We start from the raw sequence: 115,343 nt of genomic DNA, 5'->3' as shown, positions 1-115,343 counted from the left end.
GGGTAATGTGGTTCGCTTTCTTAACCAAGTTTACCTCCTCATTCATAACGGAACTGATTTCCTCCTTTTGCAATGAGAAGCGCTTGATATGTTCCTAGTATAGGTTCCATAGAACTTTCCATCAATGCAGTGGGCATTACCGGAACGTTAAGTATAAGTTAACGATTATTCATTGACAGAAAAAGAAGATGGAGTGAGAATAATCATTGAATATGAATTCAGCGATGCAATTGAAAGCAGGTGTAATATGGAGCTAAAACAACTACAGTATTTTATGGCGATTTGTGAAGAGCTTCACTTCACGAGGGCAGCCGAAAAAATGGGAGTCAGCGCACCTAACATCAGCCAGCAGATAAGGAAATTGGAAGAAGAATTAGGGGTGCTGTTGTTCGATCGTGTGGGAAAAACAATTGTCCTTACAGAAGCCGGAGCGATTCTTCATGAAAACGGTGCTGCCGTGTTCAGGCATCTGCAGCAAGCGAGCGACGCCATTGCTGACCTGAAGCAGATGCAAGGCGGATCACTATCCATCGGCGTCTTGCCCGGTGACGCGGATCTCATGTTTAACGCCTTGCTACTGAACTTCCATCAGACCTATCCCACCATCTCGCTGTCCCTTCTGGAAACCATGCAAGTAACAGAACAAGTTCTCGACCGAAGCATCGATGTCGGCGTAACCATTGGTCCTGTTATCGATGAACGTCTAACGTCAATTCCCCTGTTTCACGAGGAGTTCTCATTGGCGGTAAGTGTGAATGATCCTTTTGCCACGGAGAGCTTCATCCCATTGAACAGGCTGCATACCTTGAAGATGGTCATGTTTCCACCCGACCATCAATGCCGCAAGCTGATCGACCGCTTTTGCATGGACAACGGGTTTACTCTGCAGCCGCATATGATGACGACAACGTTATCCTCCCTCCTCCAGATGGTACAGAGCGGAGTTGGCGCCTGTGTTCTGCCGCGGCTGCTACTGGATAATCTTCACAATACAGACATCAAAGTCGTGCACCTGAGGAATCCTACGCCCTCTCAGGACATTTGTCTGATCTACCGCAGCGACAGATATGTTGGATACGCAATGCGAACGTTCATCAAGACTTTGAGAGCCTACATCGAGACCGCTATCAATCATGCGAAGTCTTCATAGATAGGGTAGTACCAGTAAAGCTGATATTATCTAAACGAGCGTGTGGACCCCCTTGAAATACAAAGGTCTGCACATTGTTTACATGTATTCAATCGTAAGAGACTCCATTAGCACATACTCCTCACTATCGTCTCCGCTAGTGCTAGCTTCATATTTCATATGATCAATCATAAGCAGCTAGGCCTGTTGCCCGCTCTAGGGTGGAATTCATGGAACACGTTCACTTGGGATATTAACGAACATTTAATTAAAGACGTGGCGGACCTCTTCGGCGGAGGGGTACAAGGATGCGGGCTACGAGTACATCGTAATCGATGACTGCTGGAGCTTGAAGGAACGGGACAAGGATGGAAATTTGGTCGCCGATCCCGCCAAATTCCTGAGCGGCATGAAGGCGCTGGCAGACTACATTCATGAGAAGGGCTTAAAGCTCGGCATGTATTCATGCGTATGGCACCCATACATGCGCCGGTTATCCGGGCAGCTTCGAGCATGAATTTCAGGATGCCCGCCAGTTGGCCGAATGGGGCATCGATTTTCTGTAAGACAGCAGCAGCCGCAATTCGGCATCGGAACGCATTTTTTCAAAAGGCTTGGCATCCGCGTTACTGGCGATACCGTACATCGGCTCCAAATTGCTTGGTGCTTCCGCAGCAACGGGCTTATCGGGCGCAAATTCCGTTATGGACAGCAGGTGCGGCACCTCGTCGCCTTTGAATTCGATCCACACATACTCCCACGGGTCCTGCGGATCGGGATAATAGTATATTTCCGTATACGGTAATATGACGAAGCTTTCGCCCGCCTTTAAAGGAAAAGAGGTATTGCGCGTCTCCAAGGTTCCTTTCCCGCTTACAATGTAGTGCAAAGAATACACATCGCGTACGCCCGGCCCCCATCTATGCATATTGGGAAACTTGTAGCCGTTGTTAATGTAAATCAAGCCATTGCTGCTGTACGAATGATAGGAATGAAACGAATTCATGAGCGGCACGCGCCCGGGGCCTCTTTTGCTAGAACCAACACCGGATTCACCTTGCTTTCCGTTTCTTCGCTTTTTTGATTATAACCGATTCGGGCAGGGAGGGTTGTATCCATAATACTAGTTTTTTTAAAAAGGCTCTGTTATCCTTGATTGTTGATTTCTGACCAAAAGAAAAACCGCCATCATTAGGCGGCTAATTCTGAAGTATCGTTATCCGTTAGTGCAATACCTTTGGCTCATTTTATGGCTATGCCCAAAAATTCGGTTGCCTACCGTCGATATCATTAAACCCATACTCAATGGCCAGTTCCCCAGTTGTAAGAGTCTTGCCTGACTTAATCTTAACATTTGGATCAACAGCCAGTGCCACAACAGCTCTACCGATGTACCCAGTAGATTCTGAATTTATGAAGTCGGGTTCATTTTTAATTGCATCTTTCCAATTTTCTTCTTTAACACCGAAGCCTTCTAGCATCGATTCTGAACGTATCCATCCAGGAGTTAACGCAACGGAAGTAATGTTAAGATCACGACTACGAAGGTCTTCAGCTAACGCTTCAGCAATATGAATAGCTGATATTTTTGCAAGACTGTAGAAGATGCTCCGTGTTGGTCGATAACTGTACCCAATCCCATCGGTGACTTCAATAACTAAGCCACTTTTACTTTCGACCATAAGAGGCAGTCCGTAGCGATTTGTAATAATGTGTGAGTGAATGGCTTGATTTAGAAGACGCATCCCCTTCTCGATTGTTTGTTCCGTAATCCTCAACAGGGATACCTAAATGAAATTCACTTGCTTTAATATACTCCATAATTGATTTACACCACCTACCGGAAAATTAAAAATCAAGATAATTATACCATTTCTTTCTTTACTAATCTGTCCGTTCGTATTGTGAGGTCACCGCTAGCCATCCACGCCGTACAGTTCATAGCGGTGCCGCCATTTCAGCAGTGTATACACTAATGCTGTACTTACGTTCCACCTCCTCCCGAGTGCCTACACCTGCTTCAAGTTCTCCTATGATCGCCTCCTTTGGAGTAGCCAGTTTATTTTTTAAACCTGTTCAAAGGGGAGCATATCAATCCCGCGGCAGCCTCATTGTGCTCTTGTCTTCATTAGCATTCCTGTAGAGCGTTAAATTTCCGCTTTGCAAAAAAACGAGCGCCTCGGTACGATGGGAGTACGAAACGGGTCATAGCCCTTTAAATCCCATCATCTTAGGAGGACGCTCTACTATGAAGTTTAAATCGCAGGACAAACAAAATCAACTTATTGAAAAAATTTCCGCCCAGCATCTGGTCGTCGGGATCGACATCGCCCAGCAAATGCATGTCGCACGTGCTGTTAATTTTCGGGGAATCGTGGTCGGTAATCCCCTATCCTTCTCAAACGATGAAGAGGGTTTTAATAGCCTTCTTCGGTGGATCCAGTCGCTGCAATCCGCTCACGCTTTAACAGCAGCCATTGTCGGTATGGAGCCTACCGGACACTACTGGCTTAACCTCTCCAGGTGGCTCTCAAATCGTCAGTTTGAAGTTGTTCTAGTCAATCCACATCTCGTGAAAAAGAACAAGGAAAATCGCGACAATACGCCATCCAAGAGTGACAAAAAGGATGCCCTGGTCATCGCAGATATGGTCAAAAACGGCTACTACTCGTTCACTCGCAACACACCAGAAGCATTCGATGAACTACGTGTTTTTCTCTCAAACCGCGACTCTGTCGTTACGAGACTCGTTAGTGCCAAGAACCAAATTCATCGCTGGGTCGACGTTGTTTTTCCTGAGCTGCGACAAGTTTTCAAAAACATCCTGTGTGCCGGTTCATTGGCCACTCTTCGTCTTTTCCCAACGCCCGAAGAATTGTGTAAATTACAGCCTCAAGACGTTTTACAACGTTGGAAATCGATTATGAAACGGCATTCTGGTGAGCGAAAAGCTCGAGCTCTTATCTCATTGGCTTACAGATCTGTGGGTTCTAAGCAAGCCACACATGCCTACAAGCTTCACTTGAAGCAGCTGCTCGATGAGTACGACCTTGCTTGCCGGCAATTGCAAACAGTAGAAACGGAGATAATCGCTGTTTTGGATCGCATTCCATTTGCGAAATCCATGCTTGCTGTCAAAGGGATAAGTGCGATTTCGTTAGCTGGTATTCTAGGTGAGGCGGGGGATTTAAGCGGCTTTGTTCACGGTAATGCCTTACTGCGTCATGCTGGTCTCAACCTTGCAGAAGCAAGCTCAGGTAAATGGACCGGACAGATGAAGATTAGCAAACGTGGACGCTCTCGTCTCCGACGTTTCATCTTCATGATGACCATGAGTTTAGTTGCTAATAATTCGGAGTTTAAAGCCATCCATGCATACAATGTACAGACAAAGAAGATGAAGAAAATAAGGTCCATTATGAAGCTGTGTGGCAAATTAGCCAGAATCTTAGTTGGAATGGCTCGCAGCGGTGAAGCTTACAACGCTCCAAAAACGATGCCAATCCAGCTAGCTGCTTAACCTATACTTACCGTTTCGTTGTACGAGTTTTGGCTTATTCGCGGGATTTCAAAGAAAGCACGGGGTACCGGATGAATTGAACCAAAGGGCACCGACCCGTAACGATAGCAAGACCGGCCTCCACCCCTTGGACAGGTGTAACGAAGGAATGAAAGGGCGTAGACCCGTTGAGACATGGGAGTGAAAACCTCCAGGGGCGGCGTGGAGAATGCGTGCAGTAGATGGAAGAATGTGGGGCTGCAACCTCCCCCTCTATTTCCTCACGCCTTCATGTTGCTCAGGTCTATTACGAGGTCATCTTTCTTACCTTTCTACATTTCTAGTAAGGGTGAAATCCTGCGAATAAGCGAGTATTCGTGAGAAAACAATATCGTACCGAGGGAGTTCAATTAACTAAATAACCAAATATCCCATTAACGGGATGAGCGCTTACACCTATAGATTCATATCATGTGCTATGCTACTATACGTGTAATAAGAATTACCTTTTTTCCATGACACACATGATGCCGATTTACCGGTTTATCTTTCCGGATATTATTCGGGAATCGTTAAAGGGAAAATTGGAGGCGTTTTCATGTGAGGGGGAGGTGATAATGATAATAGGTGATACATAAATGGATTGCGGCGTGGAGTTAATATTTGAAGGAGGAATTTTATTATGATGAAAAAAGTCTTAAGTGGTTTGGTGTTGGGAAGTCTATTGGTGACTTCATCTTATATTGATGCAGGCAATAACGTAGTAGAGGCAGCGGTGATTAATTCAATACCTAATACGACTAAGGTTGAAAAGAGCTATGATACCAGCTTTTTATCCGTTACCGGCTATGCTTCTTTAGGAGTAAAGGACAGAAGTAATTATGTGGGAACATCTTATTATCGTACAGTCAGTAATGGAAGAGAGTTTTTACAGGCAATCCTGGATGCAAGTAAAGGTACTGTTAAAGTAATTGAAGTTACGGATGTTATTAACTTAGGATGGACTGAATTAGCTCTAAATTCAACTGAAAGATCCAAGTATAGTTTTATTACAAAGTATCCGAACCCAACGAACGGGTTTACGAATCCACTGTTAATGGCTTCCGGTGTATCTAAATTAAGCATATCCAATGTAGATGGGTTAACCATTTTCTCTACATCAGGCAAGACAATTAAGCATGTAGAAATAAAGCTGCAGGGTTCCTCCACTGATATTGTAATAAGAAATCTCAACTTTGACGAAATGTGGCAATGGGATGATTCCGGAAAGCATAAAGAGGTAGGCTGGACATTTATCAAGGTAAATGGCGCTAACAATGTATGGATCGACCACTGTAAGTTTTCTATCGCGGCAGATGGGATGATTGACATGGAAAACGGTTCATCCAATGTCACTTTTTCTTGGAATGAATTCGGATTAGAAGCAACTGAAGATCCAGATGAGAACAGTTCGATTTATCAGTCGATCGAATATATGGAGCAAAAATATGCAGCAGGCTCCCTAGACCCGTCAACCAGTGTATATTATAAAATGCGTAATGAAGGCGCTACCAAAAATGAAATTATGGCTTATGCCGCATATCATTCTAAGGTGCATTTGGTCGGCTCCGGCGATAAGGATTATACGAACTACGTTAGCCCTACCGGAGTCGAAGTTAAAGATGGAAATCAAAGACTTAGATTGACCATGGCGTATAATCGTTATACGAATGTTGGGCAACGTTTGCCAATGATTCGTCAAGGTGCCGGGCATTTATTTAATAATTATTTTGATAATTCGACGCATCAGAGTGTTATGGATCGTGTAGCCGCTATCTCAAAATATGGCGGAGATAAGTTATCACGTGGAGTCAATGCTAGAAATGGAGCTTCGATCGCAGGGGATACCAACGTTTATAATGCATTTAATGAACCGATAATCGGTGCAGAACGTCAAGGTGATGATACAGGCAATATGAGTGCACCTTTCGATGAGTTGTTTAAAAATGCGATGAACCATAGTTTAATTGTAAATTCAAAAGTAACAAACAGCAGCGGATCTTATATAGGAAGCAGCTGGGACAATAATGGCGATAACTTGTTTACCAAGGGAATAACCTGGTATGACAAATCAACGATCGGGAAATGGGCTTGGTCTTCACATATCGTCGGGGTAGAAAATATGAGTAAAACGAACCCGCCGGATACACCGTTTACTTTTACTTATGATTACAACGAGCAACTGCCTTATGCTTATAAAACCATTCCTTTAAACAGTGTTGTACCAACAGTAGTAAAATACGCTGGAGTATCAAAAAAAATTAATTTCAGTGCTGCAGACTGGTTAAGAACAAATTATATTGATGCATATTCGACTATTGAAGCAGACAAGTGAAACCCGGCTTCAATCAGCTTGGACGCCCCGGTTTTTCAGATCATCCAGCACACTGAGCGAAGCGGTATAAGCTAACCCGTACGATATTCTTATTCTATAAAAAAACGCACTGTCGCACAGACAATGCGTTTTTTTGTGCCTGATTTAACTATCGTGTCCGTCCCTCGGTTTTAAGGGTTTATCTCGCGTAAACTCAGTGATTCGCAGGATTTCATCACCAACACCTTTCCACGGTGTGGAGACCGATAGCGTTTAGCTAACCAACCACCGTTGTAATTTTTGAAATCCTTCATGTGTGTTCTTAAACGAAAGATGCCGATTAGATAGGACTATTTAGCGGAAGTTCGTCGCTTGTGCGACATGGATTTCCTTTGCCATGGCATGTCAATTCCCACAACAAGATGAGAGGTTGTAATTCGTTCAATACGTTGATTTTGCCCGTCCGATTGCTTAAAACTTCATAGTAAGAGCGCCTCCTTGATGGAGTTGGGTTTCGAACCTGTGGACAAACCCATCATACCGAAGCGCTCCTTTTTGACAAAGACTTTTTCCAAGAACTAACATTAATGTTTATAAATACCTCAACTTCCAGCGGAGGAATCAGCTTAGTGTAGCATATGAAATATAAGTTTTCCTATTCCTTTACCAATTCGATAAACAACAACGATTGGTACGGAAATAATGATTGCTATGCAGCATACAATGAGTACTTGGTTACCTTTTGATAAGTTTTTTATTAAAGTTTTAATAGATTTTATGAGGACTCATCCTTTCCTTGGCAGAGGGAACGGCTAGCCGAAAGGTAAGCTTGGATGTCTGATCGCTTTCGTTCTCTCGTAATTTTTAAAAAAAGCAGCAGCGGATTGAAAACGAGAAATCGCGGAGCTTCGTACAGAAGCTGTCGATTCCTTCCGGTTTACTTCTTATCAGTTTCGGCTTTTGGTATGCATTTAATGCTTGGCGGCTAGCGTTTTGGCATTTTTGACGGCGGTTGCCCAAAGCTTGACCGGGTCCGCTTTGGCGTTGCGAACGAGCCGTCATAGTGCGAATATTCGGGAATCAGCCAGTTAGGGAATATCAGCAGATCGGGTACGTCCCCTGATGCAAAGGCGACTTTCAGCTTATCGGAGTACTCGCCGATCGGAATGGATTGGATGTTAATCGTAAGCCGGAAATGGCACTGTTCATATAAGACTGAAGGGCCGGCGTGTAGTTCAAAATATCGGGCTGCCAGAATGTTACAATCACTTCTTTAGCGGGAAGTCCCCCTCTTCTCGCCTTCTGCCGATACCGGAAGTGTACCCGCTATAAGAAGCAGGCACAAGACAAACAGAACTACTCTCTTTCTTTTTAAAATCCGTTTATACAGAAGAATTCCGCCTCCATAAAATAATGAAATACTTTCATATCCATTTTATACTACTTGTTCTTGTCATCCTACACTTTTTCCAAAGCAAAACCCGCCAAAGTTATTGGCGGGTTTTGGGCTGACGGATGACAAGGACTTGATCCGATAAATGACAAGAACTAGGTCCGATTTCCGATTCTCCACTTAGACGCAACCATTTATACGTTATCAGTGTCTGGAAAGTTACTGCTTAAAACTGCTCAATGTTTAGTATAAGTAAAGCGCATGATTCCGAAGCACCATCACGCTACCCAATAGTAGAGCAGCCGCCGATAAACGCCGGCAGCCTGTGGTCATGGAACTATCGTATCCGTTAGTTTAATCCAACATATCATCGTTGTATCTTTGCAAAAATGTATGTGTCCCTCAATTCGCTTCCATCAACAGATAAATCTTCGATCTTGAAAATACCCTCAAGTTCAAAGTGTAATCGCTCAGGTATTAACTTACTTCTAGTATTTTTAGTATCACAACGTATTTCCAATCTTCGGGCATTCAACTGACTAAATGCAAAATCACAAATACCTTCAACTGCTTCAGTCATATACCCATTGCCACTAAAACGTGTATTTATCCAATATCCAATTTCAAATTTCCGTACATCCCAGTCTATGTTATGTAAGCTTGACGTAGCAACAAATTGCCCCGTTTCTTTCATGAAGACAAGGAATCTTAGATTTTCACGACTTATAAATCTTACATGTGCCTCTCTAACTGAAAGTTCAATATCATATTCGGTTTGTTCATTTTGTACAAACTTTAACCAAGGTTTCAACTCATCTATCGAAGCATTAATGGCTTCAAATACAACCTTACCATCCCCTGGTTTTGGCATTCTAATTACTAATCGTTCAGTATGAAACTCATCTGGAAAATCAATCATAATTGGTTTCATAACATTCCCCTTTGGTTTATTCCTATCATACAAAACAACCATAAACTATGCCACCAAAACAACTTGTTACGCTATTACGCAAATGCTGCCCGTTTGTTCAGTGGAAAGCAGAATAAGCGATGGATCAAAATCCACCGCCGCGCTCTCGTAATCCGTTAGCTGAACTTATATTGATTGAAATCGTTTATGACACAATGGATAATTCCATAAATATTTCAGCAATATCATTATCATTGTATTTTGGTATCTCATAAAAGCCAAAACTTCGAAACACTGACATCGCTTTATAAGATTGTTTCATAGTGTCCAACCTCAGCTTTATTAATCCAGCTTGTCTTGCAAATTCTATTATTTGGCTCATCATGCTTTTGCCGTAACCCTTATCTTGATGTTCAGGTAAGACGAAGAACCTCTTTATTTCACCGATTCTGTATTCAGAATCAATACCCTTTAAACCAATAGTCCCAATAACGCTCTGTTCTTCCTTCAATAACCAGAATCCGCCTCCCGTCTCAAAATATAGAAGTTCAATACTTCTAATATCTGAATGCGACCCTTCCGGATCAAAGACATATCCTCTGGAAACATACATAGTTTTCATAAACTCTTCCAATTGATCCTGGTCTGATCTAATGTATCTCTGCAGCAATAATCATTCCCCTCTCTCGTGGATAGAACTTCTTTACTCTCGTGCCCGTTAGCATTCCTGTAGAGCGTTAAATTGCCGCTTTGCAAAAAAGCGAACGCCTCGGTACGATGGGAGTACGCAACGGTTCATAGCCCTTAAAATCCCATCATCCAGGAGGACCTCTATGTATGAAGTTTAAATCCCAAGCCGGCAAAATCAACTCATCGAAAAAATTACCGCCCAGCATCTGGTCGTCGGGATCGATGTGTGGACTTTACTAAAGACATCTTCCCAGTCTAGATTAACATTTTCAATTGTATAGGTAGGGAAAGGAGCGTATCAAGCAACTTCAATTCGATCCGCTTACGGTTCTCCATAAACTTAATGGTTTGTTCCGTGGCGAAGACCGCCGCGCAGCAACCTCTTATTGAGCCAACTGCTCGATTGCATCCTAAGGCTGCCGATCGAAGGATAACAATAAGTCCAACCAATCAACCTTAACTTCCACCTGCGGTTAACATCACCGTGTTGGCCGTTGCATTAAAAGTAATCGAAATACCTAGCTTTTCGCACAGAAACCGGAGAGGGAACATGGTTGTATTCGAGTAGTTGCCGTAAACCGCAAAAGGCTGAGGCGCGCCGGCGGCAATCTCCTCACCGACCCGGTACTGTTTATCGCGCGACGAGTAAGTTACGTGCAGATCCCCCTTCATGAATGTCCACGTATCGTAAACCGCGTTATAAGCATCTGGGTCCGGAGCGGAGAAGGCAAGCCGCACCTCAATCCCCATATCCTGAAACAATTCCGAACGAGACACATAGAGACTACCGTTACGGAGCATTGGAGACAGTTCTACCTTCGCCGGTGTGCCATTAATAGAAAAGCTAAGCGGCATATTTAGTTTAGACGGCTTATTGATGGATGCCTTTTCAGAGCCATCGCCCGGATAGCCGAAGCCCCAGTCGTATACCGATCCGTTCTTCGTCTGGGCAAGATTCAATGAATTTCCTGCACTGATGCGGATGACGCTTGAGAGTCCGGATACCTTTCCCTTTACCGTGCTCACTGTTCCGTCGGCTTGCAGCGCCAACAGCTGACTCCCGGCAGAGATGGCGACCGAGCCGTTCAGTGTGTTAAGCTTCACCGGTTTTTTGCGGATGCCCGCGAGCCCGGTAGTCATCCCCCAATTCCAAACGCTGCCATCCTCCAGAAGCGCATTTGAATCGTAAGTACCCGCCGCAATGGCCTTGACCTTGCCGATTCCTGTCACATGGTATGGCTCAAACTGCATATCCTTCGTGCCGTTGCCGATTGCGCCATAGTAGTTGTAGCCCCACGTCCATACTTGCCCGCCTCGGGTCAACGCCATCATATGATAGCCGCCCGCAGATATGAAGGCCACATCCTGCAGCCCGCTAACTTGTACCGGCGTTTGTTTATCTTGTGTTGCTCTATGTTCACCTTGCGTATCGTTACCAAGTGTCCACACCGTCCCGTCGCTCTTGAGCGCAATCAACGCCCCCGCTCCAGCACTGATCGCAGTAATGTTCGATAGCTCTTCAATCCGTGTCGGCGGATCAACGATAAAGTTACCCTTGACGCTATCGTAGGAACTGCCAAATTGCCATACGGTACCGTCTTTGAGCAGCACGTAGGAAGTGCCATCAGCAGAGGCAGCTTGCTTCACATTCGCTAGAGAAGACCATTTTGGCATATATTGCTCATACAGCGTACCATCACCTAGTTGGCCGTCTTTATTCGCTCCCCAGGCAGCTACACGGCCATCGGCATAAACGAGAAACTGAGAATCCCATCCGGCCTCCATAGAAACGACATTATTCTTTAGAGCAACATCTCCAGACGATTCTTCCGCATGAGCGAATGTATTCGATAGAAACAGAACGGAAAGGGAAAGACAAAAGTAACTGATTCGTCGAAGAAAAATTCCAATCATGAACGCGCCTCCTTAGACTTCCGTATATGATAAATCTCTATATTGGACGAGAAGAAATGTATGGAAGTTGCAGCACAAATCTGCCCGTTAATGCTATCGATAGTCTAAACTTTATCACTCGCAGGCTACACCATCGCTTATCAAGACTTAATTTCAAAAAATCAAATGAAATAAGGGGTTTCACATATTATGCATGGCTAATATGTGAAACCCTTTATGTTTATCTATCGTGACCCTTTTAGCTGCATGTATGTCAACATTCCAAAACTCTTGCTTCTGTCTTCCCACGCTCCTTCCGATAAGTTAACACTCTGGATTTCGTTTTCATCTCCTCGTACTCCTCCTCAGCGGTCGAATCCCAGATAATTCCTCCCCCTACTCCATACACAGCCTGCTGCGTGTGCGTATCCACAAGAACTGTGCGGATGGCCACGTTAAACGTAATGCCTTCACCCGGTACAACGAGCCCGATAGCACCGCAATATATGTGACGTGCCTCCTGCTCTAAGGAAGATATAATCTTCATGGTAGAAATTTTTGGGGCCCCTGTAATAGACCCGCACGGGAACATAGCCTGGAATAAATCGAACAGGGTTAACCCCGACTTAGTATTCGCTTCTACAGTCGAGGTCATTTGGTATAGGGTAGGGTATTCCTCGATTTCGAACAGCTTAGGAACCTTTGTAGTGCCTGTTTTGGCAATCCGGCCTATATCGTTCCGAAGGAGATCCACGATCATCACATTCTCTGTCCGGTTCTTCTCGGATTCGAGCAAAGCTCTTTTGCTCTCAGACTTGGGAAGGGTACCTTTCATCGGCTTCGTACGGATGATATCTCCATTCCAGTGAAAGAAAAGCTCGGGTCAAACAGACAGGATTCGGTAGCGCCCCACATTCAAATACGCGGAATAATTGCCTTGCTGAACACCTCGCAAATCTTCGTAGTAGGCAAAGTCATCCCCAATGAACTCTGTCCGCAGACGCATCGAATAGTTGACCTGGTACGTCTCTCCGCTAGCAATCGCCGCATGAATGCTTTCAATGTTTTTTTCATATTTTACACGGTCAGTATTTGCCTTCCAGTCTGATACGCAGTAGCCCCCATGCTCCCTTATGGCGTCTTCTTCCACTGTTTTATCGTAGACACCAAACCATACTAGAGGAAACTCTGCATCAGGCTCACAAACGCTGAGATGCCTATCGAAAGCGGGTGCGCATTCATAAGAGACATAACCAGCCACATAGAGCTGCCCATTAATAGCCTCCTGTACCTTCTCGAATATACCTTTAATATTTTCGGGTTTGTTGGTCTGCCACACTTGCAGAGGCTTCTCAAATTTCAATCTGTTCTGATTAAAGTCAATGATGATGATTGGTTCGTCTTTCACTTGCTACACTCCTTTCGCTTATTGTATTAATCTCCGTTGAGAAAAGGCTACCACCTGGCAGCCCTTTCGTTCTTGAACTATCGTATTCGTTAGCGTAAAACCCTAGATCAAAATCAAATTAATCAATTGGGTTTGTCATTGAGTTATAAATATCATGAAGAGCTTCTTCATTCTGATCATTCAATAGTTTCTTATCTCCGTTCTCTACTACATAAAGCTCAAATGTTTGCTCGCCTACCGATCGAACGCCATCCAAAGTGCAAAACAGTCCGAATAACGAAGCATCCACCGCTTCTTCCATCATCTTCATAACATTTGATCTGTCTTTATCAGTTAAGGAATTAAACCATTCCGACAGTTCAACATGCTTTTTCCTTGGTTTTCTACCTGGGGGCTTTTTAATAAATTCTATTGTTTCGTTAATTCCCGCGTCTCTAATTTGGTCTTTAATTATTCCAATGAATTGTTCCGGTTTCATGCTATCACTCACCTTTTAATACCGGCTTCATCCAATTAACATTAACACATATTGGAACTACCTTGCCCTTTCATCAATAAAAAATGGCAGTTGAACCATGATCTGCTGCCGCTATAAATATTGAACTATCGTACCCGTCCCTCGGTTTTAAGGATTTATCTCACGTAAACTCAGTGATTCGCAGGATTTCATCACCTTGTATTGTAACGGTTGGGGGGAATGTAAGCCACATGTACTTTTCCGTCTAGGATTAGGGCATGCGGAAATAGAAGAAACGTCTGGAACATTTCCCCAAAGGCCTTTTCTACTGCACGCATACTCCACAAATCCCTGAAGGTTTACCATCCCACGGCTCGACGGGTCTATGCCCTTACATTCCTTCGTTACACCTATCCAAGGTGTGGAGACCGATAGCGTTTAGCTGATGGGTCTGCGCCCTTATCGGAGACGTACTCGGTCCTCCGTGCTTTCTTTAGTCGAAATCCTGCGAATGAGTCAATTTACGTGGTTTCTATCACGTTTTATGCTGCTTGAGCGTACGAGTGGACTGTTTTTTCAGGAGTGAATTTCTCTCCGCTTTGAACCATACCGATTAGGATTCGAGCCAGTTTCCCAAGCAGCTTAAACACCGATTGTTGCTTGCTCATATGCTTGACCTGAACATTATTTTCATGCAACTGCCGAAAGACTGGGTTGGTTCCTACCAGTGTAAGCGTAGCGAGATACATATATTTTCGCAGTTTGGCATCTCCTCGTTTGGAGATCACGATCTCTCCCTTGCGTTTTCCTGACATGCTTTCGGCTAAGTTTAAACCGGCTTTCCTCAGTAACTGACGCCCATGGGCGTACTGTTTCAAGTCACCTGCACCAGACAGAATCGCTGCAATGTAAATCGTTCCAAGACCTTTTACGGAGCGAAGTTGGCTGACTAGAGGTATATCACCTAGTAAAGTTACAAGTTCTTTTTCGATCTGTTCCAAGATATTGGCAATGCGCTGATACTCCTCTATCAAGCGTTGTAAATCGTGCTTAGCCTCCCTTAGCGCAGACGTATCTCCTACACTCCGCCTGGCTGTGGAGATTAATTCGGCGGCTTTCTGTATGCCAGTGGAACCGCCAGCTCGCTTCATATATTTTCTCCAAGCTGTAATGACCCCTTCCGTTGATTGGCCATTAAGATCAGACGGGGACGGAAACTCTTTTAGGGTCGCCATTGATCGAGGGCAAGTCCAATCCTTAAAAACGGAAGCATACTCAGGGAAACGAATATCCAGCCACCGAACAATACGATTCTGCAATCGAACACTATTCGCAACCCAAAATTCTCGATCGCTCATAATGGTGCGTAACCTTTGAAAGTGAGTCGCTTGACGAGTGTAATCATAGTAATAGCCACGGCTAACAACATCTGCGATCACAAGCGCGTCCTTCGGATCGCTCTTGGAGGGACAGTTGTCATGGTTTTCCTTGTTCCGTTTCGTCGTTGCTGGATTCACCAAAACAACGTTTACTCCTTTCCCAACAAGCCAATTGGCCAAGTTTGTCCAATAGTGTCCTGTCGGTTCCATGCCGATGATGAGACTTTTTAATCTGTGTTTCTGCTGTAAGGCATCCAGCCACCGTTGTAATTTTTCAAATCCTTCATGTGTGTTCTTAAACGAAAGGTGCCGATTGGAAAGGACTATTCCGCGGAAATTCGTGGCTTGTGCAACATGGGTTTCCTTTGCCATGTCAATTCCACAACAAGATGAGAGGTGGTAATTCGTTCAATACGTTGATTTTGCCCGTCCGATTGCTTAAACTTCATAGTAAGAGCGCCTCCTTGATGGTGTTGGGTTTCGAACCCGTGGACAAACCCATCATACCGAGGCGCTCCTTTTTTGACAAAGTCCATTTCTTAGGACTAACAGGAATGTTTAGTTGAAACCCAATCTGAATCATTACTATTAATATTTGTAAACTCTTGCACTGGGCCTCTATTGTCTTTTCTTCTAATTTCATTATAGTTATCGTTTGTATATTCTTTGATAACATTTCTCCAAAAGTTTTGAACAGATGTATTCCAATCGAATTGCTTACTCTCCAGTTTCCTTCATACAGGTCAAATGCTTTTATTGCAGCTTGTTTCCCAATCTTATTTCTGCGATATTTCCTTAAGATGAAAAAATTCAATATTTTTGAATACTAAATCGATTTCCATCTGGATCGAAGAAATGGAACCGTGCAAATCCGTTTAGATTACCGGAAATATCGGAAACGGATACACCGCTGTCGAGTAAGAATTGATGATAGTTTTGGAATACCCATTTATCATGAAGGACGCAGTAGGGTGTAGCAGGGCCGTTAATTGGTCCTGTATAGGCATTCGGGGGCAGCGTTTCCAGCCACCATAAGGATGTTCCTGGATGATGCTCTACCCCAAGTCCCATAAGAGCCCATCCCTGTTCGGGATGCTCCTCAAGGATAGACATCCCGACATAATTCTGGTACCACTTCTTGGCTGCTTGTACATCCCTAACTCCGATACGAACCCAACCCGGACAAAGTCTTGCTCCGTAGTCTTGTTCAAGCTCCGGGTACCCGCAAACGGTCAGACGCGTACCTTCGTAAGTCGCCCAAAGATCGAAATAATACCGTTCCCCCGGACCCAAATAGATGTCGGAAACTCGGATTTCATTTTCCTTAAAGTAATTGTGAGCCCCCACAATATCTTTCGTATTCCAGCACCAACGTACATTGGGATCAACTCCGCGATCCACCAAACCTGGATGCGGCCCATTTTCGGAAAGTACAGATTTTATCCATGTTCCAAAAGCATGCCGGGTCAGTTTCTCTGAGCTAGAGGCATGGGTTTCACCACTTTTCCAAAGAAAGTGTTTGGAATACCATTCCGCCGCCGCTTCATGATAATCCCATAAAACATGGATAAAACCTCCGTCGTAATTTAAGGAAGGGACTGTGATAGGTTCTATAGCTTGTTTTTCTTTTTTTAATACGACGGGGAACCATATGTCTATAACGGACGATGGGTCGTCAATCCCCGTAACCCTCAATATTTGAAAATGAAACGGGGAAGCTTCAACATAGTCTGAATTCGGCAGCCATTGCTTCAGAAAAAAATCCACAGTGGGGCCTGTAGTCCGCGTGGACCCGTTGTGAGAAATAACCGCATACTGATGCGCCTCTACTTTTTTTAAAGACATACCTTCGGGCAGCCGCACCTGATCCTCTGACTCAACACCGACAAAAAGCGTAAACACTCGCCCAGGCATATAGTCGTCAGAAAACGTGGAGAAGATATACACTTTATCGTTTTTACGGCTGGTGATCTCGCCTATGCGTTCGATTAATGCTTTGGCTAAGTTTGAGGAAGCCCTACCGCTTGAGTCAGTCGTTTCGGTTGTGAAACCTACCAGAGATAGAGTACCTTGGACTGTCATTTGCACATTCATAAGACACCGTTCCTAACCTCGTTTAATAATTGGAATGCAGCAATCCACATAAACTGCATGTCCGACATCGGATACTGGGAATAGCTCCAGCAGCGGTCTGCTATCATCGAAGACAAAACCACTTTCAGGCAGCCATTCATAAAATAAGATATCCATGATGGAATCATACAGGTTGGGATGTTTCTCTAACTGAATGACACCATACGTTCCACCGGCAATCCGGCGACTGCCCATTCCTAGGTCACCATCCAGATTAGCAGGAATCGTTCGACAAGCATCATACCTCCAATGGACCTGTTCCCCCAGTAAAGGGAAATAATAAGGGATCCCGATGTTCATGGATTGGTAAATAACATTCGGTTTCAACTTGGCCCAGGTCGAAACCCTCTCAAACGCTTGTCGGATCCTTTCTTGATCAGAGAAAGGATCTGGTCTTCCAATGCATCGATCATAGATGACACTGTAAGAAGGCAGCTGTTTTACAGTAACCTTTAGTGATCTTTTTGCTTCAATGCGCGTTGTACCATCCGGATTAATACTATTGTAATATTTTGTATCGAAATATCTTTCGGTAATCTTGCGATCTATTTCACAAATCTTGCGATTTTGGCGATTACCTTGTTCCCTGAACTCTGAAGCATTTCTTCCAAAGTAACTTTTAAACGAACGAGAAAAATCGCCGATCGAAGAAAAACCACAATCTATGGCAATTTCCGATAGACTCTGGTCATGAAAGAGTATGATTTTAGTTAGGGCTCGTTCCAAACGAGTTCTTTTAACATAATCGTTTAGGTTTTCACTGGTGACCGCTTTAAATAGGCGATGAAAGTGAAAAGGCGAATACGAAACCAACTCCGCTACCTTATGGAGCGTAAGCTTTTCGTTAAGGTGCTCTTCGATGTAGTCCATTACATTAAAAACTAAAAGGCGATGCCTCTCTTGAACCGTAACGGGTTGATTGCTCATCCACGCTCTCCCGATCCCATTATTTTTAACTATAGAATTTCGCGGCTCATTTAAATTTTCCTCTTTTGACCTATTGCGGTTTCCCAAGCTTGGCATGTTGCGCAAATCTGCCCCGTTAAGCGAGCGAAGGAAAAAGGGATCTAATTGACTGCGCGGCAGCTGGGCGATCCCTTTATAAGTAACGTATCCGTTTCGCTTAGGGAGGATAAGACTACACAATCATCTTGTATACCCCTGTTTCACCCAGAAAATCCCTTCTTGTCAATCCTTCTTCTCCAAGCAATATTCGATAATTCGTTATTGTACCGTCATGTGAAATAATAAATATTCTGTTATATCTGTCTCCGATCCAATCTAATAACTGCTTAGCATATCCTTCAAAAACGTCCTGATCGACCCTGTTAATTCCTTTCCAACAATCCAAATTAAAGTCTAGAATTTCTGCGTCTCCATAAAAGTTTGTAATCTCAGTTTTCGAAAGGATCTGATCACAAGCAAGAAAAGGAAATTCGGGGTTTTGTGGGAACATTCTCGGACCAACAAGCGGAGTAATAATGAAATCCAAACTATTCATCAACATCATTGCTGTCTCAATTGTACGTTTAGTTGGACTTACAAGAATCAAATCATCAGAATTAATTATTATTTTATCCCGAAGTTGCACGACCTGAAATTTTCCGTATTCTGTAAGACTAGGATGTAACGTATTCAACCGATTTGGATAGTCGTTGAGATGTTCTCCATGGCCATGTCGAATAAATATGAACTCCATCTTGCCTCCTCCTAACAATAAATTCAATTTTAAGGTATTCGCGATTCAGCAACCGTCTTGACTGAGTAATCGTAATTCACATTCGATAAATCGTCGTACTATCCTCCCGTTCTTAATAAAATAACGTACCTTTATTGCCAAACGGCAATGTATAGAAGTTCTCTTGAGCAAACGACAAGAACTTCTATACAAATAAAAAAAGCCCAGTTTATGCGACTTCCATTGTATAGATGTTCTTGTCGTCCGACATATATTGTGTCCATGATCTAGCCCCGGGCGCGAAGCGCCTGGAGCACAAACACGCAGTTACACGTTGGCGGTCCTCCCCAATATTAGCGGAGCGGATGTCGTAAAGCGCGCACCATTACCGTCTTTAATTCTCTAAGATCGGTCTGGATCGGGCTTGAAGAATCCTTTGAGCTGACGACTCACCAAAAGGCGCACCACATTGCCGGACATCCTCTACAACTCTGTGGTAATCATAGCTCAACCTGTGATTCTCTACATTCCATTTTTGTCCATTCCATGTCACACTTGCATATCCGGCTCGATGATCTCCATCAAATGGAAATCCAACTGAATCAATGATGCTATATCGCTGACCGCACGGAACGCCATAGGCTGCGTAGTGAAGGTGTCCTGCCACAATCAGATTGGCCTTCGCATCCCCCAGAAGTGTCTTGGCTTCCTCTTCTGGAGTCATCGTCCGAAGACTGAACGGAACAGGTTGAAGAACCAATATACCGGTCACATCAGTAGGTGTTGCGTGCACAATGAGAAGGTCATCCTCCGGAGACTGCCCTCCTGGTGGAGTTATTCTGTACTCAAAGGGCAGACTCTTCAGATAGCTCAAGCCATCTGTTCCTAACTTCTCTCTCACCCAGTCCAGTCTTTCCTCGGAGTACTGTTTATCAAAGACCAACAGGTCTGTGTTCCCGTAAATCGTGGGAACGCCCAGATTCCTTATCATGTCAAGGCTTTCGGCGGGGCGGGGTCCGTTCAGCACTAAGTCGCCAGCGACCACCAGACTGTCATATGGTCGGTTTTGAAGATTCTCAAGAACAGCGTTGAGTGCAGCCACGTTGCCGTGAATATCTGCGATTACTACAACTGTATATGACGAGGAATGATTCATTTCAAGCCTCCTAATCTGTGTGATGACGAGGTGTAACTTTTGCGCGCGATATTAATTCACGGTGCTTGCTTCAAAAATAATCAATTCACTATCGTGTCCGTTAGCATTCCTGTAGAGCGTTAAATTTCCGTTTTGCAAAAAAACGAGCGCCTCGGTACGATGGGAGTACGCAATGGGTCATAGCCCTTAAAATCCCATCATCCAGGAGGACGCTCTACTATGAAGTTTAAATCGCAAGCCCGGCAAAATCAACTGATAGAAAAGATTACAGCTGAACATTTAGTCATCGGGATCGACATTGCCCAGCAAACGCATGTCGCACGTGCCGTAAACTTTCGTGGTATCGTGGTCGGCAATCCCTTATCCTTTTCAAACGACGAAGATGGCTTTCACAACCTTCTTCAATGGGTCCAGCGGCTGCAGACCGCCCACCACTTAACCGCAGCGATTGTGGGAATGGAACCAACCGGACACTACTGGCTCAATGTATCGCGATGGCTTTCAGAACGTCAGTTTGAGGTCGTTCTCGTAAATCCACATCTTGTGAAAAAGAACAAAGAAAACCGCGACAATACGCCCTCAAAGAGCGATAAAAAGGATGCGCTTGTCATTGCCGACATGGTGAAGAACGGGTATTACTCCATCGCACGCACCACACCTGAAGCCTTTACAGAGCTCCGCGTCTTACTCTCCAACCGGGACTTTGTAGTGAAGCGAGTCGTAAGCGCCAAAAACCAAATTCATCGCTGGGTTGACGTTGTTTTTCCTGAGCTTCGTCAGGTTTTCAAGAACCTGATGGGCGTCGGTTCGTTAGCTACGCTTCGTCTGTTTCCAACGCCAGCGGAACTCAGCGAGTTACAACCACAAGATCTGATTCAGCGATGGAAGTCTCTTATGAAGCGGCACTGCGGTGAGCGGAAGGCCCGCGCCTTAATCGCACTGGCTGGACGCTCTGTCGGTTCCAGACAAGCAGAGCAGGCCTACAAGCTTCATTTGAAGCAGCTGCTCGCAGAGTATGACTTGGCTTGTGCACAGTTGAAGGACGTAGAGCGTGAGATCGTTTCCGTATTAGAACGCATTCCCTTCGCGAAGTCCATGCTGGCCGTTAAGGGGATTAGTGCCATCTCGCTAGCCGGTATTCTTGGTGAGGCCGGCGATTTAAGCGGCTTTGTTCACGGAAATGCCCTGCTGCGTCATGCGGGTCTCAATCTTGCCGAAGCAAGTTCAGGTAAATGGACCGGACAGATGAAGATCAGCAAGCGCGGGCGATCTCGCCTTCGACGCTTTATCTTCATGATGACGATGAGTCTCGTGATGAATAATCCCGAGTTTCAAGCAATGCATGCATACAATGTGAACGTGAAGAAGATGAAGAAAATGAGGTCGATCATGAAGCTATGCGGCAAACTGGCTCGGATCCTGGTCGGCATGGCACGTACGGGTCAAGCTTACATCCCACAGAAGACACGCCCTCTTCAGCAAGCTGCTTAAACCAAGTCATACCGTTGCGTTGCACGTAGATTGGCTTATTCGCGGGATTTCAAAGAAAGCACGGAGTACCGGATACATTGAACCAAAGGGCACCGACCCGTACCGTTAGCAAGACCGGCCTCCACCCCTTGGACAGGTGTAACGAAGGAATGAGAGGGCAAAGACCCGTTGAGACATGGGAGTGAAAACCTCCGAGGTGGCGTGGAGAATGCGTGCAGTATCTGGAAATGTCTGGGGCGACAACCTCCCCCTCTATTTCCCTACGCCTTCATGTTGCCAACGTCTATAACGGGGTCGCTCTTCCTAACTTTCATCCCTCATAAAAGGGGCGAAATCCTGCGAATAAGCGAGCATTCGTGAGAAAACTAATTCGTACCGAGGGAGTTCAATGCCCGTTTGTTATTTATGAGCCTTTATTGCTGAAGGTTTGAACATACTTATTTAAGTCTTGCCTAAATAATTCGGAATAAGTGTCACCCGTGTACTCCCTGATCATATCACGCCAAAATAGAATAGCAGGCTCATTGTTACTCATTTGAGCAACTTTCCAATTTGCCTTAAACAAATTAAACGCTTTTTCTGCGGCTTTCCTCCCTACACCGGTTCTTCTAAATTTCCTAAGCACCATAAAATCATATATAACGTGTGTCGGATCTGGATCAACATCATAATTTTCAAATAGTACTACAAGGAAGCCAACGATTTTGTCCGCAAAATGAATAAAGAATGGATTCCATCGAGGATCTTGCCAGTAGTGATCCAAACTGATCTCGTATAATCCAAAGCTATTGATGTCATTTTCGGTAAATTGACTAAAATCATAATGATATAGCTGATAAAGGTTTTGAAGAACTTCCTTTTTATCTTCCGGAACAGGGATCAGTTGAAGCACTCACTTGCCTCCTCTAATAAGATGACTGTTATCGATTCGACTATAACCGAGGGGTTTCCTTTTTTAATAATCTTCCAGTAAGAAACAACCGACAGTTCATACCGACTGCCTTCGTGTCTTTATTGAGCTATAGTCTCCCGATAGCTTAAACTCAAAAAGCTACAATTTTCAGAAGGATGAAGTTTGTTTAACAGTAGACCATTGGATGTGTGGAAGCTGTTCATCATTAACTGTAACTGCTCCAACGCAAACATTTGTCTGAATAGGAGAGTCTGTAAAATAGATTGTGTAAACTCCTAAACCTATTACAATGGAAGTAGAAGAAAGGTTGGGGAGAACACATGGGATTATGGACGAAACAGCAACTCCGGCAGTTCATCAAGGAGAATAAATTGGTCTCGGCGCAGGATGCACAGAATGCGTTGAAAGAGCTGTTTGCCGAAACGCTGCAGGAGATGCTGGAAGCCGAGATGGATGAACATCTGGGCTATGAGAAGCACGACATGCAGAACAAGCAGACGACCAACAGTCGTAATGGCAAGAGTAAGAAAACCATCGTAAGTGAGTATGGTGATCAGGAGATCGCCGTTCCCCGTGACCGGCAAGGGGAATTTGAACCCCTGGTGGTGAAGAAGCACCAGTCTAATGTGACCGGCATTGAAGATCAGATTATCGCCCTCTATGCCAAAGGTGTCAGCACGCGTGAGATTCAGGATCATCTGCAAAATCTGTATGGGATTGAGGTCTCTCCCACCTTTATTTCTAACGTGACCAACAAGATCATTCCCTTGATTAAGGAATGGCAGAACCGGCCGCTCCAAGGCGTGTACGCGGTTGTCTTCCTGGATGCCATACACTTCAAGGTGAAGCAAGATGGTGCCATTGTCAATAAAGCCGCCTACATGGTAATCGGCATCGACCTGGATGGCAACAAGGATGTACTGGGCATGTGGATTGGTGAGCATGAATCCGCCAAGTTCTGGCTTAATGTTCTAAACGACCTGAAGAACCGGGGCGTGCATGATATCCTTATCATCTGTGTCGATAATCTGACCGGCTTCAGCCAAGCCATTCAGGCTTGTTACGCGAAAACGGATATTCAGAAGTGTATCATCCACCAGATCCGCAACTCCACCCGTTACGTCTCTTACAAGGATCTGAAGAAGGTAACAGCTGACCTGAAGCCGATTTACAAAGCAGCGACGGAAGAAATGGCACTCGTCGAACTCGATCGCTTCGAGGAAACCTGGGGGAATAAGTACCCGCTCATCATTCGCTCTTGGCGCAATAACTGGGATGAGCTGGCCACCTTCTTCAAGTACCCACCCGAAATCCGCAAGCTCATTTACACCACCAACATCATCGAGAGTTACCACCGCCAACTTCGCAAAGTGACGAAGGGAAAAAGCATCTTCCCGACGGATGAATCCTTGTTGAAAATGCTTTATCTGGCCACCATGGATGTTACGCGTAAATGGACAGGCCGCGTTCAAAACTGGGGTCAAATGCTGCTGCAGCTCTCCGTTTTCTATCCGGACCGCATCGGACAGCATCTGCGATAAAATTTCCCCCTCGGGGGAAAGCACGAAAAGAGTTTACACAAAAGATTTGACAGACCCGAATAGGATTTTCAAGATAATGCTGAATTGTAAACCTGATGGCTTTTGAAGTTTTCAAGTTCAACAGTTCACTCTTATGAATCCAAAACAATTCTCCCTCATCTGAGGGGATAAAGTTCCTATGGTCAATCTCCCTATAACTTGCTTTCATTGGAAAATTTAATTCCTCATACTCAAGGTGTCCACCAATACCGCCCCAAAATTCAAAATTAAAAATCTTACTGTTAGCCTTCTTCATCATCAATACATGCTCTTGATGCATCAAGAATGCTGTTGCCATTTGTCTGACTTCCACAATTTTGTCCTCCATAAGCATAATTCAAGTCTTCATTAAGCTTATCTTACACTAAGTGAAATGGGAACACCTTCCATAGTATACTGCTAGCTAGCGTAACGAAGGGCTACCACGCGGCAGCCCTTCCAGTGTTTAACTATCGTACCCGTTTAGCTTAAGTAGTTTGTAATTTCAATGGCATCTTTTAGCGTTATGGACTTTGAATAATATTGTTCCAACTTATTTATAACCTTTGGTTTAATTCGATTTTCAAAATTATCATTCCAGATAAACATGTTCCTGAATATATCAAAAGTCGGTTTATAGCTTGATTTTTCTAATCTTAGTAGCTGTAAGATAAATCTTTTCACTATTCTAAATTTCCGTTTGGGATAATCAGTATCCAAAAAAATAATTAAATCAGCATTATTAAAACTTTGGAACACCCATTCGTTATAATGAGCACCCTCTATAATCCAAGCATCTGACTGAATAATAGTGCTCAACAAGTGATCTCGTTCTTCATCAGTTCTTTTAATGTCACGTGGTTTATTTCTCTTCCAAACAACATTATCCAATTCATAATGTGAAATACTCAGTTTGTTTGAGAGTTTCCTAGCTAAAGTTGTTTTGCCGCTCCCAACGGAACCAATAATATGTATTTTTCTCGGGGCTATTTTGTTCAATTCAACCATTCAACCTACCTTCCATATAAACTTTTCAATAGTGTATTCTTTCAACTTCTCCCATTTCCTCTTTTAGCACTAAACTGCCAGTTAGCACAACGAAGCGATGGATCGCTCCATCGCTTTTTTCTGAACTATCGTACCCGTTAGCATTCCTGTAGAGCGTTAAATTTCCGCTTTGCAAAAAAACGAGCGCCTCGGTACGATGGGAGTACACAACGGGTCATAGCCCTAAAAATCCCATCATCCAGGAGGACGCTCTACTATGAAGTTTAAATCCCAAGCCCGGCAAAATCAACTCATTGAAAAAATTACCGCCCAGCATCTCGTCGTCGGGATCGACATCGCCCAGCAAACGCATGTCGCACGCGCCGTAAATTTTCGCGGTATCGTGATCGGCAATCCTTTATCCTTTTCCAACGACGAGGATGGATTTCTCAACCTTCTTCAATGGATCCAGCGTCTGCAGACCGCCCATCACTTAACGGCAGCAATTGTGGGAATGGAACCGACCGGACACTACTGGCTCAATGTATCCCGGTGGCTTGCAGAACGCCAGTTTGAAGTCGTTCTCGTAAATCCGCATCTTGTGAAAAAGAACAAGGAGAACCGCGACAACACGCCCTCAAAAAGCGATAAAAAGGATGCGTTGGTCATTGCCGACATGATGAAGAACGGGTATTACTCTGTCACACGCACCACACCTGAAGCATTCACAGAGCTACGTGTCTTACTTTCGAATCGGGACTTTGTAGTGAAGCGACTCGTAAGCGCCAAAAACCAAATTCATCGCTGGGTTGACGTGGTTTTTCCTGAGCTGCGGCAGGTATTCCGGAACCTCATAGGCGTTGGTTCGTTAGCTACGCTTCGTCTGTTTCCAACGCCAGCGGAACTCAGCGAGTTACAACCACAAGATCTGATTCAGCGATGGAAGTCTCTTATGAAGCGGCACTGCGGTGAGCGGAAGGCCCGCGCCTTAATCGCACTGGCTGGACGCTCTGTCGGTTCCAGACAAGCAGAGCAGGCCTACAAGCTTCATTTGAAGCAGCTGCTCGCAGAGTATGACTTGGCTTGTGCACAGTTGAAGGACGTAGAGCGTGAGATCGTTTCCGTATTAGAACGCATTCCCTTCGCGAAGTCCATGCTGGCCGTTAAGGGGATTAGTGCCATCTCGCTAGCCGGTATTCTTGGTGAGGCCGGCGATTTAAGCGGCTTTGTTCACGGAAATGCCCTGCTGCGTCATGCGGGTCTCAATCTTGCCGAAGCAAGTTCAGGTAAATGGACCGGACAGATGAAGATCAGCAAGCGCGGGCGATCTCGCCTTCGACGCTTTATCTTCATGATGACGATGAGTCTCGTGATGAATAATCCCGAGTTTCAAGCAATGCATGCATACAATGTGAACGTGAAGAAGATGAAGAAAATGAGGTCGATCATGAAGCTATGCGGCAAACTGGCTCGGATCCTGGTCGGCATGGCACGTACGGGTCAAGCTTACATCCCACAGAAGACACGCCCTCTTCAGCAAGCTGCTTAAACCAAGTCATACCGTTGCGTTGCACGTAGATTGGCTTATTCGCGGGATTTCAAAGAAAGCACGGAGTACCGGATACATTGAACCAAAGGGCACCGACCCGTACCGTTAGCAAGACCGGCCTCCACCCCTTGGACAGGTGTAACGAAGGAATGAGAGGGCAAAGACCCGTTGAGACATGGGAGTGAAAACCTCCGAGGGTGGCGTGGAGAATGCGTGCAGTATCTGGAAATGTCTGGGGCGACAACCTCCCCCTCTATTTCCCTACGCCTTCATGTTGCCAACGTCTATAACGGGGTCGCTCTTCCTAACTTTCATCCCTCATAAAAGGGGCGGAATCCTGCGAATAAGCGAGCATTCGTGAGAAAACTAATTCGTACCGAGGGAGTGCAATGCTGGAGTCGGAACATTTGTTATAATTTGCAACAAATGAAAAGACTATCGACGGTGATAGTGCTTAAAATAAAATTAGACGTTAATTTTTTGAAATACAATTGTAAAAGCAAGCCATACGCTAAACCCAATTCCAATTGACGCAATTAGTGGCATTCCCTTTTTCAAACCAATTACTGTCGCCACTAACATTACAACTGTTGGAATAATACCCCAAAGTACACTAATGAGGAAATTTGAAATCTCCGTATTGTTCTGTTTGTTGTAAGCCATCCAAGCAATTGAAATCATGCTTGTGATTGGAAAAGCAGCAATAAAACCAGCAAGTAAAGTATTCTTTTTTGCGATTGTTGTAACAGTAGCAATAACAATGGCTGAAAGAATTACCTTGATTACAAACATAACGAGTCCTCCTTGAAAAACTGCGTTTTTCCCACAGCAAAATCAAGGCTCACCACTTTTACTTTTCTCATCTCTTCTCTGCTCATCTCATCTCACCTTTCTAATCTTTTCTCAGCTAAGCTCAATCTCATTAATAATCTACCATAAATCCCCCTAAATCAACATTCGTAATTAATTAACTAATCTGCCCACATTATTTATTGGTCTAAGATTTTTTCTGATCATTCCATCCGGATCGCCAGGAGCTCGCGCGGGTTTACTAGGTTCACTATGGGCATGAAATGGAAGCCAGTCCTCATCCCAAAATGCTTCCTCGGCTTCAACGGGGGGAACGCCGTGCCGTGCAATATGCTCGATATTGCGTCTTCGTCATCAAACACCGCAATGATTTAACTATCGTGTCCGTTAGTTTAGCAATCAGGCTTTTACATTTCCTAATTGTTGTACTTTTACTTTTCTTATGGAAGAGAACATAAACCATCCAATCGCTGAACCGATTACATAAAATAAAGTATCATTTACATCTACAATTCCAGTATGGGTTATGAATTGTAGCAATTCCATAGATACCCCCATTACAACGGAATAAGTCAGAATTTTCTTCAGAGTATTGACCTTAAATAATACCGGAAGGAAAAAACCTAAAGGAATAAACAATAAAACAACACCTAAAGCTGTATTGAAGAATGTAATATCAAAGGCATTTCTTCGGGCAACCCAGAATATAGATGAAACGATTTCTTGGTCTATGCCTTTCAGTGGAATCAAATTATGGTTTGGATAGAGATTGGCCCCCCAATTAAACCTTAGAGTAACCCCTCTTTCAGCATTATCTATGTAAGATAAGTTATCAAATTTTCCAATAAAACAAGCCATTAGTATGAACCATGTGTATATACCCAAGAATAGCCATTGCGTTACTTTTAAGATTATTTTGAAGGGATTAAGTGTTTGGTTTAATTTTTGTTGCAGTGGTTTGTATTCCCCGAAGTCGAAAACCGCACATTTTTCGGCTATATCCTCTGAAAGTCCCTTCTCCATGTACTCCTTCTTTAATAACTTCAAATGGTCCTGAAACTCCTCAATCAACTCTTTTTTCGTACTGGAATCACAATCAAGGTTTGAAGAAATTTGTTGTAAGTAACGCTGAATATGACTCATATCGCGCCTTCCGTAACGTTTAATATCATGAAATGAATTTCCTTCCATTCGCTAAGTTTGCGTCTTAGTTCTGATTTGCCATCTTCGGTGATGCGGTAATACTTCCTTCTGCCCCCATCGTTCGATTCTCCCCAATACGAAGTCACAAAATCCTTATTCTCTAAGCGCCTTAAAGCAGGATATAACGTTCCCTCGCTCATATCGTAGAAGTTATTGCTTCTTTGTTTTAAGTTCTTTACAATTTCATACCCGTAAGAATCATTACGGTTTAGTTCTGCCAACAATAAAATGTCAATGCTTCCTTTCATCAATTCTTTGTCCACGGTTTATCACCCCCGAATAAGATAACTAAATTGTAATACACACTACATCGTATTACAAGTTAAGTTCATTACCTATCCTACCCGTTAATGAGCAGGACACGTTGCCGGCTTTTACTTAAGCCCCTTCTTCAATTCACAGTGTTCCATCGGGAATGGGATCAAGTTCTTGTCATTTGGTTTCGACAAGAACTTGATCCCATAAAATAAAAATGCCGCAATTTACGCGGTAATTAATGAGATAATGTTTCTTGTCACCCGACAGTTGGGAACGCCAGCTTCATGAGACTTTTATTGGTTTGAACTACCCCATTTGATTATGGCTATCTCCTAAACCCTTAGCAAAATTTATTATCGTAATTGCTCCTGTTACGAGAATTAAAAATAGTAAAACAATCAATAATACAAGTTTTATTCGAGGCTTCATGGCTATCCTTTCTCGGTTTATTGCCTTTTACATAATTATACATAATCCAATTAGATAAAGTTGCATGGTCCACTATCTGCCTGATAGTTGACAGGCTGACCATGATGCCGGCAGTCTGTTGTCATGGAGCTATCGTTCCCAGTTAGTTCAATACTGTTTCATTGCTGACTGCGAAATGAAGCTGCGGATTCGCACAGGTCGCTTATGGGGAATGTATTTCTTCTAGTGATTCTATTACTCAAAAAGACTGCCGACACGTTCAAAATTCGCTGCTTTCGCTTGGAGTGGGGTTGTGAGCTTGAAGTCTCCGATCAGTTCATACTTCACGGTCCCCGATCTTCAGCGATTGAATATCCTCCTTATGCTCAACATTGGCCCAAAGTGCCTCCGGGTGAGCCATGCCCATAATCTCTTCCGTGCTTCTTACGCGCAGGGCATTGAAGCTAACGTTTCTGACGATCGCAACACGGTCAGGCTCAATTCCGACAATGACTCCTTGCTGGTAATCCCATGATACCTTCGGTCCTTCCCATCCTACAACTGCCAACTATTTCAGAGCTTGTAATTGGACCTGCCGTTTGACTGTCATTAAAGCTTCGTCTCCAATAATCACCAAGCACAAAATATTCGCCTTCCCCTAATGTTACAGGATGCTTCAAGGAAGTGGGATCCTTCTCGCCGTTAGGCTCCCCACGGAATTCGCTGCCGTAAAACGAGTCGAGCCTTTTCCCTTAGGCTATCGTATCGGTTTAGCGGAATGAGTACGCCATCCACCATTGGAAGTTATTATTCATTTTTTTCTTCCTCCTTAAGATACATCGCAGGAATAGTAAATCGTTTAACCTTTAGACCCTCTTGAACATTGAATTCGAGTATATTTCTTTCCTTATACTCTGTTAATATTTGATCTAATATCCTGCTTATCAAAACACAATCCCCTAACGCGTCATGTCGTTTAATATCATTTGCTTTAATTTTGTAATACTTAACAAGAAAATCGGTACTAAATACTTCAAAAAGTTCGGGACGTATTTTTGTAAATAATGCCTTAGTGTCGATAACACTGTTCTCAAACAATGCTAAATTACTCATTCGACAGTGTCTTTTAAGCATTGGAAGGTCATACTCATAACCAGCTGAGTGACTAATACTGCTGTTCCGCAAAAATCAAGAAACTGCCCGTATGCCTCTGCAAAAGCTGGGGCATCGGTTAATCTTTCATTCGTAATCCCCGTTAATTGTTCAACACTTTTCGGAATCAACTTCGGCGATTTTACCAAGGTACTGAACTTACGCAATATTTTGCCATTTTGATAAATAATGGCGCCAAACTGGGTAATGTACTCCGTCTCAACATCAATGCCCGTGCCTTCTAAATCAAATATGCAAAATGGTCGCTCATGTATATGATCGACAGAGACATCTTTAACCAGATACTCAGACTCAGATAAAAAATGAATATTCACGTCATTTCACGACCTTAAAAATTATTGTCCTTGCATACTGAGCATTCCAGTTAACTGAGCTAAGGCGCTGCCGCGCGACAGCGCCTTTGACATTCAACTATCGTTTCAGTTAGTTGATAATGACTTTTGTTCATCACACTATAAAACGCACCATCAAAAAAAGCTCCCGCCGTTTGACTATCATTAAAACCTCTCCAACGCACATCTGCCAAGATATAGTATTCGCTTTTCTTTCAAAGCCACCGCATTCCAAGAATCATTGTTGTCAGAGGTAGAATGTTATCTTTGACCTCAAGAACTTAACTTGGAGATCCTCACGTTTACTTTAGATCACTTTCGTCGTGGGTATTTATTAAACTCTTGTTCCTCGTCAGTTCATCACGCTAACTATAAACTTTCGAACGTCGCTCGGAGAATTAAGCACGATTACTTTCTTTTCATTCTGTCGAAGATGCCGTTAGTCTGTTGTCGTGGTCCTATCGTTCCGTTTGTTTAAAATGACTAGAGTTGTCCAAAAACTTGTTCAAAAACTACCATTAATAAATACGTAGTAAAAGCGTGCAAAACGATTTTTATAATGAAATTTAGTAAGAAGGAGAATTGTTTTGGAAAGAAAGTAAACAAAATATGACTAGTCAAAACAAAAGCAAACCACGTCCAATAAATCAATCTAGTATGACCACTCCATAAATAAAACATGGCACTGAAGTATGTAGTCAAACCGTTCACAATAAATACAAGTATATTACTTAATTTCTTATAATTCATATTTACCTCCCACTTTCAATATTCGTTGAACTCATTATAATTTGAAAGAGAATAGAAAAATACATTGAACAAATATACTCCCTCTATGGAACAAAGTAGTAGATGAAGAAATTTGTGGGGCTGGTGAAGGCGCAAAAAAGCCTTCGCCTAGACCACCGTCTGTAAAAAGTGGTTACTCCGGTAAAGTATGGTTGCACCTATGGATCTCCACATGGTCTCATTGCGGTCAACCCTCCCACATCTCGCAGAGTCTACGCTCCCACATTCCTTCATTCAACCTTTCCATGAGGTGGAGGTCAGATATGCTGCCCGAAAGGATCTTCGTCCGTATGTTAACGTCGTTCCGACTCATCCGTGCTTCTGTTATCTTATTAATCTTGGCCTTTTGAAAATACGTTTAAGTTTAAGCTGCTTGCGGTAATTCTCCAAATCGAGGGATATCCTGCATCATCTTTTCCTCACTGAACTCATGTCCTTTTTTCAATATGCCGAATAGGATCCGAATCAGTTTGTTACATAAAGCGATGAGGGATTGCATCTTTTTTAATGGATTTACCGGCCGTTTCGTGTAGTACTCGTGCAAGGCTCGGAAGGCTGCATTTTTAGCAACTTACGGCATCATCACTCTAAAGAGCAAGGCGCGAAGACGTTTTCGGCCTCTCTTGGTTATCTTGGTCTGTCCAGTATGTGTGCCAGATGTATTTGTTTTCAAATTTAATCCAGCAAGCTTCGTGATCTGCTTTGGATGACGGTACTGACTAATGTCACCTACCTCAGCAAGAAATCCTGCGATGGTGTCCCTGCCGATCCCTTTAACGGCCAGCAAAAGCTGCACATGTGGGATCTGCATGAGCAATTGATCCAATTTTGCTTCCAGTTCTTCGAGCTTGTTTTGAAACCATTCGTACTGGGTCAGCAGTAGCTTTAGCTCCATTTTAGCTAACTCTGAACCGTCTCGTATGCCGATAGAACAACTCGCTGCTGCTTTCAGATTCTTGATTCTACCTAGACCAAGCCCTCGCTTTGCAGCTTCCCTCAGGTGCCGCAACAAGGTTTCATCCGGCATGTGAACAAGTTCGTGCGGCAGCAAATGAAGGCTCAGCATTTGGATGGCTGACTTGCACTCCCAATCTTTAAATACCGTCAGAAACTCTGGAAAATACCTATCCAACCAGTTATGGACACGTGCTTGCACAACACACAGATCAGTCGTTAGGTGATCGCGAATTTTCATCGCTTCCCGCAAGCATAAACGCCCTGGGGGAGGCTTGGTACGGCGTATCTCCCGTCTTTGACCAGCTGTGCAATGACTTTCGCATCCTTGATGTCATTCTTCGTTGGAGAATTGTCATCGAGTTCTTTGCTTTTCTTAACATGCAGTGGATTCACCACACCGTACCTAACTTGCTTTTCTCTAAGGAAATGAGCGAGATTCAGCCAGTAATGACCGGTAGGCTCCATACCCACTATGACGTCCTGGAACCCTCGTTCCGTTGAAATCTTCCGGAACCAACTTACGAACAACTCAAAGCCTTCCCGATTGTTTTCAAACGTAATTGGCTTCCCGAACTCCACTCCGCGGTAGTCTTGTGCCCTGGCCACATGTTTAAATTTTGCGATGTCCACAACGACAATTAAGGTAGAAGATGTGATTTGATTAATTCGTTCTTTTGAGTAGAATGCATCTTATAGTCTCCTTGGTTTGTTTTTGGATCCGGTAGCTGACCAGCGTAGTGGACCCATCAACATCATACCAAGTCTTTTTATTTCTCAAACCCGATATTTCTTAATAATAGGAATGCTGCCCGAGGGAGTTGAGCAGGCTGCCGATTAATCATCCGGTAGCCTGGCGTCATGGAGCTATCGTTCCCGTTAGTTCAAAATTTACTGCACAGGATACCATTTTAGGGTATTCGTATCAGTTACATTTTCCTGTGCAAAACGGTATTCATAAAGTAACTTTCCTTCAGAGGATAATGCTAGTGGTTTTAGGTTAGACCCTGGAAATGTCTTAGGCCACCACACTAACAATGGTTTGTTGGTTTCTATTTTCCTTTTTACACGGTCACTTCCATCACCAACTTCAATAAAAGCAATTTGCGGGTCATTTGAAATAACAGCTATAAGTGTTACCGACTCAGGAGGGTTAACAGCCGTATACTGATAATTTAGCCAACCAACAGTTCTTATTGGATCGCTTTTACTTACATCATCGAATGTGGTTACAAAATTACAAAACCAGAATGGCCCTTTTTTACGCACAACAGCTGTGCGCTCCCCGTTCGGTGTGTCAATCAAAAACACCTTTCCCCATGATAAGTCTACTTGATCAAACACCGTTACATCCTTTCCTACAGATTCCTGTGCTTTCGCTGCGGCTAACGGAGTAAACCGATTCCCACCGATAAAATTGATGTAGAAGTAACAGCCGATTATACACACAAAAATGATAATAGTGAGAATCACTTTATTTATTAGTTTCATACTTCCTCCTCCCTTAAATCACACTGATTCCATTAATAGCACATATTGGAAATAACCTGCCCGTTAGCGGAGGGAAGGATTGCCAAGATGCAGCCCTTTTGAAATGAACAGTCTTTTAATAACTTACGAGTGCTCATTAATTAAAAATCAGCTTTGAGAATCGATAGGTGACTTCTTCTGCCAAGAACATACCATCATCAAATTACCTTCTAAATCCTTAAAATTAAACTCCGCGAAATCGCCAAAATCTTTTATTTCCCCAACGATCTCTACACCGTTTTCTTTCATAGTGTCGTGTGCCAGCCTGATATCCGGGGTAAAATAGTTAAACAAGACTCCTGCGTTATGTCCTGAATCACTCAACATGGTTATGCCAATGCCGCTTGGTGGATTTGCTCTTCCTAGATGCATAGGATGTATTCAGTCCAAGTTTGCTTGCATACCATTCACTGGCGGCTTTGGAATCCTACACATTTAAAAAGATGGTATCATTTCTTCTTAAATCCGGTACTTTCTTATCAGTCATTTGGTCATTCATTTGCACCGCTCCTCTTGGCGTAATAGCCATCTTCTCCGAGCCACTGAATAGCTGCCCCAGTAACGACCCCTGATTTGTTCTTATGGAAGGTAACACGAACATATGCAGCTTTGGAATAGCAATCGATCTGTGTCTCTGTTTCGTTTTGGAGGAAGAGCTCGAGTTTAAACCCAAATATGGAGATAAATAGCCGTGATTGTTCCACGGTAACCGGGATCGGCATAAAGGCTTCATACTGACCCGCAAGTCTTTCATAATCCGTATGCCTTGCCGGTTCACCTACATAGGGACCTGCTTTCTCCGGATCGTTTATCGTTTCTCATATCAAAGCTGCCAGATCACGATTGATTTTTTCCAGAGGCGATAACAGAAAGTTGCTTAACGTAATCACCAATAAATGATCATCCCTAAATCGAGTCATGCGCGTGAAAAATCCGGAATCATTTAACCCCCCATGGTAGATCCTTTTACGGTTGATTCCACTAAAAACTTGCTCATCGATATGCCAGCCATATCCGTAGTTCTGTCTAAAGGGCGTGAAGATGCGTTCTAAACTGCGCCGGCTAAGCAACTGACCATTCTGGAGTGCTTGATCAAACCGGTAAAGATCTGAAGTCGTAGAAAACAGTCCAGCCGCGCCAGCTAGTGTCGACATATCCACGAACTTGCCACCAATGACACGGTCTTCATACGCTGAATATCCATCCGCTTGTATTTTTAGACTGATTGCCATATCCAGACGAGACAATATTATTCATATGCATCTCCTATTTTTTTGGGTTTTAATGTCGTCGGTTTCGATTTTATTATCATTCGTGCTTATTCCTTTACGCTTTGATTGCAACCCCATACCATGAGGGTGTATCCATCCGGATCCGTAAAATGAAACAGCGCTGAATGGTCTTTAAACGTCTGGACATCAGTGGTTACAACCCCTTGAGATTGTAACCTCCTGTGGCAACCGAATACGTCAGCCGTCTCAAAGTTGAAAGCAACCAAGCTATCCGGACTGGATTGTTTGGAATCGATGATGAAAGTTGGGCCAGGCCCCTTTCCCGTTCGCAATCCGGTTGCTCCGGTCGAAGTCATCCATTGCCTTTCCATATTCAATATGTCTTCATAAAAATCTCTCATCTTGTCGATATCCTCGGCATGCCGGAATACGACACCTATGTGGGTTAACTGTTGCTTCGAGTCGTTCATTCCCATTCTCCTTTTGACTATGCTAGTATTGGGACAAACCGGGAAATCAGATTTGCTATATCCTCGGAGCGATCTATTGGATTTAACTCTGACCAGATCATCGTGGGTGGACCGGAATGATCATGATAACAGAACATCGCTGTAGAACCAGAAGTCTGAATTTGTTCAACATAAGCAGTACTACTTGCTTTCACCTTCTCATATGCCTCATGAATGTTTGACGCGGTAAAGTGAATAACCGTCTCCTGCTCGAAGCGTAACGGGTCTGCCGCTTCCACCAGTACTACGACTGTTCCCCACGACTCCTTCGCTTGAAGCCCAATCGTAGATTCATTTCTCCATAAGACCTGCAGTCCCAATTTTTTTGTATACCATTCTTCTGCCTTCGATTTATTTCGTACACGCAAACTAACCATTCGAATTCGATTTAATACCGGGTCACCCATTATCCTCCGCTCCCTCTGTTGAACTCAGTTCACTTGTATAACGAAAAATTTCTCCGAATCGATACGCAGTATCAAAAAATATTTTCCGATTCAATGAAACATAAATTCCCTTCCGGGTCCCGAAATCGAAAATAAAGAGCTCCGCTGTTTTCTTCCTGAGCGACTTCGATTTCGTTACGATTCAATTCCATATAGGCGCGACTGATATCATAGGGATCACTGCGTAGGAAAGCTTCTGAAAAGCGGTTAATGAGCTGATGCGGTGGTTCTGTTTTTGACATAGTTTTGGTAGGTTTTTTTGATCGTGACATGAGGGAACTCTTCTCTACACGATGGGGGTGAAAGTGTTTGCGGATTCCGGTTCTTGCACGATGAAGCAGTGCTTTAACCGCGCCTTCCGAAGAATTGATCATTTCTGCAGTTTCCTTTGTTGTAAACTGAAAGATATCTATAAGCAGCATAACAGTCGCTTGACTTAGGGGTACCCTAAGCAGCAGTAGTTCCAGTGAATCCCTAATCTCTATAGGGTCAGTTTCCATTGCAGGAATATCAGGTTCGTCTTGCAGTACCTCAAACACGAGTTTATTTTTGCGGCACATGTCAATCCAAGCATTCGTTGCAATGCGGAAAACATAAGCTTTTTGTAAAGGAATATGTACTTTCTTTCCGAAAGCAAACAACTTCATTAACGTTTCCTGTATAAGGTCATCGGCATCCCAATCGGATCCGGTTAACACCCTGCAATAACGGTATAGTTCGTGTTGATATTCATTTATAATGTTAAGTATGTATGAATGCGAGGAAGGATCCTGTTTATCGTTCAATTGTTTACCGCTCCATTAACAATCAGTTTACTATTAACCCGTTACCCTGACCGTTAACGGAGAAGGCTGTTTCTGTCCGACGAATGTGATCATATTCTATCACATCTTGTTGAACAAAACTGCCCGTTACTTAAATGAAGAACAAAGGAGCAGTTGCCGCGGCAATCTACTCCCTCGTTATTTCACTATCGTAATCCGTTAGCGTAGAGACTGCTGATTTATCAATTCAACCAACTTCGTGGTGGTTTCTTTTAAACGTCCTTTTGCGTTTGTTGAATCAGATGGTTCTACCCAAGCAAAACCATCCGACTCATAGCGAGGGAAGATATGCATATGATAGTGATTTAAATCATTAAATTTCCCATTGTTTTGAAGAATGGTTACTCCATCGGGTTGGAAATGGGAATTCAGTAAACTCGCAAGCAGTCTGGATGCCTTCATAATCTCATTGGCAGTGATTTCATCTAAGTCATCGACATTATGATAATGTCCTTTAGGTAGTATTAGCAACAGCTTGTACTGGGCTGTCCATCGTATTTTACAAATATCATCAAGGACTAACTGATCCCCTTGCACATGGTCGTATGGTCGTACTTGCCCCCGAGTCCTCGTTCATGTTCTTATAGTGGTTTCCCCAATCCAGTAGCGCCATCAGGAGCGGACGAATCGACTGGCCGCCCTCGGTTAAAGAATATTCAACTCGCGGGGGCACAACCGGGTACACTCTGCGTTCAATCAGACCACTCTCCTCCAACTCCCGCAGCTTCTCTGCCAGTACTTTCTGAGAAACCTGGGGAATAAGCCGCTCCAGCTGCGAGAACCTCCTCGTCTCCCACAACAGATACCACAATATCAATACTTTCCATTTGCCTCCGATCACATCCAAGGAAATTTCAATCGGACATTTCTCCCGTTCCTGGTTCACCTGAATCCCTCCATATCCTTACCTGTAGGTAAGTCCATTACTTAATTGTGCGTTCTTGTAAACTTTATGAATTCATCCTATAATTTCCATGAAGCTGCAGTACTAAAAGAAAATAAGGGAGGAAAGAAGACAGCGTGAATAACAAAACAAAATCGATTGCCAGAGCAGGCATTACAGCTTTATTAGGCCTTTCGATCATCGGGTTCGGTTCCGCCACAGAAGCGAACAAAGGCGATGATGCCGGGAAGAAGGATGAATTGACAGCGCTTAGTGACGAATTCAACGATGGATCGACATTAAGCAGTTGGTTGCGCAACGATCAGGTGGAAGGCTGGCCGAGCCAAATCGATATTCTCGATGTAAACCAATCCCATCCTGGCTCACTGACCCTTATTCCATACACCGCAACCTGGTATGGCGACTACCGCGGTGTTTATCTATTCAAGGAAGTAACCGGCGACTTCGTGGTCACTGCGCGGCTCAAAGTAACCGGCAAACAGTCCGACATCCCGACCGGCTCTTTCGAACTAGCAGGTCTGCTGGTACGTGCGCCGAAAAACATCACACCGGCTACATGGGTACCCAAACAGGAGAACTGGCTGTACCTGAATTACGGCACTCCGTACAATCCGACCGAGATGGTTCTGGATAGTAAGACCAACCACCAGAGCCAATTCACATGGGAGGAGACACCAGTCCATGAAGGATGGATCCAATTGAAAATTGCTCGGGTCGGAACAGCCTACTATCAGTTTTATAAGTATGATGAACAGAAGGACTGGACTTTGTTGAAGCGCTACGATCGTCCTGATCTCCCTGCAACACTTCAGGTAGGAATTAATGCCCACGGGAATACAAAGAAGTCTTTCGGTATGAATGCTCTCGCGTTCAACTCTTCCGTTTTCAACGAACCAAACGACCGCGCCGACATCATAGCCGAATTTGATTACGTCCGTTTCAAGCGTCCCCTTGCCCCCGAGCCGATCAAGGAAAAGATTGTGAACGGCGATGCTACAGAGCAGCAACTGCAGCACTTCTTGGCGGAGTAGCAAAGAATCTTGCCAAATTAAATAATGACGCTCTTGTTACTGCGGGTCATCCATTGAAGAAGGAGTGCCATGTCTACTGCCCATGGCAGCGTTCAGTAGAGCTAGTGAAGGTGCAGTCTGACTTGCAGTATACTAAACGTGATAATGGAATCTATAACGGTCACATTAGTGACCCCTTGGTTAATTATTTGAGACCGTCGATTGCAATGCACTACATAAACGGTTAGTGAAGAGTTGATTAAGAATCTAGTAACCGTTTGCATGTGGCAGCTGAAACTAGATGGGTACGACCATGACATATAGATCCAGCATACACTCTCGCTGACACCCCGGCAAGGTGGTTCCAATGCAGGGATCACAAGTTACATCAACCAAAAATCTGTCTACGATATATGGAAGTTTCGCAGTTTTGTCTATAGTTGCTTTAGTTTTTATCACGTGGAAATTGAGAACGCCTGCGCGTGCTCATGTTCAACAACTCCGGTAGATACAAAATCCGATATTTTGTGAAGATGTCAAAGGAGCTGCCGCGGCAGCTCCTTCATTGTTTGTATAGAGCTCTTCATTGAACTAACGTATTCGCCTGTGTTGGCGTAGTATACAACATTTGATGATCCAATAACCACATCTTACTTACCATAATTTTGGAACCACGTCCCTGGGTGATTTCTTTATTGTTTTTGATTGGCTTACTGTAATAGTCTAAAACCTGCTTTCAATCAGCAACAAATATGATTGCGGAGAAATTTTTATGTAAATCGCTCCTCCAATAACAACCCTTGATAAATCGATAGAGGCCCTGGCTGAAGAGTTGATTGAATCCAATCGATACCCGGTATTGGCACTAAAATTTCTGCAACAATTTTAGCTGAAATCGGGGAAATCGATCGTTTTGATCACGCAAAGAAGTTGGTAGCATTTGCTGGAGTAGATCCAAGTGTTTTTTCTTCAGGCAAGTTTACAGCAACCATAAATAAAATAACGACATTAACTAACCACATGTTTTTGCACAGGTCGGTTAGTTCTTGTGTATGATTTATTACCCATCTTGTCTTAAATAAAAATAGTTGAATGGTTATTTCGAGTAAGTCTATGTTATCAATTTCAGATAAATACTTGTATGAAGCCGCCCCGCTCAACCCCCGTAATAAAATTAACGGGAGTTGAGTTTCGTGGATGTTCAATCGCCTAACTCCTTGTTGTTAGAGAGCATTGAGAGCTTCCTAACCACTGGAAGGAGGACATAACGTATTTCTCAGAAATTCGTGTCTTGATATTGGGGGCATTACATTTTACAGGCCTTCTTCCTTAACTAGATCTGCAAAAGCTTTGTAAGCATAGCTCATATATTTTTCTCTTCTTCTGATAAGACCTGTTTCAATAAATTGATACGATTCGGGTATAGGGTACACATGTAAATCTTCATATGGACCTTTTAAAACCGATTTAGGTAGAATGGTGGACGTCAACCCAGCTCTCACACTGCTTAAAATCGTTTCTAATGAACTAATCTCAATGAAGTTCTTTAGTGCAACTCCCTCATCCTTCAACCATTGTTCCAATTTCATTCTGAAAGGACAACCTCTAGGAGAGATCGCCCACTTTTGCTCTATTAAAGCTGAGACATCTAATGTCCTGCCAGATAATAATACAATTTCATCCGTTAATAAATAGTCGGTATCGAAATTTGTAATAGTCAGCTCACCTGTTACAAAAGCAGCATCTAATTCAAAGTTCTTTACCTTCTCCATTAATTCAAGAGGATTGCCTGTTTCTAAACTGAGAGATACTTGTTCATACCGCGATTGATAAGAAGCAATTAGGTTCATGAAATTTCCGCACGTAACCGTTTCAACAACACCTATTTTTAATAATCCACTTGGTTTACCGTGATCTTGAAGTATTTTGATCGACTCATCTGCCATTTGCAAAATTGAATCGACATACTTACGGAAAAGTGCACCTTTTTCTGTGATCTGAACTCCTTTAGGTCTTCTATAAAAAAGAAGGACTCCCAACTCATCCTCTAGTCTACGTAACCTTGCAGTTACATTGGACTGAACATAATCTAATCGCTTTGCAGCTCCAGAAATGCTTCCTTCTTCAGCAATTGCTTGAAATAACTTCAGGTCGCTTAGTTCCAAGATTTACACCACCATCATTAAAAGTGATATTAATATCACTAATAATCATTATACTTGATAATGATATGCAATGTATACTCGACTTAGACAATAAAGAGTGGAGGAGGAAAAATGGCTTATCTTTTCTAGCATGAACGATTATTTTAGAAGTAATTGGAGTTGTCTCTGTTGCCGCCCGCGTAAAATGACGGTGTAAATCTCACCGACAATGGCGTTGGAAATGTACCGTCAATCCGCCAACAACGCGAGAAGTATGCCGCGTTCAACAAGAAGGCTCATGCGAGAATCAGCATGCGCCAACCGCATAAGAGTACGGGACCCTTATGCGGATCAACTGGTAACGTCGCTGCCGGTCCATATCGGCGAGTACGCGGCCGACGTCGGCTTCTTCAATCACAGATCTGGTTCAACACATACGGAGTCCTTGGCTAGCGGCCAAAGATCCGGCTAAGCGCGTTTTCGGCAAACACTGGCCGCTCCGTCCGGCTTACGGTCATGTGGTGCCGAATATAGGAGGTCGTTTCCTCCTTGCTCATGCCGCTCAAGTGGAACTGAAAGCCAATGCGCTGGGGACGGTGGGATGCCATAAAGGAAGGAAGCTTGTGTAATTTAATTAAGCATTGAAGATCAGAAGGAGTGATTCTCTTGGCAAATCCATGCACCACTGAAGGACCTGTGGGGCGAACACTTCAGTCCGTGAGGCTCGCCGGCCCGCGCCAATGGGCCGGGCTCGCGCTTCTCTCCCTACCAACCATCCTACTCGGGCTCGACCTGACGCTGTTGCATCTGGCGTTGCCGGCGCTAGCAATCGATCTGCGGCCGACGAGCGCACAGGCCCTATGGATCGTGGACGCCTATGGCTTCATGATCGCCGGCTTCCTCATCACGATGGGAACGCTGGGTGATCGCATCGGGCGGCGCAAGCTGCTGATGGTCGGGGCGGCTGCCTTTGGAATTGCTTCAGTACTCGCGGCCTATTCGACCAGCGCCTCCACGCTTATCGCAGCACGTGCAGCGCTTGGTGTGGCGGGCGCGACACTGATGCCATCGACGCTGGCACTTATCAGCAACATGTTCGTCAACCGTCACCAGCGTGCGCTGGCGATTGGGGTTTGGGCGACCATGTTCGCGCTCGGCATGGCGGCTGGCCCGGTCGTGGGCGGTGTATTGCTAGAGCACTACTGGTGGGGTGCGGCCTTTCTTGTCGCGGTGCCGGTGGTCGGGCTCCTGCTTGTAGCCGCACCCTTTCTCGTTCCAGAATACCGAGCACCACAGGACGGCCGGTTGGATATCCTGAGTGTCACCCTTTCGCTCCTAGCCCTGCTGCCCATCATCTACGGCATCAAGCAGATCTCCAAAAATGGGCTCAGTACCGGAACAGCGCTTGCGATTGCTGGTGGATTCGCCTTCGTGATCTTGTTCGTTCGGCGACAGCGCCGACTGGAAAGTCCTCTCATCGACCTGGATCTTTTCACTAGCAAGGTATTCAGCGTCGCATTGGTCGTACTCCTTGTGGGCCTCATCGGCGTCGGCGGAACGATGCTGCTGGTCACTCAGTACCTACAACTGGTTGCCAGCCTACCGCCGCTGGTAGCGGGGCTTTGGATGGGGCCACCGGCGCTCGCTATGCTGGCCGCTGGCATCGCGGCACCGCTGGCATCGCGGCGTATCCGGCCCGGCTATGTGATCGCGGGTGCGCTCGGACTGTCGGTCATCGGCTATTTGATGCTCACGCGCCTCGAAAACGAGCCATCTGGCATTGCTCTGGTCACCGCCGCGTTTTCACTCGTCTATCTCGGCCTTGGCACGATCGCCGCGCTAGGCACGGATCTGGTGGTAGGAGCGGCGCCAGCGGAGAAGGCAGGATCAGCCTCGGCCATGTCCGAGACTGTGCAGGAACTCGGCCTGGCGGTTGGCATTGCCACGCTGGGTAGCCTCACGACCGCCGTCTATCGCAGCCGGATGTTCGACCGGATACCCGATACGCTGGCTCAGGATGTCCACAAGGCCGTCGGAGACAGCCTCGCGGGGGCATCCTCGGTAGCGCAAGAACTGCCTCCCGGCTTGCTTGAGGAGGCGCAGGCAGCCTTCACGGCGGGATTCAATGCAGCAGCGGCAACGAGCGCAGGCAGCATCGCGATCCTCTCCATACTGGCGGCCGTCATCTTGCGCCATATTGGAACTGACGGCGGCGACGAAGCGGTTAAATCCAAGCAAGCTGAATCGTAATCGTTTCAAGGCGTCAGCTCCGATTAATTAAAGTAGACTGGCCCGACAATAAAAAGCAGCGGTAGTCTAGAATGGAAAATAAAGTATTTTCTTAGTGCTTAGGTTAAGAAATGTAAGCAAAGTTGATAGGCATTCAACCGTTAGTTGTAGCCAATACACTCCTTTGCGATTGACTTCGAGGTTTGGTTATTCGCCAAATCATAAAAGAATCCTGCCTTAATTTGAACAGACTGCCGGTTTCATCGGCAGTCGTCATGAAGCTATCGTTTCCGTTAGTTCAATTCTTTTACTTGGATTTGATGACGATATGCCCACGCCCGAAGCGCAAGCGCCATCTCTTCATAGGATTCATTCTTACCCACTCGATAACCCGGACGACTCCATACATTCACATAAAACCAGATCGATCGCTGCTTGGACCCACGGGAAAATATCCGGGTTTCGGAGAGGAGCCGAGGTACGAACCTGCTCTATTAGAAAAGATTCATAGGAGCGATACTCGATTGGAAGATATCCGTATCTAATTGGAGGCAGCCTCAATGGTATAGTTTATTTATTGATCTCCTGAATTTTTTAGATATTAAATATGCCCCACGCTCGCTTTACCTTACATTATTTGTATCTGCCACTTCTTCGTTTTGCTTTTGAAAAAAATCGTCCTGGATTTTTATCAATTTTTCTAAATGCCGTCCAAATTGATCTATTAATTGTTTTTTAATGGTTTCATCATAATCTTCATGAGTTTGCATAAAATCAGCACTCTCTTTTAATGTGTTTATGGTCTTCTCCATGGAGCGAAGTTCATTGGCAATCGCTGTTAATGTCGTTCTCGATTCTTCATCAATTAACTTCGGTTTCGCCTTCCAGTAAGTTCCACTAACCGAATACACCACACGCCAAATCCGAGCGTGAAATGTAAGTTCCAACATTTTATTCTGCTTCTCAGAAGTTCCGACTGAGTGATTTAACATGGGCAGTGGATCCGGATTATTTGTATGGTCGTCACTAAATTCAATTAAGGTCCATATGCGTGCTTCCCACTCTTTGGATTGAGATTTAGCCCGCTCAATCTGCTGCTGTATTCGGGCTGGATTTTCTTTTTCACTGGATGTACTTATAGCTTCCATTGTCTGTGCAAAAGGTAAAAACGAGGGGGTTTGCTGCAACAGGGTTATAAAAGCCGTATCATTCTTTTCTTGGTAAAGCAGTTTAATGGTTCTGGCATGTTCTTCAACTTCATTTAACTTTTCTTGATAAATCCAAATAGTCATTAATACGATAACGATGCTAAACCATGCGAGCTTTGGAATTTTCTTAATCATTAGCTTTCCTCATCTGCCATTCTTGTTGAATTTTATCGCATTGATATTGCTATCCAATTATTTCAACTGCAATTGAATAAAGATGTTCGCGGTAGGCTCTGCCCAAGCAGCGCTTGATGTTCCATATGCAGCCGAATCCGCATTCGGCGTTTCCTGACCTTATTGTATCAGCACATCAGTTCGAAGCATACAAGGTTTGTTTGATTTCATAACACACAAACGTTGGTTTTTCCTTTGATTATCTCACAGTGTAACGATCATGTTTATTGGTAATCTATGTCTTCACGGGATTACCTGTTTCCCCAACGTGAGAGGAGAAACATGCCCCCGATGAGAACGGTTTGAGCCGGACCCGAAATTCGAACGGTTTCGATTCCAGCCGGTGCTGCGCCTCTGGACCCCGGCCCGCAGCTCGCACTCCCTAAACCATGCTGGGCAGAATCAAGCGGTCATTATACATTTTTTGCAGAATTTCAAGACCTTCTTTGACTTCCGGCTGAACCGAGCCGTATACGACTTCACCTTTATCGTTCTTCACCCACATGCCCGGGAAAGCATTGTCGATGGCAAAAATGAGTTCAAAACTGAAAAGGTGGTTCTTAAGGTTGTAGACGACAGGCTGACTTTTGTCCGGTCCAGTTTCAATCTCCCGATTCAGGCGCATATGTACAATCTGTTAATAGAAAAGCTTCATATACTATCATAGCTTAATAGAAAGCGGGAGTCCTATTCATTCGAATCGGGAGGAATGAAGAAATGATGTTGTGGGATAAGAAATGGTTGGTCACTTGCTGTAATCAATTAGGAGGGCTGTTCAAGCTTGACCCGAAAACCGGAGAATACGAAAAACTGTTGGGAGAGGATTGCAGAGGCATCGCCAAGTACAATAATCAGTATGTCTTGGCTACGACGAGCTCCGGCCTCTTGCTCCTCGATAATCACTTTCAGGTTATTCATTCCAATAAACTGGCACTCGATTATCATGGGGTTGCGGTTGACCGAAACGTGGCTTATGTTGTGGAAACACACCGTAATGCGATCGGCATGTATCTTCTGCCGGGCTTTCAGAAGGTGAACGACATCAAGCTGTTTCCTGAGGAGACGGATGTCCTTCATCTCAACGATCTGTTCATTCAAGGAGATCGTTTATTTGTCTCGATGTTTTGTCTGAATGGACCCTGGAGACCTCAGAAAGAAAGGCCATCCGGGGGGATTATGGAGCTATCGCTGATTACAAGACAACCGCTCAGGGTCCATTATCCCGAAGCGGTTCATCATCCCCATAGTGTTTGTATGGTGGATGGCAAGCTGATGTACTGTTCTTCTTATCCGGGGGAAGTGAAGCATGGTACGGATGTGGTGTTCCGCACCCCGGGTTATGCACGGGGGCTTTATTGCGATGCGAAACAAATGGGGATAGGAAACAGCCGGACGCGCTGGAATAACGGCGAGCAAGAGCAAGCAGGTATTTATATATTCCAAAGAGATGATAAAAGCATCCGTTTTGTTCCATTACCGGTTTCCGAGGTGTATGGCATTCTGCCTCTATAAGCAGCTGTGTAAGCGTGGGCCGCTCAACTAAAGCGGACCAAAAACAAAAAGTGGTTGATCAGGACATGTACGCCCTGATCAACCACTATTTTCATTTGACGGATTGTCAATCTAAGTGCGACAGTTCGTCCATGAATACTTCATAAGCAGATTCCAGCCTTAGGAGAACGATCGGACATTTTCAAAGTGCAAGCCCAAAATAACACCGCGATCATGCTTACCAAGGTCCCCAGTATGCACACGCCGAACCACCCCGCCCAAGAATAAATCCAGGTCAATGCTACTGCACCTGTTGCGCTTCCAAAGGAATAAAAAATCATGTATCCTGCGGTTAGCCTGCTCCCCGCTTCTGGGCGAGTACTTAATATCATACTTTGATTAGTAACGTGAACCGCCTGCACCGCGAAATCCAACATAACGACCCCTATGATAAACAACCACATGGAATGCTGTAGTAACCCTATTGGCAGCCAGGAAAACAATAACAGAAACAAAGCGATGCCTGTCGTCCGTTGTCCTAATCCCCGGTCTGCCAGTCGTCCCGCACTGCTGGCGGCCAGCGCCCCCGCTACACCGGCAAGTCCAATCAATCCAATCACACTGTGGCTGAACGAAAGTGGAGGGGAGCTCATCGGCAATACCATTGAGGACCATAATATACTAAAGTCCGAAAAAATAAAGAAGGCAAGTAGTCCACGAATTCTTAATAGTGGAATTTGAACGAATAAATCCTTCATGGAGCGGAGTATCCTCCAATACGTGTTTTGACTAGGCGGACGCCGTGCAGCGGGTGTAACGGCTAGGAATAGATAAGCCATGCAGATCGTGATTACTGCCGTGACTATATAAACGGATCGCCATCCAGCCATATCCGCTAAGGTACCCGAGAAGGCACGGGCCAGTAGAATTCCTATTACGATACCACTCGTAACGACTCCAATGGTCCGGCCACGACTGTGCTGCGGCGCTCGATCAGCGGCAAGTGCAACAAGGACTTGTGCAACTACAGCCTGGAAACCAACCATCCCCATGCCGAGGAATAGAAATAAAGTATTCGAAGCTAACGCAACAATACTTAATGCGATCGCTATAAACACCATCATTCCGGTTACAAGTCGACGCGGGTCGAGCAAATCCCCTAGCGGGACCAGAAAAAATAATCCCAACGCATAACACATCTGTGTCGCTGTTACTACCGTGCCGATGACAGAGCTATTGATTCCAAATTCTATAGCGATCGCATCAAGCAAAGGTTGAGAAAAATAAACCGTGGCTACTGCCGAGCCGCAGATGACCGCATATAGTAAAACCGCTGCGCTCGAAAGTTGAGCTTGTGACTCCATGTAATTCGGACGGAGCTCCGGGAAACTTGACATTGAAAAACCTCCCTTAATTGTACCGATCGGTATATTATTATGAATCCAATTTACTCATAATAAATCAGGAATGTCAACAAAACATTGACCTGTATGAAATGTTTCGATATCATATTTATGTACTAAAAGGTATTTTATCGGGAGGCGTTATGGCTAGAATTCGCGAATTCGATGAACAAAAGGCATTAACAGCGGCTATGCATGTTTTTTGGGAAAAAGGGTACGAGGCTGCTTCACTAAGTGATTTAACATCTCGCATGGGGATTCAGAAACCTAGTTTATATGCTGCATACGGCGACAAATTGTCTTTGTTTGAATCGGCTCTTCGAAATTATAACCAATTACATGCTAAATCCGTCCGCTTGAAGCTAAACAAAATTACGAATGTCAAGACTGCTTTCAGGCTTCTGTTTCTGGAAGGGGCGTTCCCTAACGGAACGCATGAGCGGAATGGCTGCTTCTGCATTAATACAATGGCGGAGCTGGCTCCGCACGACGCGAAGTTTGAAATTTTGACACGAGAGCATCAACAATATTTGGCGGTGATATTTGAAGATAAGCTTGAACGGGGTGTAACCTCCGGAGAGATCGATGGATCGGTTAACTGCCGGGCAATAGCTCAGTCCCTTGTGGTAGCTTTCATCGGATTAACCGTATTGAAGAAATCCAATCCTAATCGGGAATGGATCGATAATTGCATCGACTCAGCGCTGTCGTTACTCACAGCGCCCCCACGTACGGAACCTGAAGTGGCAGAATAAATGAAAGGAACACAGTTCATATTTGATCTGTGTTCCTTTGTATTTATAAATGTATAATTTCTTTGACGTGATCCAATAAGTCTATATAGTACTTTATTTTCTTTGAACAGAAGTAGTAACTTCCATTTTACACGAATCTATTCATGGACGACTTGTTTTTTAGCAGTCGCACCTCATATTACAATCCGTCATTTGAAAAAATCTGCAAGAAACGGCCCCAGCTAGCGAATATCCCATTTCCGAAATGATTCCAGCTTGCAAAGCCCCTTGGCAAACACCTTGATGCCGAGCGACTGCGGCCTTGGATAGATGCGGCCGGTGACGACATACTCGCCGTCTCCAATAAATGCCTCGACAGAGGATTTGTCTACGAAAATGCGCAGCGACAACCTGCCTTCCGCCAGTCCGACCTGTACCCGCCGCTCACCGCCCGGTCCGATGCCTGCCCGCTCACGGTTGAAACGGAACAAACCGTCATCAGGGCGGTAGGACAGCACCGTTTCCTCTTCTCCGCCGACACGCAGCTTAACCCCGAATTCCTCCGCATTTCCTGCTTCGAACACGATCTGAAGCTCATAGCTGTCGCCGCCGCTCTCGATGTCTCGCTCTCCCTCAAGCGTAAGATCCTGCAGCTCAAACGGATTATATCGATAGGCCTCGATTTCTTGAACCGGGCGGAACAGCACCCGCTCTCTGTCCAGAACAGCCTCTCGAGGCAGGCTCATCGCTCCCGCCCAGTGGTGGTCATTCTGAGTCGGCATCTCCGTCTCCCACATGTCCATCCAGCCGATCACAATTCGGCGTCCTTTATCATCGATTGTCGACTGCGGCGCATAGAAGTCGAAGCCGTGATCGACAGGTGCATAACGTTCGAAATGAAATCTCCCTTCCGCCGGATCGAACTTGCCGACCACGTACATGGTGGAATGAAGGTTGCGGTAGGCCTCGCCCTGCGAGGGCATCCTTTGCGGCGACAGCATGAACACGTCCTTGACACCCAATCGGAACAGATCCGGACATTCCCAGTTGTCACCGAAGCTGCCATCACTCGCAGCCAGCACATTTACATACGTCCATTGCAGCAAATCGTCAGAGCGATACAGCAGAACAAGTCCGTTCCCTTGTCCGTCATTGGAACCTAGAACGGCATAATACCGGCCGCCCAGCATGAACACTTTCGGATCACGGAAATCCTTTTGGCTGATGCCGTCAGGGATTCCGTCATAGCCGATGACAGGGTTGCCGTCCCATTTCGCAAACGTTAAGCCGTCCTCCGATACCGCGATACCCTGGGCCTGCTTGTAATCGCGGTCCTTGTCAGGCCCAGTCATGAAGTGGCCGGTATACATCAGCACAAGTTTGCCGTCTTTCTCTATAGCACTTCCGGAAAAGCAGCCGTCACGGTCGAATTCACCGCCCGGCGCCAAGGCTACCGGCATGTACTCCCACTTGATGAGGTCGTGAGTTATTGCGTGACCCCAATGCATAGGCCCCCAAGCCGGCTTGTACGGATAATGCTGATAAAACAGGTGATACTGTCCCTTATATTGCACGAAACCGTTAGGATCGTTCATCCAGCCGTACTCCGCCATCAGATGATAGTTCAGCCTGTAATCCGGACGAACCAGATGCTTGGACTCCCTAATAAAGCGATCGGCATTTTCTCTTGTATATTCTGTCGATTCTTTGATAAGCCATCCAACCCTTACGTTTATTTAATGGAGCCCTGCATAACACCCTGAATGATATATTTCTGGGCAAACAGATACACGATGATAATCGGAAGAATAGTCAGAACTAGGCCGGCCATCAGCGGGCCGTAGTCCACCGTGTACGTTCCATAGAAGTTGTATGTCGAGAGCGGAAGAGTGCGCTGCTCCGGATTGACCAAAATAAGTGACGGCAGAAGGAAGTCGTTCCAGATCCACAGCACGTTCAAGATCGATATTGTGGCCGTAGTCGGGGTAAGCACCGGGAAGACGATCCGGAAGAATGTTTGCGTCTTCGTACAGCCGTCAATCATGGCCGCCTCTTCGAGCTCTTTCGGAATACTTTTCACGAAACCATGATAGATGAACACGGCCAGCGAACTGCCAAAACCGAGATACATATAGATGAGCGACCATTTGTTGTTCAGCATACCTAAAGAACCGTAAATTTTCACAAGCGGGATCATGATCGCCTGGAACGGTATGATCATCGAAGCGACCATCAAAAGAAACGTATATTGATTGGCCCTGGTATTATTTCGCACAAAATAATGGGCAGTCATCGCAGCTGTGAGCGAAATAATGAGCACACTCGCCAGCGTAATGACCAGCGTGTTCGAAAATGCGGCAATGTAGCCCATTTTATCAAATGCATCCCTATAATTGGTTAAGTCGAAGCTGCCTGGAAGCGACAAAGGATTGGATGTTATGGCATTACTTTCTTTGAACGAATTAAGCAGCAGAATTATAAACGGAACAATGAACAGAATCAGAAAGATGGCAAGGCCGAGTGACTTCACCAAGGATGAGGAGGGTTTGCTGCCTGCCATTATGCCTCCACCTCCAGTTTTTTACTGAAATAAACCTGAAGCAGCGTAATGGCGGCGACAAGCAGGAACAGCACGAGCGCCTCCGCCTGGCCGACCCCGTAATCCCGGGAAAGGAATGCCTTTTCGTATACATGCATCGATACAAATTCGGTACTCTTGAAAGGCCCGCCCTTCGTCAAAGAGAGGTTCACGTCATAGACCATGAAGCAGCGCTGCAAGGATAGAAAAATGCAGACGATAAAGGATGGAATCATCAGCGGCAGGATCATCTTCCGCATTTTCATCCAGCCGTTAGCGCCGTCAATGCTTGCCGCTTCCTGAATATCATTAGGTACGCTCATCAGTCCGGCGACATAAATGACCATCATGTAGCCGGCATACTGCCAGACCGTTACGATGACCAAGGACCAGAATGCCTTATCCGGTTCTGCCAGCCAGGATCCGCTGAAGATCGAAATTCCCGTCTTTGCGCCGAAATACACAAGAACGTTGGAGAAGATAAACTGCCAAATGAAACCGAGCACTATACCGCCGACGAGGTTCGGAAGGAAAAAACCCGCCCTGAAAATGCTTTGCCCCTTCAGGCCCTTTGTCAGCATATATGCGAGCAGAAATGCGATAACGTTAGTAAGCAGGACAGAAAAAAATACATATTTGAGCGTTAGCCCGAACGATTGCCAGAAGACTTCGTCTTTAAACACTTCGCCGTAGTTTTGGAAACCGACCAGCGTATGTGTCGTGGATATACCGTCCCAATTCGTAAAGGTTAAATAAATCCCGTAAGCAAACGGTACGATCATTACCGTGAGAAACGCAAACAATGTCGGTCCGGTGAAAAGCAGCCTGCTGCGCAGGCGATTCCACACTCCCTTTTCCGAAATCATAACGATCCCTCTCTCTTGTTTAATGTCGGGGAGTCCATGTTCAGTAAGAAGGCAATGGACGAGACGCAAACGAATGCGGCCTTATCCATCGCCCTCCCTAAATTATAGTCTTGAAACCTTATTTCACGCTTTTCCAATAGTCTTCGATTTCCTTAGCGAGCGTAGCCCGGTCTCCCGCTTTCGCCAAATACTTCTGCATGGAAGCGCCGACTTTCGACCAGTGGTCGGCCGGCAATGTGCTCATTGACTGCTCGGATTTGTCTCTTGCAATGTAATCCTGAATCGATTTTCCAAGCGGGTCTGCCGCCGGAAGCGTGATGTTCTTGAACGCCGGTATAATGCTTGCTTTGTTCACCAGGAAGTCCTGGCCTTTTTGCTCATACACGATCCAATTCAGGAATTTCTTCGCCGCTTCTTGCTGCTCGGGAGTGCTTTGCTGCTTATCGATAACGATTCGTTTGGAAACGGCAGACGATATTTCCTGATTCCCGTAATCGTCCGGATTGTTGCTGATCGGCACCGGGAGGAAACCATACTGTTTATTAGCCGTGTCGAATCCACTGATTTGCGGCCATGCCCAGTTCCCCATGAACCAGATGCCGACTTCGCCTTTGCCGAGCAGCTCAGGACCGCGTTCATAGGCGCCGGAAAGCGGGGATTTCTGGTCGATATTATATTTCATCATAACGTCGAACGTATCCATGAGCCCATTAAACACTTTGTTTGTCGAAAGAGAAGCCGTTCCGGCTTTCAGCGAATCGATGAATTTGTTCACATCCGCCACATTTTTATTCTGTCCGGCATAGGCAAGCGGGAGATAGTGTGCGCCAAGCGACCAATCCATCGGTGAAATGACGAGCGCTTTTTTGCCGGATGCTTCGATCTGCTTGAACAGATTCTCCAGGCTGCTCGTTGTGTTGATTGTGGATGGATCGAAGCTTCCGCCTACCGCTTTGTCAACAACGGCTTTATTATAAATAAAGCCATAGCCTTCGATCGCCAGCGGAAACGCATAGTTCTTGCCGTCGTATGTCGTAAGGTCGGTCGCATGCGCTACCGTATCTGCCATCCACTTCTCACCGCTCAGGTCAAGAATACGGTCTTTGAACTTCTCCACGTCGCCGGTATCCAGCATGAGCATCGTCGGTGGATTTCCGGATGCATATAATGTGGACGCTTTTTCGAAAGGCGATGAGCCGGCCGGTACCGATTGGATTTCCAGCGTTATGTTCGGATTATCTTCATGAAACGCTTTCGCCGCATCCTCCAGTTGTTGCTGGATTTCCCCCTTGGAGTTAAGAAGCGTAATTTTTACCTGTCCGCCCGAAGTACCTGCATTGCCCGCGGTCTCTGCTGCGGCCCCGCCGCTCGTCCCGCTGTTCGATGAGTTTCCGCACGCCGAGAGGACCATGATTGACAGCAGCGCAAGAATAAGTCCTTGAAATCCTTTAAAACGCTTCATGTTTCTTCCCCCATTTATGATTGGTATTATGAAAGTATTAAACCGCTTACATTTCCGATTATATGTCAAACGTTTGTCTTATGTCAATCCTTTAACATGTCAATCCTTTGATATATTTTGAATAGAAAAAAATCCAACCCCGGAGAGACAGAGATTGGATTTCCGTTATATTAGCCCACGGTCAGGAAGTCGACCTTTCTTTCAATTCGACTGGCAGCACGTTAGCCGCCGTAAACGGTTCCCCGTCGATTTGTTTGCGAATCAGCTCCACCGCCAGCCTCCCAATTTCTGCAATCGGCTGCTTCACTGAGGTGATCTCCGGAATCATCCATGAAGCGGCATTAACATCGTCGTACCCTACGATGCGAACATCTTCCGGCACCCGTTTCCCGGCCCGATGACATCCTTTCACGGCAAAGGCGGCAATAATATCACTCGTAGCAAATATGCCGTCTACATCAGGGTGCTCTTCCAACAGCCTATCGATGATGCCCTTGTACTGCAGCTGATCGAATACATTCATATCCGTTTGGATGGTTATATGCTGAATACCGAATTTTTCCACTATGTCTGCAAATGCGTCACTTCGTTTATTGGCAAGTAGATCCAGCTCCAAATTGCCGCAAACGTGGGCGATTTTCCGGCAGCCGCTCCGGATGAGCAGCTCAGTCGCAAGCTGGCCGCCAAGATAATTATCCGAAGCGATAAAGGGTATTTCATTATCGATCTGGCGGTCGATCGTCACAATCGGTGAATGAAGATTACGGTAGAAGTCCACATCCAGCGTATGGCTTCCCATGATGATGCCGGCAACCCGGTTTCGTTTCAACATCTCAATATAGTCTTTTTCCTTGACCGGATCCATTTGGGAATTGCAGAGCAATATTTTATACCCGCTTTGATAAGCGAAATCTTCCACATGATCCGCAAGTTCCCCGAAGAAAGGATGGGACACATTGGGAATGATTAAACCAATGATATTGGACTGCTTGCGCAGCAGAGAGCGGGCGATCTCGTTAGGCTGGTAGCCTATTTCATCCATTATCTCGAACACTTTCTTCCGCGTTGCCTCGCTGATATAGCCTCGGTTATTAAGTACACGGGATACTGTAGTTACCGAAAGGCCCGCTCTCGACGCCACATCATGAATTGTTGCCATACATACCTCACTGAAAATGTTTTGATACTAACTATACCCGATCGATTCATGGCAGACAAGCTTGCTGCGTGTTCGGTCCGCCTCGCCGTCGCTACCGGCCGTCAGGTAAGGTATTCCAAATTCAGGCATACCGTTCTCTTAATGAATTTTGGGGCGACCTATTTCGGCAGAGCTCTATAACTGTGACAAATGAATAAAACAAAAGATCGAGCGCATAATAAGCGTGGTATCATTTGGAAGAAGCCCTTTATGAGGAGGAGTCCGCATGAGTCAACACAGAACCTATAAAACAGGGGAAATCGTGCCGTTCGACGGTGAATTTGAAACCGTCACCGGACGGAAAATGAAATATAAAAACGGCGAACTGTTTCAGGCTTGTCCCAATACAGGCGACAACGTTAACTGGAAGAAATGCGACGCCAAGGGGTAAGCCGCTTAAGCGATACCATCGGGGCTTAAAACAAGAATGGCGATAACCGTTTAGCCGCATGGGCTAAACCGGTTATCGCCTTTTGTATTTTGTTGGGCATTACCAGAGCCTTACTGCCGGTTAAAATATTCGATATCATTCCTATAGCTTTCATATGCTTCGTGGTACTCCATTACACGGGCTACGTCGCTGATGAAGGTCTCGTCATAACCGGCCCGCCTTAATAGATGAAACCCCATTTCCATTCCGGATGCAATACCGCCGGCAGTAATAATTCTGCCGCTGTCGACTACTCTCGCCCTGCTAATTTTACAAGCAGGAGCGATCTCAGCCAAGCGGTCAATAGGTACTTTCCCCATATTGGAAGCCTCCAGGCGATCTGGTTCTTTACGATTGGTTGCAGGGATACCATCGAGGAGACCCATTCTGCCATAAATCCATGAACCCGTACAAACACTTGTAAGTAAAGTGTTTTCGGGGAGCGATCGAATATATTGATGCAGTCGTTTATTATTCAATTCCTGCCGCGTACCGAATCCGCCGGGGATTAGAAAGGCATCCATATCAGGCATATCATTAAAGCTGTAATTCGGGTGAACTGTAAAACCGGCTTGAGTCTGAACCGGCCTCATGGCGTCAGCTATGAGAAAAGCTTCCAGCTCCGGATCAAGTCTCCTCGCAACCGAAAACACACCGTATGGGGCTGCATAATCAATTATTTCCGCGTCCTTGAACACATAAATCCCTAATCTGAATCCTTGTATCTTATTCACTCTCTTTTCCTCCCTTGCGGCATTGAAAATCTATCAACTGCCGCTATTCTTATTTGCATGAGTTTATGATATCTTATCTTTAGCTATTTTACTTATGAGAATAAATGATCCGTAGCATTTCGAATCGCGATACCAAGGAGCTGTGAACCGGTGATTGAATTACTGGAAGGGCGTTTTTTTAAAACTTTTGTCACCGTCCTGGAGGAAAAAAGCTTTAGCAGGGCTGCGGAAAAATTAGGGTATGTCCAATCAACGGTAACCACCCATATTCAACTTCTGGAACAAGTTTGTAAGCAAAAGCTGTTTCATCGTTTATCCAGGGGAGTAAAACCTACGGAAGCCGGGGTCAGACTTGCGAAGTTCGCCTATCAATATATTCATTTAGGCCATTCTATCGAGGAAAATATGAATGAGCTCGATCACCCCCGCGGGACCGTGTCCATCCGAATGCAGGAAGCTTTTTTCTTGACGCGCGTATCCGGATTTGTCAGTGAATTTATGAAAGAATATTCTCAAGTGAAATTAAGAATCGAAACGGGATTCCATCAGGATATTTTGAATCAAGTGCTCGATCACGCTGTTGATTTCGGGATTGTGCCTCACGACCCCGGGCGCCACGACATTCTCTTCTATCCTCTGGCCCAGGAGAAGCTGATCTTCATTGCGCCAACCGCGTTGGCGGCGGAAGTTGAAAGGAAAGGTTTGGGGATTTTAAACGAAGAAGCCGTTATCAGCTTCGGAACCAGTTGTTTGTATACCACGCAAGCGAATAAGGTCCTGCAGGAATCCGGAGTAAATGCAAGCAATGCGCTCGAGCTTCCAAGTCTTGAAATGATCAAGCAAACGGTGAAGCTTGGTATCGGCTTTGCCTTAATTCCCGAAGTGGCCGTGAAAGACGACCTTGAGGCTGGTCTATTTAAACTTCTGCCATTTCCGGAGATCCTCTCCGTGCATGGTCTTATTGTCCACAAAGACAGGGAGCTCAGCTATCCGGGAAAATTGTTCAAATCTCACTTAACGGACTATTTTCGCAATGAGACAAGAGGCAATCGAACCGGTGAATGAACTGGCGGTTTCTTATACAGATATCAGCGCGGCAGTCCCAAAACAAGTCCATTCTCCGAAAATATATAGGAACAACGGATTAATTAGAGGAGGGTCTAACGTATGAACAATAAACAGGTGTCGGCCTTTTGTTCCCGCATACTCGGGTTATGTATGCTTGTCTTGCTGATCTGCCCTTTCACGGTATTCGCGGAAACACCAACAGGACTGGACATCCAGCTTGTCGCAGACCAGACGACAGTGAGCCCGGGCGGAGAAGCATCGCTTCATTTGCTCGTTTATAACAACGGCACCGAGCCGCTCTCTAATGTAAACATCGACCTCGTTCTTCCTCCCGGTCTTGAAATCAGCGCGGCGGGGTCGGCGGAATGGAAGGCGGAATTGAGGCAGCTGCAGTGGAATCTAAAGAACATACCAGCGGGCGGCACCGCAGCATTCGATTTCAATCTGCGGATGGGGGCCGATGTACAGGTGGGGACGCCCCTCGAGATCGTCGGAGCGGCTGCTTCGGATGCCGGTTTGTCGATTAAGATTACCGGCGTTCAGCTGAAGCCAGGAACTCAGACAGATCAGCCTTTCTTCAAGGGTTATCCCGACCGCAAATTCCACCCGGAATCGGACCTGACCCGCGCGGAGGCGGCGGCCGTTATAGCCAGAATAAAAAATCTCGAGGTGAATCCCGGTCAGCCGGTACATTACTCGGATGTACCCGACAGCCATTGGGCTCACACGTATATTGTGAAAGTTACGCAGGAAGGCTACATGGAAGGAAGTGACGGCAAATTCCGGCCTGACGAGCCAATAACGCGGGCTGAAATGGTCGCCCTCATACTTCGGCTGCGCGGGATCCATCCCATTCCGCTGACTTCATTCAGCGATCTTGAGGGCAGCTGGGCTAAAGATGCGGTGGGAACAGCCAAATCGCTCCACATGGTGGATGGTCAAACGACCACATTCGAACCGAACCGGTTTCTCCGGCGCGATGAGGCGGCCAAGCTGATCGATATCGGATTGTCGAGAGGTCCACTGGTTGATGGCGAAACGAAGGTCATTCAGCATTTTCCCGACGTCGACCGTTCCAACTGGGCATTCGGCTGGATCGAGGAAGCTTCTGTGGTAGCCCATGAGGGCGAATATCAGACCCTTGGCCAAGAATCATTGATCCGCTACTTGCCTGAGCAGACGGAACCCCTTTAATCAGAAAACGCTCGACCTGCTTCAGCTTACTGTAGAGGGCTGTCACGATATTAAATCGAGGCAGCCTTCTTTCTTGCTGTCTGCCTATCTTTTCTCCCTCAGTATGAGGCGAATTCTGCAATCCCCAATCAGGAACACAACGTCCGGCATGCCTACGTGAACGCTTTCTGCCATCTATCCAGCTCGCGTACGATGCATAACGCCCATTCCACCTCACCAAGCATTCCCGCCGCGTGCCGCCGCGCAGCCTCCTCGTCATCCAGCAAGGCGATCCACCCGCCGATTGACCACAATGGTTGCCTTGCGATCGCCAGCGGAAGGGCTGAGCGTTCCGCGCTCGTCAAGCGCTCGTCCAACCCTTGATCGTAAGCGTCGATAAGATTCCGAAGTTTGCCGAGCTGTTGTTCCGATACAGGTTCTCCGGAACAAGCAAAATAGTAGAGCGTAAGAGCGAGATCATCAATGCGGGCACGCTCGCCCATGAAGTCGAAGTCACTGATTAGTGCCACGCGGCCGTCCAGAAAGAACACGTTGTTATGCCAGTAATCACCGTGCACCACCTGCCGAGGAAGCATCGGGACCAACTCTCGTTCACCTGCGGAGACTAAGTGCGCCAATTCCTCTGCGGCATCCGCCAGCTTCAGAGAATCCGCTGACGGTCCCCATCCTCGTATGCGCTCAGTGCCTTGCATTGTCATGCCAATAGCTTTCTGAGGCTCAATGTGATTTGCGAAGAGCGGGTTCCTTCCTTCTGTACTAAATGGTATCCCCCGAAGAATGGTATGAACCCGGCCCAGTATTGGAAGACCCATCATAAGGTGTTCCCATGAATCCATGTTGGCATCACTTTCTACATATTTCTCAACCTCCACGAGTCTGCCTTCGAATGTGATCCACTGCCTCCCATCCAGTGTCGGGAGTACTTCAGATGATGGCACACCGTGGACGTTCAGCTCCCAGCGGGCCAGCTGGATATCCGCAAGCCTGGCTTCAGTAACGTACGGACGGTACACCCTAATTACATAGCGGCGCCGATCATCAATAACAAGAAGGTTAAGGCTTGAAGATCCACCCAGGTCAATGCTGTTGGTGAAGCTATTAATCCCATAAGAATCATGCACTGCCTGGGACAACTCTGCCGAGGGTTGCGCGCGCACACCACGTAAACCGCCGCCTGCATTGTCCGATACAGTGTTTCGCATATCTTCTCCACTCTGAGTATCCATCAACGTTAGTTCATCTCCCCGGTACATATTTATGCCCCTTTGTTAAACTGGACAAGGGTTTTTAATCGGGGCTTGTTCAATTAACAGTTGCATCTGTGTCAGTAGATGCAACTGCCAGTATATCGGCAATTTCCGAGTATCCTTTCCGTCTTGCCCAGGAGATCGGCTGCGCCCACGGTTGGTCTACCGGGAGCCTGGGGTCTGCCCCCTTGTCCAGCAGATACCGGACCATTCCGCTCTGCCCATATTTCGCTGCCCAGCCGAGGGGAGTAGAATGGTATTCTTCGTCCACAGCATTCAGGTCTGCTCCGAACTCGATAAGCAGCCGCGCAAATTCCAGGCTGCCCAGCCAGGCTGCCTTATGAAGATAGGTAATACCGAGCCAGTTTGCGTTATTCGGGTCGGCTCCCGACTCCAGAAGAAACCTGAGCATTTCCGGACCCTGATCAACGGCATACCCCATGTAATTATTGGCATACCAAGGCGCGTTTAAATCGGCGCCGTTTCGCATCAGCAATTTTACGATATCCATGTCCCCGTTAGCCACAGCCATGCACAGTGGTCCGTAATCGCCGCCAAAGTTAACCGACGATGGGTTCGCTGCTATGATTTCACCTGCCAAATCGATTCTCCCCAAGGAACATGCCGCGTCGAGACTCATGGATGCCCCATAGGTGTAGAGCAGCTTCGCCAATGAATGGTGCCCCTTCCTCATGGCTATGAATAAACAATTCCCCCCCGATTCCACTACGGCATTCGGATCCGCCCCATGCTCCAGCAGTAATTGAACACATTCCTCGCAGTTATCCTTAACCGCTGCCCAAAGCGCACTTCCATTCGGGGCATTTCTCTCTTCCGCATTCGGATCGGCACCGTATTCGAGTAAGAGTTTGACCATAACGGCATTCCCATATTTGGCGGCATAGCTTAGGGGTCTTTTACCTACAGAATTTTTTGTATTAACCAGCGACGGATCCTCTTGGAGAAAGGAAGCAACCTGCCTGGAGTCACCGACTGAAGCGGCGGTCCAAATATCATATTCCGCCCCGCGTGCTATCAGGTACCCGGCGAGGAACCACTCGTTACGCAAAGCCTTCACACTTAAATCCCGACCATTCCTGAACCAATAATCCCCTTCAATGGAGACCTGCAAAGGGGTAGCCCCATCCGCTCTCTTGGCGCGAAGATCCGCGCCCCGCTGAATCAAGCTGTCGATAAGCCTCAGGTCCCGGGTAAGAACTGCCCAGTGAATCGGCGTATTTCCGCGCTCATCGCCAGCATTAATCATTCCCGGGGAATTATCCAATTCCCTCAGGGCCTCATCTATACGCCCCTCTTTTATCAAATTTGCAAGCTTGCTTCCAGTGGGTGAGACTCTAAAATTGCTGTCAAGGTGCTGCTTTAAAATCTCTGCGATTTCTCTGTATCCCCGATCGTTAGCCTTTGTCAGCGGGTCGTCCGACCATCCGATAGGGTTACCGGTAATATCCGCTCCATACTTAAGCAGCAGCCGGACTGAGTCGGAATGCCCCGATCTGACGGCAAAATGTATTGGCGTGAAATATCCCAGAACGAAATTTGCTGCTCCCGGATCTTCACTCAAGAGTGCTTGTAAGGACGCACTGTTCCCAAGGAGAGAATATACAAACGTTTTCCTCATGTTTTCTTCAATAGCCGAAAGGTCAAAGCCGTTGAATATATGTTTTGGTTCCATTCTCATTCTTCACCTCTTGGCGGAGGAGTTATTTGCATCTATTGTACATGATACAGAAGCGAGGGGCGATGAGAATTATCACCGCTTCAACCTGTTCAATAACCCCCGAATAACCCTATGTTGTTGTGAGGCCCCGTAAGGACGAATCTTGAGATAACAAACTGATGACGCTTGATAAATTCATTTCCAGCATGGAGTTTAATCGCAGGTCATAATTATCAAATGGCAAATTCTTTGTAAGTTCATTTGGCACTATGACACAAAGCATACCGGCGTCTTTCGCTGCCTTTGCTCCATTGGGCGAATCCTCAAAACCGATTGCGTTTACCGGTTTAACTCCAAAGTAATCTAAAACCTGCAAGTAGAGCTCGGGGTCGGGCTTAACCTTTATGGCATCTTCGTGGGTTCGGATACAAGCAAAGTAGCTCATAAGCTCCAATTCCTCCAAGTTGGTGAGGACCCACTCACGCGGAGCGCTCGATGCCAGACCTATTTTCAATCCTAAATTCTCGGCATCTTCCAAGTATTGTTGAACCCCGGGACGAGCCTTCTGATTGATGATCAACTTGTCATACTTGTCTCTTCGCTGTTTTCTAAGTAACTCCCGATCAAGTACCTTTCCTAAACTTTGTTGTAGATGTTCATACGGATCAAAGGAATTATAATGTCCACCGATTCTGGCGCTGTACAATTCCAACGGCAGTTCAATACCGTACTCAGTAAGCAGTTCTTGGAATGAGTAGAACTCGAACGTTTCACTGTCTCTGATCAACCCGTCAAAATCAAATACTACCGCTTCAATCATTCACCCACCCCATTTAATGCGTTATCTCACTAATAAACTAAAGTATTTAGGTGTTTTTGTAAACCTGTTAACCTGCTTGACCAAATAAGAAAAATAAACCTATCAGTACTATTGTCATAACTGCCCTGCTTATGACGATTACTGCCGAAGGTCTCGAGCCTTCTGCAAGCACCTTGATCCCTAAAGGTATCAGTGCGATGCATAGCCCGACCGTTGCGATTAATGAAAATAATGTGCTGCCTTTCAGGACGCCCAGTGGCAGTGATGCCATAAGCGCTAATGACACACATTGATATAATTTCAATGCGCCGGCGCGATATGAACCGATTGCAAGGATGACCCATCCTGACATAATACAGAGATTAAACGTTTTGAAAATATGAAATGCTCCGTATGAACCGGCGATTACGCTGGCGGCAAGTTCGACACTTTGTTCATGAACGAGCTGGACGGCAAGATGATCAATACCGGCATGAAATGTACGGGCAAATAATCCGAAGATTGTGAACGCTGCACCCCATAATGCCCAACCGGGCCTCCTTCCGCTTATCCTCCCCGCTAATGTGATGATGGCCGGCCACATAAGAATATTGCCGGCGGCGAATATGCTGTATGATGCGGTCATCAAGGTTGGGTGTTCACTAAATGCTGCAAGCTGTTCCGGAAAGAAGAAATCAAACGGGTACCGGAGCGCCACACCCAGTAATAGAAGCAGCGGTCCCAGGATTAACGTGACCCCGCCAAGCCAACGGCCCGGGAAATCAATATTCGCTTTAAAATTTTCTTCTTGTTTAACTTTGGACATTTGTTCTCAGCCTCTTTCCCTCACAGTAATCATCATATAAATCATAAATCACGAATCATTGATTTTGTCTTACATTAACCTGTTTGCAGCTTACAGTTTTGTCATAAAAGAATGGCTATGTTATCTGTTTGATTTTCTTATTAAGCTAAGGTTTTGTATCCTTGATTGTTGATTTTTGACCAAAAGAAAAACCGCCAATGTGGCGGTTCATTCTCAACTATCGTGTCGTGTTAGCGTAACAATCGAGCGAGTAACGACTCTGCCTCATGGGTCATTCCCATTTTAAGAAGTTCATTCGCATGGCGCTCAATTATAACCCTGTTAGAAGAGGATGTATGTTGCAAGTTCCGAATCGAAGCAAGGAATGTTTCTTTCCCTTGTGCTCCTAAGAGCGGAGCCAATATTCCCAGGGAATCTTCCGTCAAAGTTGTTATCTGTAAACTCCGTTCAAACCGAATCTCTTGCAGGTATTGGACTGGATTCGGAATAGGTGTCAGGTTAAACCTTTCCTGGACTTCGTTCAACACCTTCTGTTTCTCTCGTTTCCATCGATCATGATCAAACCATTCTGAATTCAGATCTCGAGCCTCTTCCTTACGTACACTCTCGAGATACGCCTCTTCACTCGGGTATTCATTAAGTAATGCCAGTTCGTCAAATAAGTGTAACGAAAAAAAGTCATGCAGATTTCGAGCAACAAGCCGTACGCGATCTGAATCCATTGGTGAGACTCTTATCACTGGCGCTTCATCCAAGTCTTTGACAAGACCAAAATCAGTTAACAACGCGTAATGTATACCGTCTCCTCCGGTACGTGCAAACGGAAAAGAATCCACTGGTGTGCAGAAATACCCTTCCTTCTCATTAAAATCAATGCCTAAGAAAAGCCCTGTAGGAGTCTCCAAATACTCTACTTCTCTGGAAAACTCTCGTTCCCAACGCATTATTTGTTGAAGCAGCGTAGGAATCCGATACTCAATGATCATTACACTTACCTCACAATTTAAATTATTTTCTCCCAATGAATTTAAGGTTACTATCACGTTATCCTGCCCGCTAGTTGAGCAAAGGCTGCCGATCTAACTGCCCGACAGCCTTCGCTGATGTTTATTGAGCTCTTAACGATTAATCTCGGGTTTTAGTTCAAAAGTTTCTGTATTCCCATTCCATTTGACCTGCATCTTAACTAAGGAATTTCGGGCTGCAATGGCGCCATTACCTCCAGAAGAACCTAGATAATAAATTCCATCCTTTGAATGGTCACTTGGCAAAGTACCACTTCCAGCTCCACCACCTTCAGTATCATATGCATACCTTAATTCGCCTGTCGGTTCTGGCTGCTTTCCAACATACTTTAAAACAAGTTTAGAAGCGTGTTCATCATTATCTATCATTTTGTATACGTAATAAGCTGCTGCCCAATGATCGGTATACCCTTTGTATTCATAAACAAACTCTAAATTTTTGGCATTAGAAATATCTTCAATATCAGTTTTCTCAATACCCGAGTAAATATTGCTATTCTCTTGACACCCGCTAAGTACACTCGTACATAACAATATAATTCCGAGTAAACGCTTTATGTTCACCACTCCTCTCATTCAACGATGTTTCTCTAAGTAACAACAAAGCTACAACTATAATTCGTCGTTTCATCCGAGAAAAGCCTCGACCAATAGGTATATAATCATTAGACGGAGTAAATAGTCAAAAGTTTCTTACATCCGTCTGCCCGTTAGGTGAGCGAAGGGGCAGCCACTGATTCTGCAGCCCCTTCGGAGTTGAGCTCTTGTGTTCGTTAGCTTAATCAGCGTACAATATCGCAATATCGTTACGTAAATCACTTTTCTTTATTTCGCCATATTCATCTCCAATTTCTTTTAATGAATAGGTTTTATTATTAAGCAAATAGTTTTTTAATTTTAGGAATGTACTCATTGGGAACTCATGGTCCCAATTTTCTTTGTATCCCACAATTCCATGTTCTTTAATTAAAGAATCAACTTTCAAAATGATTAATTCCAATAAAGTATCATAAGGACACTCTGTATCGATGTCTGTTTTATTTCCATCCCCTTCCATGGCGTTATTTTTGACTATGACATGTAATATTCCATTTGATTTTAATGTAAAATTCCAAGTTGTAATACAAGGTTCACTGTTCCAATGACAACTCGTGACTGTTCTTAACCCATCGTCCTTTGAAACGCAGTTTGAATTTATTAACAAAAGTGCGGAAAGTAAATCACCTAAACAGTCAGATACATAAGTGACATTAAATGATGACCTCTGAGAATTTATTTCAATAAATCCATCCACAACCCAACGGGCAACAAAGTTATATTCAAACTTCATAAATTAACACCACCGTTCTGTTTTTGTTAATTTTAACACAGTAGTCTATCTCAATAAAAAATCAATAACACACTTCACAGAGCCTAAGCTAAAAAAACGGCTGCCGAAGCAACCGTTTTCCACTATCGTATATCGCCGTAACGGTTGCAATTTTGCATCCGGTTTGGCTATCAGTTCTAAATGATCTGTAAGTTGAGGTAGATTTTCCTTTTGCGTTTGTTACCGTCATGGCCGGAATTACGGTGCCAAGCCTGCAATCGATTGAAAAGATGACCACTATTCCTGCCGTGGGACAACCATTCACCAGTACTTGTCTTCATCATCTCTTTACTCTTTCGATTTTCGGACCGCTCAAATGACAATTGTCCTTCTAAAAATCTTGTGTAGTGTTTTTTACCGGTTCTACACCATTCTTGATAAAATTGTTCAGCGCTCATATTTATTTGAGCATGGGTTTATACTTCTCATAGAAAGCATACACGGCCTGAAATCCCGCACCTTTAAAATCAAGAAGCGCACCATTCAAATCAAAAAAATTTGTTTCTTCACCTCTTAATTTTTATCCAATCTCACACACTTCCAAGATCAACAAAGGGCTGCCAAACGGCAGCCCTGCCCAGACTGACAAATAAGTATTCGTTTGATCAAACACTTTCGATAGTTAACCGGCTAAATAAGCGTTGTAAAAGCGGGTAATCGCAACAGCAAAATCCCCTCGGGTTACTTTTGCCCCGGGCTTAAAAACGGCATGGACGGTAGGGGCCATATCATAAGGGCTTTGCGTCACCGTGAAATAAGCGTTTAAAATGTTCAAATCCAAAGCAAGCTGAACGTACCCTCTGAGGGCCTCAGGGATGTCGGCCGCATCCTCGATGGGGATTCTCTGGTCTCCGTACTGAACGGTAACATCCAGACCGCTAAGCGCGGAAGCCTGTTCCTGCAGCCCCATGCTTTGTATAAGCGAGTAAGCCAGATCGGCGCGGAGTACGGCTGCACCCGGAGCAAATTTTCCTGCCGAGACAGGAAGCAAGACTCCGTTTTGCTGCTGCAGACGATCTCTAAATGCGGCTCCTTTGGCAGTTACCGCCTCGACGAAGGGTAAATCGGCGGCATTCACGTCTGTAAAAGATGCGGTGGATGGAAGCGACTGTCTGATTTCCGCACCCATCGTCAAATAATTCGCCAGCTCTTTACGTATCAGCGTTTGATTCGGTTTGAAGCTTCCATCTGCATAACCGTCCGCCAAGCGTTCGCTTACCGCTGTTTTGATCGCAGCTTCTGCCGGGTTTCCCGCAATATCGCTCAGACCGGTAAATCCGCTCGCTGTTTTTAACGTGACCGTCCCTTTTACTTCTTCCGGCAGTGCTGCCGTGTTTCTCACCCCTCTAAGTTCAACCGTCCAGGTACCCGCTTCCGGAGTCGATACCGATACCGTCCGGTCCGTATAGAGCGGAAACAATACGTAGACACCCGAACTGTATTCGGTTCCGCCCGGCGAGATCAGCACCAGATTCATCGGATTGCCTGTCGTTTCGTCAATTCCATATGCATTAATCCTGACAACCAGTTCCGTCTTACCGGCCTCCACAGAGAAGCTGAAACGGTTCGAACTGCCTGTCGCCGGGTTATAGTCAACCATGAAAGGCGTCCGGGCGGCAGTGATGTCGGCATTGCTGTTGAATCGACGGAACAGGTTTACCGTTTTTCCGTAATTTTTAGCCTTGAAAGCATAATCGACGGCCGCATATGCATTGACATAGCCTGCTCCGGTTTCCCACGATTCAGTCCCGGGGATATTGGTCGCGGTGAGCTGAAGAATTTGTTTGACTTCCGCCGGGGACAAGGCCGGGTTCGCATCAAGCATTAATGCGACTATTCCTGCCACATGCGGAGTAGCCATCGATGTTCCGCTCATCATCGTATAATACGGCAGATATGCCGGTTCGATGGCAGCCGCGTCATCAGCCGCCGCGAGGGAAGAAACGGGAGCCAGGGTCCGGGTCGAGATGATATCGACACCTGGAGCCGTTACGGTCGGCCTGTCTTCCCATGTCCATGTTTGACCGTCTATCATGAACGTACCTTTTTTCCCTTTGACTCCGCGCGACGAGAAATCCGCAAGCTTGCCTTGTTTATCCCCTGCCGCAACCGAGATGACCCAAGGAGCTTTTGCATAAGGATTGTGAGTATCTTCTCCCGGACCCTCATTTCCAGCGGCGAAAGTGACGACGATTCCTCTGTCATACGCTTTCTTGGTTGCGATATTGATAGGGTCTTCAGGGTCGAAATCGCCGGAGGAACCCCAAGAGTTGGTAATGATTCGAATACCATATTCATACTGATGGGTTAAAGAATAATCGAGGCCTCCCAGCGCATCCAGTATGAAGAGAGCCGCCCCCGATCCGTATCCTACCAGGTCGGCACCCGGAGCCACTCCTTCGTATTTGCCGTTTGACATCGCGCCGGTCCCGCCAACCGTACCGGCCACGTGAGTGCCGTGTCCGGAGTTGGTATCGGTATTCGGTATATTTTCCGAGTAAGTGACGGGAAGCAAATCGCTGAGAGCGTGAAGGTTCGTCGCGCCGCTTACGTTCTGCACCAGATGTCTTCCGAATTCGATGTCTTTATTGGTTCCGTCGACTCCGCTGTCATTCACGACTACGGTCACTCCTTTGCCGGAGACAGGGAGACCCCCGTTCTCTACGGACATACCGGCATCGCCACGCACCTTATCCACTCCGGTTAGAGCAGTGCTGTCGTAGTTGAAATATTCCAGCTTTTTATTGAAAAAGATAGAACGGACTGCCGAACTTGCGGCAAGCGCATTAACCTGATCCGAAGTAACCACAACGCCGGCCATCGGAAGGGATTGAAGCGCTGCTCCTTGGCTAATGCCAATCGTTCTCAAAAGCTCGATATCGGATACTGTCGGGGCATCATTCCCTCTGAAGGTTACGATCGCTTCAACAGGCGTTCCGGGGGCGGCCTGCAGCGCTTGGATCAGCAGCGGATCCACAACCGCCTGTCGGGGTGCCGTTTCCGCACCTGCCGCGGAAAACGCTCCGGTGAATAAAGCAATAACAATAACCACACACGCAAAAATCGATTTGACTCTCATCATATCACTCCTTTTTGATCAACCTCGATTAACCGGGCTTCATCACCGCATCGATTCTGACTTATGTGTCCGATGCTTCGATGAGCCCGGAAAATCGTACCAATATATTCGACATAATTCACTTGAAATCCTTTACAATTTAATCAAATTACGGTCGTTGGCACATAACCGGCATCCGCTTGCGCTGAGTCCATTAAAAACACGAAGCCGCAGGCTTCCCTCTTATATCAAAAAAATAACGAACAGGCTCTGCCTGCTCGCAATAATACGTTCGTTTATTCAGCTGAATTAAAGCATAAATTCGACAAACTCCGGCGAGCGCAGCATCCCGTTCTTCGTCCTGTTGCGAAATCTCACGCGGGCCTTGATACGCGGCTGCACATACACATAATCCCGGTCTTCACCGGTAACTATCGTATTCCCACACCATAGAAGGCTTTCTTGTGCGCGCTTGGTACCGATAATTCGATAATGCCTGCCGAACTGCCGTTCATATGCGCCAACCATCCGAATTGATCCTTTCGATAGCCCGCTATATAGACATCGGTGTACTGGTAATTGATAATCTTCAGCCAATTATCACTGCGCCGGCCAACATACAGGCTATCTCTGCGCTTCGCCACGATCCCCTCCAAATTGCGCGCTCTAATGGAATCGAATAAGGCGGTACCGGCGCCCTCTACGGCAAAAACAGGTGAGTAGAACGCATTAGCGGTAAGGATTCGCATAAGCAGCGCTTTTCGTTCTAAGAGAGGCCAACTGCGGACATCCGTTCCGTTGTAATGCAGCACGTCGAACACATAGTAATGGACGGGTTTCGTTAATGCGGCCTCGCGTATCTTTGTCGTTCTCGTCAGCTTGAATCGTTCCATAACCGCTTCGAAATCGATCCAGCCGCTCTCGTCCATACGTGCCACCTCGCCGTCGAGAACAACGCTGCAGCCCGGCTCCACCGGCACGCTGTGCAGCTCAGGGTACTGGCGCGTAACTTCGTTATTGTGCCGCGTATACAAATGAACTTGGCCATTAGTGAGGGAAAGGATCAGACGGTGGCCGTCGATCTTCGGATATCTCCATTAAATTGCACAAAAATAATATGTACAATAATAATTAGATTAGATCTTATTAGTACCGGATTTTAAGAGGTTTCATAAAAAATACCATTGCACAAAAATAGACAGAATCATATCTCCTCCCCCCATAACTTACCACCTCTATCTCTATAGCAAGCACGCTATAATTGCGTTAGAGGTGTTTTTATGTACAATTTCATATATCCGATGTTACTGGAGACAGCGCCCGACCCGTTCGACGACAAGCGTTACGTATTCCAACCAAAAATAGACGGTCATCGCGCTATCATTACTCGCCACAACGGCGAGACACACATATTCACACGCCACGATAACGAAGTCACGCGCCTCTATCCGGAGCTATGGGACGTACCAGTGATTGAAGACGTCGTTTTAGACGGTGAAATCGCGTGCCATGACGAGGACGGCGCAATCGATTTCGAGCGGATGCAGACGCGATTTGCCGTTAAGAACACCGATAAAATAGCTGCTGCTATGCGCCATAATCCCGTTACATTCTACGCTTTCGATATCTTGGATCTGAATGGGCGGGATTTACGCAAGCTGCCGCTATACGAACGCCAACGGATCCTGGCGGACGTGTATGGTGGCTCGAAGGCGTTCAGATCCGTACTTACAATAGAGGGCACGGGTAAGGGACTGTTTGACGTGATTAAGGAGCGAAATATGGAGGGTATCGTAGCTAAGCGGAAAGAGTCTGTGTATGTTAGTGAGCGCAGCCCAAATTGGCTAAAAATCATTAACTGGACGTATGTTGACGTTTATATAACAGGATGGCGTAAGCAGCAGTTCGGATGGCTGGCTGCGGTGCACAGCGATGCTGGTACATTGCGCCCTGCCGGCGTAATAGAACTCGGCGTACCCCCGGTTGCGAAGAAAGCGTTTAGAGGCGTTGTTGGGCAGTTAATTACAGGCGAGGATAACACCAATGTCTACGTGGAACCAAGGATTAGGGCGCGCGTAAGGATGCGGAATTGGACCAAGGCAGGCATGCTGCGAGCGCCCAGTTTCGTGGAATTTATAGTATAACCAGGTTTGCTTGTTACTCGCGGTTAGTGTCTTTAGAAAATACAGTGTTAGACTGAGCTCCTTGATGTTACGGGGTTTATGAATTAGACTGGCTCTGAAAATGAAACAGCGGCGGACTAGGACCGAACAAATAAAGTCTAAACTGCCGCTGTACTCATTGCACTAACACTAATACAGACGATGGATCGGTTCCATTGCCGTGCTATCGTCTCCGTTAGCTTAATCTTCTTCCGATACTACTTGAAATTTGGCAAAAGCTCACCCTTGATTATTTAAAGTTTGGATTTGTAACTACTTTTAATTGATCACCTATTTTTTCACAGTCAGGTGAGGACTCTTATCAAGAAGAGGCTGTGCTTCTTTTAAGGCAACTTTTCGTAGTCGATGGCATACCAGGCATTGAATGCCTTATGGCATTCGCCCTTATAAAGCTTTTTATCGGTAAATTTCCGCGCATTCCGTGCTTGTAGGTTGGTAAAAACAATGATTTTTCCAAGCACCCGCGAGCGGTTGACCGTACCACATTGCGGGACAAGCTTGAGATGTTGGCCCCCACGGGTTGAAATACCACAGCGAGTATTTTGAAGGCCATTCTCGCCAGCCTTTTATGGTCTGTTCAGCTAGCCGCCGCTCTCGTTCCCGTGACTTCAGATAAAAATCGGGTTCTAATATGGCATCGAACATGGCATCGTCATTCATATAATGATAAATAACATCATTAATATTGTTGACGTTCTTGAAGTCCGAACACCTGACTACGGCCCGATTAATCACGACAGCGCCAACCGTTAACATACCCTTTTCGCCTTCCGCCTGTGCCTCGCCCCTCATAAGCCGCGCCAACAAATCAACGTCAGACGACCTATACTTAACCCTCGCACCCATGGCAAAACCCCCTTTAACTGGTTAACACACTATATTCACATTTTGGCAAAATGACCGTTGGCGTGCGGGGTCACATGTGTGCCAGGGTGTCAAAACTTAAAAAAGTAGCCGATCGTTTGGCCGGCTGCCGCTGTGTAATGGTTGAACTATCGTACTCCGTCCCTCGGTTTTAAAGGTTTATCTCACGTATGCTCACTCCTTCGCAGGATTTCATCACCTTGTATTGTAACGGTTGGGGGGAATGTAAGCCACATGTACTTTTCCGTCTAGGATTAGGGCATGCGGAAATAGAAGAAACGTCTGGAACATTTCCCCAAAGGCCTTTTCTACTGCACGCATACTCCACAAATCCCTGAAGGTTTACCATCCCACGGCTCGACGGGTCTATGCCCTTACATTCCTTCGTTACACCTATCCAAGGTGTGGAGACCGATAGCGTTTAGCTGATGGGTCTGCGCCCTTATCGGAGACGTACTCGGTCCTCCGTGCTTTCTTTAGTCGAAATCCTGCGAATGAGTCAATTTACGTGGTTTCTATCACGTTTTATGCTGCTTGAGCGTACGAGTGGACTGTTTTTTCAGGAGTGAATTTCTCTCCGCTTTGAACCATACCGATTAGGATTCGAGCCAGTTTCCCAAGCAGCTTAAACACCGATTGTTGCTTGCTCATATGCTTGACCTGAACATTATTTTCATGCAACTGCCGAAAGACTGGGTTGGTTCCTACCAGTGTAAGCGTAGCGAGATACATATATTTTCGCAGTTTGGCATCTCCTCGTTTGGAGATCACGATCTCTCCCTTGCGTTTTCCTGACATGCTTTCGGCTAAGTTTAAACCGGCTTTCCTCAGTAACTGACGCCCATGGGCGTACTGTTTCAAGTCACCTGCACCAGACAGAATCGCTGCAATGTAAATCGTTCCAAGACCTTTTACGGAGCGAAGTTGGCTGACTAGAGGTATATCACCTAGTAAAGTTACAAGTTCTTTTTCGATCTGTTCTAAGATATTGGCAATGCGCTGATACTCCTCTAACAACCGTTTAAAAACGGAAGCATACTCAGGGAAACGAATATCCAGCCACCGAACAATACGATTCTGCAATCGAACACTATTCGCAACCCAAAATTCTCGATCGCTCATAATGGTGCGTAACCTTTGAAAGTGAGTCGCTTGACGAGTGTAATCATAGTAATAGCCACGGCTCACAACATCTGCGATCACAAGTGCGTCCTTCGGATCGCTCTTGGAGGGACAGTTGTCACGGTTTTCCTTGTTCCGTTTCGTCGTTGCTGGATTCACCAAAACAACGTTTACTCCTTTCTGAGCAAGCCAATTGGCCAAGTTTGTCCAATAGTGTCCTGTCGGTTCCATGCCGATGATGAGACTTTTTAATCTGTGTTTCTGCTGTAAGGCATCCAGCCACCGTTGTAATTTTTCAAATCCTTCATGTGTGTTCTTAAACGAAAGATGCCGATTGGAAAGGACTATTCCGCGGAAATTCGTGGCTTGTGCAACATGGGTTTCCTTTGCCATGTCAATTCCCACAACAAGATGAGAGGTGGTAATTCGTTCAATACGTTGATTTTGCCCGTCCGATTGCTTAAACTTCATAGTAAGAGCGCCTCCTTGATGGTGTTGGGTTTCGAGCCCGTGGACAAACCCATCATACCGAGGCGCTCCTTTTTTGACAAAGTCCATTTCTTAGGACTAACAGGAATGTTTAGCTTAATCATTTATCGAGAAGATTTTGCGAATTCACAGAAGTCGACTTAAACTTAGTAACCGACCGTGCGTCGCAATTTAGCGGGATTCCGCTTCTTCTGAAAAAGACTTTTCGTCATGTAGTACGCTATTATAATGCCGGAACAATTTAAGATAACGTCATCAATATCTACAGCCCTCATTCCTAGATTAATGAAATACATCAACAACTGTATGGATTCAATAATCACCGGAATAATAACAGCATAAACTGCTATGTTGATTTTGGGTATGATCCTGAGATTGAAATAATAGTAAAAACCAAACGGCATGCAAATTGCGAGATTACCCACAATATTTTTAATAGCCGTGCTAGAAGGGAATTCTTGAACGTATTCTATGATAGTTTTAAAAGGGATAAGATTATATAGAACATAGTCAGTCTGAGTGGCATAATAAAGCCAAACAATAAATACTAATGAAGAAATATATAAAACAAAAGATATATTAAGAACTTCTCGAACCCACGTGATTCTAAACACTTTCAATAAACAAATTCTAACAATAAAGTAAATCAGCGTTATGGGAATTGCGAATGAAAGCATATCAATAACAAATCTCATAAATAGGTCTCCTCTGCTAAAAAGTCAAGAACAAACCTTAATAAAAGGTTTGTATCCGATTGTATATTGAAACGCCATTTGCTGTCGCGGATATAAGGAACACCAATATCATTAAGGTACGCTTGATATTAACCCCCTCCTTACCTTGAATGCAATTCCCATTGAAATCCCTAATACTTCCAATGCTTAGACGTTCATTTAGCGAGTTTTGTTGCATTATCCTGCCAGTTAGCACAACGAAGCGATGGATCGTCTCCATCGCTTTTTTCTGTACTATCGCTCCGTTAGCATTCCTGTAGAGCGTTAAATTTCCGCTTTGCAAAAAAACGAGCGCCTCGGTACGATGGGAGTACACAACGGGTCATAGCCCTAAAAATCCCATCATCCAGGAGGACGCTCTACTATGAAGTTTAAATCCCAAGCCCGGCAAAATCAACTCATTGAAAAAATTACCGCCCAGCATCTCGTCGTCGGGATCGACATCGCCCAGCAAACGCATGTCGCACGCGCCGTAAATTTTCGCGGTATCGTGATCGGCAATCCTTTATCCTTTTCCAACGACGAGGATGGATTTCTCAACCTTCTTCAATGGATCCAGCGTCTGCAGACCGCCCATCACTTAACGACAGCAATTGTGGGAATGGAACCGACCGGACACTACTGGCTCAATGTATCCCGGTGGCTTGCAGAACGCCAGTTTGAAGTCGTTCTCGTAAATCCGCATCTTGTGAAAAAGAACAAAGAAAACCGCGACAATACGCCCTCAAAGAGCGATAAAAAGGATGCGCTTGTCATTGCCGACATGGTGAAGAACGGGTATTACTCCATCGCACGCACCACACCTGAAGCCTTTACAGAGCTCCGCGTCTTACTCTCCAACCGGGACTTTGTAGTGAAGCGAGTCGTAAGCGCCAAAAACCAAATTCATCGCTGGGTTGACGTGGTTTTTCCTAAGCTGCGGCAGGTATTCCGGAACCTCATAGGCGTTGGTTCGTTAGCTACGCTTCGTCTGTTTCCAACGCCAGCGGAACTCAGCGAGTTACAACCACAAGATCTGATTCAGCGATGGAAGTCTCTTATGAAGCGGCACTGCGGTGAGCGGAAGGCCCGCGCCTTAATCGCACTGGCTGGACGCTCTGTCGGTTCCAGACAAGCAGAGCAGGCCTACAAGCTTCATTTGAAGCAGCTGCTCGCAGAGTATGACTTGGCTTGTGCACAGTTGAAGGACGTAGAGCGTGAGATCGTTTCCGTATTAGAACGCATTCCCTTCGCGAAGTCCATGCTGGCCGTTAAGGGGATTAGTGCCATCTCGCTAGCCGGTATTCTTGGTGAGGCCGGCGATTTAAGCGGCTTTGTTCACGGAAATGCCCTGCTGCGTCATGCGGGTCTCAATCTTGCCGAAGCAAGTTCAGGTAAATGGACCGGACAGATGAAGATCAGCAAGCGCGGGCGATCTCGCCTTCGACGCTTTATCTTCATGATGACGATGAGTCTCGTGATGAATAATCCCGAGTTTCAAGCAATGCATGCATACAATGTGAACGTGAAGAAGATGAAGAAAATGAGGCCGATCATGAAGCTATGCGGCAAACTGGCTCGGATCCTGGTCGGCATGGCACGTACGGGTCAAGCTTACATCCCACAGAAGACACGCCCTCTTCAGCAAGCTGCTTAAACCAAGTCATACCGTTGCGTTGCACGTAGATTGGCTTATTCGCGGGATTTCAAAGAAAGCACGGAGTACCGGATACATTGAACCAAAGGGCACCGACCCGTACCGTTAGCAAGACCGGCCTCCACCCCTTGGACAGGTGTAACGAAGGAATGAGAGGGCAAAGACCCGTTGAGACATGGGAGTGAAAACCTCCGAGGGTGGCGTGGAGAATGCGTGCAGTATCTGGAAATGTCTGGGGCGACAACCTCCCCCTCTATCCCCTACGCCTTCATGTTGCCAACGTCTATAACGGGGTCGCTCTTCCTAACTTTCATCCCTCATAAAAGGGGCGAAATCCTGCGAATAAGCGAGCATTCGTGAGAAAACTAATTCGTACCGAGGGAGTTCAACGATATTACCATATTTGTGGAGGGTATAAATGGTTAAGGATTATAGTGACCCTTCGGAGTGGCTGCCGATTGATTGCGAGGCAGTCTCTATGTCCATTAGTTCCTTCGCTTACGTTTAAATGATCGAGCAAATTTATCAAGAATTGTTCCAATTAAAAAGAAAAAAATAAAATGTGCTATATAACCAGGAAACTTTTCTCTGATATCGGCAGTATTTGGTGGCTTAAAAGGATCAAAATCAAGCATCCAATGATGAAATGGTTCAAAAGGTCCGAGTCCAATCATGAGAATCATGGGATCATGAAGAGTTTCCCAGTAGTCTTTAAAACAAATAATGATGCTAAATACTGAGAACCAAAAGGCCATTCTCCTCAAAAAAAACATGAACTCCCCCCTCCTCCATTCTGTCGAGCATGCATCCAAAAACTGCTCTACTGCCCCAATTTGAGTATGATTGTTCCGAGCCAGTTACTTCAACGATCAGGAAAAGATTGCCGCGGCGCCTGCTCCAGACATAATCATTACGCTATCGTTTCCTTTAGCATAAAACTCAGAGTTACATTTAAAATACACCCTGTTGTTTTTAAATTAGTTTTACTGTCCCTTACGTTTTTTTATTTAATAAAATTGCAGTTATAAATGAGAGCTGTATTGAAATAACAATTCCAATAATAGCAATCATTCCTCCATCATTGTTGTTTGGTTGAATCGTAATACCAACAATATAAAAGAGAATAATTGAAATCACAACTGAAAGTAAGAAGTAACCTAAAGTCAATTGAACTCACCTTTTCTCAAGAAATTTGTTGTCACTTTCTATTAGGAATATCGTGCCCGTTAGCGCAATTGCTTTGCCCAATTATTTCTTCACCTTGTGCCACTGGTCGTTAACTGATTCCCTCCAGGCTATCCACCCCAAGGTTAAGTCAGATAGTTCAATTAGGCTGGGGTCTAATTCAACTATTTCTTTTAGAGTTATCATTCTTGCTTCTTCTTCAGCGACTGTTGCGCCCTCAAGAAATTGCCAGATTCCATCATCTTCATCATGTGATACATATAAAATGAAGCGTTTCTTCATCATCACCCCATATGTTGTAATTACAGCCGTACTTTGTCGATCTTCAAATGGCCAGTTTGTCATTGTTCGTTCGTTATTTGAACATAGTTCTTCAGCTATCTGTTGAACACGTTCATATGTAACTCCAATTTTAGATTCTACCGCTAAAGGATGGTCTGTAGGTTCCAGTTCGATGTAAGGTCTTAGTCCATTTCCTCTATGGTGTACAAATGCTTTTAAGTTTACTGTGTCGGGATAACAAGGCAAAGAAGTAGAAAGCCAACTATACATTGGCTCAAGTAATTCCTGGTTGTCCCAGAGCTCTTTTGTTTTATTGAAATTAGCCTCGCTCAGAGAAACCCAGACTCCCCAAATCAGGTGTTCATCGGTATCGATAATAGGAATCTCAATGCAGCAACGGATAAAAAAATACTCATTATCCATAATACATAAGTCTTCTCCTAGATCAAACCTCTTATCCTGATCCTCGGGCGAGGCAATGTCGTAATAAACAGGTGCTGGGTTCCCGAAGCTCGTCGGGAGTTCATCATGGTAATCACCACAGCAACTACATGTGTATCCTTTAATTTCAAACACCTCCCATGTATTGGACAAAACTGCCAGTTAGCAGAGCGAGGCTGCCGAACGATCCCGCGGCAACCTCGTGGTGTTGTTATATTAAAGTCTTGTGTCCGTTAGTTCAACACAAGTTCATGAGTAATAGGTATTGCAGTATAGCTGGTTAACTTATTATTGTATAAGGTGCATTTATGTTCATAACACCCTTCATTGTTCAATATTGTTGGCAAGAATTGAGGAATCATTTCTCCAACACCAAAGTTACCCTCAGATAAAATCCAGTCTATTGGTTTCCAGTCTAGAATACCTTCATCTACTTTTGAAGGAGTCAAATAGACATATTCGTGTGGTAGTTCCGCTAAAAATGCATACATGCCTCCTGAATAGCTTCCATCGACATCCCACGTAACGATTCCTTTATACTGAATATTCAATAGTTCAATTCCAGTTTCTTCAAATGTTTCACGTACTGCACATTCTAACGGTGTTTCGTTTTCTTCAATTTTACCTCCTACACCGTTCCAGAGTCCCTTTGTTGGAGCAAAATCTCTATTTAACAAAAGCAAATTGTTATTTTGTTTCACGAAACATAAAGTATATTTGAACATTTAACCACTTCTCTCCACATTATTTCCATACACACACTCTATTCTAACGCACATAAGTGCGAATGTAATCTATAAACTCATTTTACAAAACTGCCCGTTAACATTCCTGTAGGTGTTAGTAGATTCAATTTGCAGAAAAACGAACGCCCCGCTAGGATGAGTATGTACTGGGTTGCAGCCCTCAGAACTCACCTTAGGAGGCGTTATTATGAAGTCTAGATTAATTAAAGCTCAAAATCAACGTGTAGAACGTATTTCTACTTCCACCCTTGTCATAGGCATCGACATTGCCAAGGAGAAACATGCTGCTCAAGCTATTAACTTTCGAGGTATTGTCCTCACCAATCGCTCAATTATGTTTTCGAACGACCATGTGGGCTTTGAGCATTTAATAAGCAACATTCGTAAATTACAGAAAATGCACAACTTGAATGACGTCGTTGTGGGAATGGAAAGCACCGGTCACTACTGGTTCAATATCGCCAATTGGTTAATGAAACAAGGTGTTTCAGTTGTTCTTGTTAATCCAATGACGACCAAGCGCAATAAGGAAAACAGAGACAACTCCCCCTCAAAGAATGACCCAAAGGACGCTTTGGTCATTGCAGATGCAGTGAGTCGCGGGTTCTACACGCCCTTCTCTCCAAAGGAAGAAGCCTTCCGCCGCTTACGGGTTATTGTCACAAACAGAGAGCATTGGGTTGTTAAATCCGGACGGATTAAGAACAGAATCCACCGTTGGCTGGATATCCGTTTTCCAGAATACAGACAAGCGTTCGAAGATATTTTTAGCCCTCGTTCATTAGCTACTTTGCGTCGTTTTCCAGCCCCATCTGACGTATTGCAGTTAACTCCGGAGCAGATGGTGCAAACCTGGGGAGTGTATATGGCTAGACCTGGCGGTGTGCGAGGCAGGAACAAGGCGACTCAGCTCCAAACACTCGCTAGACATAGCGTTGGAGACGCTACTGCCCTTGAAGAAGACAAATGGGAACTTAGGCACCTCATCGAAGAATATGAACGAATCTGCCACATCATTGATGAAGCGGACGAGATCATTGAAAAGCTATTGCCCGAAATCCCCTGTTCTGATCTCGTTCGATCCGCCGGTGTTTCCGTTCCTGCAACGGCTGCCATATTCGCATTTGGCGGGGACTTACGTAAGCTGTCTCACGGGAATCAGTTATTGCGAAAGGCTGGATTAAACTTAGCGGAACGTAGTTCTGGCAAGTATAAGGGGCACATTAAGCTAACCAAACGAGGAAACTCATTACTACGGAAGCATTTGTACTTCTCGGTGTTTCACCTCTTATCTCACAATCGTGCATTCCAAGCCCTGCATGCACACAACATTGAAGTAAAACGAATGACGAAAATGCAATCCATGATGAAGTTGATTGGTAAATTGGCTCGAATGCTTGTAGCCATGGCGAGAGAAGGACAAACTTTCTCCGCGGATAAGACTCAACCGCCACTAGCAGCTTAACAACTAAATTCGCAACCCAGACACGTAGATTAGCTCGTTTCGCAGGATTTCACAAAGAAAGCACGGAGTACCGAGATTTTTAGGCTTTAGGGCATAGACCCGTTCCGTTAACGTTGATCGGACTCCACACCTTGGATAGATAGGACGAAGGAATGTGAGGGCATAGACCCGTTGAGATTTGGGAGAGTGAATCCCAAGGACCTTGTGGAGAGAGACGTGCAGTAAATCTTTATATGGAAGATGTTGTAATTAGACCAGCACCTTCTATTCCCGCATGCCCTCAAACGGAACTGCTTAGCCCATCTCATGTAATCCTTTAAACTCCTATTTAGACATGAATGTGAAATTCTGCGAATGAGCGAGCATTCGTGAGAAAAACCTTATTCTCTGAGGGAGCTGAGCGAACCTGCCGATTGATTCCGCGGCAAAGTTTTTTTAAGATATCGATTCAGACATCTTGAAGATATCATAGACGATTGATCCGAACCAGTAGTTTATGCCAGTGCATAAGGCGAGTATGCAAAAGGCAAGTATTCCTTTTAATATCTCAGCTGTTTGCTTATATTTTATCCCCTTGTGGATCCAAATTACACTCTTCCAAATCGTAAATACGACTAAGCAGGATATTAAAATCATTCCAAGTGCTAATTCCATCTGTGTATCATCCTCCAGTGAGTTCTATCGCCTGTCTAAGATTAGACGCCTCCTGCACGGATAATGTTTCTCTGTTATCTTGCCTAAGAACGAAAAAATGGAGCATCTGCACCGCAGCAGTTTGCTCCACTATCGTACCCGTTAGCGTAACAAAAGGACTAGCATTTTTTTCTATATGGAAGTAGACTGCGTTCTACCCATTCATAAAATCTATTTTCTGCTTCTACGTAGTCACGAACCTTAAAAATCACAACACCAAACAATTCATGTCTTGGCTGAGACTTAACAAATAATCCACTATCGTTACTATCATCGTAGTAAACAACCCAACTGTCTTCTTCAAAAAAACATACAGCTTCTATGTCATTACCATCCTTGTAATAACCCAAGTGCCAATGGCTTATTTCCAATTAATCCTTATCTCCTTTACTTCTATAATTTATTGAACTCTCGTTCCTCGTTAGCGTAACGCTGGTTGGGTTTATTCAGCGGTGATGCCCTTTCAGATCGATTCTATTTATTTAGCTATTGTGCCCGTTTAAAGAACGGAGAGTCCGAATTTAATTGGTAAAGCGCAAACAAAGCGACAGTCCTGGACGCAACGTCCGAGACTGCCACTTCCCTCATTTCTGTGTTAATCAGCCATTCAGTCGACGTCCGAGATCTTCCACGTGCCATTTTCCTGCATGAACACGATTCCTGGAGTGCCCGACTTATTTCCGTACGGATCGAACAGATAGCTGAACGTCACATACGCCAGCAGTGCGCCGCCGGGACGGTCTTCGAACGTCACAGAGCGGATGCCCGTAATGAGCCGCTGGCCAATGATCTCGAACAACTGCGCCGGTGTACCGTTCTTCACAAACATTCGGCCGAGCGCAACAGCATCGCGACTGTTCATGGCGTTTACATAGCCGTTCAGCAACTTCGTGGCGGCCAACTTCTTCGCTTCTCCTGCGTACGCGCCTTCATCGAGCAGCTGCGGCTTGAAGACGAGTAGCGTCCCGCGCACGCTTGGCGTCCACGTCAGCTGAAAGCCGAACGCTTCCGACGTCGCGCGCAGCGGCAAATAGACGCGTCCCTTCTTGATAACCGGCTTGGCGTTCACGCCGGTAAGCTGCTTGCCGTTCACCCATAGCGACAGCGTTGCGCTGCTACCTTGGTTGATTTCCTGCGTATCAGGCTGCGTTGAAACGAATGCGGCTTTATGCGCTGCGTCCCATCTCACGTACCAGCCAAACGATTCCGCAAGCGCGCGCATCGGTAGCAGCATGACACCGTTCGAGACGACTGGTGCAAGCGCCGAATCGTTCACCGCGACACCATTGATGGCCAGCGCAGGAGCGGCTGGAGGAGCGATCATAACGCGCTGGGAGGTTCTACTCCAGCCGGTGTCGATGTAGAGGTCATAAATGCCAGGTGTGATCGGCTTAAAGGTGCCGTCGATCGCTTCGCCGTAGGCCGGCATCGTGAATTGAAAATTGTAACGTGCTTCGATGTAAGGTGCGGTAAAGACAAGCAGTGCTCTTTTGGACGGATAACCCACGCCCTTTGCTGTCATATAGCCACCGGATGAGCCGGGGGTCTCGACGAAGATCCGAACCGTTCCTTTATAGTTACCCGCGTCACTGCCCGTAACACCAACCGTCTGTCCGATGGCCGGCTTGAGTGTGCTGATATCTCTCTGCGGAGGTACCGCCAGCAAGGCGTAAAACTCATTGATGGCCGTAGCATCCTGGGCGATATATTTATCTTCGCCGACAAGGATGTAGACCTGCTGTGAATCATTGAATTGTAAGTAGATATCGGTGCCATCGGTTAGCTTGATATCGACACTGGTGGCGAAATAGACATCCTCTCCGACCAGTTGCTCCGTCGTCGGCTTTGCGTTCTTAAGCAGCCGGTTCGCGATGGTCACCGTTTTCGCAATAGCGTCTTGGTCCGCTGCGCGCGAGCCAAACAGTGGCACATACGCCATATCGGACCGCCCCATTTGGACCCGCTGGACCGCAGACGCTTGAATGGCCGATGACACCGGCACGGCCATGGTTTCATCTTCGGCTGCTGTCGGCACATTGGCTGCCGTTGGCGCTGCCGCCTCAGCCGCCTGCGCGGTTCCGGCCGTCCCGGCGGGAACTCCGACAGCGAGCAGTGCCGCCAGGCCGAACATATAAATCCGTTTCATTTTCATCTCATCGACACCTCTCCGTCAGGTAGACTTTAGGCAGTGAAGCTTGTCATTCAAAATCCGCCTTTTTCTTTTGATTGTAATTATATCGAGTCACAAAGAATTAGACGCATGCTCATGGATAGAAGTTGTAAAATGGATGCTGTTATTTTCTCAAAACAGTAGTCATCGCTCTGTTAAACTGCCAGTTAGCTTAACGAGGCTGCCGACCGTTTTCGCGGCAGCCTCTCGGTGTGGGTTTTGGAACTATCGTGTTCCGTTAGTTTAGCAATTTATATCGCCATTGTGTGTAACTTATTGCCTTCGGTATCCCAAAATTCAAATCCATCACCACTATCTGATATTTCCGTTACTTGTATTCCTTTTTCTTTTAAATACCGATGTGCCTCTGCTACATCCGTACATTGAAAATGAAATGCCGCGTAAGGTAATGGTGTAACTTTGCTTGGCATCCCTACAATGATGAATCCAGTTCCATTCTCCATGTTAAACCCGGCAAGTGGTTTATTATTATCGTTGCTGGTCCAGGCAGGCTTTAAGCCTAATATGTTGGTATAAAAATCATATGCCCTTTCAAAATCAAAAACATGAACATAACAATTTCCAATCTTTTGTTTGAACGGAATGTTGTCTGTAATATGCTCGCCCATTTTTACCACCACCTGTTTTAATTTGGTATTCTTAACCATTATAATTATAGCTTCTTATCTTCGAAAGTCGATGATGATTATTGAATTATTTTCTTCGCATTACTGCCCGTTAGCACTCCCGCCATTTTGTACAGTTTGATATTTATGTACAACTATAATTTATGCTAATAATGCATGATACAAAAGGAATGGGATTGTTTTTTTCATAATGTACATGCTGGTTTATAGAGATACTTTCGGTTCAAATACGTAGCGGCTGTCGTCGAACGGGGATTCCCGCTTCTCGAGCTGCATCGGTTCAATAAACATAGAAACACCTCTATTCCAATTATAAGCGCGCGGCTGCAGGTATAGAGGCGGTATATTTTGGATTTATGCCGCTTCTGCGGCCAGAACATTGCAAACATGAAATATTCGAGGGCCGCCGGAAGTCATGCAATATGCTCGAATGACGCCATTACGCACCGAGTGGATCTGAATTGTCCGCTTAGTTATACGGTTGTTCCGGTCAATGTACATGATTGTAACGAGACGGCCAATATATTTTTCAAGTGACATTTGCAGCCCCTCCAATGCGAACGTATGGTCTTATTATATACCGAATATATGTTCGTCATGCAAGTGGTATTTATTTCATTTGCTGCCGATTTGCCGCCCCTTTTTCACTCGTCCAGATACAAGTCCTTAAGAAAATTGACTTACATCTTAAAAAACTGGAGCCCTTTTCAGCACTAATTCTGATACTGTTAAAATGAGGCACATGCTTTTGCTGAAAGCGGGGGGATCTTCATCGAATTCGTCAGGTCATTCATGCGCAACAAAAACATGCTTATCCGTATCGTATCGTCATATGTTCTTGTCGGCCTGCTCATCATTGCGGTCTTGACGTTCGTAATTACCTCCAGGGTATCCCGGAATTTGACGCTGGAAATCAATCGTTCCACAGATCGCGCTGTTGAACAGTCGTATAATACGGCAAACATTTTGCTCACTTCCACATACGAAAATTATGCAAGCGCTTTCGGGGACGCCAATATCCAGAACGGCTTCTACAATGAGGATTTCGATACGAGCGCATTGGGGAGAATCGGCAGCAAGCTTTACGAGCTCGGCAGTACGAACCCGCTGGTGCACTCGCTTTATTTATTCAATTATCAGAAGCGGCTCGTCTTTTCCTCGCTTTCCACCGTGCGAACATTCGATGATTTCTATGATTCCGGGATGCTTAAGCTGCTGGATAATATCCAGCCAAACCGGTCCGGCATCTTTTTTTCACGTCATATCCGGTACGACATCGATGGGAAACCATACGACAGCAATCTGATCTCCCTTGTATATTTAAGTTCCATCGGCCGAGTCACGAACGGTGCCATGGTTGTAAATCTGGATCAGCAAACGCTGCAGCGGATGGTTATGAGCGGGACCGGCAGCAGCTCCTTTCAATCGATAATTCTTAACAAGCAAGGAACGGTCATTTCTCATACGGACAGCGCCATAATTAACAGAAACCTGTCGGATCAGAGCTATGTGAAAAGAATCGGAGCATCAAGCGAACCAAAAGGCACCATGGAGCTGACTATGGAGGGACGGAAGTTCCGCATCACGTACATAAAGTCCGATAGTTTGGGATGGACCTTCATCGGGGTCATCGACTATGACAATGTACTCCGGAACGTTGAGGAAATGAAACGGTTTATTTTATCGGCTACGGTCGTGCTGCTTTTGAGCATGCTCGCGCTTGCCGGATTCTTCACCCGAATCATTTACGGTCCGATTCATCGTTTGACCCGAAGCGTGCGAGACGCCTCCTTCGGTTCGAGAGAGCGGCAGCCCGTGTCCGAGCTGGATTTGCTTGGAGGCACATTCGCTTATTTGGAGAATAAAATTCAGGATTTGCAAACAAGCATCGTCGACTATCAGTCCGCCAAACGCCATGAAGTGCTTCAACTATTGAAAACCGGCGGCTGGACCGGCGACGCCGAAATGGTGCGCAAGCTAAAGCAAGCAGGCATTGTATTCGAACACCCTCATTTTCTCGTATGTCTGCTTCGAATCGATTCGTTTCGCAGCCTTCAGGACGCCTATAAGCAAACGGATATTTCTTTATTCAAATATGCGATCGCCAATATTGCCGTAGAGCTTAGTCCGGGCACATACCAGCCGGTCTGCTTCGATTGCAGGGAAGATTCGATTGCGCTCATCGTCAATATTCCGCGCGAGGCGGCGGGTGAAGATCAGGAGATCGCTGCTGCGCTTGAGCAGATTCAAACGAATGTCGGCAAATTTCTGAAGCTCTCGGTATCCGCCGCATTGGGTACGCTTGTTGACGGACTGGCACAAATCCGGCATTCATGGAGCTCCGCCTATGATGCTTCGCGATACAGAATCGTGCTCGGAGCGGGCTGTTTAATAAACCGCGATTTTCCGGAAACGAGAGAAGCGCTGCAGGAAGGTCATATCGCACACCTGGAGAAGCAAGTGACGGACCGCATGAAGCTGGGAGATCTTGAGAAAACGAGAGAGGCTCTCGGCGAATTTATCGCTTATGCCCGGAAGGCCCCATTCGACGAAATGATGCTGGTGTTTGCCCAGCTGCTAATCGCGGTCGTCCGGATCGCCAAGGCGATGGGTTCGGCCGGCCAGGAAGTGATGCGAATGGATATCGGCTATCTTAGCCAGCAGCTTCATTTAAAGGAGTCCATGGAAGAGATCGAGCAGTGGTACATGGAGCTTTGCGAGCATTCGATCAATATGAGGGACCGGCAATCGCAGCAGAAGAACAAATGGATTGTGGATAAGGTGCTGCGGTATATTCATGAGAACTACAGCAGCCCGGGCTTGACCGTAGATACGCTTGTGGAGGTCGGCGGCTTGTCAACCAATTACATGCGCAAAGTATTTAAAGATGCCGTCGGGCAATCGATATCGGTCTATTTGACGGAGTATCGGTTCGCGAAAGCAAAGGAGCTGTTGATTCAAACGGATTTGCCTGCGAACAGGATCGGCGAGTTGGTCGGGTTCGAGAATACAAATTATTTCTATGTCTCGTTTAAGAAGCATTGCGGCAAAACGCCGGATCACTTCCGAAAACAGCCGAAATTCAATGTTTTGGATGAGAGCATAAGCAGCGTTTAATGAATTTGAGAAATTTTATTCATGAGGCCTCATATCGGTACCATTCAACCAAAATAGTAAGATTTCACACCCCGAATTTGACGGAAAATAAAGATTTTGGCCATAATCCAAACTTTCGCGGAGCAGGTGGCGGGCATAAAGTTAGATTATTGCTGGAGATATGGAAAAGGAGGAGCCGGATGAGCAAGTCGGTAACGGCACTGCGCCCAGAGCCTGAATATGCAGGCACCCGAATGAAGAAAAAACGCGGAGCGGTCGGGAGCATCTTTTACGAACTCCGAAGCAACAAATTTATGTATGCTTTAGCCCTTCCCGGCATGTTGTGGTTCTTTGTTTTCGCTTATTTTCCGATGGGCGGTATTGTCATTGCCTTCCAGGATTTCAAAGCGGTCAAAGGGATTGCGGGCAGCGAGTTCATCGGACTGAAAAACTTCGACTTTTTCTTTCGTTCGAACGATTGGATCAAGATCGTGACCAACACAGTGTTTCTCAATGTATTGTTTATTGGTTTTGGAACGATAGCTGCGGTCGCTATTGCGGTCATGGTGACTGAAATCAGGGGCAAAGCGTTCAAAAAGATATCACAGTCGGTTATGATCTTTCCGCACTTTCTTTCATGGACGGTTGTAGCCATGATTATGACCGCATTCGTTGCGACCGAGGGAGGATTCCTCAACCAAATTCTCGGCGCCTTCGGAATTCCGCCGGTTGTCTTCTTATCCTCCCCGCAATATTGGCCCGCGATATTGGTGCTGCTCAAAATCTGGCATGGAGCCGGCTTCGGTTCGATCGTCTACATGGCCTCGATTGCCGGCATTAATCCGGAGATTTACGAATCGGCTTCGATGGACGGCGCGAGCCGCTGGCAGAAGATTCGCTTCATCACTTTGCCGCTATTGAAACCGACGATCATACTGCTGACGATACTGGCCGTAGGCGGCATATTCAACGGTGATTTCGGCTTGATTTATGCGATTGTCGGCCGCAATCCCGCGCTCTATCCGACGACGGACGTTATCGACACGTACGTCTTCCGGGCATTGATGGACCTCGGAGACATGGGTATGTCCGCCGCCGTAGGCTTTTTGCAATCGTTCGTCGGCTTTGTACTTGTCGTAGCCGTAAACTATATCGCCAAGAAAACGGCGCCGGATTCCGCCATCTTCTAGGAAAGGAGAATATCGAATGATCAAGGAGAGTTTATCGGACAAGCTGCTCAAACTTGTTTTTTACTTCATCATCGTTTTATTCGCGGTTTACTGTTTCATTCCGTTCTTGGCCGTACTTGCAAGCTCCTTCACTTCGGAAGCCGAAATATTGAGAAACGGGTATATGATATTTCCCAAGGAATTCAGTCTGGAAGCCTATAAGCTGATTTTCCAGGATAGCACAATCTATAGGGCTTATGGCGTGACGATGTTAGTAACCTTCGCAGGAACCATATTGTCCATGCTCTTCACCAGCGCTTTGTCCTATGCAATCTCGGTGAAAACCGTGAAGTACCGAAACGGGATTGCTTTCTACGTATACTTCACAATGCTGTTTCATGGCGGCTTGGTCGCATCCTACCTGCTTATTTCCAAATATCTAGGTATGAAGGATTCGATTTGGGTGCTCATCCTCCCCAGCATGATCAGCGCGTGGAACATGTTTCTGCTGCGGAATTTCTTCGCCACCATCGACGAATCGCTGGCGGAATCCGCCAAAATCGACGGCGCTAACGATGCTTATATCCTGTTTCGCATCATTCTACCGTTATCGCTTCCCGCTCTCGCTACGATAGGACTTTTCTATGCGCTGGGGTATTGGAACAGTTGGTTCAATGCGCTTCTCTTCATTAACGATCCGAATAAGTTTCCACTGCAATATTTGATTCAGCGAATTATGAACAATTTGGACTATGTCAACCAGGTGGCTGCGAGTGTTAACGTTCCGAATTTCATTGCGCCGGCTATTACGGTAAGGCTTGCGACGACAATCATGACGATCGGTCCGATCATTTTCCTTTATCCGTTTCTGCAGAAATATTTTGTAAAAGGTTTGATGGTTGGCGCCGTTAAAGGCTGAATCCGCTCAGTTCAGCGGTTTAGTATTGATGAACGATAATCAAAAAGGGAGGCAAACAATGAAATCGAAAACAATCGCATCCGCTCTGCTGGCCTTGACCATTCTCGGATCGACGGTTGCATGCAGCAGCAAACCGGAATCAGCAAGCCCCGACGCCGGCGCATCCGGGAAGCAGTCGGCTCTGGCGCCTGTAACGTTAAAGGGAATGCTGTTCGGCGATCAGCCAAAGGACATGCAGGCGGTGCTCGGTGAATTCGAGAAACGGACGAAAGATACCTTGAACACGACGATCAACATTCAATGGAACCCGATCGGCGATCATAAACAGAAGGTCAAGCTTATGATGGCCGCGGGCGAAGATGTCGATTTCGTCTTCGATGCCGATTTTTTGAACCTGAAGGAGCTTGTGCCGGAGGGCGCTTATGCCCAGCTTGACAAATACTTCAACAACGACGCATACCCGGGCCTCAAGCAAGCGTTTCCTCCGGAATATGTAGAGGCGAACAAGCGGTATGACGGACATTTGTACACGATTCCATTCACGCAATATTACTATGATCTTCCCGTCATCTACATTCGCAAAGACCTGCGTGAGAAATACGGATTCCAGCCCATCAACAGCTATGACGAACTGCAGAAATTTTACGACAAGGTGCTGGAGAACGAGAAGGGCATTACGCCGCTTGCATTACGGGGAGGCTCCGGGTTCCAGGAGATTTGGCAGGGAGAAAATAAGGATTTGCCCACCGTTCGGCAAGTTCAGGTCGCGGGAATCCCGTTCATGGTCCACCTGTCGGACGATATGAAGAAGGTTGTTGACATTGTCGAGCAAGGCGATCCGGCATCGGAGTGGGCCAAGCTGCCGGCTCCTTACAATGCGATGAAGACCGCCTTCCCGCAATACGACAAGTGGGCGGAGTGGAGCAAATATCTGGAGAAGGACGTCATCAGCCAGAAAGACAGCGGAGCCTATTTCATGTCCGGCAAAGCCGCATCCTATTATGGGACCTTATACTCCTTCGCCAAAGACAGGCAAAAACTGCAGGACACAATCCCCGGAGCGGATCTGGAATTCTTCGTGCTCAGAACGAAAGCCCGGAAGATGAAGCCGCACGCCATCAGCACCAACTATCGGGCCAACAACTCCATTGCTATACCGGCCAGCTCGAAGAATATCGAAAGAACGATGAAGTTCTTTGACTGGCTCTTCAGCAGCAGGGACAATCACGATCTGTTCGAATACGGCGTTCCCGGCAAGCATTGGGAGCCGGTAGGCGAGAATCAAATCAAATATCTCGATGAATCGAAAAATTACAATTTCCCTGGCTATGAATTCACCTGGAATCCGTCGATGATCCGGCTCAGCAGCGATCTGGACGAAACTGCGAGGAAGTACTTTGAATATTCGGCGAAAGCGGACACGTACTATACTGCGCCGCTCGGTAATTTCGCATTCGACAGCAGCAGCTTCAAAGCGGAATTCGCTAACATCTCATCCAAAACCGATCCTTTCATTCAGCTGCTCAAGGCTGGCCAGATTAAAGACTGGGAAACGCAGGTGACCAAGCTCAAGGGTGAGCTGGTTACTCTCGGCATGGATAAGCTTCGCGGCGAGCTGAAGAAGCAAATTCAAACGTACCTCGATAACGGAGGCAAGTAATACACGGACGATTCGAAGATTTAAGCAAATGCAGCAACGAGGCTGCAGGTACTTTAACAAAGCAGGAGCATCGTTAGACTCTTGATGCGTCAAGGTCTAACGATGCTCTTTTGCTTTGGCCGCGAAACCGATACAAGTCTTCACTTCGGCTTAACTTATACGCAGCGTTAAACTTTAAATGCGTTAATGTTTAGCTATGCTGTTAAACTATGCTTCCATGCCCGCTAAGCCTTATTTTTGTTTCTCCAATAACCCCGCTTCCTCCTCGATCCGGCTGATATCAATACGCTCGAATAACAGCGCCAGGTTCTGAATCCGCCGGCCTGCCGGCACTGAGGCCAACTGCCAAACCGGCTGCTCCAGTGTTAGAAACGTTCTTATTTTCTCACAGGAGAAGGGGATGAAAGGATGGAGCAAATTCGCCAGATTCGCTATAATTTGTACGCACGTATAGAGCGTTTCCCCGCACGCTTCCCTGCTTTCCTTAACCTGCACCCATGGTTTTTGATCATCAAAGTATTTGTTTCCCCGGCGGATACAGGCAAAGATTAATTCAATGGCCTCCTTCAGATGCCCCGCTTCAATAAGAACCCCGGAGTCTCGGTACAAAACCTCCAATTCCCCTCTCCAATCTTCACTAAGGTCACCTTCAGGTATACGTCCCCCAAAAGCTTTCTCAATAAAAGCCAACGTACGGTTGACAAAGTTTCCAAAGGCGCCAAGAAGCTCTCCGTTATGGCTGTAGATAAACTCTCTCCATGAGAAGTCGGTGTCCCGTTTCTCAGGACCGTTTGCAATAAGAAAATACCGAATGGAATCGGGTTGATACCGGCTCATGATGTCCGGCAGCCAAACCGCCCAGTTGCGGCTTGTAGAAAATTTCTTCCCTTCCAGGGTCATATATTCACATGAAATAATTCGGTCCGGCAAATGAAGGCCCCCCGCTCCTAGCAGCAGTGCCGGCCAAATTAACGTATGGAAGGGTACATTGTCTTTGCCATGCACATAATAAGAGGTTATCGGCTCCCCTGTCCCGAGCCAGAATGACTCCCAATCCCCGCCAGTCTCAACCGCCCACTGCTTGCTTGCAGATAGATAACCGCACACCGCTTCAACCCAAACGTATATTTTTTTATCTTCGAAGCCGGTAAGGGGTACGTCGACCCCCCATGTTAAATCCCGGGTTGCAGCGCGGTCCTTAAGCCCTTCTTCGAGATACCGCTTCGTTAAATGCACCGCATTTTCTCGCCAGCCCTTCGCTTGTTCCGCATACTCGGCCAATTGATTCTGGAACGCGGAGAGCGAGAGGTAATAATGCTCTGCCATACGCTCCACAGGAGTATTACCGCAAATCTTGCAAGTCTTATCCGTCAAGTCTGCCGGATCAAGCAGGGTGGAACAATAATCGCATTGATCGCCCCGAGCTCGGTTTCCGCAAACAGGGCACGTACCTTCCACATATCTGTCGGGCAGAAAACGCCCGTCCGTTTCGCAGTAAGTCTGCTCGACTGTTTTTGCATATAAATACCCATTTTCGAGCAGCTTCAGGAACATCTCCTGCACGACGCGGTGATGATAATCCTGGTCAGTACGGGTATACAAGTCAAACGTAAAGCCCAATCGCTTAAAGCACTCTTCGAATTCCAGATGGAACCGGCCCGCGATCTCCCCGGGAGATACCCCCTCCTGAGCGGCTTGAACGGCGACAGGCGTGCCGTGGCTATCGCTGCCCGATACATAGAGCACCTTCTCTCCCTTTAAGCGATAATAGCGCGCAAGTACATCCCCGGGTAATAAACTCGCCAAACGTCCCAAGTGCAGTGAACCGTTCGCATAAGGCCATGCTCCGCCAATAAAAATATTCGCCATCCAGACGTCCTCCTTTTTGTTGAAGCACAAAAAAACCCTCATCCCAAAGGGACGAGAGCTATGCTCACGCGGTACCACCCAATTTCATCAATGCCTTGCGGCATTCACCTCTTCAGGTACGACGCTGCCCGCGTTTATACCCTAGCACAGTAACGGGTGCGGGATCCGGCGCAGCCTACGACCCGTCAAGGTTTTCGATGCGCAGCTCCAAGACCATGTTCCCAAGGCTGTTCTTTACTCCTTTTCAGCTGCCGGAGCTCTCTGCAGAAAGACATCGCCTATGGTACTCTTTCTCTTCACAGCTTTTTTCAGAATATTCATGTTATTGGAAATAATACTGAACCTTGTTTCCAAAGTCAAGATAGTTTCTGATTCCGCACTCAATCCCCAGCCGTTACACACAATTCAAGAACCACATTGCCAAAGCTCTGTATGTCCTTCAAATAATCGTAACCCGCGGGATTGCGCTCTGTAGCATATACACTCACCTTTACGAAAGTACCTGTAGTAAAAGTGCATACTTACATTTTTACAGTGTGAACTTTATACTCAAGAATAACAATAATTAAGGAGGACATATCGTTGAAAACTCTTGTTGTCGTAACACACCCAAGCTTAGAAACATCCGCCATTAATAAGCGATGGGTGGAAGAACTAAGAAAATATCCGGAGAAGTATACCGTTCATGAATTATCCAAGGCTTACCCTGATGGAAACATAGACGTGGCAAAAGAACAAAAATTGGTTGAATCGCATGGCAATCTCATTTTCCAGTTTCCAATATATTGGTTCAACTGCCCGCCGCTTCTTAAAAAGTGGTTTGACGATGTATTAGCGTACGGGTGGGCATATGGTTCAAGTGGAGATAAATTAAAGAATCGTAAAGTTGCTTTAGGCGTAACTGCAGGAATCAAAAAAGAAGATTATAGTGAGAACGGAAGATACCGGTATACACTTGAACAATTATTAGCTCCGTTTGAAACGTCCTTCCTCTATTGCAATGCAGATTATCGTTCGTTTTTTGCGTATTACGGCACAGAAAATGAGCCTGGGGAAATTGATCCCGGTGCAGAAAATGTGCCTGCTGCAAGCAGATTGGAAAAAAGCGCTCAAGATTATTTGAATTTTGTTGATAGTCTTTAACTTTATCTAATTATTAAAAGAAGTATTTCCTTGCTGAGGAAATACTTCTTTTGATATATACAACAGCTATGGCTACCGCTTTACAGCCTCAGGAGCCGGCAAGCCGTTTTTCTCTCCCCACTCGCACATCATATTTAACACTGGGATGAGAGAAAGACCACGTTCAGATAATGAATATTCAACCTTTGGCGGTATTTGTGGAAATTCCTTGCGTATGATAAGGCCATCAGCCTCCAGCTCCTTTAACATGATGCTTAGCGTTTTATAGGAAATGGTACCGATGCATCTCTTGAGCTCATTAAACCGCATAACCTTATTTTCAGTCAGCCAATACATAATGATCATTTTATACTTACCGCCTATTAAGGACAACGTATATCCAAAACCAGTGTCTTTTAACTCCACGCCAGTCGGAACACAGGTTTCGCGCATAAGTTATACTCTCCTTCCGTTAAGTCTATGCAAAGCGGCGCCGTTTGTCATTCGACATATTCCGTTTAACTTCCAGCCAGCGTCGACCCGGTTTCCAGCAATGTCTTCATGCCCGAAAGCACTATCGGCAAACCATTTTCAAGGATCTTCGCCGTGCTTGCAGCCTGTTCGAATTCATCGTGCACTACGGTTACGAGGGTCACTCCCTCAAGCTCAGCATGCGATTCGATCTCCCACGTGATGCGTGACGGACTGTCGCCGGCCGTGCCCGGTAGCGAGAGAAAGCGCCAGCTCATCACAAGCTTGCTTGGAGGATCGATGGCAAGAATAATCCCTTCCGCTTTCTTCTCCTCCCCATTCCAAAGTTCGAACGGAGAGTCGATTTCCCAGGTGGACCGGAGAGCGCAATTGAACCAAAACTTCGACGTCTTGGCAGGATCCGTGAGAGCTTGCCAAACATGTTCCGGGCTTGCTTTAATCGCGATCCGGTTTACATGACGGGGTTTGTTTTCCATATTCCTTCCACGCTCCAATTCGTTTTGAAGGGATGTTAATCCGATCGCCCATGATTCAGTGTATTTACTCACCCATCGCTCGTAAATTTGACGTATGGGGACCGCGTTCAAGTAATGAAGCTTTTCCCGGCCGACCTTCCTCGTAGTGATGAGTCCGGCTTCCTCCAGTATATTCAAATGCTTCATGACACCGAATCTTGACATGTCGAGCGGGGCGCAGAGGTCATTCAGCGTTCGTCCGTCCGACTTGTGAAGCAGATCCAGAAGCATGCGGCGGCTGGGATCAGCGAGCGCCTTGAATATTTCGTTGTTCAACAGGAACGCCTCCTTCCGGCAGTCTGAATAAATTACTTTGCGCCTCTTGACACGTTACCGTATGGTAACGTATATTAAAAACAACAAAAGTGACTGTATAGTCACATGTTAACACAAACAGATCTGCTTGTCAGTAATATCTAAGCGGTGAATACGGCAGACGGCGAACAGGTTTAAGCATATGAAATAATAAGCGGTCCGGCAGCCGGTTGCAGCAGCCAACAAAAGGAGATGATTTGTTATGAGTACGGTAGAACAGAAGAATGTTGAAACGGTGACCGCGTTTATCGAGGACATTTCGAACCAGAGCGCATTGGATAGGACAGATCAGTTCTTTGCAGGGCAAATGGTGGAGGCCTTCACGGATCGACGCTACATCATAGACGATATCCTCGTCCAAAGAGAGAAGGTAATCGCAAGAATCTTGATGGAAGGTACACATAAAGGTATTTTTGCAGGAAATGAACCCACGGGCATAACAGTGAAGGCGACGCAGTTTCGTGAATTTCGAGTAGTCGACGGTAAAATTGCCGAACATCACGGCTGGTTCGATACAGGTACACTTTTGCCCCAGATTCAGGCTCCGTCAATTTAACCAAAGAACTGACAAATAGGAGATGTGTTGAGATGAAAACGATAGAACAGAACAATATTGAAACAGTAACGGCGTTTATCGAGGCTTTTTGGAATCGAAGCGAATTGGATTGCGTGGACCGGTTTCTATCTGCCGATTATCAAGAGCTCTCCTACCAATCCAAAGAGGGCCTGAAACAATTCGCCGCGAGGATATTGGAAGCCTTTCCGGATAAACAGTACACCGTCGAAGAGATCATAGGCCAAGGGGAGAAGGTACTCGTAAGAATGACTGTGAGAGGCACGCACCAAGGAATGTTCTTTGGAACAGCGCCGACTAACAATGCAATTGATGTCACGCTGTACCGTCAATATCGTGTCGAGGACGGCAAGATTGCCGAACATCGCGGCTGGATCGATATGGTGACCATGTGGCACCAAATTCGGGGTAAACAAAGATGATCTTAACAATTCCATACCTCGTCTTACCAACCGAATTGGACAAATGTATACCCTGTAAAACCAATCGACACTATTATTGAGAAGGAAGTAAGACCTTTCATCCACAAAGGCATATGCTTTCGCTTAACCATACGATAAACAGCAAATACAGTTGTAAACAGCGTTGCAAAGATCATTACTCTTCTGATCCATACCACACCTGTCATCGCTCCCATTGCGTTCGTTGAACCGCCAAGCACAAGAAGAATCCCCATATGAAGCCAATGATGCGAAGAAGCAATAATCGAGAAAATAACGGTTGATACCGAGGCTGCTAATGTTGAAGCGGCCTCTTCCTTATGATTGTACCGATGTTTCATTGTTCTCTCTCCCCGTGACTGTAAACTCTTAATGCAGAATCCTTCCTGACTTCAAGCAGTGATTGAGTAAATGCTTTAAAGCTTTCCGAAAACTGAAATTGTTCCGATTCTGACATTTTGCTTAGTATGGAATTATAAAATTCAACGGACTGATCGCGCAGCCTTTGTATTGAACGTATCCCTTTTTCAGTTAAAGCCAGTATGACTTCTCTACGGTTATTTTCGTTCAGTTCTCTTGAAACAAAATCCCCTTTAACCAGTACATCAATGAGTCTGCTGACCGAACTTCTTTCCAGTTGAAGCTTTTCAGCCAGCTCCGTTATAGTGAGCGTTTGTTTTTCCAGCTCTTGCAGCGCAAATACTTGGGATAAAGACAAAGAAAAACCGCAGGGTGTTTTTGTTTGCTCCAAAAGACCAAATGATCGAATAAATTGCTGCATAACATCCCTTAGCTGCAGGACATTTTCTCTTTGCACTTCAAATACCTCCCCACAATGATGTGTTATGCATCATTTGTATTATACACGTATAATTTACTACAAGATTTAACAAAGGTCAACCCGTTTTTTCTACAGCATTCACCCCCGGAAGCGCCTAAGACCGGGTCTTGTCCCAGGTGTACTTTCGTTCCGGCCTGCCAACCGTTCCGTATATTGTTTCGATATTGAAAATAAATCCGAACTTCCGCTGTTTTATCGAAATATAGTCCCGTCTAATCGATTGTCGCTCCTATTTCACCCGCTCCGCAGGACAATTACATCATGGCATCATGGCTTCCGTACCTTCACTCCAATTGTCCGACTCTTTCCCTGGACACGCGCCATTCTCCTGCACCCACACCCACATGGCAGCAAAAATAGGCTGCAGACGCTGTCCGCGTTCGGTAAGCTCGTATTCAACATGTAAAGGCACCCCAGGGTATAGAGTGCGTGTCACGATTTTTTCCTCCTCCAACATGCGCAAACGATCGGTCAAAGTTTTCGGACTGATCGGATGAAGCGAACGTCGCAGTTCCCCGAAACGCTTGGTGCCGTTAAACAATTCACGCAATAGCAGCAGATTCCACTTGCCGTCTAAAACCTTTAAGATCGGTTCAATTTGCCCCGGACATGACGGACTGATCATCGGTGATCCCTCCATAGTTCATTTTATGAAACTATAGCACCTTAATGTAACTACTTTTCAAATGTATCACAGATCGCTACCATTGTGAATAAAGAGGGAAAAATAATTGAAGATAAAAAGGAGAACAGACATATGAAAAGAGAATTTGAAGTGGATTCGATGGAGTACCCTTTCAAAGACCACTGGATGCCCTATCGTGACGGATTCATTCATTACATTGACGAAGGACAGGGACCGACGATTCTTCTCCTTCACGGGAACCCCACATGGTCATATCTCTATCGGAATGTCATTAAGGAACTGCGCGGCGAATTTCGTCTTATCGCGTTGGACTACCCTGGAATGGGCATGTCAAAGGCGCCATCCCGGTATGGATTTACGCCACAAGAGCAATCTGATGCAGTCATCGATTTTATTCGTCGCATGGACCTCAAGAATTTTGTTCTGGTCGTTCAGGATTGGGGTGGACCGATCGGTTTAAATTACGCGGTCCGCCACCCGGAAAATCTGCGTGGAATCGTCGTGATGAATACATGGGCCTGGCCGGCGACTCTCCCCGCAATGAAGATGTTTTCTTTGGCCATGGGGGGATGGCCCCTCGGATACTGGCTTCAGACACGGCGGAACTTCTTCGCCAAAAAAATTGTTCCGCACGGGATTTTCCAAACTGAAAAAGTGACGGAAGGTTTGAGAAAGGCCTATACCGATCCTTTCCCAACTCCAAAATCAAGGAAACCGACATGGGTATTTCCAAGGCAGATTCGGAAGGCTCGCTCGTGGCTCGCGGAAATTGAATCTAAACTGCACGTGCTGTCTGATTTACCTGCGCAAATTCTGTGGGGTGCCAAAGATAGCGCCGGTTTTCCGCTCACAGAGATGGCTAGATGGCAGGGATACCTCAAAATGAACGAAACCGAGACTCTCGATGATGCCTCTCACTACGTGCAAGAGGATCGTCCCGACCGGGTTGCAGCCTCTATCCGCAAAGTCATCGGAAGAACATCTGAAAAATTGACAGGGTGGGCTGAAAAAAATAGAGTGACGTGAAGACCTTCACTTAAGTAAACGCCCTGAAAATAGAATGGAATCGGAATTGAACCGGTGCCATTTTTATTTTTTATAAACATTCCTTGACAGGAATATTCCTGATAGTGTATATTTAATTCAACAAGAAGATAACCATAATGATGAAGGAGATGAGGTTATACCAAGAGGCTATCATTAACGAGGTGAGCGACATGTCAGGGAAGAATCCGGGCATGGACATGACGATGCTAAGCGCTTTGGCGGAACCGAACCGTAGGAATATCGTCGAACTTCTGCGCGACGGTCCGCTGACGGTGGGGGAAATCGCCGACCGGCTGGGACTTCGGCAGCCCCAAGCCTCGAAGCATTTGAAGGTGCTAAGCGACAGCGGGATTCTGGAAGTAAAGGCCGAAGCCAATCGCCGGATCTACAAGCTCCGGCCCGAGCCCTTCCAAGAACTGGATTCTTGGGTAAAGTCCTTCCGGCGCATCATGGAAGACAGATTCGACAATCTGGAAGACTACTTGCGGGAACTTCAAGAAAAGGAAAAGTCATAATACCATTTATAAGAATAAGGAGGAAATACAATGTCAAACAACGCTATGATTTCGAGGGTAGAGAACGATCGGGTGCTGGTGCTGGAGCGCGTTTTCAACGCGCCGCGCGAGCTCGTGTTCAAGATGTTTAAAGAGCCTGAGCATCTCAAGCACTGGTGGGGCCCGAGAGGCTGGGAGCTGCCGGTCTGCAACATCGATTTCCGGCCCGGGGGCGTTTGGCACTACTGCATGAAGTGCGTCGATCAGAACCAAGGCCAATTTTACGGCATGGAATCTTGGGGTAAAGGCGTTTATAAGGAAATTGCCGAACCGGAGACGATCATCTATACCGATTACTTCTCGGATGCCGAGGGCAATTCCAACGAGGCCATGCCGGCGACCGCTGTTAGATTGGAATTTATCGATCTGGGCGGCAAGACGAAGCTCGTCAACCGTGCAGAATATGTGTCTGCGGAGGCCCTGAAGACCGTCATGGACATGGGCATGCTTGAGGGCATCACCCAAACTTGGGACCGTCTGGAAGAGCGCCTGAACGAGTTTAAGTAAGGAAATACTGGACAGCCGCCTGGCTATAAGAGCCGGCGGCTGTTTGATTTTAGCGTCTTGCTCTTAGATTGGCTTATTCGCTGGAGTCAAAACCTCTAAAGTAATAGAGCCTCAGGAAATTGTGAGCCGCGTAAGCGTCAAACTCTTCCCACCTTCAACCACTCGGCTAGCTATCAGATCATGAGATTAACCTGAATACAGAGGGTATCTCATGAATACCAAAGAACAACACAGACAAGATTGGCAGGCACGCATCGCAGCCTATCGGACAAGTGGCCTCACGATGAAAGCTTGGTGCTATGTGACGCTTACGCCGAACGCCGGGTGCGTGCGATCACGCTCCTAACGGCTGCCGTAGCATTAGGAGCATTGGCCGTTGCCCTGTTTCCGGTCGTCCGGAGTCTAATTCCTTCTTAACGAAGAAGCGGCCAAAGGTGATCTGACATGTAAGTCAGGTTCTGGGGTAGAGACACATGCCGATCAAGCTAAGGATATATTGCACCCCCAAAAGGAAGAAAATTTGATTTTTTCCTGTTTGGGAGGATGTTTAAATTCTCTTAACTTGATGGCTATGTGGTACTACCCCCAAAAAGAAGGACCCCTCCGATCGGAGGGGCCGAAACTTGCTTGCATACTCACAAACTACTTCTCGTAAATCGTGACAGCCACCTTCCCCTGATTGCCGATGAAGGCGCCCCCGGTCGGTTTAGCCAGCTGTACGCTGAATGTTTCGAATGACTCTTTCATCTTATCGTCGATTAGCGTAATAGGGATCGTCTTGCTGCTTTCGCCCGGCGCAAAGGTCAACGTGCCCGATGCGGAAACAAAGTCTTCCCCGGCTATGGCTGTACCCGAACCCGTCGCATAATCCACGGTTGCCGGTCCTCCCGTATACCCCGTACGGGTTACGACGACCGTAACCTGACCGGATTTTTCCAAGCCGTAGTAGTGAAGAGCGCTAAATTCAACTTCGCTTGGCGGTGGATCGTTCTCAAAAATGGTCACCTGCCCACTTGCATTCTGTCCGAGCTTGCCCATGGTAGGGTTGCTGAGCGTTACGGTGAAGGTCTCATCACCTTCATAGACTGTGTCGTCACGCACTTCGATTTCAATTAGAGCCGAAGATTGGCCTTTATTGAAAGTCAGGGTGCCGCTCTTTGCAATAAAGTCGCTGCCGGCTTCGGCCGTGCCGGACGCCGTCATATAATCGACGGTTGTAACCGCATCCAAATTGTTCTCGCGCAGCACGTTGAGGCTGAGCTTGTAGCCGGTCTCCGTTATCGTGTAGGTGCCGCTCTCCAGCGTCACCATCGGATGGGGTTCATTTTCCAGAATCGTCACGTCCGCACTATTCAAGCTGCCGATGGTCGCGCCGCCTGACACGGACTGCAGGACTAAATGAAAATTTTCGTCGCCTTCATACACGCTGTCATCGATTAACGGTACCTGAATCGTCTTCGACGTTTCGCCATCCGCAAGGATAATATAACCATAATGACCGAGATAATCCTCACCTTCGTTTGCGCTGCACGGCCAGTAGTAGCACCCCTCATACCTGTAGTCAACCGCCACTGCGCCTTCCGCTCCGTTCGTGCGGTTCACGGTCAGGTTTGCATATCCGTCACCCTCACCGGCTGAATAGGAGCCCGCACTCAGGCTAATCTCGCCCGCAGCCGGATTCCGGTAATCCTCATCCGCAATCAATACGTTCGCGATAGAGTTGCCAAGCGTCGCTCCATACGGATCGCTAAGCGTGAAGGTGATATTCTCATCTCCCTCGGCCAGGGAATCGCTGTGTGTTATATATATGAACTGAATTAATGTCACCCCTTCCTCGAAATACAGGATTCTGTCTTCCGAAGGCGCTTCATACGCTTCGTAATCTTCGTTTATTTTGGCCGAGCCGCCAATGGTAAATGAGACACTCGCAAATCCTGATGATCCGCCGGTGCGTTTAATGTTTAATAGGAAACCGCCACGATCTTCCGGCGTCACATAATCATCAGCAGAAATTGAGATTTCGCCGACAGCCTCTTCCGCGTGCGCCAAAGCGCCGAACGGCAGCAGGACAAGGACGAACATCACTAGCAGCGAGGCGATCTTTTTCCATTTACACGGTCGTTGTCTTGTGGATCTGATCTCTTGCATGAGAAACCTCCCGAATCATTTTTTTACTTTTTAATACAATTTGTATCATCTGGAATGGGGAATCTAATAAATTTATATCTTCCCCCTCTCTTAAAGTGTTTTATTTATTAGATGGGGACGATCTGGATGGTGGAAGGTAAAGAAAGATTAACTTAGATCCTTTGGAATATAAAGTGTAGAACCCTTCTATATGAATAGTTTCACGGACTGTTGCAAACTTAATTTGAAAACTCCGGTTATTTTCTACTTTCAATTATAGAATCGATTATTTCACGAAACTATAAGAATCTTTCTATACTAGTTGTCTTTTTTATACTTTCTAGTGTTATCTTATACGGATATTTTTAGTGCCTTAACCCTCAACTCGATTGACATTGCATGAATAGGAGGCGTTCATGTCTGAAAGAATCCCGAAAATAATGGTCCCTTGAGCTGCAGTAAAACAAGTGCTTCCCTGTAATCCCCGTAAAGAAAGCCAATGGAATCTACCGGGTTCTTAGTCAGGCTGCTTTTTGCCTGGCTTAGAACCGGTGAGTCGCTTGGCTTTTTAGGGGACGAATACGACGGAACATTAATCCACTTGTTGAGATGTCTTTAATACTATGGTGATAAGGAATCTCTCGTTTACTAATGTGTTTCGCTTTTATAATCGTCAAGACAAAAAAGACCCGAAGGGTCTATTACTCGATTTCAATAATATTCTTTTGAAGTTATTCCTCATGTATTAGAGGGAAATCGACCCCATATCAATTTTCGTCCTATATAGCGCAGTTCCAGCCATATGAACAAGGTGGGGGCCATTTGACGCTTACGAACTATGTTACAAGAATAGGACTGAAAAAATACAAAATATAAGCCATGCGAGTGAAATCGGCGCATGGCTATCATTATATGTATTAATAATATTAAAAACTAATTGTCGGGCAGTTTGATGCCGTGCCAGCCGCTTACATAGCATTGGCCATAGTCATTATCACCCACAGCAACCACCGTGCCGTTCGATTTAAGGCCGAGAGTATGAGCGCAACCCGCCGCAACCGCCACAATATCGCGCCAGCCACTTACATTGCATTGGCCATGCTCATTCCAACCCACAGCCGCCACCGTGCCGTCCGATTTAAGGCCGATGGTATGACTACTACCCGCCGCTATCGCCACAATACCGCGCCAGCCGCTTACATCGCATTGGTCACGCTTATTCCAACCCGCAGCCGTCGCCGTGCCGTCCGATTTAAGCCCGACGGTATGAAGGTAACCCGCCGCTGCCGCCACTATGCCGCGCCAGCCGCTTACCTTACATTGGCCATACCGATTATTACCCACAGCCGCCACCGTGCCGTCCGATTTAAGCCCGACGGTATGCCAGTCACCCGCCGCTACCGCCACCATATCACGCCAGCCGCTTACATTGCATTGGCCTTCATTATTTCGACCCACAGCCACCACCGTGCCATCCGCTTTAAGCCCGACGGTACGACGCCACCCCGCCGCAACCGCCACAATATCGCGCCAGCCGCTTACATCGCATTGGTCATGCTTATTCCAACCTACAGCCGCCACCATGCCGTCCGATTTAAGCCCGATTGTATGAGCGTTACCCGTATGAGCATTACCCGCCGCAACCGCCACAATATCGCGCCAGCCGCTTACATCACATTGGCCATATTTATTATCACCCGCAGCTGTCACCGTGCCGTCCAATTTAAGCCCGACGGTATGACGATATCCCGCCGCTATGGTATTTATAGGCCACCTTGGCACCATATCATTCCTCCTCGCATCCTTTTCTTTCCATCCGCTCATATTTGATCATACAACATTCATGCAAGATTTCGTTTCATATTCCTTGAACCCTTGCGCACCAACCCAATATTTCGTTTAATATTGTTGTAGAACTTTAAGGTTTAACTTAAAGGAAAGGTGATCAACAATGGAAATCAGTTATACGCCGAAGCAGATTGCCAAGAGACTTAGCGTTAGCACGACCACCTTGCGACGATATGAAGAACTCGACTTGGTACCCGACGTACCTCGAACAGCAAGTAAAAGAAGATGTTACACATCGTTCCATGTTCAAGCATTCGTTGCCTTACGTGCTTTAATTAAGGGATACGATATTCCTGTCGTCTACGATGTCATGAGGTTATTAAAGAAAGGCCACATAGAACAGGCTCTATGGGTAGTCAATCTACAGCAATACAACATTCAAACAGAAAAGCAACGAATCCGAGAGGTCATAGGACTGATTCGAAAAACCGATTTCTCTAGATATAGAAACATACTGATAACGGAAGAGATGAGTATCGGGGAGGTTGCCGCTATAGCTGGTGTTAATACATCCGCTATTCGACATTGGGAAAAGGAGAGGCTAATACGCTCTGAGAGGAATCCGGAAAACGGATACAGGGTCTTTACACAGCGAGAATTAAAAAAAATTATTATCATCAGCAGTTTAAGGAAAACAGTCTATTCTATTGAGAGAATGAAACCGTTACTTGAAGCCTTAGAGACACAAGATTTAACTGCTATTGAACACTCTTTCCAGGTAACTCTGCAGAAGCTAAATGAGCAATTGGCAAATCAATTGAAGGGCATATCGGAAATGATGAGATACATAGACAATTTTGCAAAGTAGAGCTATCCTCCCCGTCGGGATCAAAAAAATCCAAACAATAAAAACCGTCGGAAATAGATGACTTAGATACGCTGACCCCTTTCTCTATTAACCTTGAGCGTGATTTAATCATGTTATGAGACTCTAGGTTGAATGGGATGTGCGTATACTCATTAAGCTCATCCGACTTTACTAAAACAATCGAAGTTTTATTTGCAAAGCTTATTTCGGCAATCTGTTCATAATCAATATTATTTTCTAAGTTGTCTTCAATATAGTCAATAGCATGGTTCATACGTTGAAGCCAATCCACGGCGATTCCTCCTTTCAAAAGGGGCATATCATGCGGTAGATCAATTCGCCTGATTTTTCATAAGGGTTGACATTTCCACTAAATGGATATAAAATCAAACTGTACGGTACAGTATGATTTTTCGCACCAAAGGAGGCAGCTACTTGAATTCCAGAGAACTTTCATCCCGAGCACAGGCCAAACAGGCTCAAATCCGGTCGGCGGCCGAACGATTATTTCTTAAGAACGGATTTGCAGCCACGAGCATGGACGCCATAACGGCGGAAGCGGGTGTCTCGAAACAAACCATATACACCTACTATCCGAGCAAAGAGGACCTACTGGTCGACGTATTAAAACAGGTGATTCACGGCTTAACCGATAACTTGTTCTCGCTCGGAAGCATGGTGATAAACAGCCGCGACGAGCTTCGGCAGGCGTTAAACGCCTTGGCACATCAATTCATTTCGACTTTGATGCAATCCAGCTATCTGGCGTTGGTTCGTGTGATTATTGCCGAAAGTCCCCGGTTCCCGCAGCTTGGCAAGCTTTTTCGTTCGACCGTCCCGGAACAGGTCGTGAAGAGCGTTTCGGCTATTTTGGAGCAGTCGAATGTTAAGGGATTAGTGAAAATAACGGACGTCAATGGGGCCGTACGCATGTTTGTCGGACCGCTGCTGACTTATATTCTGCTCGACGGTCTTCTAATCACCGACCGTCCGCCCGAGCAGCCTGACCCCCAAGACATTGAAGCAATCGTAAGTCTGTACTTGAAGGCGTTGGAGCACAACGATAAAGGAGTTTGAGCAAGGTCGACAGTATTCGGAGTCACCGTAATTTCAGGAAAGGGGGTGGTTCCACGGCAGCCCGATGAGAAAGGTCTACTCTATTGTTGTCGTCACGGCAATATAAATTGGGAGGCGAACTCTTAAGATGAAGATTCTATTCACCAGTTTTCCCGGATTAGGTTTCTTTCTGCCTATCGTTCCTTTTGTGTGGGCGGCCCGAGCGGCCGGACATGAGGTACTCGTGGTCACGACCGGCCCGGCTGTTGATGCAAGCGGCCGTGCGGGACTTCCGACAGTAGAAGCTTCGCCGGATGTGGATATCATGGGGAAGCTCCTTAAAGGCGGGAGCTCGGTCAAGGGCATCCGTGATCCTTTCTCGAGTGAAAATATGCAGAGTGTCGCTAGTATGATGGCTCAGGTCAGCAAACATACGGCGGATCGTACGGTGGAAGTCACCCGTTCATGGAAGCCGGATGTGATCGTGCAAACGCCGTTTGACGTCGCCGGATCGCTGGCAGCTTCTCTTCTCTCGATACCTACTGTTATTCACGGCTTTGGCATTCTATCGGCGGGCAAAATGTCGAATATGACCGATCTCATTTATGAGGAATTGCGCCCGGTATGCGAGCGGTACGGCGTAACAGGGGAGCGGCTGCGCCCGAACGCGATCATTGATACATGTCCGCCCAGTATGCGTGAGCTGGATCGACCATCCGCATGGTTCGTCCGCTACGTCCCGTACAATGGAGGCGGCGCACTGCCCGAATGGCTGCTGGAACCGAAGGCGCGTCCGCGCATCTGCGTCACGCTCGGCACCGTGCTCCCTCATACGGCCGGTGTCAGCGGGATAAGCGGAGTCATTGAGGCGGTGCGCAATCTCGATGCGGAGGTTGTTTTGGCGCTCGGGGAGACAGACCCTTCCGTGCTCGGAGCTTTGCCGCCGAATGTTCGCACAACCGGCTGGATTCCGTTAAGCGCGCTGGTGCCGACCTGTTCCGCCATCGTACATCACGGGGGAGCGGGGACGACGATGAATGCTGTGGTGGCCGGCGTTCCGCAGCTCGTGTTTCCGCATATGGCGGACCAGCATATTAACGCTGCCGCCGTAGAGAAGCGAGGGATCGGGCTTACGTATCTACCGGAGGAAACGGATGTTGAGACGCTGCAATGGAGCCTGTTTAAACTTCTCGATGATCCGTCCTTCACCCAGGCGGCTCAAGAAGTCAAGGGGGAGAATGAAAAGCAGATTCCTCCTGCAGAGCTTATTCCCCGCCTAGCGGAATTGGCGGTCAGGGCCTAAGCTCCCGGTCAGACGCAAACGGTCATACAGATCCCGACTGTACCCGCTGACGAAAGTTTCCAACAAGCACCTGCTGCCAGTCGGAAAATATCCGACGATCAGCGAAATCTGATAAAAAGGAAAAGGAAGTAAAAATCCTCCGCAACGTCGGATTTTACTTCCTTTTCGTTCAACGCCTGCTGCGCTTCTCCCTCTCTCCTATGCTTCGACCCTGATCAATTGGCCGATTTCCAATGTTTCACCGGCTAAGTTGCTTGACTTGTTGCCAACTACTTTAATGTAAACACGATTTTCGTAGTAACCGGTCGTACGGGCTACCTCCAGCAGTTTTTTCGGCCATTCGCCCGCCCAGCGGTAACCGTCTCTTCTTTCTTGCTCAATTTCGAGAATATTATGTTTGATCACGCCATCACGCCCCGAGAATATCGGAAGATTGGTGCCGATTTGGTAAAACCGGTACCATGTCGTGCTTAACGGATCTTCATAAAAGTATTGTCCTTGCGGATCGCCGGCTACATATTTTATGCCTTCCAGCTTGACCTGATCAAGCCACTGCAAGGCGCCGTCAACAGCTGCCTGCACCTCGGGAGACGGGTTCGGCAAAGCCATCAAATATTTTATAACACCTACAGACTCCGAGCCCGAAATTGACGGATGCTCGTAAGAACGGGCTCCCATGGGTACATAAGTGACCGGATCATGCTGCGCGCACCAGGCGGTCAGATTGCCGTCAACCTTGATCTGGGATTTCAAAATATAACCCAAACCCACACCCAAAGCTTCATGAATCCGCACAATAAGCGCGTCCGACGCCAAATCGGTATTAAACGGATATTGCTTCTTGGATACCATCGTTAACACATTCATAACCCGAATCATGGCGTTGTCGTTAAAAGTGACATAATCGGAATAGTTGCCTCTGGCCGGATAAGCCTGCGGCCACCCTCCGCTCGGATACTGCGCTTCCAGCAAATATTCAAGTCCCCTGAGCACGGAAGCCTTGTACCGTTCATCCCCTGTCTCTTTGTACATAACGGCAAGAAAAAGAATTTCATTGGTCGTAGCGTTATTGTCGATGGTGCCTATATAGCCATGCTCACTGGAATACCAGTCGGACTTCGCTTCCTGGCCGTCCCAGGCCCTGCTATACTTTGCCTGCATATTTTTAAACCAGGCACCGTTGTCCAACTGCCAGCTCAGAAGATAATCGGCTTGCTGAATGTTTTTCGCCGCATCGCTGGAATAGTAGGACGCTGTCAGAAATGGAATATTATGCGGATTCTCTGCGATCTCCCGCTGGAATGTAGCATCCGGGTTCAATGCTTCTTGTATACGAAAGACGGCAACCGTCTGTCCGCTTTTGTTCACCCGGGTGCTGACTTCGTTGACTGTCAGATTTGGAGTAAGACCGGGACTGAGAGACTCCCAGCTTCCCATCGCCGAAAGCAATTGAAAATCGGCTGCGTCAAAGTTATTGAGTTTGCTGTTAAAGGTCACTTCAATGGTATGGGCATCCGTTGCTGCCGCTCCAACCATTTGCACAGGCCCTCCCGGCACGCTGCTCTTTTTCAGAGTGACATTATACGTAACCGGTTCGGCAGCATTGCCGGCCAAGTCCTTGGCGGATACCGTGATTGTATTTTTCCCTTGTTGCAAACTGACTTTCGTTGTGAAAGCCAAATCTCCGGACACTCTAATTTCCTGGCCATTGACCCATACCGTGCCCGCTTCGCTTAATCGGCCTGAAACCGGATAAGGATTGGAAGACGCATTATAGCTATTGTCGACTTTCTCTCCTTCCGGGTTATCCAACATAATGACAGGAGCGGTATTGTCATAGACGACCCGCAATGAAACGGCAACCGTCATGTTGCTTGAAGGATCTGTAGCTTGAACGGCAATAATATTGTCTCCCAGCTCCAGTTCCACCGTTGTGCGGAAGGTAAGATCGGAAGCCACCTCGATATGCCGGCCGTTCATCGTCACGGCTGCTTGCTTGTCCACTCGTCCCGATACGGTGAATGTGGGATTGTTCACGTGAGTATCCAAAGGATCGAGTGTTAATACAGGGGCGGATACATCGCTTAACGGAATGATGCCAATCCGCAGCGGGTTCCAGTTATCATTGCCCTTTAACACATTTTGTACCGTGTACTGACTTGCTTCCTCCGGTGTAAGTTGCTTCGACCAGCCAGCCCGCGCTTTGGGATTTGCCCCCGGACCTCGGCTGTTATACTCTGAGTATCTGGCTGTTTTCTCATTTTCCACTTTACCCCAATTGTTCCAGCCGTACGGTGCGATCGACGAATCGATCATCGTATCGATAAATGCAACTGCAGCGTACGGACGCCAAGGTCTTCCGAAATAAACGTTCTTGATCCCTGCATCAGAGGTAATCTCCGAATTCAGGAACACGTACCCGTACGGTGTATCCTCCGTCGTACTTGCGGCCGTCAACATTCCTCCATTGCGTTTGCTGTGGATTTGGCAACGGTCGAACACCGCCGTAGATTGCCCGAATATAAAATCGACATCCCCTTCAACAAAGCAGTTACTATAATAATGTCTGCCATTATTGGTGAACAGCGTATCCTGGTAACCGAGGAAACGGACATGGTCGAAGTAAGCGCGATCGCCCCTGATATAAGCAGCAACAGCTTGACCCGTATTCATGCCGGAATCATTCTGGATTGTTAGATTTTTCGCAATAAAATCGGTAGGATAAATAAAGAGACTCGAGCTTTGGGACGTACCCAGCGGAGTTCCATCAGGACCGGGCGTGCTGGCGTTGTCGTTATAGACCAATACCGTGCCCTCCCGGCTCTCGCCTACGAAACTGAGATTAGTCTTGGTGCTCGGAACTTTCAGCTTCTCGCGGTATACGCCGTTTTTGATATAAATAACATGGCGTTTCGTACTGTAGTTCGGAGCCGCGTCCAATGCCGCCTGCACCGTTGTGAAATCACCCGTCCCGTCTTTCGCGACAACCACGACATCCGCCGGCGTAACCGCGATCGGTTCGGAGGAATAACTTTCTCCCTGATCGTTCTCCGCCGAAATCACATAATCGTACGTTGTGCCATTGTCCAACCCCGCATCCTGGTAGCTTGTACCATAGATATTGGAGGCGACGGTCTCATATTGACCGCTGTTGAAGGCTCCGCGTTTGATGGTATAAGATATTGCTCCGCTCGTCTCTTGCCAAGTCAAGATCACTTGGGCGTCTCCGGCAATCGCTTCTATACCTTGCGGAATCGCAGGCGCTCCGTTACCGGGTGCAGGGACAACTTGAACGGAGGCAGAATTGGCGCTTGCAGTCACCGGACTTGCGGCAGATACGACATAGTAATACCTAACCCCGTTACTGACCGTAGCATCTGTGAATTCGGTTCCCGTTACACCGCCGGCAACCATCTCATAGTTTATGCCATTCTCTGTACTGCGCTTCACAACATAGGATTCAGCTCCGGCGACCGGGTTCCAACGAATCGTCGTCTGGCCGTCACCACTTTCGGAGGTCAAGCCGGTCGGGGCGTTCAACGGCGCCATCGGCATGACACTAACCGTCGCAGATGGCACACTTTCCCCGCCTGCACTGACAGAAGTGACCTTATAATAATAAGTCAGACCGTTATCCAGTCCGAAATCACGGTACTTGGTATCCGCTACCTCGGCAACCATCGTATAAGGACCTTCCGGATTGGTGCTTCGGTAAATTTTATACGAATTGACCTTATTCGCATCCATCGAAGTTTCGGAGCTGCCCTCCAGCCCGATCGCCCATTTGACCGCGGCATCGATAAGCGTCCAGCCCTCAGCCGTCATCACGGCTTCCTGACCGGCGAACAGAAAGGTGGAAACTTGCCGTGCGAGGATCGGCTCTCCGTTAACGTTGCTCGCGCCTTTCTCATAACCGAAAATAACCGCCTGACTCTCATTGCCTGCAGCAGTTGCAATAATAACCGCCGACTCGCCCGGCGTTCCGTAATTGATTTCTCCCGCCTGCGTATAGACGTCAACTATTCCGCTTAATCCGGCAGCAAGCGGATGAGCACTGTCCTTAATGACAACCGAGGTTTGGCCCGCGATATTGCCAAAGTCTCCTTCATTCGCCTTACTGAGACCTGCGTCGTCCAGCACATACGGCTCGGAATAGACGACGGGCACCGTCGAATATTTGAATTTGTCAGCAATATAAGACGAACTGGAGGATTCACTAACAAACACCAGATCGTTGCTCCCTGCATCGGCGGAAGTGACGGTCCGATCCTCCGCGAACGTTACGGTGAATCCCAAGGATGTAAAGTGTTCCATCGCAATACTGTCAGAATCTGTACCGGTTCCGACGTATAGAATCGATCTGCCGTGGCCGAATCCGGGCGGTGCCCAGCTTACATCCGCCTGGCTGTTCCTGGGTATGGCCGCAAGCTCAACCGGTGCGCCCGGCGGACTCGGAACAATCGTGTCCGCCAATTCCGCAGACACCTTAGTCGCAGTCAAGGGACTTCCTAACTGAATCAATGAGAACACGAGCAAAAAGACCATTACCAGTATTCCTTTTTTCATAAGCTGCTCCTTTGCTTTCTGAGTTGTAAGCGCTTTTATTTGTTTGCCTATTTTAGCGATGAGACGTCGTTCTCAACATTTACAGCCTGCTGGAGAACCCACATGAAGTACAGGGCTTTAGCAGCTTTCTCTCGGGTTACTGTCAATTTCGGTTCAAGCTCTGTGCCGTTAACCATTTGTCCCCTGGCAATTCCTTTCTCGGAACGGATAAGGCCCAGATCATATGCTTCCTTCACTTTAGAAGCCAAGTGAGGTGCGATTTGCGCCGTATCCATCAACTGCTGCCAGGAAACAAGAGGATAGTACATCGCGCCTCTGGCACCCGGGTCCATATACGGATCATAATCCGGGTCATCGGGTACCACGGCTGTTCCGTTATAGTCGGTCATGTATTTCGGCTTACTGGTGAACTTCGCATGATACGCGTCATCCAGAATAGCGCCCATTATTTCCCGAGTAAGCTTCCCGTCCGGGTAGCCGGCGAATGTCGATTCTTCCAAATTCATCAGCTTGGAAATAGATTGAATGAATTCGTGGGCGGTCATCTCCGCATCCGGATTAAAGTTTCCGTGACGGTCCTTGCTCATAACTCCCAACTGAATCAACTTCTCAATCTGATTGCGGTAATAAGCACCTTCACCGGTTGTTGTATCGCCGGCCATTTCGGGGAAAACCTTTGACCAGTCACCTGTTGCGGCAGCATGCCTGATACCCGCTTTAAGATAAGAAGCAAGCGCAGCTGCTGTAGAATCGCCGGCTTCCCCTGTTTTCACGAGTTCGGTCACAATGATTCGGGCGAATTGTTTGGCTAAAGCTTCTTTATAGTGAGTCCCGTCAATCACCTTTAACGGATGACCGTTGGCGTAACTTCCTCGAGTCGTCATGCCGGGAGTTTCTCCCGCTTCAATGGACATGACGGTGGCTGTCGTCGCTTCCACTCCGATCTCGTTATAAAATTTTACGCTCTCCGAATTAAGATCGATAAGTGTCACTCCTGATTCTTCGGCCGATCTTTTCATAATGTCGGGAAACTTTCGGTTTACAAAAGAATTGGTGTAGACATAACCCGGAGCCGCATTACCTCTGACTCTTGACATCGGAGTGATCAGTACAGGGATCATGCCCCTTGCGCGGATGGCAGGAAGGTAGATTTCCTTAATATAGGTTTCATACATCGCTTCTGTCGACCCTCTGCCAAAACGCCTGAACTCATCGGTGCTCTCATCGTTATGTCCGAACTGAATGAACACATAATCCCCGATACTGCCGCTTATTAAAATATCATTAAATCGCCCCTCCGTGTAAGCGCTCTTGAACGAACGCCCGCCCATGGAATAGTTAATAACATTCACTTTGTCCGGATTAAACATGGCGTCGATGACTTGGCCCCAGCCGCTCATTGGCGTTTCGTCGAAGGTGTAGGATTTGACCGTTGAATCCCCGAGTGTGAATATCGTCGGAAGACTTCCATCCTCTCGTTGCTGCGGCAGGATCGGCTGCAGAACAATTTCCTCAACACCGACGGGAGTATTGACTTTGTTCGGCTCAATTTCTATATCCAGATAGTCCCGTCCGTTTACATACGTATAGGTCCACTCCTTGCCGAGCGCGGTTGCGATAACCTTTTTGGGCACCAGCTTGGCTGCATCCCATGCCCCGCCTCTCAGCAGGCGGCTGGTCTCCATTCCCGAGACCGATACCGTTGTGTCTGCAGCGTCGGAAGTCGTTTTCACATACACGCTGTAAGCACCGGGAGGGGCTTGAATACGGAAGGCCATGCCGTAATTATTATAATTAACTTTCTCGTAATTCGGTTCTGCAAAGAAAACAGGCTCCGTAATGTAAAAGCCCGTACCATCCGAAGTAATGGTAGCGGTATGAACTGCCCTGGATGGCATAGCGCTGGTCTCATTAACAAAACCATACCCGACAGAAGAGTTATACAGCGGGGCACCACCTTTTAACAAATCATAGGTGACAGATTGATACCCTGGTTTTTCTTGATTAGTAAAGTTGAATTTGTAGGGACTTTCCATCGAAGTAAGAGTGCTTCCTTCTGCATTACCAGTCAAAGATGCGGCCGCTTCTGTTCTGCTTAAACATGGTGTCAATAGAACTGCTAGCAGCAGAGACGACAAAGCGATATTCCAGAACTTTCTCAAAAACTACACTTCCTTCCCTGATCAAATTGAAGTTTTGTATAACATGTAAACAAACAAAGAGTAAAAGTCGACTCGCCTCCTTCAGACTCCGTAATTCCCATTTTTGAAAGCGCATACAGAAAAGCTGCTTTCATTCTACCGTCTCTCTTGTCCAAATGACATAACGATTTCATTCCTTTTTTTGACCATTTGTAATAACCAGTGTTACTAGAGAAGACTTCCTTGATATAATAACGGCAAACCATAATAGGGGGTAAGCTGCTTTGGCATACAAAGTCTGTTTCCCGGATTTTACAAGCACATTGCAGGTAATTGGCTTTCATTTCCGAGTAGCGGAACCCGGATGGACATATCCCGACCATTATCACAAAATGTTCGAAATCCTGTATTGCTACGACGGCAGCCCGGTCCAATATATCGAGGATCGCTCCGTTGCCTTCGGCCGCGTCTTCGCAGAGCCATTTCTCCCCGACAGTTCAAGCGGTGGACCGGCATCTCTCCGCTCAGATATCGGCACAAATCTAATTAGGGTAACCACCTCGAACCAAAGAGCTGGGCTTGGTTGCCTATCATCTACTATCAGTATAACTTTCCCTAGGCTATGCCCCGTCGCAATCTTAGCAATCGCGGCATTCACTTCGTCAAAAGAGTACTCGGAATCAATCACTGGATTAATGTTGGTTTTTTCAAAATACTGTGTAATTGCAGCTAATTGTTGTCCATTCGGCTGCACGTATATGAAGTCATAACTTTTCCTTTGCCATTTAGCGATACCACCAAAAGGTGCTCCCAGTAGACTGAAAAGAATTTTTTTCGTCGTTGCTAGTTCTGGGATTTGATTAGCATAGCGGGCGTTGGGGCCGGCGTTTAACGACACTAATTTTCCACCAGGCTTCAGTATCTTCATGTTTATGAATTTCGCTGGCTCCTCGGTGTCAATAACGTAATCATACTCTGTCAGCATGTAAACATAGTCTTGTGTTGTATAGTCGACAAACTCATCTGCCCCGAGTCTTTGAGCCAAGGCACGTGCGAACCCGCTACCACTAATGGTAACGTACAGCCCTTGTGACTTTGCATAGGGAACGGCAATCTGACCAAAGCCTCCCGTACCACCAGAGATAAATAACTTCCCCCCCTTGTCTTGGAATAGAAATTGTATTGATCTGTGCAGTTAATTTTTTAGAATACCGAGAGATTTGTACAGCCCTCATTGGGTATGCTCCATACCTTAGATGATCTTTATTGGGAGTACGACTAGTTTCTCGTTCATTGTTTAACGTTTCTCGTTCGAATCAATGCTCCGTCCTGTCCTGTGAGCTTCTAATTAAACGAGTCATCATCATACGAGGCAGCAACCGCGGCATAAACGCAATGAAACGGTTGCGGGCACCGGGCATAATTAATGTCTTGCCACGCAAGAAGCCTCGATACCCTTCTTCAGCCACCTTTCCAGCTTCCATGATCGCGCCCTTCAACATTTTCGAGGCGCCCATACCAGAACGATCAACAAAGCCGGTTGACGTCAGGCCCGGGCATAATGCGGTTACAGTCACGCCTGTTCCGCTCACTTCGTTCGCCAAAGCTTCGGTGAACGACAACACGTACGCCTTGGTCGCATAGTAAACAGACATCATTGGTCCTGGGAAGAAACCCACCAAGGAAGCTACATTCATCACTCCACCTTGCCCGCGTTTGATCATATCCGGCAAGAATAGCTTCGTCATAACCGTCAGAGCCTTGATATTAACGTCAATCATATTCACTTCTTGCTCCATATCCGTTTCCATAAATGTCCCAAACAAACCGAAGCCGGCATTGTTGACCAAATAGTCAACGGTAATCCCCTTCTCCTTGAGCTCCGTGAAGATTTCCTCGGGTACCCCTGGTGCCCCCACATCCTTGGCCATGACCGTTGCCTGAATGCCGTATTTTTTTCGATATTCCTGTGCGAGTTCCACTATTTTACTCTCGCTGCGAGCCACCAGCACTATATTATGTCCGCCCTTGGCAAACCGATCAGCTAATTCTTTACCGATTCCACCGGAAACCCCTGTGATAAGAACCGTCTTTCTCATTCTGGTATCCCACCTCATATTTAAAAGTTATGTTTAAACCATATTGTAACGTTTCCAGCTGCCTGGATTTTGCAAACTAAACGAAACGAGTTCATTTACACGTGCTCAGCTGCGGAGACTTCGAGCTAAGTTAAAATTGCTTGATATCAGCCGTTTCTAGTTTTCTTGGGCCAGGGCACGGAGAGACTGAAAATAGGGAATGATCATTCTAATAAAATGAAAAAAATATGTCGCTTTAATAGGTATACGTCTCTGTCATCGGAAATCCAGCTACGAGAGCTCGGCTTAGAACGTTACAATTACTTTGCCTTGCGAATGGCCAGTAGAGACTTTAACCAATGCCTCGTTAATATCATTAAAATGATAAACGGAATCTATTGAGGGCTTGATGTTTTCTTGTTCAACAAGTTTAGTGATCTCTTGTAACTGACTGCCATTGGCTTGCACGAATATAAAACGATATTCAATTTGATGCTTGCGTGCCAAAGAATCGATGCGGGACCCAACTAAGCCAAACAATAGTCTTTTCCATAATGGAAAATTCTGATCAGCAGCAAATTGATAATTTGGCGCAGCTTTCAAGGATACCAATTTTCCATGGGGTTTTAGAATACCCATTTCGGCTTTAATCTCTTTGGTTCCCAAGGTGTCGATCACATAATCAATGTCGGATAGAACGTCCGCATAGTTCTCTTCTTTATAATTGATGAATTGGTCTGCGCCAATGGACAAGGTACGTGATCTGCCTCTTTCGCTGCCGCTTGTAATCACATACAAACCCATGGATTTGGCGATAGGAATTGCCATTGCACCAAAGCCTCCGGTTCCTCCAGGAATAAACAGCTTTTTATTGGGTTGAGCATGAAGCATATCATGTAATGCTTGATATGCCGTCAAAGCAGTGAGGGGTACAGCCGCTGCTTCAGTAAACGAAAGATTTTCAGGCATGATGGCTATAGCCTCTTCCTTCACCGCTGCGTATTCCGCAAAAGCTCCAATTTGGTTCATCGGCAATCGCGTATAAACGTGATCACCCACACGGAAATTCACAACCTCTTTTCCTACGGCTTCAATAACGCCGGATAGTTCATTTCCTAA

General features: G+C 46.2%; 102 protein-coding genes, 6 pseudogenes and 1 other annotated feature (1 of these 109 running past the window's edge). Of the genes and pseudogenes, 34 read left to right on the top strand and 74 right to left on the bottom strand.

Annotation, left to right across the window (positions count from 1 at the left end):
* The first annotated feature begins 247 nt into the window (after positions 1 to 247).
* From KZ483_RS04980 to KZ483_RS28295, 3 genes and pseudogenes are all read left to right on the top strand, one after another.
* On the top strand, positions 248 to 1,150 hold the full coding sequence (locus KZ483_RS04980) for a LysR family transcriptional regulator (RefSeq protein ID WP_220351617.1): 903 nt from the start codon (positions 248 to 250) through the stop codon (positions 1,148 to 1,150).
* Positions 1,151 to 1,478: 328 nt separating this feature from the next.
* Positions 1,479 to 1,541: pseudogene (locus KZ483_RS28300) on the top strand (hypothetical protein); the annotation flags it as partial.
* 49 nt (positions 1,542 to 1,590) lie between these two features.
* Positions 1,591 to 1,695, top strand: a complete 105-nt coding sequence (locus tag KZ483_RS28295) for a hypothetical protein (RefSeq protein ID WP_258881700.1) — start codon at positions 1,591 to 1,593, stop codon at positions 1,693 to 1,695.
* Here the strand turns inward: KZ483_RS28295 and KZ483_RS04970 are convergent.
* Positions 1,650 to 2,135 carry an AraC family ligand binding domain-containing protein gene (locus KZ483_RS04970; RefSeq protein ID WP_258881699.1) on the bottom strand — a complete coding sequence of 162 codons (486 nt, stop codon included), beginning with the start codon at positions 2,133 to 2,135 and terminating at the stop codon, positions 1,650 to 1,652. The genes KZ483_RS28295 and KZ483_RS04970 overlap by 46 nt on opposite strands.
* Before the next feature lie 247 nt (positions 2,136 to 2,382).
* Positions 2,383 to 2,907 (bottom strand): SDR family NAD(P)-dependent oxidoreductase, encoded by a 525-nt coding sequence (locus KZ483_RS04965; protein WP_220351615.1) that lies wholly within the window; start codon positions 2,905 to 2,907, stop codon positions 2,383 to 2,385.
* 470 nt (positions 2,908 to 3,377) lie between these two features.
* On the opposite strand from KZ483_RS04965, the gene KZ483_RS04960 reads away from it, so the two are divergent.
* A complete protein-coding gene (locus KZ483_RS04960) occupies positions 3,378 to 4,649 on the top strand; it encodes an IS110 family RNA-guided transposase (RefSeq protein WP_220351614.1) in 1,272 nt (423 codons plus the stop codon).
* A gap of 661 nt (positions 4,650 to 5,310) precedes the next feature.
* Positions 5,311 to 7,002, top strand: a complete 1,692-nt coding sequence (locus KZ483_RS04955) for a pectate lyase family protein (protein WP_220351613.1) — start codon at positions 5,311 to 5,313, stop codon at positions 7,000 to 7,002.
* Positions 7,003 to 8,741: 1,739 nt separating this feature from the next.
* Here KZ483_RS04955 and KZ483_RS04950 read toward each other — a convergent pair.
* The 10 genes and pseudogenes from KZ483_RS04950 to KZ483_RS04900 all read right to left on the bottom strand — a co-directional run bounded on the left by KZ483_RS04950 (position 8,742) and on the right by KZ483_RS04900 (position 20,078).
* Positions 8,742 to 9,305 (bottom strand): GNAT family N-acetyltransferase, encoded by a 564-nt coding sequence (locus tag KZ483_RS04950; protein ID WP_220351612.1) that lies wholly within the window; start codon positions 9,303 to 9,305, stop codon positions 8,742 to 8,744.
* Positions 9,306 to 9,489: 184 nt separating this feature from the next.
* Positions 9,490 to 9,954: a GNAT family N-acetyltransferase gene (locus KZ483_RS04945; protein WP_220351611.1), complete on the bottom strand. Its 465-nt coding sequence runs from the start codon at positions 9,952 to 9,954 to the stop codon at positions 9,490 to 9,492.
* A 476-nt stretch (positions 9,955 to 10,430) separates the two neighbouring features.
* A complete protein-coding gene (locus KZ483_RS04940) occupies positions 10,431 to 11,888 on the bottom strand; it encodes an RCC1 domain-containing protein (protein ID WP_220351610.1) in 1,458 nt (485 codons plus the stop codon).
* A 253-nt stretch (positions 11,889 to 12,141) separates the two neighbouring features.
* Positions 12,142 to 13,017: pseudogene (pabB, locus tag KZ483_RS28290) on the bottom strand (aminodeoxychorismate synthase component I).
* Between the two features lie 376 nt (positions 13,018 to 13,393).
* Positions 13,394 to 13,753: a hypothetical protein gene (locus KZ483_RS04925; RefSeq protein WP_220351608.1), complete on the bottom strand. Its 360-nt coding sequence runs from the start codon at positions 13,751 to 13,753 to the stop codon at positions 13,394 to 13,396.
* Positions 13,754 to 14,274: 521 nt separating this feature from the next.
* Positions 14,275 to 15,560: pseudogene (locus tag KZ483_RS04920) on the bottom strand (IS110 family transposase).
* A gap of 361 nt (positions 15,561 to 15,921) precedes the next feature.
* Complete coding sequence (locus tag KZ483_RS04915; RefSeq protein WP_220351607.1) at positions 15,922 to 17,205, bottom strand: effector binding domain-containing protein; 1,284 nt, start codon at positions 17,203 to 17,205, stop codon at positions 15,922 to 15,924.
* Between the two features lie 12 nt (positions 17,206 to 17,217).
* Positions 17,218 to 18,171, bottom strand: coding sequence for an AraC family transcriptional regulator (locus KZ483_RS04910; protein WP_220351606.1), 954 nt, complete (start codon positions 18,169 to 18,171; stop codon positions 17,218 to 17,220).
* Between the two features lie 211 nt (positions 18,172 to 18,382).
* Complete coding sequence (locus tag KZ483_RS04905) at positions 18,383 to 18,943, bottom strand: phosphoglycerate mutase family protein (RefSeq protein ID WP_220351605.1); 561 nt, start codon at positions 18,941 to 18,943, stop codon at positions 18,383 to 18,385.
* A gap of 373 nt (positions 18,944 to 19,316) precedes the next feature.
* Complete coding sequence (locus tag KZ483_RS04900) at positions 19,317 to 20,078, bottom strand: metallophosphoesterase family protein (RefSeq protein ID WP_220351604.1); 762 nt, start codon at positions 20,076 to 20,078, stop codon at positions 19,317 to 19,319.
* Between the two features lie 219 nt (positions 20,079 to 20,297).
* Between KZ483_RS04900 and KZ483_RS04895 the strand changes: the two genes are divergently transcribed.
* Positions 20,298 to 21,569 carry an IS110 family RNA-guided transposase gene (locus tag KZ483_RS04895; protein WP_220351603.1) on the top strand — a complete coding sequence of 424 codons (1,272 nt, stop codon included), beginning with the start codon at positions 20,298 to 20,300 and terminating at the stop codon, positions 21,567 to 21,569.
* A gap of 403 nt (positions 21,570 to 21,972) precedes the next feature.
* On the opposite strand, the gene KZ483_RS04890 is transcribed toward KZ483_RS04895, so the two are convergent.
* Positions 21,973 to 22,461, bottom strand: coding sequence for a GNAT family N-acetyltransferase (locus KZ483_RS04890; RefSeq protein WP_220351602.1), 489 nt, complete (start codon positions 22,459 to 22,461; stop codon positions 21,973 to 21,975).
* 341 nt (positions 22,462 to 22,802) lie between these two features.
* On the opposite strand from KZ483_RS04890, the gene KZ483_RS04885 reads away from it, so the two are divergent.
* Positions 22,803 to 24,023: an IS256 family transposase gene (locus KZ483_RS04885; RefSeq protein ID WP_220350355.1), complete on the top strand. Its 1,221-nt coding sequence runs from the start codon at positions 22,803 to 22,805 to the stop codon at positions 24,021 to 24,023.
* Between the two features lie 501 nt (positions 24,024 to 24,524).
* Here the strand turns inward: KZ483_RS04885 and KZ483_RS04880 are convergent.
* Complete coding sequence (locus KZ483_RS04880) at positions 24,525 to 25,040, bottom strand: AAA family ATPase (RefSeq protein WP_220353264.1); 516 nt, start codon at positions 25,038 to 25,040, stop codon at positions 24,525 to 24,527.
* A 265-nt stretch (positions 25,041 to 25,305) separates the two neighbouring features.
* Between KZ483_RS04880 and KZ483_RS04875 the strand changes: the two genes are divergently transcribed.
* Positions 25,306 to 26,577, top strand: a complete 1,272-nt coding sequence (locus KZ483_RS04875; RefSeq protein ID WP_220351601.1) for an IS110 family RNA-guided transposase — start codon at positions 25,306 to 25,308, stop codon at positions 26,575 to 26,577.
* A 465-nt stretch (positions 26,578 to 27,042) separates the two neighbouring features.
* Here the strand turns inward: KZ483_RS04875 and KZ483_RS04870 are convergent, their stop codons facing one another.
* The 16 genes and pseudogenes from KZ483_RS04870 to KZ483_RS04800 all read right to left on the bottom strand — a co-directional run bounded on the left by KZ483_RS04870 (position 27,043) and on the right by KZ483_RS04800 (position 37,937).
* Entirely contained in the window at positions 27,043 to 27,369 is a 327-nt protein-coding gene (locus tag KZ483_RS04870; protein ID WP_220351600.1) for a DUF3147 family protein, read from the bottom strand.
* Positions 27,370 to 27,786: 417 nt separating this feature from the next.
* On the bottom strand, positions 27,787 to 28,578 hold the full coding sequence (locus tag KZ483_RS04865) for a VanZ family protein (RefSeq protein WP_220351599.1): 792 nt from the start codon (positions 28,576 to 28,578) through the stop codon (positions 27,787 to 27,789).
* On the bottom strand, positions 28,527 to 28,853 hold the full coding sequence (locus KZ483_RS04860) for a PadR family transcriptional regulator (RefSeq protein ID WP_220351598.1): 327 nt from the start codon (positions 28,851 to 28,853) through the stop codon (positions 28,527 to 28,529). Before KZ483_RS04860 ends, KZ483_RS04865 begins: the two co-directional genes overlap by 52 nt.
* A gap of 740 nt (positions 28,854 to 29,593) precedes the next feature.
* Positions 29,594 to 29,824 (bottom strand): hypothetical protein, encoded by a 231-nt coding sequence (locus KZ483_RS04855; RefSeq protein WP_220351597.1) that lies wholly within the window; start codon positions 29,822 to 29,824, stop codon positions 29,594 to 29,596.
* Entirely contained in the window at positions 29,754 to 29,936 is a 183-nt protein-coding gene (locus KZ483_RS29040; RefSeq protein ID WP_397376149.1) for a hypothetical protein, read from the bottom strand. Before KZ483_RS29040 ends, KZ483_RS04855 begins: the two co-directional genes overlap by 71 nt.
* A 127-nt stretch (positions 29,937 to 30,063) precedes the next feature.
* Complete coding sequence (locus tag KZ483_RS04850) at positions 30,064 to 30,369, bottom strand: PolC-type DNA polymerase III domain-containing protein (RefSeq protein ID WP_220351596.1); 306 nt, start codon at positions 30,367 to 30,369, stop codon at positions 30,064 to 30,066.
* Positions 30,366 to 30,743 carry a 3'-5' exonuclease gene (locus tag KZ483_RS04845; protein WP_220351595.1) on the bottom strand — a complete coding sequence of 126 codons (378 nt, stop codon included), beginning with the start codon at positions 30,741 to 30,743 and terminating at the stop codon, positions 30,366 to 30,368. The genes KZ483_RS04850 and KZ483_RS04845 overlap by 4 nt, the downstream gene beginning before the upstream one ends.
* A 1,171-nt stretch (positions 30,744 to 31,914) precedes the next feature.
* A pseudogene (locus tag KZ483_RS04840) lies at positions 31,915 to 33,173 on the bottom strand (IS110 family transposase).
* A gap of 222 nt (positions 33,174 to 33,395) precedes the next feature.
* Positions 33,396 to 33,995: a hypothetical protein gene (locus tag KZ483_RS04835; RefSeq protein ID WP_220351594.1), complete on the bottom strand. Its 600-nt coding sequence runs from the start codon at positions 33,993 to 33,995 to the stop codon at positions 33,396 to 33,398.
* Between the two features lie 147 nt (positions 33,996 to 34,142).
* Positions 34,143 to 34,361, bottom strand: coding sequence for a VOC family protein (locus KZ483_RS04830; protein WP_220351593.1), 219 nt, complete (start codon positions 34,359 to 34,361; stop codon positions 34,143 to 34,145).
* 491 nt (positions 34,362 to 34,852) lie between these two features.
* Positions 34,853 to 35,266, bottom strand: coding sequence for a serine hydrolase (locus KZ483_RS04825; RefSeq protein WP_220351592.1), 414 nt, complete (start codon positions 35,264 to 35,266; stop codon positions 34,853 to 34,855).
* An 86-nt stretch (positions 35,267 to 35,352) separates the two neighbouring features.
* Positions 35,353 to 35,736: a VOC family protein gene (locus KZ483_RS04820; protein WP_220351591.1), complete on the bottom strand. Its 384-nt coding sequence runs from the start codon at positions 35,734 to 35,736 to the stop codon at positions 35,353 to 35,355.
* Positions 35,737 to 35,753: 17 nt separating this feature from the next.
* A complete protein-coding gene (locus tag KZ483_RS04815; protein WP_220351590.1) occupies positions 35,754 to 36,182 on the bottom strand; it encodes a VOC family protein in 429 nt (142 codons plus the stop codon).
* 71 nt (positions 36,183 to 36,253) lie between these two features.
* Positions 36,254 to 37,006 carry an RNA polymerase sigma factor gene (locus KZ483_RS04810; protein WP_220351589.1) on the bottom strand — a complete coding sequence of 251 codons (753 nt, stop codon included), beginning with the start codon at positions 37,004 to 37,006 and terminating at the stop codon, positions 36,254 to 36,256.
* 198 nt (positions 37,007 to 37,204) lie between these two features.
* Positions 37,205 to 37,582 (bottom strand): HIT family protein, encoded by a 378-nt coding sequence (locus KZ483_RS04805; RefSeq protein ID WP_220351588.1) that lies wholly within the window; start codon positions 37,580 to 37,582, stop codon positions 37,205 to 37,207.
* Positions 37,557 to 37,937 (bottom strand): winged helix-turn-helix transcriptional regulator, encoded by a 381-nt coding sequence (locus KZ483_RS04800; RefSeq protein ID WP_220353263.1) that lies wholly within the window; start codon positions 37,935 to 37,937, stop codon positions 37,557 to 37,559. The genes KZ483_RS04805 and KZ483_RS04800 overlap by 26 nt, the downstream gene beginning before the upstream one ends.
* A 128-nt stretch (positions 37,938 to 38,065) precedes the next feature.
* Between KZ483_RS04800 and KZ483_RS04795 the strand changes: the two genes are divergently transcribed.
* Together KZ483_RS04795 and KZ483_RS04790 are read left to right on the top strand one after the other, a co-directional pair.
* Positions 38,066 to 38,980 carry a hypothetical protein gene (locus tag KZ483_RS04795; protein WP_220351587.1) on the top strand — a complete coding sequence of 305 codons (915 nt, stop codon included), beginning with the start codon at positions 38,066 to 38,068 and terminating at the stop codon, positions 38,978 to 38,980.
* 778 nt (positions 38,981 to 39,758) lie between these two features.
* Positions 39,759 to 39,964, top strand: a pseudogene (locus KZ483_RS04790) (transposase); the annotation flags it as partial.
* On the opposite strand, the gene KZ483_RS04785 reads toward KZ483_RS04790, so the two are convergent.
* Both KZ483_RS04785 and KZ483_RS04780 read right to left on the bottom strand, forming a co-directional pair.
* The gene (locus KZ483_RS04785) at positions 39,877 to 40,164 is read right to left on the bottom strand and encodes a hypothetical protein (RefSeq protein WP_220351586.1); all 288 of its coding nucleotides are present in this window, start codon (positions 40,162 to 40,164) and stop codon (positions 39,877 to 39,879) included. The pseudogene KZ483_RS04790 and the gene KZ483_RS04785 sit on opposite strands and share 88 nt — an antisense overlap.
* A gap of 108 nt (positions 40,165 to 40,272) precedes the next feature.
* Positions 40,273 to 41,124 (bottom strand): LysR family transcriptional regulator, encoded by an 852-nt coding sequence (locus KZ483_RS04780; RefSeq protein ID WP_220351585.1) that lies wholly within the window; start codon positions 41,122 to 41,124, stop codon positions 40,273 to 40,275.
* 208 nt (positions 41,125 to 41,332) lie between these two features.
* Here KZ483_RS04780 and KZ483_RS04775 point away from each other — a divergent pair, with 208 nt between their 5' ends.
* Positions 41,333 to 41,575, top strand: a complete 243-nt coding sequence (locus tag KZ483_RS04775; protein WP_220351584.1) for a hypothetical protein — start codon at positions 41,333 to 41,335, stop codon at positions 41,573 to 41,575.
* A 194-nt stretch (positions 41,576 to 41,769) separates the two neighbouring features.
* Complete coding sequence (locus tag KZ483_RS04770; RefSeq protein WP_258881540.1) at positions 41,770 to 43,353, top strand: MFS transporter; 1,584 nt, start codon at positions 41,770 to 41,772, stop codon at positions 43,351 to 43,353.
* Between the two features lie 602 nt (positions 43,354 to 43,955).
* Here the strand turns inward: KZ483_RS04770 and KZ483_RS04765 are convergent.
* Entirely contained in the window at positions 43,956 to 44,675 is a 720-nt protein-coding gene (locus KZ483_RS04765; protein WP_220351583.1) for a hypothetical protein, read from the bottom strand.
* 421 nt (positions 44,676 to 45,096) lie between these two features.
* Positions 45,097 to 45,339 carry a hypothetical protein gene (locus KZ483_RS04760; RefSeq protein WP_220351582.1) on the bottom strand — a complete coding sequence of 81 codons (243 nt, stop codon included), beginning with the start codon at positions 45,337 to 45,339 and terminating at the stop codon, positions 45,097 to 45,099.
* A 92-nt stretch (positions 45,340 to 45,431) separates the two neighbouring features.
* Here KZ483_RS04760 and KZ483_RS04755 point away from each other — a divergent pair, with 92 nt between their 5' ends.
* On the top strand, positions 45,432 to 46,226 hold the full coding sequence (locus KZ483_RS04755) for a hypothetical protein (RefSeq protein ID WP_220351581.1): 795 nt from the start codon (positions 45,432 to 45,434) through the stop codon (positions 46,224 to 46,226).
* Positions 46,227 to 46,366: 140 nt separating this feature from the next.
* On the opposite strand, the gene KZ483_RS04750 is transcribed toward KZ483_RS04755, so the two are convergent.
* The gene (locus KZ483_RS04750) at positions 46,367 to 47,602 is read right to left on the bottom strand and encodes an MFS transporter (protein WP_220351580.1); all 1,236 of its coding nucleotides are present in this window, start codon (positions 47,600 to 47,602) and stop codon (positions 46,367 to 46,369) included.
* A gap of 149 nt (positions 47,603 to 47,751) precedes the next feature.
* On the opposite strand from KZ483_RS04750, the gene KZ483_RS04745 reads away from it, so the two are divergent.
* Positions 47,752 to 48,363, top strand: a complete 612-nt coding sequence (locus KZ483_RS04745; protein ID WP_220351579.1) for a TetR/AcrR family transcriptional regulator — start codon at positions 47,752 to 47,754, stop codon at positions 48,361 to 48,363.
* Between the two features lie 221 nt (positions 48,364 to 48,584).
* Here the strand turns inward: KZ483_RS04745 and KZ483_RS04740 are convergent, their stop codons facing one another.
* The 5 genes from KZ483_RS04740 to KZ483_RS04720 form a co-directional block, all read right to left on the bottom strand.
* Positions 48,585 to 49,991, bottom strand: a complete 1,407-nt coding sequence (locus KZ483_RS04740) for a glycoside hydrolase family 32 protein (RefSeq protein WP_258881698.1) — start codon at positions 49,989 to 49,991, stop codon at positions 48,585 to 48,587.
* Between the two features lie 83 nt (positions 49,992 to 50,074).
* Positions 50,075 to 50,902: a carbohydrate ABC transporter permease gene (locus KZ483_RS04735; RefSeq protein WP_220351577.1), complete on the bottom strand. Its 828-nt coding sequence runs from the start codon at positions 50,900 to 50,902 to the stop codon at positions 50,075 to 50,077.
* Positions 50,902 to 51,786: a carbohydrate ABC transporter permease gene (locus KZ483_RS04730; protein WP_220351576.1), complete on the bottom strand. Its 885-nt coding sequence runs from the start codon at positions 51,784 to 51,786 to the stop codon at positions 50,902 to 50,904. The genes KZ483_RS04735 and KZ483_RS04730 overlap by 1 nt, the downstream gene beginning before the upstream one ends.
* Positions 51,787 to 51,904: 118 nt before the next feature.
* Positions 51,905 to 53,248, bottom strand: coding sequence for an ABC transporter substrate-binding protein (locus KZ483_RS04725; RefSeq protein ID WP_220351575.1), 1,344 nt, complete (start codon positions 53,246 to 53,248; stop codon positions 51,905 to 51,907).
* 181 nt (positions 53,249 to 53,429) lie between these two features.
* Positions 53,430 to 54,407, bottom strand: coding sequence for a LacI family DNA-binding transcriptional regulator (locus KZ483_RS04720; protein WP_220351574.1), 978 nt, complete (start codon positions 54,405 to 54,407; stop codon positions 53,430 to 53,432).
* A gap of 265 nt (positions 54,408 to 54,672) precedes the next feature.
* Between KZ483_RS04720 and KZ483_RS04715 the strand changes: the two genes are divergently transcribed.
* Positions 54,673 to 54,837 carry a YjzC family protein gene (locus KZ483_RS04715; RefSeq protein ID WP_220351573.1) on the top strand — a complete coding sequence of 55 codons (165 nt, stop codon included), beginning with the start codon at positions 54,673 to 54,675 and terminating at the stop codon, positions 54,835 to 54,837.
* Positions 54,838 to 54,947: 110 nt separating this feature from the next.
* Here KZ483_RS04715 and KZ483_RS04710 read toward each other — a convergent pair whose 3' ends face one another.
* On the bottom strand, positions 54,948 to 55,610 hold the full coding sequence (locus tag KZ483_RS04710) for a DJ-1/PfpI family protein (protein ID WP_220351572.1): 663 nt from the start codon (positions 55,608 to 55,610) through the stop codon (positions 54,948 to 54,950).
* Positions 55,611 to 55,760: 150 nt separating this feature from the next.
* On the opposite strand from KZ483_RS04710, the gene KZ483_RS04705 reads away from it, so the two are divergent.
* Positions 55,761 to 56,675, top strand: a complete 915-nt coding sequence (locus tag KZ483_RS04705) for a LysR family transcriptional regulator (RefSeq protein WP_220351571.1) — start codon at positions 55,761 to 55,763, stop codon at positions 56,673 to 56,675.
* Positions 56,676 to 56,777: 102 nt separating this feature from the next.
* On the top strand, positions 56,778 to 57,872 hold the full coding sequence (locus KZ483_RS04700; RefSeq protein WP_220351570.1) for an S-layer homology domain-containing protein: 1,095 nt from the start codon (positions 56,778 to 56,780) through the stop codon (positions 57,870 to 57,872).
* A 152-nt stretch (positions 57,873 to 58,024) separates the two neighbouring features.
* Here KZ483_RS04700 and KZ483_RS04695 read toward each other — a convergent pair whose 3' ends face one another.
* The 9 genes from KZ483_RS04695 to KZ483_RS04655 form a co-directional block, all read right to left on the bottom strand.
* On the bottom strand, positions 58,025 to 59,098 hold the full coding sequence (locus tag KZ483_RS04695; RefSeq protein ID WP_220351569.1) for a phosphotransferase: 1,074 nt from the start codon (positions 59,096 to 59,098) through the stop codon (positions 58,025 to 58,027).
* A gap of 76 nt (positions 59,099 to 59,174) precedes the next feature.
* Positions 59,175 to 60,812 (bottom strand): ankyrin repeat domain-containing protein, encoded by a 1,638-nt coding sequence (locus tag KZ483_RS04690; protein ID WP_220351568.1) that lies wholly within the window; start codon positions 60,810 to 60,812, stop codon positions 59,175 to 59,177.
* 115 nt (positions 60,813 to 60,927) lie between these two features.
* Positions 60,928 to 61,617 carry an HAD family hydrolase gene (locus KZ483_RS04685; protein ID WP_220351567.1) on the bottom strand — a complete coding sequence of 230 codons (690 nt, stop codon included), beginning with the start codon at positions 61,615 to 61,617 and terminating at the stop codon, positions 60,928 to 60,930.
* Positions 61,618 to 61,684: 67 nt separating this feature from the next.
* Entirely contained in the window at positions 61,685 to 62,422 is a 738-nt protein-coding gene (locus tag KZ483_RS04680) for a hypothetical protein (RefSeq protein WP_258881539.1), read from the bottom strand.
* 230 nt (positions 62,423 to 62,652) lie between these two features.
* Positions 62,653 to 63,444: a hypothetical protein gene (locus KZ483_RS04675; RefSeq protein ID WP_220351566.1), complete on the bottom strand. Its 792-nt coding sequence runs from the start codon at positions 63,442 to 63,444 to the stop codon at positions 62,653 to 62,655.
* Positions 63,445 to 63,540: 96 nt separating this feature from the next.
* A complete protein-coding gene (locus KZ483_RS04670; protein ID WP_220351565.1) occupies positions 63,541 to 64,023 on the bottom strand; it encodes a hypothetical protein in 483 nt (160 codons plus the stop codon).
* 202 nt (positions 64,024 to 64,225) lie between these two features.
* The gene (locus tag KZ483_RS04665; RefSeq protein ID WP_220351564.1) at positions 64,226 to 64,777 is read right to left on the bottom strand and encodes a hypothetical protein; all 552 of its coding nucleotides are present in this window, start codon (positions 64,775 to 64,777) and stop codon (positions 64,226 to 64,228) included.
* 661 nt (positions 64,778 to 65,438) lie between these two features.
* Positions 65,439 to 67,898 carry a S8 family serine peptidase gene (locus tag KZ483_RS04660; RefSeq protein ID WP_220351563.1) on the bottom strand — a complete coding sequence of 820 codons (2,460 nt, stop codon included), beginning with the start codon at positions 67,896 to 67,898 and terminating at the stop codon, positions 65,439 to 65,441.
* 407 nt (positions 67,899 to 68,305) lie between these two features.
* Positions 68,306 to 68,908, bottom strand: coding sequence for an ATP-dependent DNA ligase (locus KZ483_RS04655; RefSeq protein ID WP_258881538.1), 603 nt, complete (start codon positions 68,906 to 68,908; stop codon positions 68,306 to 68,308).
* Positions 68,909 to 69,154: 246 nt separating this feature from the next.
* Here KZ483_RS04655 and KZ483_RS04650 point away from each other — a divergent pair, with 246 nt between their 5' ends.
* Positions 69,155 to 70,018, top strand: coding sequence for an ATP-dependent DNA ligase (locus tag KZ483_RS04650; protein WP_220351562.1), 864 nt, complete (start codon positions 69,155 to 69,157; stop codon positions 70,016 to 70,018).
* 435 nt (positions 70,019 to 70,453) lie between these two features.
* Here KZ483_RS04650 and KZ483_RS04645 read toward each other — a convergent pair whose 3' ends face one another.
* The 3 genes from KZ483_RS04645 to KZ483_RS29035 form a co-directional block, all read right to left on the bottom strand.
* The gene (locus KZ483_RS04645; RefSeq protein ID WP_220347984.1) at positions 70,454 to 70,903 is read right to left on the bottom strand and encodes a cell wall hydrolase; all 450 of its coding nucleotides are present in this window, start codon (positions 70,901 to 70,903) and stop codon (positions 70,454 to 70,456) included.
* A gap of 543 nt (positions 70,904 to 71,446) precedes the next feature.
* On the bottom strand, positions 71,447 to 72,514 hold the full coding sequence (locus KZ483_RS04640) for an IS110 family RNA-guided transposase (RefSeq protein WP_220351561.1): 1,068 nt from the start codon (positions 72,512 to 72,514) through the stop codon (positions 71,447 to 71,449).
* Between the two features lie 164 nt (positions 72,515 to 72,678).
* Positions 72,679 to 73,209 (bottom strand): VanZ family protein, encoded by a 531-nt coding sequence (locus tag KZ483_RS29035; RefSeq protein ID WP_397376180.1) that lies wholly within the window; start codon positions 73,207 to 73,209, stop codon positions 72,679 to 72,681.
* Between the two features lie 421 nt (positions 73,210 to 73,630).
* On the opposite strand from KZ483_RS29035, the gene KZ483_RS04630 reads away from it, so the two are divergent.
* Positions 73,631 to 74,902, top strand: a complete 1,272-nt coding sequence (locus KZ483_RS04630; protein WP_220351559.1) for an IS110 family RNA-guided transposase — start codon at positions 73,631 to 73,633, stop codon at positions 74,900 to 74,902.
* Positions 74,903 to 75,387: 485 nt separating this feature from the next.
* Here the strand turns inward: KZ483_RS04630 and KZ483_RS04625 are convergent, their stop codons facing one another.
* The 3 genes and pseudogenes from KZ483_RS04625 to KZ483_RS04610 all read right to left on the bottom strand — a co-directional run bounded on the left by KZ483_RS04625 (position 75,388) and on the right by KZ483_RS04610 (position 77,535).
* A complete protein-coding gene (locus tag KZ483_RS04625) occupies positions 75,388 to 75,675 on the bottom strand; it encodes a hypothetical protein (RefSeq protein ID WP_220351558.1) in 288 nt (95 codons plus the stop codon).
* Positions 75,676 to 76,438: 763 nt separating this feature from the next.
* A pseudogene (locus KZ483_RS28875) lies at positions 76,439 to 76,945 on the bottom strand (DUF2199 domain-containing protein); the annotation flags it as partial.
* Between the two features lie 98 nt (positions 76,946 to 77,043).
* Positions 77,044 to 77,535 carry an NUDIX hydrolase gene (locus KZ483_RS04610; RefSeq protein WP_220351557.1) on the bottom strand — a complete coding sequence of 164 codons (492 nt, stop codon included), beginning with the start codon at positions 77,533 to 77,535 and terminating at the stop codon, positions 77,044 to 77,046.
* Between the two features lie 208 nt (positions 77,536 to 77,743).
* Between KZ483_RS04610 and KZ483_RS04605 the strand changes: the two genes are divergently transcribed.
* Positions 77,744 to 79,021 (top strand): IS110 family RNA-guided transposase, encoded by a 1,278-nt coding sequence (locus tag KZ483_RS04605; protein WP_220351556.1) that lies wholly within the window; start codon positions 77,744 to 77,746, stop codon positions 79,019 to 79,021.
* Between the two features lie 812 nt (positions 79,022 to 79,833).
* Here the strand turns inward: KZ483_RS04605 and KZ483_RS04600 are convergent.
* The 4 genes from KZ483_RS04600 to KZ483_RS04585 all read right to left on the bottom strand — a co-directional run bounded on the left by KZ483_RS04600 (position 79,834) and on the right by KZ483_RS04585 (position 83,071).
* A complete protein-coding gene (locus KZ483_RS04600) occupies positions 79,834 to 80,085 on the bottom strand; it encodes a DUF3986 family protein (RefSeq protein ID WP_220351555.1) in 252 nt (83 codons plus the stop codon).
* Positions 80,086 to 80,321: 236 nt separating this feature from the next.
* Positions 80,322 to 81,866, bottom strand: a complete 1,545-nt coding sequence (locus KZ483_RS04595) for a copper amine oxidase N-terminal domain-containing protein (RefSeq protein WP_220351554.1) — start codon at positions 81,864 to 81,866, stop codon at positions 80,322 to 80,324.
* Positions 81,867 to 82,135: 269 nt separating this feature from the next.
* The gene (locus tag KZ483_RS04590; RefSeq protein WP_220351553.1) at positions 82,136 to 82,513 is read right to left on the bottom strand and encodes a VOC family protein; all 378 of its coding nucleotides are present in this window, start codon (positions 82,511 to 82,513) and stop codon (positions 82,136 to 82,138) included.
* Positions 82,514 to 82,885: 372 nt separating this feature from the next.
* Complete coding sequence (locus KZ483_RS04585; protein WP_220351552.1) at positions 82,886 to 83,071, bottom strand: hypothetical protein; 186 nt, start codon at positions 83,069 to 83,071, stop codon at positions 82,886 to 82,888.
* Positions 83,072 to 83,323: 252 nt separating this feature from the next.
* On the opposite strand from KZ483_RS04585, the gene KZ483_RS04580 reads away from it, so the two are divergent.
* The 4 genes from KZ483_RS04580 (at position 83,324) to KZ483_RS04565 (ending at position 89,375) form a co-directional block, all read left to right on the top strand.
* Entirely contained in the window at positions 83,324 to 85,648 is a 2,325-nt protein-coding gene (locus KZ483_RS04580; RefSeq protein WP_258881536.1) for a helix-turn-helix domain-containing protein, read from the top strand.
* 179 nt (positions 85,649 to 85,827) lie between these two features.
* Complete coding sequence (locus KZ483_RS04575; protein ID WP_220351551.1) at positions 85,828 to 86,817, top strand: ABC transporter permease; 990 nt, start codon at positions 85,828 to 85,830, stop codon at positions 86,815 to 86,817.
* 16 nt (positions 86,818 to 86,833) lie between these two features.
* Positions 86,834 to 87,715: a carbohydrate ABC transporter permease gene (locus KZ483_RS04570; RefSeq protein WP_220351550.1), complete on the top strand. Its 882-nt coding sequence runs from the start codon at positions 86,834 to 86,836 to the stop codon at positions 87,713 to 87,715.
* A gap of 58 nt (positions 87,716 to 87,773) precedes the next feature.
* Positions 87,774 to 89,375, top strand: coding sequence for an ABC transporter substrate-binding protein (locus tag KZ483_RS04565; RefSeq protein WP_220351549.1), 1,602 nt, complete (start codon positions 87,774 to 87,776; stop codon positions 89,373 to 89,375).
* A gap of 231 nt (positions 89,376 to 89,606) precedes the next feature.
* On the opposite strand, the gene metG is transcribed toward KZ483_RS04565, so the two are convergent.
* Positions 89,607 to 91,244: a methionine--tRNA ligase gene (metG, locus tag KZ483_RS04560; protein ID WP_220351548.1), complete on the bottom strand. Its 1,638-nt coding sequence runs from the start codon at positions 91,242 to 91,244 to the stop codon at positions 89,607 to 89,609.
* Between the two features lie 44 nt (positions 91,245 to 91,288).
* Positions 91,289 to 91,553: a binding site (T-box leader), on the bottom strand.
* A gap of 273 nt (positions 91,554 to 91,826) precedes the next feature.
* Between metG and KZ483_RS04555 the strand changes: the two genes are divergently transcribed.
* The gene (locus KZ483_RS04555; RefSeq protein ID WP_220351547.1) at positions 91,827 to 92,387 is read left to right on the top strand and encodes an NAD(P)H-dependent oxidoreductase; all 561 of its coding nucleotides are present in this window, start codon (positions 91,827 to 91,829) and stop codon (positions 92,385 to 92,387) included.
* A gap of 72 nt (positions 92,388 to 92,459) precedes the next feature.
* On the opposite strand, the gene KZ483_RS04550 is transcribed toward KZ483_RS04555, so the two are convergent.
* Both KZ483_RS04550 and KZ483_RS04545 read right to left on the bottom strand, forming a co-directional pair.
* Positions 92,460 to 92,819, bottom strand: coding sequence for a winged helix-turn-helix transcriptional regulator (locus KZ483_RS04550; protein WP_220351546.1), 360 nt, complete (start codon positions 92,817 to 92,819; stop codon positions 92,460 to 92,462).
* Between the two features lie 65 nt (positions 92,820 to 92,884).
* Positions 92,885 to 93,649 carry an ArsR/SmtB family transcription factor gene (locus KZ483_RS04545; protein WP_220351545.1) on the bottom strand — a complete coding sequence of 255 codons (765 nt, stop codon included), beginning with the start codon at positions 93,647 to 93,649 and terminating at the stop codon, positions 92,885 to 92,887.
* A gap of 241 nt (positions 93,650 to 93,890) precedes the next feature.
* On the opposite strand from KZ483_RS04545, the gene KZ483_RS04540 reads away from it, so the two are divergent.
* Positions 93,891 to 94,244, top strand: coding sequence for an ester cyclase (locus KZ483_RS04540; protein ID WP_220351544.1), 354 nt, complete (start codon positions 93,891 to 93,893; stop codon positions 94,242 to 94,244).
* A gap of 32 nt (positions 94,245 to 94,276) precedes the next feature.
* A complete protein-coding gene (locus tag KZ483_RS04535; protein WP_220351543.1) occupies positions 94,277 to 94,684 on the top strand; it encodes an ester cyclase in 408 nt (135 codons plus the stop codon).
* 23 nt (positions 94,685 to 94,707) lie between these two features.
* Here KZ483_RS04535 and KZ483_RS04530 read toward each other — a convergent pair whose 3' ends face one another.
* The 3 genes from KZ483_RS04530 to KZ483_RS04520 all read right to left on the bottom strand — a co-directional run bounded on the left by KZ483_RS04530 (position 94,708) and on the right by KZ483_RS04520 (position 96,168).
* Positions 94,708 to 95,043, bottom strand: a complete 336-nt coding sequence (locus KZ483_RS04530; RefSeq protein WP_220351542.1) for a hypothetical protein — start codon at positions 95,041 to 95,043, stop codon at positions 94,708 to 94,710.
* Positions 95,040 to 95,519, bottom strand: a complete 480-nt coding sequence (locus tag KZ483_RS04525) for a MarR family winged helix-turn-helix transcriptional regulator (RefSeq protein ID WP_220351541.1) — start codon at positions 95,517 to 95,519, stop codon at positions 95,040 to 95,042. Before KZ483_RS04525 ends, KZ483_RS04530 begins: the two co-directional genes overlap by 4 nt.
* 283 nt (positions 95,520 to 95,802) lie before the next feature.
* Entirely contained in the window at positions 95,803 to 96,168 is a 366-nt protein-coding gene (locus tag KZ483_RS04520) for a winged helix-turn-helix transcriptional regulator (RefSeq protein WP_220351540.1), read from the bottom strand.
* A 132-nt stretch (positions 96,169 to 96,300) separates the two neighbouring features.
* Between KZ483_RS04520 and KZ483_RS04515 the strand changes: the two genes are divergently transcribed.
* The 4 genes from KZ483_RS04515 to tnpA all read left to right on the top strand — a co-directional run bounded on the left by KZ483_RS04515 (position 96,301) and on the right by tnpA (position 98,643).
* Positions 96,301 to 97,215, top strand: a complete 915-nt coding sequence (locus tag KZ483_RS04515; protein WP_220351539.1) for an alpha/beta fold hydrolase — start codon at positions 96,301 to 96,303, stop codon at positions 97,213 to 97,215.
* A gap of 191 nt (positions 97,216 to 97,406) precedes the next feature.
* Positions 97,407 to 97,751 (top strand): ArsR/SmtB family transcription factor, encoded by a 345-nt coding sequence (locus KZ483_RS04510; protein ID WP_220353258.1) that lies wholly within the window; start codon positions 97,407 to 97,409, stop codon positions 97,749 to 97,751.
* 30 nt (positions 97,752 to 97,781) lie between these two features.
* Complete coding sequence (locus KZ483_RS04505; RefSeq protein ID WP_220351538.1) at positions 97,782 to 98,297, top strand: SRPBCC domain-containing protein; 516 nt, start codon at positions 97,782 to 97,784, stop codon at positions 98,295 to 98,297.
* A 211-nt stretch (positions 98,298 to 98,508) separates the two neighbouring features.
* Positions 98,509 to 98,643 carry an IS66 family insertion sequence element accessory protein TnpA gene (gene tnpA, locus KZ483_RS29030; protein ID WP_397376148.1) on the top strand — a complete coding sequence of 45 codons (135 nt, stop codon included), beginning with the start codon at positions 98,509 to 98,511 and terminating at the stop codon, positions 98,641 to 98,643.
* A 296-nt stretch (positions 98,644 to 98,939) separates the two neighbouring features.
* Here tnpA and KZ483_RS04500 read toward each other — a convergent pair whose 3' ends face one another.
* Together KZ483_RS04500 and KZ483_RS04495 are read right to left on the bottom strand one after the other, a co-directional pair.
* Positions 98,940 to 100,445 carry a Calx-beta domain-containing protein gene (locus KZ483_RS04500; RefSeq protein WP_220351537.1) on the bottom strand — a complete coding sequence of 502 codons (1,506 nt, stop codon included), beginning with the start codon at positions 100,443 to 100,445 and terminating at the stop codon, positions 98,940 to 98,942.
* A gap of 912 nt (positions 100,446 to 101,357) precedes the next feature.
* Positions 101,358 to 102,209 carry an RCC1 domain-containing protein gene (locus KZ483_RS04495; protein ID WP_220351536.1) on the bottom strand — a complete coding sequence of 284 codons (852 nt, stop codon included), beginning with the start codon at positions 102,207 to 102,209 and terminating at the stop codon, positions 101,358 to 101,360.
* A gap of 166 nt (positions 102,210 to 102,375) precedes the next feature.
* On the opposite strand from KZ483_RS04495, the gene KZ483_RS04490 reads away from it, so the two are divergent.
* Positions 102,376 to 103,080, top strand: a complete 705-nt coding sequence (locus KZ483_RS04490; protein WP_220351535.1) for a MerR family DNA-binding transcriptional regulator — start codon at positions 102,376 to 102,378, stop codon at positions 103,078 to 103,080.
* Here KZ483_RS04490 and KZ483_RS28280 read toward each other — a convergent pair.
* Positions 102,971 to 103,372, bottom strand: coding sequence for a hypothetical protein (locus KZ483_RS28280; protein WP_258881797.1), 402 nt, complete (start codon positions 103,370 to 103,372; stop codon positions 102,971 to 102,973). The two genes, KZ483_RS04490 and KZ483_RS28280, sit on opposite strands and share 110 nt — an antisense overlap.
* Before the next feature lie 143 nt (positions 103,373 to 103,515).
* On the opposite strand from KZ483_RS28280, the gene KZ483_RS04480 reads away from it, so the two are divergent.
* Both KZ483_RS04480 and KZ483_RS04475 read left to right on the top strand, forming a co-directional pair.
* On the top strand, positions 103,516 to 104,157 hold the full coding sequence (locus tag KZ483_RS04480; RefSeq protein ID WP_220351534.1) for a TetR/AcrR family transcriptional regulator: 642 nt from the start codon (positions 103,516 to 103,518) through the stop codon (positions 104,155 to 104,157).
* A 127-nt stretch (positions 104,158 to 104,284) separates the two neighbouring features.
* Complete coding sequence (locus tag KZ483_RS04475; RefSeq protein ID WP_220351533.1) at positions 104,285 to 105,439, top strand: nucleotide disphospho-sugar-binding domain-containing protein; 1,155 nt, start codon at positions 104,285 to 104,287, stop codon at positions 105,437 to 105,439.
* A 198-nt stretch (positions 105,440 to 105,637) separates the two neighbouring features.
* Here the strand turns inward: KZ483_RS04475 and pelA are convergent, their stop codons facing one another.
* From pelA to KZ483_RS04450, 5 genes are all read right to left on the bottom strand, one after another.
* Positions 105,638 to 110,005, bottom strand: a complete 4,368-nt coding sequence (gene pelA / locus KZ483_RS04470; RefSeq protein ID WP_220351532.1) for a pectate lyase — start codon at positions 110,003 to 110,005, stop codon at positions 105,638 to 105,640.
* Positions 110,006 to 110,052: 47 nt separating this feature from the next.
* Complete coding sequence (locus tag KZ483_RS04465; protein ID WP_258881535.1) at positions 110,053 to 111,903, bottom strand: GDSL-type esterase/lipase family protein; 1,851 nt, start codon at positions 111,901 to 111,903, stop codon at positions 110,053 to 110,055.
* Between the two features lie 655 nt (positions 111,904 to 112,558).
* Complete coding sequence (locus tag KZ483_RS04460) at positions 112,559 to 113,260, bottom strand: zinc-binding dehydrogenase (RefSeq protein WP_258881697.1); 702 nt, start codon at positions 113,258 to 113,260, stop codon at positions 112,559 to 112,561.
* Positions 113,261 to 113,462: 202 nt separating this feature from the next.
* Entirely contained in the window at positions 113,463 to 114,245 is a 783-nt protein-coding gene (locus KZ483_RS04455) for an SDR family NAD(P)-dependent oxidoreductase (RefSeq protein WP_220351529.1), read from the bottom strand.
* A 285-nt stretch (positions 114,246 to 114,530) separates the two neighbouring features.
* On the bottom strand, positions 114,531 to 115,343 hold the 3' portion of the coding sequence (locus tag KZ483_RS04450) for an NADP-dependent oxidoreductase (RefSeq protein ID WP_220351528.1). It continues 186 nt past the right edge of the window; only the last 813 of its 999 coding nucleotides appear in the window; its start codon lies beyond the right edge, outside the window; its stop codon occupies positions 114,531 to 114,533.

It is taken from the genome of Paenibacillus sp. sptzw28, from assembly GCF_019550795.1.
Lineage (GTDB): Bacteria > Bacillota > Bacilli > Paenibacillales > Paenibacillaceae > Paenibacillus_Z.
Note: the sequence above shows the minus strand (reverse complement) of the source record. Positions and strands in the feature narration are given on the sequence as shown.

What these genes read in the sequence shown, in the direction of transcription:
- KZ483_RS04980 (WP_220351617.1), top strand. Translation starts at nt 248, where the DNA reads ATGGAGCTAAAACAACTACAGTATTTTATGGCGATTTGTGAAGAGCTT.
- KZ483_RS04970 (WP_258881699.1), bottom strand. Translation starts at nt 2,135, where the DNA reads ATGAATTCGTTTCATTCCTATCATTCGTACAGCAGCAATGGCTTGATT.
- KZ483_RS04960 (WP_220351614.1), top strand. Translation starts at nt 3,378, where the DNA reads ATGAAGTTTAAATCGCAGGACAAACAAAATCAACTTATTGAAAAAATT.
- KZ483_RS04955 (WP_220351613.1), top strand. Translation starts at nt 5,311, where the DNA reads ATGATGAAAAAAGTCTTAAGTGGTTTGGTGTTGGGAAGTCTATTGGTG.
- KZ483_RS04950 (WP_220351612.1), bottom strand. Translation starts at nt 9,305, where the DNA reads ATGAAACCAATTATGATTGATTTTCCAGATGAGTTTCATACTGAACGA.
- KZ483_RS04940 (WP_220351610.1), bottom strand. Translation starts at nt 11,888, where the DNA reads ATGATTGGAATTTTTCTTCGACGAATCAGTTACTTTTGTCTTTCCCTT.
- KZ483_RS04925 (WP_220351608.1), bottom strand. Translation starts at nt 13,753, where the DNA reads ATGAAACCGGAACAATTCATTGGAATAATTAAAGACCAAATTAGAGAC.
- KZ483_RS04915 (WP_220351607.1), bottom strand. Translation starts at nt 17,205, where the DNA reads ATGAATGTGCAAATGACAGTCCAAGGTACTCTATCTCTGGTAGGTTTC.
- KZ483_RS04910 (WP_220351606.1), bottom strand. Translation starts at nt 18,171, where the DNA reads ATGAGCAATCAACCCGTTACGGTTCAAGAGAGGCATCGCCTTTTAGTT.
- KZ483_RS04905 (WP_220351605.1), bottom strand. Translation starts at nt 18,943, where the DNA reads ATGGAGTTCATATTTATTCGACATGGCCATGGAGAACATCTCAACGAC.
- KZ483_RS04900 (WP_220351604.1), bottom strand. Translation starts at nt 20,078, where the DNA reads ATGAATCATTCCTCGTCATATACAGTTGTAGTAATCGCAGATATTCAC.
- KZ483_RS04895 (WP_220351603.1), top strand. Translation starts at nt 20,298, where the DNA reads ATGAAGTTTAAATCGCAAGCCCGGCAAAATCAACTGATAGAAAAGATT.
- KZ483_RS04885 (WP_220350355.1), top strand. Translation starts at nt 22,803, where the DNA reads ATGGGATTATGGACGAAACAGCAACTCCGGCAGTTCATCAAGGAGAAT.
- KZ483_RS04875 (WP_220351601.1), top strand. Translation starts at nt 25,306, where the DNA reads ATGAAGTTTAAATCCCAAGCCCGGCAAAATCAACTCATTGAAAAAATT.
- KZ483_RS04870 (WP_220351600.1), bottom strand. Translation starts at nt 27,369, where the DNA reads ATGTTTGTAATCAAGGTAATTCTTTCAGCCATTGTTATTGCTACTGTT.
- KZ483_RS04865 (WP_220351599.1), bottom strand. Translation starts at nt 28,578, where the DNA reads ATGGAAGGAAATTCATTTCATGATATTAAACGTTACGGAAGGCGCGAT.
- KZ483_RS04850 (WP_220351596.1), bottom strand. Translation starts at nt 30,369, where the DNA reads ATGAGTAATTTAGCATTGTTTGAGAACAGTGTTATCGACACTAAGGCA.
- KZ483_RS04835 (WP_220351594.1), bottom strand. Translation starts at nt 33,995, where the DNA reads ATGAAACTAATAAATAAAGTGATTCTCACTATTATCATTTTTGTGTGT.
- KZ483_RS04830 (WP_220351593.1), bottom strand. Translation starts at nt 34,361, where the DNA reads ATGTTGAGTGATTCAGGACATAACGCAGGAGTCTTGTTTAACTATTTT.
- KZ483_RS04825 (WP_220351592.1), bottom strand. Translation starts at nt 35,266, where the DNA reads ATGGCAATCAGTCTAAAAATACAAGCGGATGGATATTCAGCGTATGAA.
- KZ483_RS04820 (WP_220351591.1), bottom strand. Translation starts at nt 35,736, where the DNA reads ATGAACGACTCGAAGCAACAGTTAACCCACATAGGTGTCGTATTCCGG.
- KZ483_RS04815 (WP_220351590.1), bottom strand. Translation starts at nt 36,182, where the DNA reads ATGGGTGACCCGGTATTAAATCGAATTCGAATGGTTAGTTTGCGTGTA.
- KZ483_RS04775 (WP_220351584.1), top strand. Translation starts at nt 41,333, where the DNA reads ATGGCGTTGGAAATGTACCGTCAATCCGCCAACAACGCGAGAAGTATG.
- KZ483_RS04765 (WP_220351583.1), bottom strand. Translation starts at nt 44,675, where the DNA reads ATGATTAAGAAAATTCCAAAGCTCGCATGGTTTAGCATCGTTATCGTA.
- KZ483_RS04760 (WP_220351582.1), bottom strand. Translation starts at nt 45,339, where the DNA reads ATGCGCCTGAATCGGGAGATTGAAACTGGACCGGACAAAAGTCAGCCT.
- KZ483_RS04755 (WP_220351581.1), top strand. Translation starts at nt 45,432, where the DNA reads ATGATGTTGTGGGATAAGAAATGGTTGGTCACTTGCTGTAATCAATTA.
- KZ483_RS04750 (WP_220351580.1), bottom strand. Translation starts at nt 47,602, where the DNA reads ATGTCAAGTTTCCCGGAGCTCCGTCCGAATTACATGGAGTCACAAGCT.
- KZ483_RS04745 (WP_220351579.1), top strand. Translation starts at nt 47,752, where the DNA reads ATGGCTAGAATTCGCGAATTCGATGAACAAAAGGCATTAACAGCGGCT.
- KZ483_RS04735 (WP_220351577.1), bottom strand. Translation starts at nt 50,902, where the DNA reads ATGGCAGGCAGCAAACCCTCCTCATCCTTGGTGAAGTCACTCGGCCTT.
- KZ483_RS04730 (WP_220351576.1), bottom strand. Translation starts at nt 51,786, where the DNA reads ATGATTTCGGAAAAGGGAGTGTGGAATCGCCTGCGCAGCAGGCTGCTT.
- KZ483_RS04725 (WP_220351575.1), bottom strand. Translation starts at nt 53,248, where the DNA reads ATGAAGCGTTTTAAAGGATTTCAAGGACTTATTCTTGCGCTGCTGTCA.
- KZ483_RS04720 (WP_220351574.1), bottom strand. Translation starts at nt 54,407, where the DNA reads ATGGCAACAATTCATGATGTGGCGTCGAGAGCGGGCCTTTCGGTAACT.
- KZ483_RS04715 (WP_220351573.1), top strand. Translation starts at nt 54,673, where the DNA reads ATGAGTCAACACAGAACCTATAAAACAGGGGAAATCGTGCCGTTCGAC.
- KZ483_RS04700 (WP_220351570.1), top strand. Translation starts at nt 56,778, where the DNA reads ATGAACAATAAACAGGTGTCGGCCTTTTGTTCCCGCATACTCGGGTTA.
- KZ483_RS04695 (WP_220351569.1), bottom strand. Translation starts at nt 59,098, where the DNA reads ATGGATACTCAGAGTGGAGAAGATATGCGAAACACTGTATCGGACAAT.
- KZ483_RS04690 (WP_220351568.1), bottom strand. Translation starts at nt 60,812, where the DNA reads ATGGAACCAAAACATATATTCAACGGCTTTGACCTTTCGGCTATTGAA.
- KZ483_RS04685 (WP_220351567.1), bottom strand. Translation starts at nt 61,617, where the DNA reads ATGATTGAAGCGGTAGTATTTGATTTTGACGGGTTGATCAGAGACAGT.
- KZ483_RS04680 (WP_258881539.1), bottom strand. Translation starts at nt 62,422, where the DNA reads ATGTCCAAAGTTAAACAAGAAGAAAATTTTAAAGCGAATATTGATTTC.
- KZ483_RS04670 (WP_220351565.1), bottom strand. Translation starts at nt 64,023, where the DNA reads ATGAGAGGAGTGGTGAACATAAAGCGTTTACTCGGAATTATATTGTTA.
- KZ483_RS04665 (WP_220351564.1), bottom strand. Translation starts at nt 64,777, where the DNA reads ATGAAGTTTGAATATAACTTTGTTGCCCGTTGGGTTGTGGATGGATTT.
- KZ483_RS04660 (WP_220351563.1), bottom strand. Translation starts at nt 67,898, where the DNA reads ATGATGAGAGTCAAATCGATTTTTGCGTGTGTGGTTATTGTTATTGCT.
- KZ483_RS04650 (WP_220351562.1), top strand. Translation starts at nt 69,155, where the DNA reads ATGTACAATTTCATATATCCGATGTTACTGGAGACAGCGCCCGACCCG.
- KZ483_RS04645 (WP_220347984.1), bottom strand. Translation starts at nt 70,903, where the DNA reads ATGGGTGCGAGGGTTAAGTATAGGTCGTCTGACGTTGATTTGTTGGCG.
- KZ483_RS04640 (WP_220351561.1), bottom strand. Translation starts at nt 72,514, where the DNA reads ATGAAGTTTAAGCAATCGGACGGGCAAAATCAACGTATTGAACGAATT.
- KZ483_RS29035 (WP_397376180.1), bottom strand. Translation starts at nt 73,209, where the DNA reads ATGCTTTCATTCGCAATTCCCATAACGCTGATTTACTTTATTGTTAGA.
- KZ483_RS04630 (WP_220351559.1), top strand. Translation starts at nt 73,631, where the DNA reads ATGAAGTTTAAATCCCAAGCCCGGCAAAATCAACTCATTGAAAAAATT.
- KZ483_RS04625 (WP_220351558.1), bottom strand. Translation starts at nt 75,675, where the DNA reads ATGTTTTTTTTGAGGAGAATGGCCTTTTGGTTCTCAGTATTTAGCATC.
- KZ483_RS04610 (WP_220351557.1), bottom strand. Translation starts at nt 77,535, where the DNA reads ATGTTCAAATATACTTTATGTTTCGTGAAACAAAATAACAATTTGCTT.
- KZ483_RS04605 (WP_220351556.1), top strand. Translation starts at nt 77,744, where the DNA reads ATGAAGTCTAGATTAATTAAAGCTCAAAATCAACGTGTAGAACGTATT.
- KZ483_RS04595 (WP_220351554.1), bottom strand. Translation starts at nt 81,866, where the DNA reads ATGAAAATGAAACGGATTTATATGTTCGGCCTGGCGGCACTGCTCGCT.
- KZ483_RS04590 (WP_220351553.1), bottom strand. Translation starts at nt 82,513, where the DNA reads ATGGGCGAGCATATTACAGACAACATTCCGTTCAAACAAAAGATTGGA.
- KZ483_RS04585 (WP_220351552.1), bottom strand. Translation starts at nt 83,071, where the DNA reads ATGTCACTTGAAAAATATATTGGCCGTCTCGTTACAATCATGTACATT.
- KZ483_RS04580 (WP_258881536.1), top strand. Translation starts at nt 83,324, where the DNA reads ATGCGCAACAAAAACATGCTTATCCGTATCGTATCGTCATATGTTCTT.
- KZ483_RS04575 (WP_220351551.1), top strand. Translation starts at nt 85,828, where the DNA reads ATGAGCAAGTCGGTAACGGCACTGCGCCCAGAGCCTGAATATGCAGGC.
- KZ483_RS04570 (WP_220351550.1), top strand. Translation starts at nt 86,834, where the DNA reads ATGATCAAGGAGAGTTTATCGGACAAGCTGCTCAAACTTGTTTTTTAC.
- KZ483_RS04565 (WP_220351549.1), top strand. Translation starts at nt 87,774, where the DNA reads ATGAAATCGAAAACAATCGCATCCGCTCTGCTGGCCTTGACCATTCTC.
- metG (WP_220351548.1), bottom strand. Translation starts at nt 91,244, where the DNA reads ATGGCGAATATTTTTATTGGCGGAGCATGGCCTTATGCGAACGGTTCA.
- KZ483_RS04550 (WP_220351546.1), bottom strand. Translation starts at nt 92,819, where the DNA reads ATGCGCGAAACCTGTGTTCCGACTGGCGTGGAGTTAAAAGACACTGGT.
- KZ483_RS04540 (WP_220351544.1), top strand. Translation starts at nt 93,891, where the DNA reads ATGAGTACGGTAGAACAGAAGAATGTTGAAACGGTGACCGCGTTTATC.
- KZ483_RS04535 (WP_220351543.1), top strand. Translation starts at nt 94,277, where the DNA reads ATGAAAACGATAGAACAGAACAATATTGAAACAGTAACGGCGTTTATC.
- KZ483_RS04530 (WP_220351542.1), bottom strand. Translation starts at nt 95,043, where the DNA reads ATGAAACATCGGTACAATCATAAGGAAGAGGCCGCTTCAACATTAGCA.
- KZ483_RS04520 (WP_220351540.1), bottom strand. Translation starts at nt 96,168, where the DNA reads ATGATCAGTCCGTCATGTCCGGGGCAAATTGAACCGATCTTAAAGGTT.
- KZ483_RS04515 (WP_220351539.1), top strand. Translation starts at nt 96,301, where the DNA reads ATGAAAAGAGAATTTGAAGTGGATTCGATGGAGTACCCTTTCAAAGAC.
- KZ483_RS04510 (WP_220353258.1), top strand. Translation starts at nt 97,407, where the DNA reads ATGTCAGGGAAGAATCCGGGCATGGACATGACGATGCTAAGCGCTTTG.
- KZ483_RS04505 (WP_220351538.1), top strand. Translation starts at nt 97,782, where the DNA reads ATGTCAAACAACGCTATGATTTCGAGGGTAGAGAACGATCGGGTGCTG.
- tnpA (WP_397376148.1), top strand. Translation starts at nt 98,509, where the DNA reads ATGAATACCAAAGAACAACACAGACAAGATTGGCAGGCACGCATCGCA.
- KZ483_RS04500 (WP_220351537.1), bottom strand. Translation starts at nt 100,445, where the DNA reads ATGCAAGAGATCAGATCCACAAGACAACGACCGTGTAAATGGAAAAAG.
- KZ483_RS04495 (WP_220351536.1), bottom strand. Translation starts at nt 102,209, where the DNA reads ATGGTGCCAAGGTGGCCTATAAATACCATAGCGGCGGGATATCGTCAT.
- KZ483_RS04490 (WP_220351535.1), top strand. Translation starts at nt 102,376, where the DNA reads ATGGAAATCAGTTATACGCCGAAGCAGATTGCCAAGAGACTTAGCGTT.
- KZ483_RS04475 (WP_220351533.1), top strand. Translation starts at nt 104,285, where the DNA reads ATGAAGATTCTATTCACCAGTTTTCCCGGATTAGGTTTCTTTCTGCCT.
- pelA (WP_220351532.1), bottom strand. Translation starts at nt 110,005, where the DNA reads ATGAAAAAAGGAATACTGGTAATGGTCTTTTTGCTCGTGTTCTCATTG.
- KZ483_RS04465 (WP_258881535.1), bottom strand. Translation starts at nt 111,903, where the DNA reads ATGCCATCCAGGGCAGTTCATACCGCTACCATTACTTCGGATGGTACG.
- KZ483_RS04455 (WP_220351529.1), bottom strand. Translation starts at nt 114,245, where the DNA reads ATGAGAAAGACGGTTCTTATCACAGGGGTTTCCGGTGGAATCGGTAAA.